Below are 115,343 nucleotides of genomic sequence, written 5' to 3'. Positions count from 1 at the left end.
GAGTGCCCGGTTGAAATGCATGATAAGGCGATGACTTTCTCTTGGCGCGGCCTGTGAATCGGTATGAATTGTTACGTCTACTATCTGTAAAGGCTGTTCTCGGGGGCCATGGTCTGTATTACAGGCGGCGAGAAAGACAACTACGATACTGCTTAAGACTCTTTTCACTATGGATAACTTCATTTTTCTCATTTTTGCTTTATTTCGGATGAAACAACTAACTATTTGTTTGTATTATGTATTTCTAGTAAAACTTGTCACGTACAAATTGTCTCTATACGTCAATTAATGGCATAGGACGCCAGGGTTTAGGGCGACTTTCTTTGTTCAAGGTAAAACTGTCCATAGAATTCGGATTTCAGGTAAGTTAGTTCTTTTAACCAACGATGGGTATTGAAGATAAATGAATTTCATTGAGTCACAATCGGATATGCGTCGTGCTTATTTGGGCGGTGCAACAGGCGCGCTGGCTTCAGGCATAATTTGGTGTTTGGCAGGCGCTGTCGGCCTTTATGCTTCGTCAGTGGCAAGTATGATGACGTTATTTATTGGTGGTATGTTCATCTTTCCATTAGCTATCGTCTTTTCTAAATTACTTGGCTCAACGGGCAAGCATTCATCTGACAACATGTTGGGTAAGTTGGCCATTGAGGGCTTAGGTATACTCTTTGGTGGTCTTTTTATTGCCTTTGTTATAGCTCAGCTAAACAGTGCTCTATTTTATCCCGTGATGTTGATCATTATTGGTGCCAGGTATTTAACTTTTCAGACGCTGTACGGTTTAAACGTTTACTGGGCACTGGGGGGAATGCTAATGCTTTCTGGGTTTATTCTAACTCTACTCGCCGTGCCCTTTATTGTTGGGGCCTTTGCTGGTGGCGCTATTGAGGTTATCTTCGCTTTGATTCTTTATCAGCAGAATAGAAAGATGATGTCTGGCGTACATGCCTGCCTGTGAAGTGGACGCAGAGCCGATGCGCTGTGTTATTGGTCTAACTCGCCTGCAAAACTTATGTATTGGCGACTAAAGGCATCGTTGAAAAAGGTATGCCGTTATAGAATTTATTTCACTCATGACACCCGGTGTGGTACTTAGCGCAGTATTAGGCGAGTGGTAAAGCTTGCCTGTCTCAACAGAATCAAGCCCGAGCCGGAAATTCATAATGAACAAAACCACCGCGAAACTGGAAAAAAATCTCATCAATGCCCTGACACTGGCGTGCGAGGAGTTTAAACGCTGGGATATCGGCTTTGATTGGTTAACCCATACGGTCAGTCATAATCGCTTTCCCGACAGCCTGGTGGTGAGCTGTGTATTTGTGACCCAAACCCAGATGCAACAAGTGTTAAGCGATAGTCTGGATGTCAGAATGCGTAAGGAAATTCAGACCCGCTTGCTCAAAGCCGGTATTCGTCCCAAAGATATCCGCCGCAATGTGCGGATGGATAATGAAGAAGCTTGTATGGCGCAAGACGGTGGAAACTGGGAAGCCAGGTTGGAACGTTTTCGTGGTTGACATCGTCATTCTGAGGCCTATTATTAGCGCCTCAGGTGACAGAGACGCCTGTCCGCAGAAGATGAATTCACTCTGATAATCCCTATTTGACGGTTCAATTTGAACTAAGTTGGCTTTGCGGAATGCCAGTAAACTTAGGAGAATTGAATTGTGACTAGCAATAGTGATGTCGCTGCGACATCCACTTCTTCACTACTTTCGTCCCCAGCCGTGCTATCTGTGTTTCTTAAACTCAGTGTGCCCATGGCCGTGGGTATGCTGTTAAATGGTGTACATACCTTAGTCGACGCCATGTTTATAGCGCGTTTTGTCGGCTCTGACGCCTTTGCTGCGGTATCGGCTGTGTTCCCTTTGCAAATTGCCCTGGTGTCTCTGGCGGCGTTATTCAGTAATGGTGCATCCGTATTGTTAAGCCGCAGCCTTGGGGCTGGGCGCTTACAGGATTGCCACCGTATCATCGGCACGGCGAACAGTTTGGCGCTCGGTTTTGCCCTGTTGGTGGCCATACTAACCCTGTTTGCCGGGCCTTGGCTGCTCGGCGAAATGGGGCTGAGCGATAAGCTCTACCATCATGCCTGGCTGTATCTGATGATCAGCGGCATTGGGACTATTGCGCTGTTTAGTTTGTCCTTGGTGGCGGATATTCATCGTGGTGTGGGGCACAGCAATGTGTTGTTTCTCACCATACTGTTGGGGGCGGTAAGCAATATTGCCCTGGATGCTGTGTTTATCATTGCGCTGAACTGGGGCGTGGCAGGTGCCGCTTTTGCTACTTTGCTCTCGCAGTGTCTGGCCTGGCTTTATGCGTTAAGGGCCTTGGGACGTATGCCTTCGCTGCGCACGGCATTAAGGCCGGCGTGGCAAAGCCCATGGGCCAAGCAAATTGTACTGCAGGGGTTACCGGTAACGCTGATGTATCTAGGCGGCGCTTTGGTAATGTTGACCTGCACTATCCAAATAGCCAGGCTGGCGAATATGCAGGGGGAGAGCCTGCTCGCGGCTTACGGTATTTTGGGTAGGATCAGTATCTTTATCACCTTGCCAATGATAGCCATGACCCACAGTTGTCAAACCATGACCGCCTACCATGCTGGTGCGGGAAACCTTGAACTGGCAGGCCGGAGCGTTAAGTTGGCGCTGTTATCCATATCCGGGTACCTCAGCTTGATGGCCTTATTACTGGGGCTGACAATGCCGGCGATTGCTGGGATGTTCAGCCATGACGTAATGCAAATCAACATGGCGAGCGACATTGCTCAGGTACTGTATATGGCCTTACCTATTGCAGGAATTAGTGCTGTAGCCATCGCGACTATGCAGGCCTTGGGTAAACCGGGTTTGGCGTTGTTTGTCTCCATGGCGAAAACCTACCTGTTTATGATCCCGCTGCTGGTGGTACTGGCTTGGTGGGCCGGGCTAGATGTGATGTGGTACGCCTTTCCTGGCGCAGAACTGATGTCAGTGGTGTTAGTAACCTGTCTGGTTGTGCTTAACCGACAGAGTCTATGGCCAACAGTAACGAAGGAGGTGGCTTATGCAGCTGGCCGTTAATGAGCTAAAAGTGCGCTCGAAAAAGTTGCTTAAAGAAATACGTGAAGGACAAATGCCAAGCTGGTTAAGTCAGTCACCCCACGTACAAAATGAAGACTGGCAACTGAAACATTGCCAAACGCTGTTGGCCCGTCGTTTGGGATTTAAGGACTGGCACCACGCTAAGCAGGTATTAAGTGGCTCATTGCCGTTAGAACAAGGAGCCGACTTTGGTACTTTCTGGTACGAAAATGCCTGTGGTAGCTTAGTTAACCTCTGGTTTGCGCACTATGCCCAAGCCAGGGAGATGCTGTCCGACCCTCGTTATTGTCTTTATCCGTACAAACATCAGTTTGTGGTGGCCGAGCCTGTGTATGCAGATATTCTGGGGTTGCCTGCCCCAGATACCTTTGACTGGCAGAGATTGTCGCGAAACCTGCTTGAAGGTTACCCAAGTGAAGCTTGGGATAAGCTGGCCCTGGTGCGTTTGGAATACAAACTGGGGCGGATAACGGGGTGTTGATCTGAAAAGAGCCGCATTAGCGGCTCTTTTTTCTAAGCAGATTGCCGGGCCGCCATTATTCGCTCTATTTGTTCGTCCACGGGACGGATTTCAAATGGCCCGATACCAACACCAGGGTGGGCTTTGATTAATTCAATGGCCTGCTGCATATCTCGCGCTTCCAGGACCAGTATGCCGCCCAGTATTTCTTTGGTTTCAGTAAAGGGGCCATCTGTGATGTTGATTTTCCCCTTTTGGCTGCGCAACGTCACTGCTTGCTTGGCTCCGGCTAAGGCTTCCCCACCAATAAAGTGGCCCTCGCGGCGCAGCAGATCATCATAGGCAAAGCATTTTTCCATCAGTGCCGCGGCTTGTGTATCGCTCATCTCCTGCCACATGGACTCATCCAGATAGCCCAAACAAATAAACTTCATTTTTGTCTCCTTTTTGGTTTGTTTCGGCTTATGGTCGAATGAGCATGCCGGGTGTCGACATTTTTCGTGTATCGGATAAAAAGGTTTTGTTGGACTTAATCACCGCCCAGCAGTTTTCTCAGCTTTTCCTCGGCAAGTTCGGCAGGACTTTTGCTTGGGGCGGACTTTGGAGCTGGTGTTGTTGGTTCTTGGATGTCGCCAAAAAGTGCCGCGAGTTTGGCTTTGGCGCTGGCATTTTTATCCTGGTAACCACCTTGATAGGCCTTGTAAGAAAGGTGAAAGTAATCACAAAAATTGGCTTTTTCTTTGTCGCTGGGCGGTTGTGAGCGCTGTTCGTTGCAATGGCGACCATCGAAATGCTGGCATTGTTTACAAACATGCAGATCTGCGCCACAGGCGTCGCATTCTTCGCGCCGTGACAGGGGTAAAAGCAGCGTTTTTTGTACTTGCCCGCATTGCCAGCACGCTAGTTGCTCAGCCATAGACTGCCCCTCTTGTTTAGCTTACACCTAGCATAGCCTGAATTGGCGGCTCGGCAAAGCCAGGAGAAACTAAGACGGCAATTACAGCGCAGCACCAGCATGGCCAATGCTAGCCGAAGAAAAGGCTATACCTGAACGATATGTAGATTCCGTTCACGCAGGGCTTGCAGTACCGCCGGGTCGGCACTTTGGTCGGTGATTAAGATATCCAGTTCACGGACATTGGCCACCTGATGGTTGGCGATAAGGCCAAGGCGGTCCGGGCCGCCCATGACGACGGTTTTGTCGGATTGCTCCACGGAAATACGCATCACCTCCGCTTCTTCCATATATTTAGCGGTAAATCCCCGCTCCGGGTGCAGGGCGCAGGCACCGGTAAAATAGATGTCAAAACGCATTTTTCGCAGCATATTGCAGGTTACTGCACCCACACTGCGCAGTGCCGGTTTAAAGAAGCTGCCACCCACCACGATGACATCGGCTTTGTCATGGTGCATCAGTTCACAAGCAATCAGAGGGCAGGCGGTGACAACCGTCAGGCGCATATCCCGTGGCAGGGCCTTGGCCAGGTACAAGCAGGTTTCACCTGAGTCCAGTAAGATGGTTTGGCCGGTCTGTAGATAACTCAAGGCGGCATTGGCACGTTTTTGCTTGTCTGGATGCTTTAGTTCCAGGCGGTCTGCGTAATCAGGCACATCCAATTGCAGCGGTAACGCGCCACCATGCACACGACGTAACAGTTGCATCTCGCCCAAACGATTCAGATCCCGGCGCACCGTGTCTTCGGAAACACCCAATTGCTGGGCCAAGTCGGCCGCATAAACGCGACCTTTGTCATTGAGCTCTTTAAGGATCAGAGATTGGCGCTCTGCCAGCAGCATGAGTTTTCCTGTTTTTGCATGTTATTGCCGATTTTACTTGATAGTCCTGCATGAGCAAGGGTATATTTTGCTTGTTGTTGCATGTTTTTGCGTGAGCCTGGCGAAAATCAGGCGTATTGACGCATATTCACAGTAAGGAGTTTTGATGGTTTCTTCTGACTTTGATCTTGAACGTTACGAGGCGGTGATCTTCGACATGGACGGGACACTGCTGGACTCAGCCGAAGCGATTCGCGAGGTGTGTACTCGCTGGTGCGCTATTCATCAACTGGATGTTGAGCAGGTGCTGGCACTGTGTCATGGCTCAAGGATCCGCGACTTTTTGCCTGAACTGGCTCCCCATCTCGATGCTGACTTGGAAGAGGCCTGGCTCAATGCCGAGGAGGCCAAGGAAGCGACGGGTATCGTATCCATTGAAGGGGCGTTTAGGATGCTTAATACACTGGGCCAGCGGGGGAAAAACTGGGGTATTGCCACATCTAGCGCCGGGCCAGTTGCCAGAATGCGTCTTCAAACCGTGGGCTTCCCCATTCCTGACGTATTAATTACGGCGGAGTATGTTAAACAGGGTAAGCCGAATCCTGAGCATTTCCAGATTGCAGCGCGTCACCTTAACGCAGATCCTGCCCGCTGCCTGGCTTTTGAAGACTCTCCTAATGGTGTAGCCGCCGCCCTGGCTGCAGGGTGCGAGGTGATCGTGGTGGGCGAGGCGGCACAGCATTTACATACCGGGCATCAGCGCATCGTCGGTCGTGTGGTGGACTATCAGCCGCTGCTAACCCTGTTAGGCTAAGCTGGAGAAGCAAGTATGGAGACCATTTCGCCTGTTGTTCGGCAAGAAAAATATTGGGATATGGCCGGTATCTTGATTGGTTTGATGGGCTGCCTGGCGCAACTTACCCAAGTGATCAGTGAGTGGCAGCGCAGTGATCCAGGCAATATGTCACTGGCCTTTGTTATCGGTTACTGGCTGGTTTTCGCGTTTTGGCTGGCCTATGGCCTGTTTTTTAAACGTCCAGCCATCATAGTGACCAACAGTATTGCCTTGTTGCTGCAAAGCGCGCTGTTAATTGCACAGTTTTAGCAACCTACCGGCTAGGTGCGGTAGCCCTCTCTGGCACCTAGTCCGGTAATTCCCCCGCTCATTCTTTTTTGGGGCTGCTGTTTCAGTAAAGGGCTTGAAACCGGTATGTCGCAACTTTCCCCTTGGTTGTATTCGGAATGTGCTATGGCTTGGTGCGATAGAAGCAAATTACTCCTTATCATACCGGCGACTTGCAGCTTACCAACAAAGAGTTGCAACCCGGCGCGCAGAGCCGCTTGCTATTGCCGCTGTTACAGCCGGGTAATTTGGGTTATCTCGATAGCGCTTTTAACGCACGACGAATCTGCTTTTGGCTGGCTTTATCTTTGGTGATCGCAAGCGCATCCTCATAACTCTGCCGGGCAAGAAGCGGCTGGGCCATGGCTTCTGCCAGTTCACCCTGTAACAGAAGACTTTGCACATAATCTTCGTCATAAACCTTATCTTCCTCTAACAAACGGCTGATGGCTGCCATGCCCTGGGTTTTCTCGCCATAGCCCTGCAAGCTTAGATGGGCGCTCCATTGACAGGCATCCCGCCATTTAGGCAACAAAGTCACATCGTGCGGCGTTAGCATACAGCTTTGGTAAAAACTCTGCTGTGCAGGCGCTTTTTGATCATAGGTAAGCTGCAACTGGGCCGCACGCTCCATCAATCGCAGGTTATCAGCAAATTCAGTTTTGACTTGAGTGATCAGTTGCTCGCCGGTACGGCTGTCCTGGGTGTTTTGGGCAAAATCCATGGCGGCAACCAGATGATATTGCTGATCAAGGGCGGCCAGTTGGACAACCAATTGCTGGGCGGCCTCTTTATCCCACCCCCATAAATTCTCCCAGGCCAAGGCTTTGGCCGCTTCGAACATGTACTTTGGTGTGTTGGGCGCCAGCTCATTGGCGCGCAGCATATGCTGCACATGTAAGTCGATATAGCCCAGCTTATTGATAAAACTGCTGTTTTCCTTTACTTCATACCACAGCCTGCCAGCCTGGTAGTGGGCTTCGGCATTGTCTTGATAGCGTTCGGTCAGTGCATGTAGCAGGTCTTTCTGATTGTCGGCCTGGCGGGCAACGGCCAGGGCAACCTGCCATATATCCTGCTGCAGTGGTGACAGCCCCGGTGCTTGCAGCTGGTGCGCCAGTGTCTGGTAATCGCGCTGGTAATAGGCCGTTTTAACCTCAGTGAGTAGGTCTGTGTCGACCACGTCTGCCATGCTGACCTGGCTGCCAAGACAGCTTAGGACTAATAGGGTGGATATCTGATGTTTACTCATGGCGCTGTGTCTCCAACTATAGGGTTAAGTTCATCCAGCCACTGAGTAACAGCCACCGGCTGGGTAAATAGCCTCTCAATCAACTCGCGCTGTTCTGGCGCTTCACGCAGTAAGGCCTGAACAAAGTCCAGCGAACTGGCTGGCCCGGCCGGGTAGCCGTGCTCACGACCTAAGGTTTTTAGTGCTTTGAGGATTGGCGCATCGCCCACTTCCTGGCGCAGCCTGGCAAAGACCAAGGTAGCGCGGGAATATTGGTCATAGTTCTGCTCGGCGCTGATAAGGCTGACCGGCGCTTCCCGGCGGCGGCTGTCGGCGGCCAGAAAACGTTCCCGCTCGTAGGCAACCAATGCCTGCATGGCTGCCGGACTTTGATGTTGTTCCAGCATCACCAGCTCCACATATTTAGCCAATGACTCCACCATAAAGGCGCTGTCTTGTTCGATGCCATTGCCTAACCAGTGACCAAACCATTGATGGGCGGTTTCATGTACCGTTCGGCGGTAAGCCTGACTGAAATCCTGCGAGTCGGTTTGCAGGGCGCGAAATCCTACCCGGCTGCCAATTAGCATTAACTGTGGCAGGGCATAGCCGGTGGGGCCTATATCTGGCTTTTCCACTAAAGTCAGTGTGCCGCCGTTATAAGGGGCAATATGCTCAGATAAAAAGGCAACTGTGCCGGTCATGGCATCCAAGGTCAGTGGAACATTGGCCTGATGCTGGGGTAAATGGGCAACCTGCAGTAAGGTGCTGCCAACCTGACGGCTGGAAAGCATTAACGGCGCCGCGATAAATCCCTGCACATTGCGCACTGGACTTAGGGTTTTAAACAACTGGTATTGTCTGCCATCCAGCTGCCAGCTTTTGACCAGCTCACCCTGGGTAAAACCTTGATAGCCCAGTGGTGTGGAGAGGCGGGTTTCCATCTGGCTCCATTGATAGCGGTCGAGCTGTTTGTCTCTGCCGCGAAGCCTGGCTTCGATACTTTGCTTTTGTGGTGTCGGCAAGCCCTGCTGACGGCGCAGATCTTGGTTACTGATCTGCCGAATGCTTTGGTAGCCGATGGAGGGGAAGTGAGGAATAGCACGTAAGTAATTGAAGCCCTTAGTCAGGATTTTATTAGGTGAAATACTGCTATAGCCGTTTTGCGCCAACTGCAGGGTAAAGTGCAAGGTTAAACTTTGCCCCGGTTGCAGCGCCTCGCTGAGTGTATAGATACGCTGTCCTTGTCTGGCATCATAGTCCACAGCGAGTTCGACTTCGGCTGGCTGTGTCGGATTATCTCTTTGCATCAGGCTGATATGGCTAAGGGGGCTTCGCCAGTCTTCCCCGACCAGGATTTGATCAATGGCCTGCTGGTGGTGATTGTGCAGGGTATATTGTCCGTTAATCCGCACTTCACGCTCGTGTGGATAAAAGTCCACTTGGGTGGTGACCTTGCTTATCTGTGGCATGGGCATAGCGGCCAAATGCTGATACTGGCGTTCATAGTCAGCCAGCAAGGCCGTGCGCTGTTTGGGTGTTAGGGTGAGGCCGTTTAGCTGAAGGCCGCTCTGGATAGTTAAAAACTGATGAACCAGCAGGGCGAGCAGCAGGGGCGCACTGAGTAAAGCTGCTTTGTTGAACTGAAAACGCGGCTGGTTGCGCCCTGCGACCTGACTTGCCAGCAGCAAAAGTACGCTACTGACCAGTAACCAAAAGCAGATATATGCCCAAAATCCTTGAATGCTTGCCTGATAACCCAGGTAGGTATCGGCAGGTTGTAAGGGAGTGGCAAAAGGTCTGAATAGCGGATGATGCAGCCCCATTAATCCTGCCATGGGGGTAAAGTGCAGCAGCACCAACAGTAACGACAGCAGTAACGCCAGCCAGCGTTTGCTTGTGCTAGCGTGAATGGCGAGGAAAACCATGCCGGTAGCCGCGAGTGGTAAACCGGCGTAGCAGATCATCTGCAGATAGTCAGTCCACTGCACTGGGCTTTGCTTTAGCCACTGACTGAGTGCGGCGGCTAGCATGGTCAGTAGTAAAAACACCAGTAACAGGGCGCATAAGCTTATCACCCTGGCGGCGAGCCTGATGCTTGGCGCAATAGGCAGCGCATCGACAATGCCGTCAATGCGGTATTGTCTGTTGTGTTGATGCAAGGCGTCACTGAAATACAGCATCAGCGCACTACCAAATAGGGGCAGCATGTCCCACATAACCCGGTTGATGGCATCCAAGCTCAGCCCCTGTAACATGGCGCGTTGCTCGGCATAATCCAAAGAGGGGTAAACCTCACCGACGACAATCAAGCACCAGATCAGGCCAGCTAGCCAGATCACTGGTTTGCTGAGAACCTGCTGGATACCCAGCCGGGTGAGGGCAAAGAGTTGTGTGGCTGGCTTCGGCGCGACAGCAAAGAAATGCAGCAAAGGCGTTTGTGCATGGCTTGATTTCGCTGTACCTGAAACGTTTTTGTTCGGCACCAAAGCGGGTTTGTTGTTGCCAAGAGGCCGGAAGGCCAGGCGAATGGCCAGGCCAGCTATTGCACAGGCAAGCATAAGGATAAGCAGCCGATTGGTGATAACGATAGATGCATTTGGTTGTCTTTCCAGCAGCGCGGTCATGCCAAACCAATCAAAATAGGACATGGCGCTGTACAGCCAAGGGATGGGTAGCGTTGACGCGGCCATTAAGGGCGAAGCGCTGGCAACCGCCAGCAGGCTATACAGCACGAACCAAAGCAGCGCCGCAAGATAGACAAGTAACGTTGAGGTACTCAAGTTACGCAGCAACCAGAATACCGCCACAAACAATAAGACTGCAGGCATTCCCACAACCAACTGCCAGGTTTGCAAGCTAACTGCGATACCGAGCTGGCTGCCGATATCTGGTATGGTCTCGGCCTGGGTATTGAGGCCAATCTGTACGCCCAGGGTGGCCAATACACCCAATATCAGTAGCTGCAGTATCAGGCCTCTGACCTGAACAGCCTGTTGTTTAACCAGTGACAAGGACGTGGTGGCTACCAGTTCTGTCATATTGTGGTTTGTGGCCCGATAAAGGGAAAACACAGCAAGTAGCCCGCAGGTCCAGGGCAGCGCCATCATACTTAGTACGCCAATAAGATTGAGCTGGTGAGCGTGGCTAAATAGGTCTGCTTGCTGGCTATAAATGCTGCGCCCAACAAAGATACCCAGTAACGGAGCCAGGAGCATTAAGATACGCAGTAGTGGCTGGCGCAGGCAAAGGCTGAGTTCGTTCGCCAGCATTATGCCGCCTCCAAAGTCAGACCATGCAGATGCATGAAGTAGCAGTCCTGCAAACTGGCTGTCACTGGCTCAAACTGCTCTGCCGGACAATGGTGACACAGCACTCTGGCCACCGGATGCCCTAAATGCAGGCTTTGGCTGAGCATATGACTGTTGCCTGGAGGATGGCGGGGCTCATGCAGGGGACCCTGCCAGATCTTGCCCTGCAAGGGGGCAAACAGGCTGTGGGTCGCACCGCAGGTGACGATAGTGCCGTTAAGTAAAATAGCGGTGTGGCTGCATAGGTGCTCAATGTCTTCCACTATATGGGTGGATAGCAGTACCAGCCGGGACTGGGCAATGTCATGCAATAGTTGGTGCAGACGCAGGCGTTCAGCAGGATCCAGACCTGAGGTGGGTTCATCAAAAATCAGCACTTGTGGGTCACCTAACAGGGCCTGGGCAACGCCAAAACGCTGCAGCATGCCACCGGAAAAGTGGTTGGGTTGTCTGTGCGCGTGTTCGGTAAGATTGGTCAGCGCCAAAACCTGCTCAATTTGCTGGCGGCGGGTATGTTTGTTTGTAAGTCCTTTCAGTACAGCCAGATGTTCCAACAGTGCCCTGCAGGAAATATGTGGGTACACACCAAAATGCTGCGGCAGATAGCCCAGCTGACTGCGTAGAAAAGCTGGGGATTGCAGGATGTTCCTGCCATTAAATTCAACGCTGCCGCTATCCGGCGTCTGTAAGGTGGCAATAGTACGCATCAGGCTGGATTTTCCGGCACCATTGGGACCAAGCAGGCCCGTCATACCTACGCGCAGTTGAAGTGAAACATCGTTCAGGGCTTGGGTACCGTCAGGGTAAGTTTTGTTGATGTGCGCAAGCGTTAACATTGGTTTGGCTCCCAGGTTTTTACCGGCAGGTTAGGGAGCCTGGGGCTAGCGATAAAGGCATTGATGACAAACCAACGGATTTTTATGACATCCTTGATTTATCGGGGTAAATTGCCGTTTATCAGTAAAATTGGCCGGTTTGTCATGATTTAACTGACAGACTTCACTGCTTTGCCAACTATAGGTACTTTGTTACCGCCGAATTGTCTCTATTATGTCGACCGCTTTTCCTTCTCTGTTTCGCTCAGCTTTTTGGCCGCCAGTTTTGCCAGTGGTGGTGGCCGTTTTAGTCGAAACACTTCTCCGTATCCATGGCTATGCAGCGGAAAATTACGACGACTATATTCAGCTTCGCGGTGGGGCAGGATTGTATCTACAGACCTTACTGCAACTGACCCTGGAAAGCGCACCGCTGATAGCGGCACAGTGCTGGGTGCTGCTGCGCCCCGGGCCACGAGGCATATTAGTCTGGGGTGTGGGGTATATGCTGTATCCGACTATCAGTCTAATGCTGCAGGCCAGCCTACCGGCATTTTCGACTTTGTTGTTTAGTGTACAGTTTTGGATCCTGTCAGCGGGTTTGTCACTGCTGTATTGGGGGCAGCGGGCCTACCAACTTGCGCCTGGCATGCAACATGGCGCATCTAGGTGGCGTTATATATTGTCGCTGGACGCCGCTTTAGTGCTATGCCTGGTGAGCTGGGTGATATTGATGAGCGGTATGTTCGTCCACACCCCAGACCCTATGCATAACCAGCCTCTGGAGCCCAGGCTAGATCCAGTCCAGATGCTTAAGCAGTGGCGGCTGACCTTATATTATGCCTGGCAGTTTTCGCTGCTGGCTGCGGTGATTTTTGCCTACTATTGGGTAAATCGTTATCTCTTGATCCGCAGGGTATTAGCGACCCAGGGCGTGTATCTTTTCTTACTGTGTAGCGCGGCCTGGCTGCTGGTGTCTTACCCGCTGTTCGGCACAATGGTGTTGCAACTGCCGCTTAATATTGCTGAACAAAGCTTACTGCCTTCGGAAAATCATCTCCCCTTTGACAGCATGAACTTGCTGGTCGCCGTTCTTATCTGGGCCTTTAGTACCCCACTGATTCTGGCTTTTGAACGGCAACAAAATGCAAGGCAACTGGCCGAGCTTAGCCAGGAACAAAGCCAGGCGGAGCTAAAAATGTTACAACAACAGGTTAATCCACACTTTCTGTTCAATACGCTTAACAGCTTATACGCCCTGTGTCTGACGCAATCGGCTCAGGCCGCCCCTATGCTTTTAAAATTGGCAGACTTACTGCGTTATGTCGTATACCAGGGGCAGAATACCAAGGTGGCGCTGAGGGATGAGGTGGCTTACTTGCAGAACTATCTTGAGTTACAGGCGTTAAGGGTTGGCAAGCGCTGCCATGTCAAAACTGATATCCAGCTCGCGTATGGGGATTGGCAAATTGCCCCTTTGCTGCTGATTATGTTGGTAGAAAATGCCTTTAAACATGCTGTTGAGGTCAGCCAGGATAGTTGCGATATTGAACTCGCTTTGAAAATGGACGGCGACCGGCTGGTTTTCGTTTGTAGCAATAGTTTGCCGAAGGATTGCCAGCTCAATCAGAACGGGGGAATTGGCCTTGTTAACCTAAAGCGGCGCCTACAACTGGGATACCCAGGGGAATATAGTTTGCATAGCGCAGCGCAGGGCAAACGATGGGTCGCCAGGCTGGAGATGAGGTTATGAAAACCCTGCTAATTGACGATGAACCCTTGGCCCATGAAGTACTGTTGCATCATAGTCGTGAGCATGGCGATGTAGAGATTATTGGCCAGTGCTTTAATGCCGCCGAGGCGTTGGCGTTTTTGGCCAACCAGCAGGTTGACCTGATTTTTCTGGATATCAATATGCCGGTGTTATCTGGTTTGGATATGCTGAAAGTATTGGCCAATCGCCCTCAGGTGGTGCTCTGCAGCGCTTATCAGGAATATGCTTTGGCAGGCTTTGAGTTGGATGTGACTGACTATCTGCTCAAGCCTGTCAGTGCCGAACGCTTTGCTTTAGCTCTGGATAAAGTGCGCCGCCGGGCGAATGAAGAGGGGCAGAGTACCCAAACCACTGTAGCCAGCCATATAGTAATTAGGGTGGACAGGGAAGATCGCAAGATTGAACTGGAAAAGGTGCAATGTTTCGAAGCCTATGGCAACTACGTAAAAGTATGGCTGGATGATAACTGCTGGTTAACTGCTGCCACCCTTAAGCACTTTGTGGAATCTCTACCAGAAGATAAGTTTGTACAGGTGCATAAATCTGTTTTGGTGAATAAAGCTATGGTGGTGGCCAAAGACAATGAAGGCCTGACTTTGCAAAGTGGTAAACGAATAAAAATTGGCAAGGCCTTCAGGCAAAACTGTCTGGCAATGCTGGCCTGAAGATAGTGTGAGATATTTGCTGTGGAGATTGGAAGATGCGTCATTTGCTTGGTTGTGTTTGTTTATTAAGTACATGTGTGGCGGTTGCCATGAATAAACAGCCATTAGCTGAACCAGGGCCGGTTGCGCCTATCAATGCCTTATTTGATGCCATGCGGGCACACGATGCTGAGACTATCAGAACGCAATTTAGTCAGGGGGCGCAGTTACAGCGTATAAAAAGTGATGGTCAGGTGGTGTTGTCGGATATTGATAAATTCGCAAACAGTATCGCCGCCCATAAGGCGTATTTGGATGAGCAGTTATTGTCGGTGACGGTTCAGCAGTCGGGAAATCTTGCCAGCGTGTGGACACCTTTCGCCTTTTATGTGGACAATCAGCTAAGCCACTGTGGAGTTAATCATTTTGTGGTGGTAAATACGGCGGGAGGGTGGCGAATTCAGCACCTGATTGATGTCACTCATGAAGGAGATTGTCAGGCCTTTATTGCAGAGCACTGACGGGCGGTAGCGTCTTTATTTATAATATAAGGGGCACCTGAAAACGCCCGCTTGATGTGGGCTTTTGCAACTTAGCGTTGAAAAATCCCATGTGGCAGTGATGTTGATTTGTCAGGCCTATTTCCCAAGCTGTTCAACCAGGAAATCAAACACCAAACGCAAACGGGCACTGGTATGTAACTCTCGGTGAATAACCAGCCATAATTCGATTTCAAAAGCTGCCATGTCCGGGAGTACCCTTTCCACATCAGGATCGTTGTCACCCACATCTTCTGTCATAAAGCCTAGCCCAGCACCCTGCTTGACCAATTGCCACTGCACCAAATGGTTGGCAACCACCAGAGGGAAGTTATCTGCTGCTAATTTAAATCCAAGCTTATGCAGCTCATCACGCATCATGTCGTTGTGTTCAAACGCGATAAAATCAGCATCGTTAAGATCGTCCGGGCAGGTACGTTTAGTGAAACCTTGCAGATAGCTTTTGGCCCCATACAGATGGGCACGAATATTGGTCAGCTTGCGGGCAATCAAATCTTGTTGGGTAGGGCGATAGGCGCGAATAGCGATATCTGCCTCTCGGCGCAACAAGTCGCTACTCTCATTGGTGGCAATCAGCTCAACCATGATGCCGGGCGCATGTTGGCGCAATTTGCTGAGCACGGGAGACAGCATATATGCGGCAGTTGTTTCGGCAGCGCTAATGCTGACCTTGCCCGTCACGCTCTGGGCATGGCCTCCAGCCGCGACAGATAAGCGGGCTGCCGCGTCGTCCATGGCTTGAACATGCTCTAGCAGGGCATGCCCACTTGGGGTCAATAGCAATCCGCGCGCAGTGCGCTCAAATAAGGTGGTACCAAGCTGTTTTTCCAGCGCACTGATCTGACGCCCCAAAGTGGGCTGTGTGATTGCCAGTAACTTGGCCGCCGAAGAGAAAGAGCCTTGTTGCGCTGTCACCAAAAAGACTTTGGCGTGATTCCAGTCAAAAGGTTGGGGTTGTTGAGCCATGCATTTTTGCATATCGGTAGTGAATTTTTCGCCATTCTAACCCTTTATTTGCATAGCTTATGATGGGTTTTTGTAAACAAATACGAGGGAACTATGCTGGAGAGCATCAGATTCTGGGACAAGGTCGCACAGAAATATGCCAAAAGTGCGATTTCCGATATGCCGTCTTATGAGCACAAGTTGGAGATTAGCCGCCGCTACTTTACCCCTGATAGTCAGTTGCTGGAATTGGGGTGCGGCACCGGCTCCACGGCACTTTTGCATGCGCCTTATGTGGCGCACATTCTGGCGACAGACATTTCGGCCAATATGCTTAATATCGCCAGACAGAAAGCGACCGACCAGCACATCAGTAATGTTAGCTTTGTGCAGGGGAGTAACGACCAGCTCAATCCCGAAGCACCACTGGATGTCGTTTTGGCACTTAATCTGCTGCACCTGGTAGATGACTGGGCAGCCGTCATCCGTGATGCCTACCGTTGGCTGAAGCCGGGCGGGGTGTTTATTACCAGCACCGCTTGTTTGGGAGACAGTGTGTGGCGCTATATCAAATGGGTTGCTCCTCTGGGCCGCTTGCTTAGATTAATGCCGCCGGTATTTGTATTCACGCAGGCCGCCTTTGAACAAAGCCTCAAAGAGGCCGGGTTCGAGATTGATTACCTGTGGCGTCCGGAGAAATTTCCCAGCGTTTTTATAGTGGCGAAAAAGCCAGCATAGCTGGTACTTTGTGATTAACTTCATTCAATGTGATGGTCAAGGAGTCAGATGTCTGCCTTTATTCAGGTTAATGCACTGCGTAAGTCGTTTAAAAAGCTGGAAGCCGTAAAAGGCATCAGTTTTTCTGTGCCAAAGGGCATATGTTTCGGCCTGCTGGGCCCTAACGGTGCGGGTAAAACCACCACCATTGAGATGATGGAGGGGATAGTCGATTTTGATGCTGGCGAGATTCTATACGATGGCGAGCCGCTTAATCGCGCCATGAATCAGCGCATCGGTATTCAGTTTCAGCACACCGCCTTGCAGGACTATCTCAGTGGCCGTGAATGCCTGAGTATGTTTGCCAGTTTTTACAGTCATGCCTTGGATGTTCAGCATTTAATCGAGCTTTGTCAGTTGGAAGATTTTGCTGACCAGGACCATCGCAAACTATCCGGGGGGCAGAAGCAACGCTTATTGCTGGCTATCGCGCTGGTCAATGACCCGCAGATTCTGTTTTTGGATGAACCCACCACGGGGTTAGACCCGCATGCCAGACGTAACTTCTGGGATCTGATTAACCGTATCAAGGCCCTTGGGAAAACCATAGTGCTGACCACGCACTATATGGATGAAGCTGAGTACTTATGTGATGACATCGCGATTATGGATAAGGGCCAGATTATTGCCCGCGGTGCGCCCCGCGACTTGCTTGCTGAACATTTTAAAGGCGTGCTGATTCGTCTGCGCCAGCAGCAGTTACCTGAAGCCGTTATGGCAGCCTGTCACCCTCGTCAGGATGGGGCCTACTGGTTTATCAACACAGATAAGGTGGAACAAACACTGAAATTACTGGTTGAGGAACAAGTGGAGCTGGACGGTTTGCATGTTAAGTCTGCCAACCTGGATGATTTGTTCTTGAAGCTTACGGGACATGGGTTACAGGGCGCAACTGAGCAACAGGAGGTGGCCGATGTTAAATAGATTCTGGGCGGTGTTCAGAGCCCGTAATCTGGAGTTTTTCCGCGACCGCTCGTCGCTGGGCTGGAACTTGGCCTTTCCTTTGCTACTGGTAGTGGGCTTTGCCTTTATTTTCAGTGGTGATGGCCGCGCAGCGTATAAAATTGGTCTGGTGGGCGAGGGGGGCGACAACAGTTTTTTTCATCTGCAACATGTGGAATATGTGGCCTATGACGATCTGGCGCTGGCGCAGCAAAAACTTCAGCAGCACCAACTGGACTTACTGGTGGAACCGGCCAGTCAGACCTATTGGGTTAATCGCAGCTCGCCGCAGGGCTATTTTGCCAGTGAGCTGTTGACGGGCAAGCTACCTGATTATCAACGTCAGGAACTGGATGGCCGGGAAATTCGCTACCTGGATTGGGTACTGCCGGGCATTTTGGGTATGAATATGATGTTTTCCAGCCTGTTTGGCGTTGGTTATGTGATTGTGCGTTATCGCAAAAGCTCGGTGTTAAAACGCCTTAAGGCTACACCGCTCAGAGCCGTGGAGTTTCTGGCCGCACAGATCCTGTCTCGGCTGTTTATTGTGCTGAGTATCACCAGCTTTGTGTTTATTGCCTGCAACAGCCTGTTTGATTTTTACATGTTGGGTAGCTATCTGAATTTGCTCTTGGTCACTGCATTGGGGGCCGCCGCTATGATTGCGCTGGGTTTACTGATGGCCAGTCGCAGCCAGAGTGAAGAGCTGACCGGTGGGCTGCTGAATCTGATTAGCTGGCCGATGATGTTGCTGTCCGGCGTGTGGTTTTCCCTGGAGGGGGCGCCGCAGGCCATCCAACAAGCCGCGCAATTGTTGCCCCTGACTCACCTACTTGAGGCGGCCCGTGCCATTATGAATGATGGCGCGGGATTGGCCGAAATTCAGTATCACCTGTGGGCAATGCTGGTGATGACCTTGGTATTTATGGGGCTTGGCGCGGTGCTGTTCAGATGGCAGGGAGAGGGGCGTTAAGCCGCACCAGGTGCCATGCCTTGTTGATTCAAAACAAGTTTTTACAGGATAGCTTTATCGATTTTAAGCAGAACGCCCTATGATGCACAAATCATCAGGGGAGGAACATTGTGAATAACACCGGGCTACAAGGGCTGGATTTATCCCGGCCGGCTTTTGCTATGCAAGGCCTGACTAAAGTGTTTGGCAGTGGCCCCAGTCGGGTTGAAGCACTGCGCGGCGTTGACCTGACCGTTCCTGCCGCTGAGTTGGTGGTTTTACTTGGCCCTTCCGGCAGCGGCAAATCTACCTTACTGAATATTCTGGGTGGCCTGGATAGCGCCACGTCTGGTTCGCTGTTTTATTTTAATCAGGATCTTGGCGGTATGGATGAGAGCGAGCTGACCCAGTATCGCCGTCAGCATATTGGTTTTGTTTTTCAGTTCTACAATTTGATGCCCAGCCTGACGGCGCTTGAGAACGTGCAATTAGTGACCGAGATAGCCGAGAACCCGATGGATGCGGCTGAGGCACTGGCCATGGTGGGGCTGGAAAATCGCCAGGATCACTTTCCGGCTCAGTTATCTGGCGGTGAGCAGCAAAGGGTGGCCATTGCCCGCGCCATTGCCAAAAGGCCCAGGGTACTGTTTTGCGATGAACCTACCGGTGCGCTGGACAGTAAAACCGGTCGTACTGTGTTGAATGTGTTGCAGGAAGTGAACCGCGAACTGGGCACCACTATTTTTATTGTGACCCATGCCGCCAGTACCGCTGCGATGGCGCACAGGGTGATACATTTTGCCGATGGACGTATCAGTAAAGAGGTGGAAAACCAGCATGTACTGTCCGCCGCTGAGATCGATTGGTAGCTATTGATGCTCGCCTCGCTTGACCAGAAACTACTGCGAGACTTATGGCGCGTCAGGGGGCAGGCGCTGGCCATTGCGGTTGTCATGGCATTTGGCGTAATGCTGATGGTGATGATGGATGGCCTGATCAATTCCCTCAGTGAAACCAAGCGCAGTTATTACGAGCGTTACCGGCTGGCCCAAGTGTTTGCGCCGGTTAAGCGGGCGCCGAAACATCTTTTGCAGCAAATCGCGCATTGGCCGGATGTGACCGCCGTGGAAGGGCGAATAAGCGGCGGTGCGTTGATTAATTTGCCTGAGGAAACTATCCCCATCCGTGCCCAGGCTGTGTCACTGCCAGATTACCGCGCCCCCAGACTCAATGATATTTATCTGGCTGAAGGGCGGCGACTGGATCCTACCCATAAAAATGAGATCCTGCTGCTGGAGGGCTTTGCCAATGCCCGGGGGATTCAGCCCGGCGATTACTTAACCGCGACCTTGAACGGGGCCCGGCGTAGTTTTCATGTGGTGGGGCTGGCGCAAGCGCCCGAGTTTTTGTATACCCCGGCGCCGGGAGAGATAGTTCCCGACGATAAGCGTTTTGCGGTGTTCTGGATGAGCGAAGATGCGCTGGCCGCGGCGTTGGATATGGACGGCGCCTTTAATGAAGTGTTGCTGACTCAGCCATTGGGCGTCAACAGTGCCCATTTGCTGTATCAACTTGACCAGTTGTTGATGTCTTACGGTGCGCTGGGCGCTTATACCCTGGATGATCATCTCTCCAATCGTTTTATCAGTGAAGAAATTCAGCAACTGGAAAATTCAAACCGGGTTGTACCTCCTGTGTTTATGGGCGTGGCGGCGTTTTTACTTTATATCGTGATATCGCGCATGGTGCAGTCCGAGCGTGAACAAATAGGTTTGCTTAAAGCCTTTGGCTACACCGGCTGGGAGATCAGCCTGCACTATCTTAAGTTTGTGCTGTTGATTGCCATTTTCGGTGCCTTGCTGGGCTGTGTATTGGGTGTGCTGGGGGGACGCGGTTTAAGTGGGGTGTATCAGCTCTACTATAAGTTTCCGTTTTTATTGTTCAGGCTCGACCCGGCGACAGTTATCAGCTCTGTACTGGTTTCTATTGTGGTGGCCTGCGCAGGTGCGGCATGGGTTGTACGGCGGGTATTTGCTCTGACGCCAGCCCAGGCCATGCGTCCGCCCACACCCACCGATTTCAGCACCGGTCTGCGTTTTGGCCAGGGCTTGCTGGCCAAATTTGACCAGCCCACTCGTATGGTATTGCGCACCCTCAATCGCCACCCGCTTAAAACCATGATGTCTATTGGTGGTATCGCCCTGGGAATGGCCCTGTCTGCCGGTATGTTGAACGTGTTGACTGCCTTTGACCGCACCCTGGCATTTAGTTTTGAGCAAGTCGATCGTAGCGATCTCAATGTCAACTTTGTTGAACCATTGGGCCCGGACAGTCTGTATTACCTGGCGCGTTTGCCTGGGGTGTTGGCGGCGGAAGGTGTGCGCGATGTGCCGGCGATTTTTCACTTTGGCCGCGAGCGCTACCGGGGAGTCGTTACAGCCTTGGCGCCAGCACCGCAATTATTCCGGTCGCTGGATAAACATGGCCAGCCCATTGCGCTGCCACAGCAGGGCATAGTGTTATCTAAAGCGCTGGCCGGTCAGTTAAAGGTGCAAAACGGCGATACGCTGCTGGTAGATATTCGTCAGGGACGCCGGCCTAAATTACCGATACAAGTGGCCGCAATTGCTGAAACCATGACCGGTGCGCCAGCCTATATGGATCTCAAGGCTCTAAACCGTCTGATGTTTGAGCCAGGGCGGGTTAGCGGCGCGCATCTACGCATTGATATGCACCATGCGCAAACCTTGTACGCCAAGCTTAAAGATATGCCGGCTATTGCCAGTGTGAACCTGAAAAATCATAGCCGCCAGGCGATGGAAAAAATGATGGATGAAGGGGCGGGTGCAACCCGCTATGTGATGATGATTATTGCCGCCGTTATTACCTTTGGCATCGTATATAACAGCGCCAGAATCGCCTTTGCCGAACGGGCTCGTGATCTGGCCAGTTTACGGGTGATGGGGCTGACCAAAAGCGAAGCGGCCTTTGTGCTGCTAGGGGAACTTGGCATTATTACGCTGCTGGCTATCCCAGTGGGCTGCGCGTTTGGCTATGGCTTATCCGCCCTGATCTCGGCAGGCTTCAGTAATGATTTGTATCAGGTGCCCGTGACTGTGGTGCCTACTGCATATGGCAGCGCGGCGGTGGCCGTACTGTTAGCTGCGCTGGGGTCGGGCTATTTGATCAAGCGCGATCTGGATCGGCTTGATTTGGTTGGGGCATTAAAAACACGTGAATAAACAGCGAGTATCAGGATGACAACAAAAAGAGGATCGCGCCACTGGTTGAGTTGGGCGGCGTTGCTGGTGGTGAGTTTATTGTTGGCGACGGCCTTCTGGCCCCAAGCCGTGCCGGTTGATATGGGTAAGGTCAGCCGCGAAGCCCTGCGCATTACTATTAACGAAGAAGGGCGCACCCGCGTGCACGACGCATATGCGGTATCGGCGCCGGTAACTGGGCGTTTGCTAAGGGTTGAAGCTGAGCCGGGAGATAAAGTGGAAGCCGAAAAAAGCGTTATCGCCCATATTTTGCCTCTGGATCCTGCACTCTTGGATATTCGTACCCTGGAACAAGCCAGAGCGGCGGTGGACGCCGCTAATGCCGCGCTGCGTATGAGCAAGGCGGATCTCAATAAAGCCTTTGCCGATGAGCAACTGGCGCGCAGTGAGCATGTGCGCTTGCAAGAGCTGCTCGCCAGCGGCGGCGTCAGTCAGTCAGCCTATGATGTGGGCGTACGACAATTGCGGGCGGCCTCTGCCTCGCTGGATACGGCCAAGGCGGCGGTGTCATTACGAGAAGCTGAGCTGGTCAATGCCAGGGCCAGATTGGTTGGGTTTGATGGTGGCCAGTCTGGTTTGTCACTGCCTTTGCCGGAGCAAGCCTTACCTTTCGCTATCAAGGCGCCTATTGATGGCCAAGTACTGCAAGTACTGCAAAAGAGTGAAACCATTCTCAGCGCCGGTACGCCCATTATGGAAATCGGTGATATAGGCCATGATTTAGAAGTCATTGTTGAGCTGCTGTCCACCGACGCGGTAAAAGTCGAGCCGGGTAATCAGGTGATAATTGATAGTTGGGGCGGGCCGCAGCAGCTTGAGGGCGAAGTGGTGCGGGTTGAGCCCTGGGGCTACACCAAATATTCGGCCTTAGGGGTGGAGGAGCAGCGGGTGTTGGCATTGATCCGTTTTACCGGCCCCCGCGAACCCAGGCAGAAACTGGGGCATGGTTACCGGGTTGAGGTAAAGATTGTTCTCTGGCAGCAGCAAGATGCCTTAACTGTGCCATCCAGCGCCTTATTCCGTCAGGGGGAGCAATGGATGGTGTTTAAGGTCGTGAAAGATAAAGCTCGTATCGCGCCTGTGAGTGTGGGGTATAACAATGGTACCCGGGCCCAACTGCTGGATGGCCTGAGCGAAAGTGATGTTGTTGTGCTCTACCCAGGACCGGAACTGGTTGACGGCATGGCGGTTGCGCGCAGGATTAACTAAGCCGTCCCCACGTGCCGGGGTATATCTGCAAGAGCGCAGGGGGGAAGCGTTTTTCTGTTGGTTTGCCCCCTGTACGCATACTGTACCAGGCGTTAGTAGTCAGTCCAGCACAAGGCTTGTTCATCTTTGTGCCTTTTGCCATAGTAGCTGCTTATTCCCTTAAGCAGATTATTCCATGCGACAAAAACTTGCTGGTGCACTCTTACTAAGTGCCGGATTTTTAGGGCAAACCGCCAGTGCTCAAACCCCAGCCCTGACGCTGGAGGAAGCCAACCGGTTGGCCGCGATGCCGCTACATTGTATGCAAACCGAATACCCCAATAAGCTTAATCAGGTGCTGGCCGATGCCAGTTATCTGCAAGGGCCTAAGGCGCTGCACCCGGCTTTTTACGGCTGCTTCGACTGGCACTCCAGCGTGCATGGCCATTGGATGCTGATAAATTTGCTGCGTCATTTCCCTGACCTGGCTAATCAGCAGCAAATTCGCCAAAAATTGCTGGAAAATATCTCGGCAGAGAACATCAAGACGGAAGTGGCGTATTTCTTTATGCCGCAAAATTCCACCTATGAGCGTACTTATGGCTGGGCCTGGCTATTAAAGCTGGCCGAAGAGTTACATCTGTGGGATGACCCTTTAGCCCGCAAGCTGGAGCAAAACTTACAGCCGTTGACCGACCTGATGGTGGCCAAGTATCTGGAGTTCTTACCTAAACTGATTTACCCCATTCGCACCGGCGAACACCCTAATACCGCCTTTGGTTTATCTCTGGCCTATGACTATGCGGATACCCTTAAGCAGCAAGAACTAAAAGCGCTGATAAGTCAGCGGGCGAAAGATTGGTTTGCCAATGACAGTCAGTGCCCCCTGAATTGGGAGCCTAACGGTTTTGACTTTCTTTCCCCCTGTTTTCAGGAGTTGGATGTGATGCGTAAGGTGTTGGACAAAACCGCCTTCAGTGCCTGGTTGGATAAGTTTCTGCCGCAGCTTGGGCAAAAAGACTTTGTGCTGGAAACCGCTAAGGTCAGCGATCGTGCTGATGGCAAATTGGTGCATCTGGATGGTTTGAACTTCAGCCGTGCTTGGTGTTTGTACGGTCTGGTGGGGGAGTATCCACAAAAATACGGCCATTTACGCCCGATTGCTGATGCCCATGTTCACCATTCTTTACCCGCTATTGTGGATGGTAACTATGAAGGCACTCACTGGCTGGGTAGTTTTGCGGTTTATGCGCTGCAGCAGGCCGGGCAATTAAACTAGCCTTGGTTATCAGTCATAAAAAAGCCCCGTTAAGGGGCTTTTTTGTAAATTCAAGCGGAACTAAGCAGACTTTCTTCTGCGCAATAAGCCAATACCGGCCAAACCCAAAGCCAGTAACGCCAAAGGCGCCGGCTCTGGTACAGGGGTTGAGGTGCCGTGATTTAGGGCCAGGTTATCAACCAAAAAGAAGTTGCCAAAATCCAATCGTAATTCATCAATCAGGCCGCTTTGCGCACCAAAATACTCATAGCTACCGTTTAAACCTGTGTTGATTGACCAGGCCAGAACGCCATCTTTATAACCCTGTAATGTGCCAAACAGTGAGTCAGCACCGCCAGAATCCTTACCTGTAGACCATCTTTTGGCCCATAAACCATCAAAAGTGAAATAATCGCCATTTTGCTGAGTGACAATACCTACACCACCATAGTTATTAAGTAATGCAAAGTCACCGCTATAAGCACCGAAGTTCCAGCCTGATTTTTCGACGTCTATCCAATCTAGCGTGGAAGAAAAAACGAAACCTTCATAGACCGGCATGCCATCGACACGATTTTGTTCGCTACCCCCAGGGATATTGTCAAAGGTTAGCAGGGCAGCATGGGCTTGGCTGGCGAGCATAATAACTGAGAGCAAAAACATGATTTTCTTCATCGCTACTTCCATAAACGGTTAATCATATGCGCGGCGGACTAAGCAATGTATGAGCCAAAGTGATTATTTTTAATAAATACAACAGGTTAATAAGGTTTTCGGGGTGGTTTTTTGTTGTTGGTGTAAAAAATGCTGACATGACAATTGTGGATTCACGGCAATTTTATCCGGCGTGTCAGCCTGTCAAAACGGTTGTTGAGGGGGCTTGTTGGGATGACTGACGCTTTAAAATGTCAGGCTAAAACAAGCGCCCCCTTCGCTACGATTGACGGCTTTTACCTGTCCACCGTGGGCAATCATCACCTGGCGGGTTAAGGCTAACCCGACACCGGAACCGTCTCGCTTTGTGGTGAAAAAGGGTACAAAAATTTTATCCAGTTGTTCGGCACTGATACCTGGTCCGTCGTCGGCAACCTCGATCACCACATGCCCCCGTCGGTTGGTGGTCGCCTTTAGCCAAACCTGGCCTTGGCGTTTTTCCTGCAGTGCTTGTTCAGCGTTTTTTAGCAAGTTGAGCAATACTTGCTCCAGCATATGCTGGTCCGCATTGACGCTCAGTCCCTCAGGCTGAATCTGTTGATGCAGAACTAAGCCTTTATCTGCCCAATCCTGACAAGCCATGTGCTGTAACTGAGAAAACAGCGTGGCGAGATCCACGGTCTGTCGATGTGGTGCGGGTAAGCGGGTCAAGCGTCGATAGCTACTGACAAATTGCATCAGGCTATGGCTGCGTCTGGCGACGGTGGCAATGGAGTCATGAATATCATCCAGCTCTTGTTTTATTGGCAGGTCGATGGTTTTAGAGGATAAATCATCGCTTAATTCGGCCGCGGTGGCGGCCAGTGACGCCACTGGCGTAATGCTGTTCATAATTTCATGAGTGAGTACCCGCACCAGATCCTGCCAGGCCTGTAATTGTGCCGAGTCAAGTTCACTGCCGATATCCAATACACTGAGCAGCTTTTCACGCTGACCGGCCAGGGTGATTTCGGTAGCAAAGACCAACAATTGCTGTGGCATGCCATCGGCATCAAAACTGCATAGCTGGCGTTGTCCTGGTTGCAGCTTTTGCCAATGCTCGGCCAGCTCCGGGCCAAACTGGTGTAAGTCGTCTACCTTGCTAACCTGAGTTGGGCCAAATAAACGTCGGGCGCTGTTATTCCACTGGCTTAAGCGTCCGTCGCTATGCAGGCTGATCAACGGTATAGGTACATGTTCTACCATGGCTTTAAAATGCCGCAGTTGCTGTTCTTGTTGCTCGCGCTCCTGCAAGAAACGCTGCATCAGTTCGGTGAAAGCTTCACCAAGTTGTTCGAATCCACTGCCAAACTGGTGGTAGTCAAAACGTTGGGTAAATTCACCATAGCGCACCGCATCCAAAAAACGCTTTAGCTCAGCATTGGTTTTGCCGACAAATTTTGTGGTTTCCCATACCCCGATAGCCAGCATTAACAGCAAGAGTATTTGGGTGGCGTGGTATCCCGGCGTGATCAGTAGCCAGGCACTACTCAGGGCTAGCAGTACTATTAGTGTAATACGCAGGCTCAGGAGCAGTGAAAATCGTTTAAAGGCCATGCTTTTCCATTCTCCTGTACAACGCGGCGCGCGTTAATCCCAAGGCTTTGGCGGCATGGCTTATATTATAACGATGGGCTTTCAAGGCGCCTTCAACCGCTTGCCGTTCAAGCTCTTCCAAATTGAAGCTATGCAGATCGGCATCGGGGCGCGGCGGCGGGGTTTTCGTGTTTAACTGAAAGTCCCCGGCTTCGAGCTTATGATTTTCACTCAGAATAACTGCGCGTTCCAAAGCATGGCGCAGTTCACGGATGTTGCCGGGCCAGTGGTAGGTCTGCAATTGCGCCAGGGCATCGGGACTCAACTGCTTTTGCTGTTTTTGGTACTTACGGCAATAATGCCTGAGATAATATTCGGCAATAGCGGCAATGTCTTGTTGGCGTTCCCGTAGCGGCGGAAGCTGGATTTCAACAGTATTCAGGCGAAACAACAGATCCTGGCGAAAACGCTGCTCGTCATGTAGTTGCGCTAAGGGCAAATTGGTGGCGGCAATCACCCTGACATCAAAGGCTTTGGCCTGATTACTGCCAAGGGGAATGACCTGACGCTGGGCCAGTACCGTCAGTAATTTTGCTTGCAAATGCAGAGGTAAATTACCAATTTCATCTAAAAACAGTGTGCCGCCGTCGGCCGCCAGCAAGCGGCCTGTGCGATCCTCGTTAGCCCCGGTAAAAGCCCCTTTACGATGCCCAAAAAGCTCGCTTTCAAACAAGCTTTCTGCCACCGCGCCCAGGTCAACCGACATAAATACCTTATTATGCCTTGGGCTCTGACCATGAATAGCGCGGGCAATCAGTTCTTTGCCTGTACCATTTTCTCCCAGTATCAGCACATTGGCCTCGGTGGGAGCGCTTCGCTCGAGCATATTGAGCGCTTGTCGCATCGCCGCCGACCCGGCAATAATGGGCTGACTTGATTGACTGGTCACTTCGGCCAGCAGGCTGTTGGCGCTGCGCAGCTCATTGGCCTCGGTGCGGGAACTGGATAATTTGACTGCTGAGGAGACAGTGGCCAACACCTTATTGTTGTGCCAGGGTTTGGCGATAAAATCGGTAGCGCCCCGTTTCATTGCTTCGACGGCCACCTCCATATCACCGTGTGCTGTTATCATAATCACGACGGCCTGGGGATCGATAGCAAGGATCTTCTCCAACCAGCGATAGCCCTGTTCGCCGTTGCTTTCTCCGGGACCAAAGTTCATGTCCAGTAAAATGCAGTGATAACTTTGTTCGGCCAGTAGGCTGGGGATTTGTTCCGGTCTATTACAGATATCCACCTGGCTGAAATGGCGTTTTAACAACATTTTTCCTGCCACCAAGATGTCTTGATCGTCATCGACGATCAATATTCGTCCTTCTTGTTGCACCGCGCTGCTCCTCACTTAGAACTGTTCAATAGCGTACACCTGGTGTTCAAATTCGTACAGTTTTACATGGGGGTACATCTTTGAAATTAGTCTAACTTATTGAAATATATTGCTTTGCCGGATTGGAACGGGATTTGTTTATATCTCATCAGCTTTTATCACGACATAAACAAAGCAGACAACGATGCAAAAACTCAGTGCAATACAAGATGCCAGCAAGCAGACATCGCCTAAGGCCGTGTCGGGGGCAGGTATGGACCGTAAGGTCAGTCAGCCAGCTAAGCCCTGGAAACGCTGGCTGTTATGGGGTGGAGCCGGACTGGTTGTGGGCCTGTTGGTCTATATTATGCCCGGCTTTTCCGGCAAAACCCTTAGCGTCAACCCAGAACGTGTAATGGTTTCCAGTGTCACCCGCGGTACTTACGAGGATTTTATTCCGCTACGCGCCCGGGTCACGCCGGCTAAAACCTTGTATCTGGATGCCATTGAAGGGGGGCGGGTTGAACGTATTCTGGTTGAAGGCGGGGCTATGTTAGAGGCCGGGCAATTGATTGTTGAACTGTCCAACGCCAGTCTACAGCTGAGCGTATTAGGTAATGAAGCCAGGGTCGCAGAACAGCTCAATAATATTCGTTCTATTGAGCTGAATTTGGAACAAAACCGTCTGCAACATAAACGCGATATTGTCGACATTGAATATCAAATCAAATTACTTCAACGCAAGCTTCAGCGGGAAGCCCAGCTTCTTAACACGCAGGCTATCAGTCAATCCCAACACGATGATACGCGTGACACGCTGCGTTGGTATGAACAGCGCTTGCTTCTCACTCGGGAAAGTCAGCAGTCTGATGCGCGCATGCAGGAAGAGCAGTTAGCCTTTCTTAAAACCTCTGGTGCCCGTTTGGAGCATAACCTGGAGTTGTCGAGGCAGAATCTGGCCAATATGAATGTGCGCGCCCCGGTGGCCGGTAAGTTGTCTGGTTTTGATGTGGAAGTGGGGCAGAGTATTGGGCGGGGTGAGCGTCTGGGGCAAATAGACACACCGGATGATTACAAACTTACCGCACAGATTGATGAATTTTATCTTAGCCGGGTGGCGCCAGGGCAAAACGCTCAGGTAGACGGCTATCAGTTGCAAATCAGCAAGATTTATCCGCAGGTCAGCAATGGCCAGTTTGAGGTGGACTTGAGTTTTGTCGGGCAGCAACCGGCGGCGATCCGCCGCGGCCAGACCATGCAACTTAAGCTTACCTTAGGCGATGCCAGTCAGGCGCTATTGATTCCTAACGGTGCGTTCTATCAGGAAACCGGCGGTAACTGGGTTTTTGTATTGAAAGAAGACGGTACGCAAGCCGAGCGACGCAATGTTCGTATGGGACGCCGCAACAACAACTTCATCGAAGTGCTGGACGGATTGAGCGAGGGAGAGCGGGTGGTAACCAGTTCTTACAGCCAGTACCGGGATATTCAGCAACTGAACATAAACAATTAAGGACTTTGCCATGTTGAAATTAACGAATCTCAGCCGCCATTACCTGTCAGACGACGTGGAAACCCTGGCACTCAATAAGGTCAATATTCATATCGAGGCCGGTGAATTTGTGGCCATCATGGGTCCAAGTGGGTGCGGTAAATCTACCTTACTGAATATCATCGGTATGCTGGATAACCCCAGTAGCGGTGAGTATTGGTTTAATAACGAAAATGTAGCGGGTTATAAAGAAGCCCAGTTGGCCACCATTCGTAAGCATCACATAGGTTTTATTTTCCAGAATTTTAATCTGATCGATGAGCTCAGTGTCAGAGACAATATCGAACTGGCGCTGCTTTATCATGATGTGCCGGTAGCTGAGCGACGTCGCCGTGTTAGCGATGTGATGGATAAGGTGGGGATTGCTCATCGCGCCAACCACTTGCCCAGTCAATTGTCCGGTGGGCAACAGCAGCGGGTTGCGGTGGCCAGGGCCGTGGTGGGGGGGCAGTCCATGATACTGGCCGATGAACCGACCGGAAATCTGGACAGCGCCCATGGCCAGGAAGTGATGGCCATGTTGCAAAGTTTAAATGACGAAGGCACGACCATCGTTATGGTAACCCACAGTCCGGCTCATGCTGATTATGCACGGCGCACCATCAACCTGTTCGACGGTCAGGTGGTGACCGAAGACGTCAAGGCTGCCTGAGGCCAAGGAGTAGAACATGTTTGTGAATTACTTTTTGACCGCCTGGCGCAACTTACTCAAAAACCGGGTGTTCTCGGCCATCAATATTGTTGGGCTGGCCCTCGGCCTGGCCAGTTGTATTCTGATTATGCTGTATGTTCAGTCGGAAAGCGGCTACGACCAATGGGTGCCAGACCATGAGCAAGTCGTGCGGTTGCATACCGCCTATGAATCCCCTGGCCGGGCCCCCTTTCTGACCGTGCGCAGCGCTGGGCGGATGATGCCAGCGGTGCGGGATTACCTTAGTGCGGAAATTGAAGACGGTACCAGGATGGTGTTCTGGGGAACCACCATTCAACAACATGGTGAGGCCTATGCTGAGCAAGTGGCCTTTGCCGACAGTAGCTTTTTCAATGTACTGAATCTGCCCTTTGTAGATGGCAGTGCACAAAGCAGTTTTACTAAACCCAATGATTTGGTGATCAGCCGGGCAATGGCATTAAAGTACTTTGGCGATACTGAGGTGGTAGGTAAAACTCTAACCTTATGTTGTTTGAATGAGCAACCGGTTGAACTGACAGTCAGTGGTGTTATTGAAGACTTACCGGATAATTCCCATATGCGTTTGGATCTCTTGGTATACATGGACCCAGAGTTCTTCTCCCAGTTTCCCTGGGTACTGGATACCTGGACCAGTGTGAATGTGTATACCTACTTTAAGTTGCGCCCCGGCGTTTCCCTTGAGCAGGCTCAGCAGCGCCTGACCTGGTGGGTGGATAATGAAAGTCCGTTTCTGGAGTTTGCCAAACAAAATGCCAGCTTGATGGAGAGCGAAACAAAGATTTCCGACACCATGAAACACAAGCTGATGAAACTGGCGGACTTGCACCTTGATGCCCATAAAGACGCTGGCAATATGGGCGACCTGACGCCTATGGGTAACCGTAATTTGGTGGCGACCTTCAGTTTGGTTGCCGTGCTTATTTTGGTTATCGCTTGTATTAATTTTATGAACCTGGCTACCGCCAGAGCCGGGCAGCGCGCCAAAGAAGTGGCGATGCGTAAGGTATTGGGGGCCAGCAGAGGACAGGTTGCCATACAGTTTTTGCTGGAAGCCATTGGCCTGGTGATGATTGCGCTGTTATTTGCGCTGGTGGCTGTGGAACTGGTGTTACCTTGGTACAACCAAATACTTGGCAAGGCGATCCAGTTTCGCCTCTTCAGTGAACCAAGCCTCCTGTTTACTTTACTCGGATTGGGTTTGTTGGTGGGGCTGATTGCCGGCAGTTATCCCGCCTTGGTGTTGTCCGGCTATTTGCCCGGGCAAATTCTCAAGGCCAGCAAAAGCAATGAAAGCCGTGGCTCGGTGAAACTGCGCCACGCGCTGGTGGTCTTCCAGTTTGCGGTATCGGTGACCTTGTTGGTGTGCACGACTGTGGTGTATATGCAAACCCGCCACGCCAATACTCTTGATCTTGGTTATAGCACCGAGCGCAAACTGGTGGTGAATATCCGGGCGGCCCGCGATAGTCTGGATAGCCTACAGCAGCAATGGCAGGCCATTGCTGGCGTGCAGTCGGTTGTGTATTCCTCAGAAGCCCCTACCCAGGATAATGAAAACAATCACTTTGTGACCCTGCTGGGCAGTAATGAGGGAGATAAACCGGTAGAAGAGCTGCTTAACTACCACAATATGGATTATGGTTTTTTCGAGGCTTATCAGATTCAGCCTTTGGCAGGTCGTTTATTTGATAAGGCCTATGGTGCAGACACTCTGACACCCGCACAGGAAGGGCAGATTACTCAGGCTAGTGCCATTCTTAACGAAGGGGCGGTGCGCAGACTGGGTTTCAGTTCACCACAGGAGGCCATTGGCAAAACCTTGCAAGTCAAGGCCAGTGGCGATGGCTTGAACCACCTGACCGTGGTGGGGGTTATCCCGGATATCTATTTCCGTTCGGTTAAGTTTGCCATCCGCCCTAGCCTGTATACCTTGAACCCAGCGCGTTTTAATGTGGCGACTATTACTTACAGCCAGGGGGATGTCAGCCGTGTAATGACCGAGATCGAGCGGGTATGGAAGCAGGTGGTGCCAATGCAGCCCATAGATACACAATATTTATCCGATATGCTGGCCGCGCAGTATCAGAGCGAAAAGGTGCAGATGCAGTTATTTACCCTGTTTTCACTGCTGGCGGTGTTGGTCGCTTGTCTTGGATTGTATGGCCTGGCAGCCTTTACCGCCGAACGTAAAACCCGGGAAATCGGTATCCGCAAGGTGATGGGGGCCAGTGTCAGACAAATTATGTGGTTGCTGGTGTGGCAGTTCTCGCGGCCGATTATGCTGGCCAATCTGATTGCCTGGCCTCTATCCATATGGTTGATGCTAAATTGGCTGCAGGCCTTTGTGAATCGTATCGATAGTTGGTGGTTGCTGCCAATCTGCCTGCTGGCCATGCTGGCATCGGTATGCATTGCCTGGCTGACGGTAGGAGGTAATGCTGCCAAGGTGGCCAGGGCCAATCCTATCTTTGCTTTAAGGCATGAATAAAGGGGCGTGAGTACGCCCTTGAATTGACAAAATTTGCTTGTTCTTAACGCCTTTTCTTATTCCGCCAGCTTTATGCTGGCGTTGCGCTTTAGGCTAAGGCCAGGTTGGGCGGTAGGCCGCTCCGCCAGGCCGACCGCTAACCTTATGGTTAGGATAAGTGGCCGTGTTATTTGAGGAAAATGGATTTAGGATAGGGCTGTGCAATAACAAAAACAGGTCAATTTAATGCAACTCTCCAAACGACGTTTCCTACAGTTAAGCGCAGGTGTGTTAGGCAGCTTACCTTTTGCATCCATGGCCGCCCCCAAGACGTCTTCGCAGGCAAAGGATGTATTGTCAGATATTACCCAAGGCGTACAACCTATCAGTGCCAAAGAGCGTATGGTCAGGATAGACAAGGCCAGAACGTTAATGCGGGCCAATAACATGGTGGCCATGGTGCTGGAGCCTGGCCCAGCTATGGATTATTTCACCGGCATTCAATGGTGGCGAAGTGAGCGTTTGACCGCTGTGGTGATTCCGGCCGACGGTGAGATTGCGGTGATTTGTCCTTTTTTTGAAGAGCCCAGTATTCGTGAATCATTGGATGTCGGCAATGATGTCAGAGTCTGGCAGGAGCATGAGAGTCCTTTTGCGTTAGTGGCGCAGGTGCTTAAAGACAGAAAGCTCAGCAAAGGCCAGATCGGTTTTGAAGAGTCGGTGCGCTACTTTGTATTGGATGGTGTGATGAGCCTGCTTGGCAATTTTACCCATACCAGTGCCGACCCGGTTACCCGTGGTTGCCGTATGTATAAAACGGCCCATGAGCTGACGTTGATGCACAAGGCTAACGAAATCACTCTGAGTGCTTATGCCTATGTGTGGAAAAACCTGCAAACAGGCATGACTCAGGCAGATGTAAAAGCGCTGATGCAGGGCGCCCAAACCAAACTGGGCGGTAGCGGTATCTGGAATATGGCCTTGTTTGATCAGGCCAGCGCCTATCCTCATGGCACAAAACAGCAGCATGTGCTGAAAGAAGGTTCTGTGGTGTTGATGGATTGCGGCTGTGCCGTGCATGGTTATCAGTCGGATATTAGTCGTACTTTTGTATACGGTGAGCCTTCAGCCAAAGTGCGCAAGATTTGGAATACCGTGCGTGAAGGACAAAATGTTGCCTTTGCGGCCGCGCAGCCCGGTAAAGCGGCCGGAAGTGTGGATGATGCGGTTAGGGCCTATTACGCTAAGCAAGGCCTGGGACCGGATTATAAACTGCCAGGCTTGTCGCACCGCACCGGGCATGGCATAGGTATGCAGGGCCATGAACCGGTGAACTTTGTTCGTGGCGAAACGGCGCTGCTTAAATCCGGCATGTGTTTTTCTAACGAACCTGGCATTTATTTGCCGGGGGAGTTTGGGGTGCGTTTGGAAGACTGTATCTATATGACCGAAAACGGTCCGCGTTGGTTTACCGAGCCCGCCGATTCGCTGGAATCGCCCATTGGTAAACTGGCTCCACCTGTGGCTTAAAACAACAACAGGTAACAACGAGGTGAACATGCAAAAATCTATAGTGATAATGGCGTGCCTGCTGGGCATGCCGGCCATTGCCGCCGACAGGCTCGGTGACGAGCAAGCGCTGTATGACATTGCCGGCCAGGTCTCGGCCGCCCGTATTGAACAGGATGTTCGCAAGTTGGTGAGTTTTGGTACCCGCCATACCTTATCTGACACTCAGTCAGACAGTCGAGGCATAGGCGCCGCCAGACGCTGGATTAAGGCTGAGTTTGACAAGATTTCTGCCCAGTGTGGAGGCTGTCTTGAGGTGTATTATCAGTCCGAGACCATTCAGGGCGAAAAGCGTATTCCTGAGCCGGTTGAAGTGGTGAGCGTGATTGCAGTACAAAAAGGCCAGACTGACCCGTCCCGTTACCTGGTGATGTCGGGCGATATTGACTCACGGGTTTCTGATGTGATGGATGCAGTATCGGACGCCCCCGGCGCTAACGACAATGCCTCCGGCCTGGCCGGGGTGCTCGAAGCGGCCCGGGTGCTTAGTCAATACCAATTCCACGGCTCAGTGGTCTATGCCGCCCTGGCGGGAGAGGAGCAGGGGCTGTTTGGCGGTAAGATTATGGCCGAACAGGCGCTTAAAGACGGCTGGCGGGTTAAGGCTGTGCTTAATAACGATATGATTGGCAATATTGCCGGTATCAATGGGGTGATTAACAACACCAGTGCTCGTTTGTTTTCGGAAGGAACCCGGGTGATGGAAACCCCCGAAGAGGCGCATAAACGTCGCTTTACCGGTGGCGAAGTGGACTCACCCTCTCGCAACCTGGCCCGTTATATCGACAAGATTGCCGATACCTATATTCCCAATCTGGATACCATGATGGTTTACCGTCTGGACCGATTTGGCCGTGGTGGTCATCATCGCCCATTTAATGATGCTGGTTTCCCGGCGATTCGCATTATGGAAACCAATGAGCATTATGATCGCCAGCATCAGGATCTGCGCACCGAGAAGGGCGTAGTATACGGGGATACCCTGGATGGGGTGAACTTTGCTTACGCCGCAAAGCTGACGGCACTCAATGCTGTCAGCTTAGCCAGTATGGCCTGGGCACCGAGCCCGCCAGCTAAGGTGGAAATCAAAGGGGCTGTGCAAGCCTCAACTACCCTGAGCTGGGCTCCGGCGGCCAAAGCAGAACAGGACTTAATCAAGGGCTACAAAATTTACTGGCGCTACACCGACCAGCCACAATGGCAGTTCAGCCGTTATGTGGGCAAGGTTGACCACTTTACCCTGAAAAATGTGGTGATTGATAACTACTTTTTTGGGGTCGCCAGTGTGGCCGATAATGGCCTGGAAAGCCCTGTGGTGTTTCCTGGTGTGGCCGGGGCCTTTGGCGAATAACGTCTGACTTTAAGGTTGTGGCGGCTTAAGGCAGATAGCCGCCCAACCCTATTTGCTTGGCATTAGTTGTGACAGCAAGTATCAGTTTACGAGGCAAAATCAATAGGTTCAGCGCATTATTCAGTAGGCTGGGCCATAAAACCCTGCTAGTCTGAGAAGGTACAAACAGCCTTTCGTGAAGCCAGCTGTAGCCGAAAGTCTTTTGCCCCTGAGTTATAAGCTGTTTCACTGTTTCGATGAATATACAACAAAACTTAGCCATTCGGCTGTTACGGGTTCTGCGCTATAACAAAGCCCGGCATGAGCGGGCGTTGGCCTTATTGCCAGAAGACAAACGTCCGATCTTTCATGTGCTGCCGTTTCTTCTACATATTAATCATCCGGCCTTTCCTGGTTTTGTTGAGGACGAGGCGGTGGCCTTCGGTCTGAATAATTATTCTCTGCGCGATGCGGTAACCGCGTCATTGTTGACTATTTTCCCTCAGCATCAATTACTTATCGATGATATTCGGCAATTGTGGCCAAAGCAGCGCTTGATTGACTCACTGGTACTGATGGGCAGTGTCGGCACTATTGCCCAGTCTGAGGATTCTGATTTTGACTATTGGGTGTGTATTGATCCCAAGGTGGTCAAACCCAAGAGCCGCAAGTTGTTACAGCAAAAATTGTGCTTGGTTGAGCAATGGGCCGCTGACCACGATATGGAAGTGCATTTTTTCCTATCGGATATCGACAAAGTGCGACGCAACGATTTTGGCGAAGCAGACGGTGAAAGCTCCGGCTCAGCGCAGGCGGTCTTTTTAAAAGCCGAGTTTTATACCACTAACCTGGTGGTGGCTGGCAAACTGCCTTTTTGGTGGTTGATGCCCGACAAGGTCAATGACAGGCAATATCAGGATCTGATGAAAAGCCTTAAGCCGGGTGAGCCGCCTGACCCCAAGCTCTTTATGGATTTTGGTAATTTGCAGGATATGGACTCCCGAGAATTGTTCGGTGCGGCTATCTGGCAGATAGTCAAAGGGATGGACTCGCCATTTAAATCTGTGCTGAAAATGGCCAAGCTGGAAGTGTTCCTGGAGAACATCAAACACAAGCAGCCCCTGTGTAATTTATTGAAAAAGTGTGTTCACACCGGGGCTAACCCCTTGGCCCATCAGGATTATGTGGACCCTTATGCGTTAATGTTTGACGAGTTGATCACCCATTATCAGCAGCAGGATAATTTACAGGTCGTGCCGTTGCTACAGCTAAGCTTGTATCTGAAATGCGGTTGCGCCTTGAGCCGGGAAACCGGTGATAATTACCATAGTTTTAAACGGGATCTGATCAGCCGTTATGTGTGGGAATGGGGATGGAGCGCCGATAAGCTGCGAAAAATCGACAATATTGCCAGCTGGAATTTCAGCGAGAAGTCACAGCTTAGTCGTCAGGTGCATGCCTTCCTGATTCAATGTTACCGCCGTATGTCGAGTCGCATTGCCGGGCAAGTACAGCTTGTCAGTCAGGAAGATATGACGGTAATAGGACGTAAGCTGGACACCTTTTATTCGAAGAAGGCCCATAAGGTCGAATACCTGCGCAGCGTATTTGATGATGAGTTGTACTGTCGCACGGTAACCATTAAGGCCGACCCAGATACTATGCTAAAGCGCACTTGGTCTATGTATGCTGGGGATCAAATTTCCGCCAAGGCAGATAGCCTACGCAATGAACACTTAAAGTCCAGCCACAGCCCCATTGATCTTATTATTTGGGCGGTGTGGAACCGTATTATGGACAGTCAGACCCGCATTCAGCTTGATTACCATACAGAGCCGGTGACAGAAGAAGATCTGTATAAACTGGTCGCTAAGGCTGAAGAACTATTTCCGCCGGTGCGGGTTGCCGAACTGTCTCGTCAGGCGTTGTTATCACCGGCCAAAGTAACTAGCTGCCTGGTGGTACTGAATTTTGAAAGCCGTCGATTAAAGCCTGAAGTGGATACCGTCAGAGTGATATATTCGAATAGCTGGGGCGAGCTTTATTCCCTTTCAGGCATGCAAGCACTTGAGCCGCTACGGTTGGAAATGAGCAATGGTGAGCTGGTTAGTCGTGCGCACGTGCTAGTGCCGGACGGTTCCCATAAGCAGCGTTTGTATGACAATTTTATTATGCGAACCGGCTTGGAATTCCGTCATATCCTTTAGCCTCAGCGCGTCCACTTAGCTGTGCATTATTTCAAACTGGAAAGGCTGCTGAGCTATCGCTACCATGGGCCTTTTCAGTGAAGGGAACGCTATGATTATTCAGCAGCACAGCCATGACTTGTCAACGCCCACTGGCTTGATGCGTACTAGCATCTACCGACCTCAGCAACAAGGTCGGTTTCCGGCCATTATTTTTTACTCTGAGATTTTCCAGCAAACAGCCCCCATCGCACGCACTGCGGCCATACTGGCAGGGCATGGGTTCGTTGTGCTGGTGCCCGAAGTGTTTCATGAACTTAACCCCATAGGAACGGTATTAGCCTATGATGATGTGGGCAAAGATAAGGGCAATCAGGATAAATGGACCAAACCTCTGGAAGCTCATGATACTGATACCCAGGCCATGGTGGACTTTGTGCAGGAGCAAAGTTACTGCAATGGTAATGTAGGAGCGATGGGGGTGTGTATTGGTGGGCATCTGGCTTACCGGGCGGCACTCAATGCCAGTATTAAGTCGGCGTTTTGCCTGTATGCCACCGATATTCATAGCGATACACTGCCTGCACAGCCCGGTAATCAGTCTTTTGCGCGAATGGCGGATATTCAAGGTGAAATTCATTTTATCTGGGGGCGTCAGGATCCGCATGTGCCTGCAGAAGGGCGACTGAAAATCTATCAAGCGCTACAGGCCAGCGGTATTAACTATCAGTGGCAGGAGGTTAATGCTCAGCATGCCTTTATGCGCGATGAAGGCGACCGTTATGATCCGGCCTTAGCCCTCACAATGTACCAACAAGCGGTGGCGCTTTTTCAGCGCACGCTGCGCTAAGTTGGTTGATGGCCCCAGCTATTAGAGCCGGGGCTCCTCGCTTAACCCACATTTCTTGACAGCCAGGGATTCTGTGTTAAACCATTGAGTAACCTTTCTGCGCGCGTCTCTATACGCAAGCTGTACGCAATCATAATTGTCGTCTGGTCAATGCGGCTTTCCAACGGCTAATCAAACGGAACCTTCAACAGGGAGAGCTTACATGGGCTTGTCTACGGCAACTATAGGTAAAAATGGCTACCAGTTTGGTAAAGGCGGATATGCTTCTTATGGACGTATACAACTGCCGGGTATGGCTTCGAGTCAGCGAAACAGTCAAGAGCAGCTTCCCCCCGCTGCCAATTTCAGAAAAGGCATCCTGTTCTACTTCGGTCATCTGCAGATTGCTGCCGATATGCAGGGAGCCGCCAAAAGTGGTCTGCAAGGTATCAGTGACGCTTCAAAAGTGGTTAAGTCTATTCAAGAGGCACAGCGACAGGATTGGGGACGTAACGCCGATGCGATGGAAACCATTCGCAGCACCTTGCAAGACACTTTGGCTAGCACCGATGCCGCGGCTCCAGCTTGGCTGAAAGAGGCGGCAGCGCAAGCGGCCAGTGGCATTCCATTGGCAGATATCGCCAAAGGCATGATATCAAGCCTGGGAGATATGGGGCTGCCTGTTCTGGGGGATGTTAAAAAGTTTGCCACCAGTTTTGCTGAGGGCGTAAAAAAGGCCTGGCTGGTGATAAATACGCAGGCGGTGTATGGCGTACTAAGGGCTGGCTCTCCTACGCTACTGATTCAGTCCTTACATAAACAATTATCAGCAGATGCCGCTGTGGCTTTTGCTCAGTCGGCTTACAGTATTGCCAAAGGCATTGTGACAACAGTGACAGGGGGGGCTTCGTTAGCCGTCAGTGGTGTGGTGGATGCGGTGAAAGGCTTTATTGCCTATATTCTGGATCTGTACAGAAATTATCGTGACCGCTTTGCACTAAAAACATTTTTTGTTGATTGCAAAGATAAGTTCGATAGCAACGATAAGGTAATCTTCAGTCAGCAGGCTTTTGTACAGTGGTTTTCTCCCTGCCTTGATGCATTACCTATAGTGGCATCTCATTGCATCAGCAGTACCTTGACTGGCAGCTATTTCGGCTTTTTGACCTCACTGGGGCCGGACGGTAATGACATAGACAAGAATGTCCTGCAAAAAGGCTACGCAGACTTTGGCAAGTTAAAAGCCGCAGGGAACAAATACGCCAAGAGCTACCCCATCAAGTTTGCATCTCAGGACAATTTGGTGAGTAATTGTCTGACCATACTGAACAAGGGCGGCATTGATCAGAGTGATGGGGCAGCAGCAAAATCCGTTGGCTGGTTCAGACGAATCATGATGAAAATGGGTTTGCAAAAAAATACCCTTTACACCTAAGGGATGCAGATACTTTCAAGCATAGATGAATCACCTTTGGTTACATCCAAGGGCGCTTAATCAGCAGGGCTTGATGACAAAAAATACATTACTTACCGGCACCGTTCCGTTATACAGGTGACAGCAGGCTGTATAAAGCTTGTGCAGTTAAACCTAATGTTCTATGCCTTGCCCTGTTTCTCGTCTAAGCTGGATATACCTTCACCTTAGGCAGTTAAGAGAATGATAAAACTAGATGATTTCAGGCTAAAGACATTACTTGCCGGTGCCATGGTATTGGCGTTATTTCTGACCATACTGATTAGCTCGTTTATCAATATTCGGCAATTCTCCAGCATGTTCTATGAAGTGACGGAGAATGAACACCTTCCTAACGTAACTGAACGTGCCAAGGCGCAAATAAGAGCAGAACTGCAGGCACCGATCGCGTTTTCACAAAGCATTGCGCAAAACGCTTATATTCAACAGTGGATCTTAACTGGTGAGGATCCTGCTAAAACTCCTGACTTTGTGCAGTATGCCCAGCGTTTTATTCGTGACTATGGGGCTGCGTCGGTATTTTGGGTATCTAAACCCAGTAATAACTATTACAACCAAGACGGGTTATTCAAGCAGGTATCTCAGCAGGTTTCCCGTGATGCATGGTTTTATGATTTTGTACGGGGGAATCAGAACACCACGCTGAGTTTGGATATTGATGAAGTCACTAAAAGTTTGACCGTGTTTGTTAATGTGCTCGCCAAAGGTCCGGATGGACAAGTGTTGGGTGTGGCGGGACTTGGCTACGATGTTTCTGCCATTATCCAAATGGTTCAGGAACATAAAGTGGGTGAAACCGGCTATATGTTCCTGCTGGACAGCGAGGGTAATATTGCCGCGCACCGGGAACCTAACATGCTCAATAAGCCTTTGAATCAATTGTCGACCTACTCTGAGGTGGCAGCGCTAATTGGTGCAAGCGCAGGAGAGTTCAACTTGTTTGATGGTGAGGTAGCCGGCGAGTCTGTTTACATCGCTACTTCTGATCTTAGTGATGTGGGCTGGAAGCTAGTTACTGTATTACCTAAAGCCGAGATCAGTGACAAGGTAAATGGCGTAGTGCAGCTTTCTGTACTTACGGCCGTGGTCTTAGCTGCTGTGTTTATTGCGCTGTCATTGTATATCGCTAACCGGGTGAGCGGAGCAATCAGCCAGGTAGGGGACAAGTTACTTAATATGTCCGCCTCAGGTGGCGACCTTACCCAGCGTTTGGATGCCAGTACCGATAATGAACTTGGCTACCTTGCCAGAGGCTTTAATGCGATTCTGGCTAAATTTTCTGACCTGGTGCGTGAGATTAAAGATGCGGAAACCGCCATCAATGCCGGGGTGGGTAATCTGAAAAACACCTCCTTGCAGTCGGTGGAATATTCCGAAGATCAGCGCCGCCAAACAGAGATGGTTGCAACGGCCATTACCGAAATGGGACAAACTATCGGTGAGGTATCTTCAATCGCGCATAAGACTGCCACCGAAACCACCAGTGCCGTTAAAGACACGCACGAAACTAATGATGTCATGCTGCGCTTGGCGACCACGATGAACGAGCTGGCCGGGGCCATGAAGCAAAGTGAGGCATCTATTACCGAGCTGGCCGGGCAGGCCGAAGCGATTAACTCTGTTGTGGATGTGATTAGCAGTATTTCTGAGCAAACCAATTTACTGGCGCTGAATGCGGCCATTGAGGCCGCAAGGGCCGGTGAGCAGGGGCGTGGTTTTGCCGTGGTGGCAGACGAGGTACGCACCTTGGCGAGTCGCACTCAGGATTCCACCAAAGAAATACGTACCCAGATAGAACAACTGCAAAGTGCGGCGTCAGCCAGTCTGCGCACTATCAAAACCGGCGCGCAAAGTAGCCTGGAGTTGGCTGACAGTGCCGAGTCGGCCTCTGCTTCCTTGACCGGTATCCGTACCCGCTTTGACAGCATCAGTGACGGTAATCATCAGGTTGCAGCTGCCACCGAGGAGCAGACATCGGTGGTAGACCATATCAATGAATCGGCACAGACCATTGCCACCATGGCTAACAATATCCATGCAAGTGCAGAAAGTCAGTTGCAGGAGATTGACACCTTGACTGCACGGGCCCAGCATATGCGCGAAATTGTCAGTCAATTCAAGGTGTAACGACGATGAAAAAATTAATCTATATGAGCCTGTTGGCGCTGCCCGCGCAAGCCGAGGTGCTGTGGTCGGATTTTAGCCTGACTTACCTTAATGGTAGTCAGTATGAAGTGGGGGATCCGGATCGCCAGGTCGCTACCTTTGAATATGTCGCCGGCACCAGCTGGGGCGGGGTCTTTATGTTCGTGGACCGGCTGCATTCAGACAATGGTGATAAGGAAACCTATGGCGAGTTCTCACCAAAAGTGACACTGTATGAGTTTGACCAGCAAAGCTGGATTAAAAACATCTCGGCGGCTGCCACTATGGAGATTGGCGATGGTTTTACCCACTATTTGTATGGCGCTGGCATGGGCTTTCAGCCTGCCGGTTTTGACTACCTGAATGTAGATTTCTATCGCCGTAACAACGATAGCGGCAAGGACAACTGGCAAACCACTATTACCTGGGCAGTCCCCTTTGCGTTGGCATCCACTCAATGGGTGTTTGATGGATTTCTGGATTGGAGTTCTGCTATTGGTGAGCAGGGCACAGCGGCCAATATGAATTGGACATCGCAGTTGAAATGGAACCTGTCACCTCATATAGGGCTAAAATCGCCGTTGTATCTTGGTATGGAATATGTGTACTGGAACAATAAATATGGCATCCAAGGGGTTGATGAGCGCAATGCCAACCTGTTGGTGAAATGGCACTTCTAAGGTAAAGATAACAGCGGGAGTCAGAGCTCCCGCTGAGGCATACTAAGGCATGGTTTTCATAAACTGATTAAATTTTTCCTGACCTTTCACCAGCCATCTGGGCGCGGTATGGCCTATACCGACCAATTTTAATTTGGGATGGTGCGCCACTACGGCGCCAACCAGAGGCTCTTGTTCGGGGTCAAGGTCGACAAACAACACATGCTTACCGGCTTTAAGTAATCTTTTAAAGCGACGAAAGCGGCGGTTGGGCACCTGAATTCCTATTAATCCACCCTCCCAGGTGCAAAATCCCAGTACCATTACAGATAAAAATACAAAGGGCAGCCAGCCCGCGGCGGTATTGGTCCAATCCAGCCAATACGCCAACCCCAGTATCAAGGCGGCTGCCAGGATACCTATCAGGGCACCCGTCTCGGTGGCGTGCACCACATCTCGTTTCAAAACCGACTCGATGGCGTTGAGGTGGTGTTGTTCTACCTCGGCATCTTTGTCACTTAGTACATGAAAATGGGGTTTACTGACGCCAAGAGCAAGCATCTCTCGCTCAACCACTGACAAGTCACGTAAGTCGTCACTTAAATAGTAGTGTCTTAACATCTCCCGCTCCTTTTCTGTTAGAACCAACTAGTATTGCTTTATTAAGACCGGTTAACTGACGACAACCTTGCAATACCCTTGGTTGAGTCAAGTATAGTCATTGGGAAAAAAGGCGCTGCGGGATGCAATTAAAGAGTGGGTTGAACTAAATCCAGACTGCCGCTAACATCTCGCCGTGCTAATGGCTTCGCCCGTCGCAAGCTACTCTTAACCACGGTTTTTGTATGGGTATAATTATTGGCTTTACCGATAGTTGATATCGGGAATTGACGGATGAGGCAATTGGAGGACTCTTGGCCAACCTGGAGCTAAAATTTGATGCGATTCAGCAGGCGATTACCGACGCTGCTGTAGACGCTATCATCATCATCGATGAGACCGGTTTGGTCAGGTATTTTTCCGCATCGGCTGAGCGTTTATTTGGTTTTGACAGTACTGAAGTGCTGGGACAGAACGTTAAAATGCTGATGCCTGCCAAAGAAGCCCGCGCCCATGACGGTTACCTTCATAACTACACCAGTACGGGGCGACCTAAAGTTATTGGTATTGGCCGTGATGTGATTGGCCGTCGCAAAGATGGCAGCACCTTCCCCATGCATTTAAGTGTCGGAGAGGCACATACCCAAGAAGGCCGTTTGTTTGTTGGTATTTGCCACGACCTAAGCGAATTTAAAGGCCTGCTGGAACAACTCAGTTCGGCCGAACGGCGCTATAAAGATATTATCCAGTACCAGCGGGAGTTTATCTGCCGGCTAAGCAGTAGTCTGCGGCTTAGCTTTGTTAATAATGCGTTCTGTGAACAATTGGGGTATCAGGAATCCGAGGTGTTGGGGATTTCCTTGCTGGAGTTTATTCATGAGGATGACCGACACAAGGTGGAGTCGATCCTGACCCGTCTGCGGGCTGAGCAAGATGAGGCCAGCTTGAGTTTGTCCTGTGCTGTGTTGGACCAACAGGGCGGTACACATATCATTGACTGGACATTCCGTACCCTGCCTGCCAGCTCCGAGTTTCACTATGAAATACAGGTTATCGGTAACAATATCACCGAGCAGGTCAAAGCAAAGCAACATGCCAAATTCTTAGCTGAATACGATAGCCTGACGGGTTTTTTCAACAAAGATGGCCTGAACCGGGCATTTGCCCGTAGTGTTGATAGCAGCAAAGATTATGCGGTGTTTTTCACCGACAGTTATCGTTTTCGTCTGATCAATGAGAAATACGGGCAAGACGTTGGCGATCTGATGCTGATTGAAGCGGCGCAGCGGATTAAATCCTGTATGCCGGCAGACAGCCTGATTTGTCGACCTGGTGCTGACGATTTTCTTTTGGTTGTGCCTATAAATGATAAAGCTGAAGCGCTGCCATTAGCAGATACGCTGCTTCATAGCATTATCGAACCATACTTCCTGGCCGGAGAGAAGCTGGTGCTATCGGCAGTGGTAGGGATCAGCTTTTATGGTGAAGGGGCCACCGAACTCCCCGTGCTGATTCGTCAGGCTGAATCGGCCATGTTCGAAGCCAAGGCCAGCCATCATCCAGTGCGAGTTTACCATCAAGATATCCATCAGCAACTGACCATGCGCCTGGAAATCGAACAAGGTATACGCCGGGCACTGGATATGAACCTGTTCGAGGTAGTGCTGCAAGCTAAATATAACCTGGACGATATGAGTCTGGATGGCTACGAAGCCTTGATTCGCTGGCATGATCCGGAATTGGGAACCGTTAGTCCGCAAGTGTTCGTGGCCATTGCTGAGAAGGTAAACCTGGGCATTGAACTGGATCTTTGGGTGTTATCCAATGTGCTGCAGCAGATAGCCGCATGGCGTAAGGCCGGGTATTTGGTTAAGCCTATCGCGGTAAATATTACTGCCGCACACTTTTCGTTGCCGGGGTTATTTAATCAGGTTGAGCGAATGACCGCAGAGCTTGATTTGCCAATGAATTGCATTGAGTTGGAAATTACCGAGGGAGTGGCAATGGGCAACTCTCAGGTCATCATGGACAACATGCAGTTGTTTAAGCGTCACGGTGTCAGCATTGCCATTGATGATTTTGGTACCGGCTACTCGTCATTGGGGTACCTGAAAGATCTGCCGGTTCAGCTGTTGAAGATAGACCGGGTTTTTATCAAGGATATTGAACATCCTAAAAATTATGGTCTGGTTAATGCCATGATCGCCATGGCTGATGCTGTGGGCATGCGGGTGCTGGCCGAAGGCATTGAAACACAGCGTCAACGCGATATTTTATGGAAAATGGGCTGCGATTTGGGGCAAGGATACTTGTTTGCCAAACCGGTAAGCTACGAAGAAATAGAGAAAACCCTGCCAACGGCCTAGCGGCAAACCGGTTTTTAAGGACTGGCAAACAGCTCAGGGTTCATAATACTCAGGATTTTATAAGACTCTACTTTGCTGCTTAGGATCACGCTTTCCAGCTCGGCTTCGCTGAGCTTGAGGCTGTTGATAATCTCTGCGCTGACTAAGTGGACGCTCTCCTTCGCACCGGGTATTGCACATTGTAAGGCCAATCGCACGGCCAGATAGAGAATGGCAATATCGGTTTGCTTCAGTGCCAGGGATTCATTGTGCTGATTGGCAATCGGTGTAAACAGGCTTGAAGGCAAATTCCACAGCATCAAAATCTGGGCGCTGCATTCGGCGTAAGTGAAACCCAACAACTGCTTTTGTTTCTCCCAGGGGATTTGTGTGCCTTCACTTTGCTCGCACTGAGACGCCAGCTCTGGTGAGCGGTTTGCCACCGCCAGCTCGCCGAAGTTATGCAGTAAGCCAAGTAAGAAAAAGCGTTCTGTGTCCTTCTGGCCGGTGTCTATTGCCAGGTGTTTAGCAATCAGCCCGGCGTAAACACTCTGCTGCCAGAAACGTTCAAGATTAACGGCGTTATTTTCAAAATGCTTAAAGGCGCTGCGCGCAGTTTCTGTCATAACCAGGCTATACAAGGCTTTCGCGCCTATGGCACTGACTGCCCGGCTGATAGTGCTTATCTCAGCATTAAAATTGTAAAGTGCACTGTTGGCCAGCTTGAGCAGCTTAGTGCTCAGGGATGGGTCCAATGACACCACATCGGCAATGTCAGCAGCAGTCGAGCTGGGGTCCTCCAGCAGCTCCTTTATACGCGTACAGGCGTCCGGCAAGGCAAATGAATCGGTGACGGCCATAGCGTAATCAGTGGCTTGCATAAGATAGCAGGTCCTTTTCGGTTGTCTGATCTCAGGATAGTCGAAAGGGCGAAACTTTAACCACCCATTAAGGGTATTTCCCTGTCTAGTTATCGCATTTTTCGCAACGCTGTGCTTGCCAGATGTTCATGCCAGGGTATGATTTGATATATCCTTATTTACGGGAAGTCAGGTTGTTAGACTTGCTGCAACACTATTTTACCTATCCTCAGGATAATTTGCTGATGTTCGGCAATTATGACTCCTGGTTAGTACTACTCTCCATCCTGGTTTCTATTTTTTCCTCCACTATGGCTATGCAATTAGCCGGTCAGGCCCGCCAAACAACGCAACGAAGCGCTTTGCTGTTATTCGCCGGTAGTGTGGCCCTGGGCTCTGGGGTGTGGTCCATGCACTTTATTGGCATGCTGGCCTTTGAATTGTGCACTCAGGTGGAGTACTCCATTTACCTTACTTTGCTCTCTATGTTGCCCAGCATGGGGGCATCCTGGGTGGCGTTGTCGTTGATAAGTCGTAAACAGGTGAGCCTGATGCAACTGACACTTGGGGCAGTGTTGATGGGGTCAGGCATAGGAACCATGCACTATGTGGGCATGGCGGCGATGCAAATGGCGCCGGCATTGCGATACGACCCCTGGTTGTTTGGTTTATCTATTCTGGTCGCTGTGGCCCTTGCTTGGCTGTCTTTGTGGGTGCGTTTTGGCATTACGCGCATCACTACGGTGCCACTTTCTCCCATGCTGTTAAATCTTAGTAGCGGCGTGGTCATGGGGCTGGCTATCAGTGGTATGCATTACACAGGTATGGCGGCCGCGCGTTTTGTACCGCCGGAGGGTATGCAATACAGCGAACAGGTCAATCACTCTGAGGTGATGGCGCTGGGTATTGCGATTACCACAATTCTCATGACCACCATGGTGGTTATTGTGAATCTATTATTTAAGTACCGACAAATTAGCCGGGTGGCCAAACGCAATGAAACCCGCCTGAAAGCCATGATGGATACTGCGGTGGACGGTGTGGTCACCATCAGCGATAAAGGCAAAGTCATCAGCGTAAACCAGGCGGCGGAGAAAATCTTCGGCTGGCAGGCCGCCGACATTCTCGATCAAAATGTCAGTATCTTGATGCCGCAACCTTTTTCGGACGAACACGATGATTATTTGGGCCATTATTTGCGTAGCGGTAAGGCCAGGATTATTGGCAGCGATCGCGAGGTATTGGCATTACATAAATCCGGTATGACGATGCCGGTCAGGCTAGCCATCGGCCATGCCCAGTTACCGGGTGAGGATCTTTTTGTTGCCTTTGTTACCGATATTAGCCAGCGGCTGCGTATGGAGAAGGCTCTTAAAGACAACGAGGCCAAATATCGCTCCCTTATCAGCAATATCCCTGGTGCGGCCTATCGCTGCCAGGCCGACATTGATTTTGCGATGATATTTATTAGCGAAGCAGTGGAGCAAATCACGGGCTTCCCCGCCCAAGATTTTATTCTGCCCAACCCCAAACGACATTTTTCAGATCTGTTTCATCCCGAGGACAGAGACAGGTTATTAGAAATGTCGGCTTACGATGAACACTTTTGTGTGGAATACCGGATCATTGACCGTTTCGGCAACATTCGCTGGATGCTGGACAATGGTGGCCCGGTGCGTAATGAAGAGGGGGAGGTGATCTGGTTGGATGGCTTTGTTATGGATATAACCAGCCGCAAACAGATGGAGCAGGAGCTGTTGCTGGCTAAGGAGCGGGCCGAACAGGCCGCGGCTGCTCGTTCAGCCTTTCTGGCCAATATGAGCCACGAGATCCGCACGCCCATGAATGCCATTATTGGCTTTAGCGACGTATTGATGAATAGCGAGCTTGATGAGGAGCAGCGGCGGCACCTTAAAACCATCAATGTGTCGGCCCGCTCACTACTGCATTTGCTTAACGACATTTTGGACAGCGCCAAACTGGAAAAAGGCAAGTTGGAGCTGGAGTGGCGAGACTTTTCCATGATGGAGCTGACCGACCAGGTGGTGTCTACCTTATGGCTACAGGCGCGAAAAAAAGGCCTGGATTTGAGTCTGCACTTGGGGTCTGAATTACATGAGTTCTATCGCGGTGCGCCGGACAGAATTCGCCAGGTACTGACCAATCTGCTTGGCAATGCCATCAAGTTTACTGAGCAGGGCCAGGTCAGATTGGAAGTGGCGGTTGAACAGGAAGGTGTCGTGCGGTTCTGTATCTCGGACACCGGCATTGGAATAGAAGCACAGCGCCTGAAGCATATTTTTGAGCCCTTTATCCAGGCCGATGCCTCCATGAGCCGACGTTTTGGCGGCACGGGATTAGGGACGACTATTAGCAAACAATTGGTTGAGCTGATGGGGGGGCAAATCTGGGCCAACAGTAAACCCGATGTAGGCAGTACTTTCTGTTTCACCTTGCCGCTTAGCGAAGGTCGGCCAGTGATTGCCAGTGACAAACGTAATCTGGCTAAGCTACCTGCTCAGAACATCTTGGTTGCCGACGATATTCCGCAGAATCAGGATTTGCTCAAATTGTTGCTGGGCAACGCCGGACATCAGGTGACGGTTGTCAGTAATGGCTTGGAGGCGCTGGAGCAGGTTAAACAACAGCCCTTTGACTTGGTGCTGATGGATATTCAGATGCCGGAGCTTGACGGATTAGCTGCCAGCCGGGCTATTCGGGCCTGGGAAGCTGAGGAAGGTCGTGATGTACTGCCTATTGTTGCCTTGACCGCCAGTGTTTTGGATGAAGATAAGCAGGCCGCCCAAGAGGCAGGGATGCAAGGTTTTGCCAGCAAGCCTGTGGATATGTCGGCTTTGGTGACTGAAATGGCCAAGGTGCTTGGACTGGAGTTGAAGCCGGAAGTGGTTGATACGCAACCGCAGGCTGAGGCTGAATTGGTTAATTTGTCCAAGGCTCTGCAGTTATGGGGACAGGAAACGACCTATATTAAAGAGCTGATTAACTTTGTCAGACGTTACGCCAGCCTGCCAGCGCAGCTGTTACAGATGGTCGAGGATGATAATGTCAGGGCATTGCAGGAACGCGTCCACGCCCTTAAAGGGCTGTGTGGTAATTTGGCGCTAGAAACCTTGGCAGATCTATCAGCGCAGCTTGAGCGTATAGCCAGACAAGGACAAGTGGCACAAGGGCGAGATATTATTGCCGCCTTACAGTTACAAATGGACGCGCTCGAACGCTGGCTTGAAGAGCAGGATGACGTGCAAAGTATCAACGCTGAGCAGCAACTGGGAGGCGATCGCCATGAATGTCTGGCCCTGTTGCGGCGGTTACAAAAAGCGGCGTCGGCCAACGAGTTTGACGATCAGGCACTAAACGCGTTAACGGCATGCTGTGCGGGTGTCGCTGGTCCGGCGGTAGATGGAATTGTCGAGGCTTTTAACGAATTTGATTTTGTTGTCGCAAGCCGGTTGATTGAGCAGGCCTTAACCATCTTAAACGGGGAAGAGTAGCAATGAGTGTAGCAGACCGACCCAGTGTCTTAGTGGTAGATGATGAACCGGCCAATTTGAAGGTATTGAAATTAGTGTTGCAGGAGCAATACCGGCTAGTCTTTGCCCGCAGTGGTGAAGAAGCCCTCAGCATTGCCAAGCGTGAGCAACCCGATTTGATTTTGTTGGATGTTATGATGCCTGGTATGACCGGCTTTGATGTTTGCCAACAACTAAAAGCGGACATCAGTCTGGCCCGCATTCCTGTTATTTTTGTAACCGCCCTTAAAGATGAAGTGGATGAAACCCGGGGGTTTGATCTGGGAGCCGTTGACTATATCACTAAGCCTGTTACGCCCGCCGTGGTCAGAGCCAGGGTTAAAACCCATTTGTCGCTGGTAAAAGCGGATGAAATCAAACTGAGTCGTCTGCGCATTATTCAGTGTCTGGGGCGGGCGGCCGAGTATAAGGACAATGAAACGGGCAACCATGTATTGCGCATGAGTCACTACGCCAAGATTATTGCGTTAGCGTATGGATTTTCTGAGCAGCATGCCGAGGAATTATTGCATGCCGCGCCCATGCACGACATTGGTAAGATTGGCATTGCAGATCATATTCTACTCAAGCCAGGAAAACTGACGGCGGAAGAGTATCGGGTGATGCAGGATCATCCGGAGATTGGGGCGGAAATTCTCGGCGAATGCGACTCACGGCTGATGAAGATGGCACGAACGGTCGCTCTTTGTCATCACGAGAAATGGGATGGCAGTGGTTATCCCCATGGATTAAGGGGCGACGCCATTCCTATCGAAGCCAGAATTGTGGCGCTGGCGGATGTGTTTGATGCACTTACTAGCGCCCGTCCTTATAAGGCCGCCTGGTCCATTGATGATGCCTTGGCACACATTCGGGAGCAGCAAGGTAAGCATTTTGATCCCTCACTGGTTCCCCTGCTCGAGCAGGAAATAGACAGTATTCTGCAAATCAAAGCCCGCTGGGTTGATAGCTAAGCTTCCCGTTAGTTCTTTTTTATGTAAACCAGTGGCAGCTGGTTTGTCACTCAGACCATCGCTACGGATGGATTTTTTATTGTAACCATTTTGTCATACAAACCTTTTGCCTAGTGGGAGGAGACTTCTTCCCTGGGTCAGTAAAGCTATCTAAGCCGCAATAATTATTGCGGCTTTTTTGATTCATAAAAGTGATGAATGAATTGGTTACATATTTTCTATTTGAATTAAACCTTCACATCCCCATAATACCGACATATTGATTTTGTGAATGTATTTTGTTGTGAAATATATATTTAATTTGTTAGTCGCTGCATCCATTTTATTTACGCCCAGATTGATGGCGGATCAGGGCGTGGCAATCGATCTACTCCGTGGTGAAGGGGATCTCACTGGCGTCAGGTTGGCGTATCGTCCTTACTACGGACAATTAACCAGTATTGACTGGTTAGGGGAGGTGGATCTGTATTTTGAGTTGAGTCTGAACATTTGGGAGTTCAGCGCTAATGACTTCGATGAGAATAACCTGGTACTGGCACTTTCCCCCGTCATCAGCAAACAGTTCACCACATTGAATGGCTACCCCTTGAAATGGGAGTTTGGTATCGGCTTTTCACTGGTGGATGACACCCGTTTTGCCAATAAGGATATCGGCTCCCACTACCAGTTTGAAGACCGTCTAGGTCTGGTGCTGCAACTGGATGAGAAGGAGTCCGTGTCCTTGCGCTACATGCACTATTCTAACGGCGGTTTGAACGATAAAAACCCCGGTATGGATTTCATTAACTTATCCTATGCTTGGCGTTTCTAAAACGCGGCTTTATTGCTGTGGGACGGCCTCTGAAAATTGCCATTGAATAAGTTTCTCAGGGGTTAAGGGACGGGCAAAATAGTAGCCTTGAAAACGCTGGCAACCCATGTTCCGAAGTCGTTCCACTTGCCACTGCTGCTCAACGCCCTCACACACTACTTCCAGGCTCAGATGATGACAAATGTCGACAATAGCACTGACCAGCTTTTGTGTGCTGGGGGTGTTGAGGTCATCCACAAAAGACTTATCAATCTTCAGAATATCCAGCGGTAGATCTTTGAGGTAGGACAATGATGAATAGCCGGTACCAAAGTCGTCGAGGGCCAACTTAAAGCCCAGATCTCTGAGTTTATGCAATTTCTGCATGGTTTCGTCTTTGTCATTAAGTAAACCGGTTTCCACCAGTTCAATCACAATTTCAGCGGGACTGATATCATAGTACAGCATCAACTTTTGCAGGTTTTCTACAAAGGCCGGGTCAACAAACTGCAAAGGAGACACGTTGATGGCCAAATGCTTGGGATAGTGGACGCGCTCCCTGCGCCAGGTTTGGATCTGACGGAATACCGCTTCAAATAACCACTGGCCCAGCAAACGGATTAACCCGGTTTCTTCGGCCACGCTGATAAACAGGTCCGGCCGAATCATGCCTTTAACTGGGTGTGCCCAGCGGATCAACACTTCGGCCCCACGTAACTCTCCGTCAGGGGTGGTTTGTGGCTGAAATAGCAGGAAAAATTCGCCTTTCTTGATGGAGTCGGCCAGTTCTTTCTCCAGCAAGGCGCGATCATCGAGCATACTTTGCAAGGCCGGGTCGAAACGTCTAATCTTGCCCTGTCCTCCTTCCTTGGCCTGTTTTAGGGCCGACTCAGCAAAGTGCAGTAATTCCTCCTGATTTTTAGCCTGGCAGGCTAGCGCAGAACCTATACTTGCCGCCAGCTTGAGTTGTCTGCCAGCCAATTCTATGGGGGTGCGGATCAGACTGGCAATGGTTTCTCCGTTTAGTTTAATCATTGGTTCGTCGGCGGTCGAAATGCTCTGTTTGATAAAGACAAAGCTATTACTGGCATAGCGAACAACCAAATCCTCTGTTTTTGCATAAGCTTGCAGGCGCTGCGCGACGGCTTGTAACACCTGATCGCCAATCGCCTGACCATGTAACTTATTAATCTCTTTGAAACCGTCGATATCGATAAGCAGAAATTGGAAGGTTGGATAGCCTTGCCAATGATTGTCAGGTTGAGCTGAGAGCCAGTCCCACAGAGCTTTTCGGTTTGGCAGGTGGGTCAGATTATCGGTGTAAGCGGCTTGTTTAAGCTTCTGTTCGGCCTGTTCACGCTGCATTTCTGAGGCGGTACGCTCAGCAAACAGCAGCAGGGTTTGTTCAAACTCCTGAATGGGTTCCACGGCTTGACGAAATAGCAGTACGATGAGGCCAATGGGCTTACCTTGTACATCCCTGACCGGCATCCCTAAATAAGCCTGGATATGCTCCTGAGTCAACATGGCATCGTCAGGGAATTGCTGTTGCACGTCCTGATGGTAAGTACAGACGTCCTTTTGGCCTACACCCTGGCAGGGAGAATTGCCCAGGGTATAAGTGAAGTTCTCCGCAGCTTGTCCATCTTTGTGAATTGCCAGAACCCGAACTTGCTTAATGCCCTCTGGACTGGTTTCAAATTGACCAATAAAACAGATATCAGCCTGGTAGAGCCTTTTTAGTTGTTTGACCTGATTGGCATAAAAACGACTGCCAACTTGATGGCCAGCTCCTCGCATCAGTCCTTGTAAGGCCCCTGCCACACGTTCACTGGTGGTGAGTGCGTGTTGAAGTTTTTCCCGCTGGCGATGTAATTGGACGGCTACATCAATACACACCAGAATTAAAAAGTAGTTAAAGGTAAAGCCCACAAGTTGTACTGAGTTGACTTGTCCGGTCTGAATACCTGCCGCAATTCCCCAGGTGAGCATCAGCAGTAAGACAAAAATACTGATGCCGATAGCCATGATCTTCTTGCCCCTGGTTACCAGTATCCAGCAGCGCCAGAGTAGCCATAAAATCAATATCAGCCCGGTTAAATGCAAAAGAATACCGGCCCAATGTAAGGGACCGATAAAGTTTTGCAGCATATAACCCGCATCCCCTGGCCAAGTGACGACCCTTTCTACATGACTTAGCTTTAGGCCATAGGGCAGAACGAAGTTCAGGATAGCCAGTGCCAATGACCATCCCAGCAATAGCTTCAGCCATAGCTTTGTGTGTTGCTGACGGGTCCAGACGGCAAAGCAGTAAAACGCAGCCGGAAGAATAGCGATGTAACAAGCGGTTTGCAGTTTTAACCAGTAAATGGCGGACTCTTGGCTCTGCAACTGGTGATATTCAAAGGTAAACCATTGATAAAGCGAGATCACTAAACATAAGAAGAAGAAAGTCAGGTAGGCCTGTTGGCTGCGTTGATATAAACCAGAAGCCAGCACCAACAGGGACACCATCAGGATCATGGCGATAGAAGCGGCGAACAGCGCTGGGGTCGACAGAAGGCTAATATGCATATGGCCATTCCCTGCGAAACAACAAAGTGTCTGAATCAGTATCAACCATTCTGCCCATCTATCAAGGTGACTTGCGATAGTGAATTCCCTTAGCGCCTTGGTATAGAATAGTCGTTTGTTATTCTAGCCTATTGGCCATGCGGCCTGCCCCGGATGGATACGCCATCCGCGAACAAAGGAACCTTATGCCTGGATTAGTCCGTCTGATTCTGATTGATACCCACCTGCCAGGGGTGGTTGAGCTAAAACTTGATGGTCACACCAATATCTGTGGCACCAATGCCTCAGGAAAAACCACCTTACAGCGTTTGATCCCGGTTTTTTACGGCGAATACCCTAGTCGTGTAGTACCAGCCACCCGTGACAGTTTTGAACGCTGGTATCTGCCGCGCGAATCCAGCTTTATTATCTATGAGTATCGCAGCGGTGAAGAAGAGCTTTGCCAGTTAGTGCTAACTTCTACGGGCAATGGTGTTAACTACCGATTTATTGCCAAGGGTTTTGACCTGGAAGATTACCTGTATCAGAACAAAAGCGGTAAACATACCAGTCTGCCTGCGGTAGAGCAGGCCAGGGCATTAGCCCGCAATGGCTTTACCGTTAGCAAACAGCTCAATACCAAAGATTTTCGTGCTGTACTGCAAAATGATCGCGGCGTGATGAATGCGTCCAGTAATGGCCGTGAATTGCTCGGCTATGCGCGTATTTTTGCCCTGTGTGAGGCCCAGCAAAGCCTGCGTCATATTGAGAAGCTGGCCAAAGCCGTGCATTCCCGTGAAGGCAAAATGGAAACTATTAAGGCCATGATTGCTGCCATTTTGGAAGAAGATGGTGTGCAGCCGCCCAGTTCGGGCTTGAGTCGTAACAAGGTCGAAGACTGGATCCGAGAATGTCACCTGATTAAAGAATTCGATGCCATTCGGCCACAGTTCAGTCGCCTGGAGCAGGCTAATCACGAGTTAGGTCAAAGTGAACTGCGCTTGGCACAGTTGCGCCAGCAGTTTTCTGTGGATTTAAGTCAATTGGCCGCCAGTATTGTTCAGCAGGACGGTAAGCTGGAAGAAACTATCCTGACCTTGCGCAAGCAGGAAAGTGATTGGGCGATTACCCGAGACGGGCTGAATCAGCAGCTGTCCGAGGCCAAGGCCGAAGTGCGTACCTATGAAAGCGATTTGGAAAGGGTCGAAAACGAGTATCAGGACTGGCAGGACAAAGACATTGAAACCCTGCAGAAAAACCTTAATCACCTAACCCAATGGCAAAGCCAGTTGGACGGTGCACAGGCCCGTTATAGCCTGCTGACCGATCAGCATCAGGATGTTGAGTCCAGCTACAACAAGCAACTGGCCGGTATAGGCGAAAAGCTCAGCCAGGAGCAGGAGCTCTACGGTGAGAAACAGCAGGAGCTGAAAGAAAAGCTGGCCGATGCCCGGACCGATGAACAACGTAAACTGGCAGAATTGCGCCAGGATTATCAGCAGCAATTGAACACGGCGCAGCAGGATTATCAGCAGCGTTTGCAAGAGCTTAAGGTGCAGCACGCTGAACTGTCTGCTGCCCTGCGCAATGCCGGCTTCAATGAATTTGAGCAAAGCCAGGTGGTGCTGCTGGAGGAAAGTATTCAGGAAGCGGCTGAGCTAGAAGACAATGGTCGCGACAAGCAGCGCCGGCTGGGACAGGAACTGAGTCAGGCCAATAAAACGCGCAGTCAGGCAGCCAATGAACTGGAGCTGGCCCGTAAGCAATTTACCAAGGCCCAGCAGCAAGTGGATAAGATTGAAGCCTTGCTGTACCCCGGACAAGGCAGTTTACTGGAGTTTGTGCGTCGGGAGTTGCCGGACTGGCCACAGTCATTGGGTAAAGTCATCAACGCCGAATTGCTGGCGCGTAAGGATCTCAAACCTGAACTGGGTGAAATGCAAGACAGCCTGTTCGGGCTGAAACTGGATTTGTCACTGTTAGATACCCCAGAGTATGCACACAGCGAACAGCAGCTGCAGGCACAGCTTGATGACGCTCAGCGTTTGCTGGCAGAAGCGGTTGAACAGCAAAACCAGGCCGAACAGAAGTTGGCACAGGCTTCAGAAGCGGTACGTAATCAGGAGCTCAAGCAAGCCCAGGCCGACAGCGAACAACGCACCCTGGAAGCAAACCGCAAGCGTTTGCAGCAGGATAAAGATCAGTTGCTGCAGGAATACCGGGCGGCCTTGGCCGAGCGTAAGCAGCAGAATAAAGACCGCCTGAAAGACAATGAAAAACGTCAACAACAGGTTGAAAGCCAGCAACAGCAAGCATTAAGCGAAATTCGTGATCAGCAACGAGATGCCGAGACCGAGTTGCAATTCCACTGGCAACAGGTAACCGACGATTTACGCAGCCAAATCACACAGGTTGAGCAGCATATTCAGCATAGTCGTCAGCAAGCGGCCAACGATAAGAAGCAAGCCCAATTATGGCTGCAAAATGAGTTAGCCAAACGCGGTGTGGACGTGGACGAAATCGCCGATCTGCGTAAACAAATTGAGACCCTTAAGACTGACATCCTGAAGACCGAGAAGAGTCGAGGTTTGGTGAAAGACTACGAACACTGGCATGCCACAGTGTATCTGCAACACAAAGTCACCTGGCAACAAGGACTGGCTCGGGCGCGTAAGACTCTGGCGGAGTCAGAGCGTGAACTGGCCAAACAGGAAGGCGCTTATAAAACCCTGCGTAGCCAGCTTAAAGAGCAGCAAACTCAGCTTGAGCAGTTACTGAAAACTGCCAGGGAACAGGAAATTGACGTTAAGAACATCCACGCCCAATTAAATCGACTGAGCTTGCCAAAGGCCGAAGTAGTGGCAGATAAGAGCTCTGTTGTTCAGCGCTTAGGTGAAGGCCAGCAACTGCTGCAAGGCCGCGATAAACTACTCAGCGATATCAAGGCATATGTGGAGCATTTTGATTCCTTGATCGCCAGCCAGGCGGGGACGGGGCTAGCTGAAACCTGGGAGCGCTCCAGAGAAGAGTGCGCGGTGGTAAATGCCCAGGGCGTGCGTACTGTTGATCATCGCCGTCTGGTTAGTCATTTGGATCAGTTGCTGAATGTGCTGATCCCGCAAAAACTACAAGGTTTGCGAGACCTCGGGCGTACCTTTGGTGCCGATCTCAGTCAGTACTACAAGGTATTGGAGGATATTGATAAACGCATTGTGACCCAAAGCCGCCGTATCAGTCAGGAAGTAGAAGAAGAGCTGTTCCTGGATGGTGTATCGGACTCTGCGGTACGTATTCGTTCACGTATCAGCGAGCTGGAATTCTGGCCGGAGCTGACCCAGTTTGACCGTTTGTATCAGGAATGGCTGGAAGATGGTGCCGCCGATCTACCGCCTGATGACTATGCCATGAGTATGCGTCGGGTGATGGACATTCTGGGCCGTGCGGCACTGGCAGGCGGCATTGGTAAGTTGCTGGATATTGAACTGCAATTGCGGGAAGGAAAGAGCGATTTGGTAATTCGTACCGACCGCCAGCTCAACGAGTCTTCCAGTCATGGTATGGCCTATCTGATTTTGTGTAAGTTCCTGTTGGCCTTTACCCGCTTGTTGCGTGGTAAGGCTGAGGCGGTGATCCACTGGCCTATAGACGAACTTGGCACTTTGCACCAAAGCAACGTGAAGAAGATCTTCGATGCCTGCCAGAACAACAATATCTCTGTGGTCGGTGCCTTCCCCAATCCAGAATCTGAGGTGTTGACCTTGTTTGACAACCGTTACCTTATCGACAAGGCAACCCGTAAGCTGCAAGTGGTGCAGCCCAAGGTGAGCGCCATTAGTGAGCGCTTGCGTCAGCGCAGCCAGCAGCAGGAGAAAAGCGCATGATCAGTGAGCAAGGTCGTATTCTGGAACGTTTGCTGAGCGGCGATTTTATCTGCGAAATCAGCGATGAAGACGGTTGGCGCTATCTGAAACAAAGTGCCAATTTTGACGCAGTGGATCAGTATCTGGCTACCTTAAACCGCAGTTTATCATCGGCTGCGGATGGGCAGGTTTTCTTTGCCGCGTATCGCACCCTGGGAGATGGTGAGCGTAAGGTCTTGTCCAGTCAGTTTCAGGAAATTGCCGCCGGTTTATTACCGCTGGTGGAATGGTTGCTATTAGTGCAGCAAAGCAGTGGCTCGGATGTCCCTGTGACGCAGGGCAGCACCATTCGTTCCAATGAATTGCAAAGTACTATTGAAGATACCCCGGCGTATAAAGAGCAACTGGCGAAAATTGCCCGTTATCGCTTGTTTAACTCCAACAGCGTGGAAGTGGTCGGACAGTTGAATCTGGTGTTTAAGCGTCTGACCGAGCTGGGCTATCTCATGAAGCCGAACCCTGATAAGCAGATTTATATTGCCACCGGCAAGATTGATTATCTGTATGAAGTGCTGCGCTTTATTGATGAAACCGAAGCGTTGTCGCTGGCAGAGCAGGCCGAGTCTGCCATTGCCCAGGGGAGCCTGCTGTGAACCAGAACCTGCATCAGGCTGGGGTTAAACTGCTTAATGCCCTGTCGCGTAATGCTGACTTGATAATGCAGGTGTACCTGAGCGGTACGCTGCATGAGGGTGATGCCAGCCCAGGGGTCGTCGACAACCTCAAAAAACTGGGTATTTTATGGCGCCCCGAGGCCGGTGGGCCGCTTAGGTTAAAAAAAGCGATTCGTAACTTGCTGGAAGGCAGCTTACAGGATGAGCGTAATCGTCAGATTGACACCAATATTGGCTCGGCACTGGCCAGCCTGAAAACCCTGGCACAGCACTATAAAGAAGCCCTGGCACATCATCGTTATGCCGAAGCCCAGGCCCATATGAATGACTTAAGTGAGCATGTCTATGCCCTGACAGAGTCGCTGGGCAATAACGTGCGGGCGCTGTTTAGCCGCATCAACAATGAGTTTGGCTATGTGGCTTCGATTGATGCCAAGATCCGTGAGAACGAATTGGCACAGAGTCAGGTTTCTGAGCTGCTCAGCCAGTTGGAAATGTTCCGCTTTGATGAGCTATCTGAAGTGGCTGGCAGTATCCGGGAATTGCGCCACTTGTTGGTTGTGGCCCTGCAGCAAAGCTTTTCGCGTTGTACTCAGGAGCTGAGCATCGCCCAGTCTCGTTTGCTGGAATTGCTTGGACGCTTTCGTGAGTTTCGCGGCAAAACGCGGCTACTTAAAGGCTTTTTGCTGCATATGGAACAGCAGCCTGACTTTGCTCCGGCTAATTATGCTAACCATAGCCAGGTGCCTGCCTTGTTTAATCTGGCCAAGCCCTTATTACAACCGGCGGCTGTGGACGTAAACCGGGTTGATCACGAACAGGATCTGTTGTTACTGGTTGGGCGTATCAAAGCCTTGCATCGTAGCGACAAACCCTTAGATGAACAACGCGCAGCGCAAGCCATTGATGTGGAAAGCCAAGGCCAGGTGGAGTTGGATGATAAAGCCATTCACCAGGCGGTGGAGGCCTATTTCTGTGAGGTGATTGATACGGGCAAGCGTCTGACTGCATTGCAATATCTGAATAGCCAGGAATTGGACTTTGACCCCGAGGTCTGGATTTACCAGGTCATTGGCGGTTATCAGGGATTGGCCGAAGAAGACCGCAAATTCTTCGCCCTCGAACCTGAGGTGGAAGACCATCCTATTTTCACCGGCAATAAGATAGTCCGGGATATTGAACTGGGCCTTAGATAGTCCCTTATCCCCCTACCCGGCGTTCCCCTGTCGGGTAGGGTTTTCCTTTCTTTTTATCAAACCTTGTTTGATGTCAACAACCTGTCAGGATAACTCTGTTAGAGTAGTGTTTTTAGCGCGCATTTAAGCCCCGGTAAACACAAGGAATGGGTCATCCATGAGACGTCAAAAATACATTGTACTGTTGGTTATTGTCATCGCTTCAGTGGCGGCAGGCGCCTGGTGGTGGAGCCGTCCTGCGTTGCCTGATGGTATTGTCACTACCAACGGCCGATTAGAAGCTACGCAAATTGATGTGGCCACTAAGGTTGCCGGTAGGGTGGATGAAGTGCTGGTGCAGGAGGGTCAGATGGTGGCTCGGGGGGATTTACTGGCCCGTATTGATAGCCAACAGCTTGTGGCCAAGCAGGCGGAATTGCAGTCCAAGGTTGAGCAGGCCTTGTTGGCAGTGGAGGAAGCCAAAGCGGGGGCTGAGCAGCGTCAAAGCCAGTTGACCCTGGCCGAATCCGAGCTGGCGCGCATTCAGGCGCTGGTAGCCAAAAAGCTTTTGTCTCAGGATAAGTTGGATCAGGCCAGAGCGCAGTTTGACTCTGCTACGGCGGCACTGAAGCTGGCCAAAGCCAGTACCGAACGGTTACAGGCTAGTGTCAACGAAGCCCGCGCCGCGCAGCAGGAGCTGCAAAGCTTATTGGATGACACGCAAATTCGTGCCCCGGGCAATGGTCGCGTGCAATACAAGCTGGCGCAGGCGGGAGAAGTATTGGCCGCCGGTGGTCGTGTGGTGACCTTGCTGGACCTGTCAGATGTGTATATGACGGTATTTCTACCCGCAGATGTGGCAGGTAAACTGGGCATTAATGATGAAGCTCGTCTGATTTTGGACCCGATTCCCAATTATGTCGTGCCCGCCAAGGTTAGTTTTATCGCCGCCGATGCACAATTTACTCCCAAGTCCGTGGAAACTCAGGATGCCCGTGACAGCTTGATGTTCCGGGTTAAGCTGGCCATAGATCCGGCATTGCTGCAAAAACATCAGGAAAAAGTCAAAACCGGTGTGCGGGGAATGGCGTATGTGCGGGCCTCTTCGGATGCGCAGTGGCCAGCCAGTCTGACAGTTAATTTACCATGAGTGAGCTACAGCCCTTTACCGACGTGGTGCGCCTGGACAACGTCGGTCACCATTATGGCGAGCTACGCGCATTAAAGCCGGTCAGCCTGTCCATTCCGGCTGGTTGTATGGTGGGCATCATAGGGCCAGATGGTGTGGGTAAATCTACATTGCTGGCACTGATTTGTGGCGTGAAACGACTGCAACAGGGCAGTCTACAAGTGCTGGGGGCTGATATGGCCCATCCGCGCAGCCGTCGACAGTTGCTGCCCCGTATTGCCTACATGCCACAGGGACTGGGTAAAAATTTGTATCCCACCCTAAGCGTGGAGGAAAATCTGCGCTTTTTTGCTCAGCTTTTCGGCCTAAGCGGCAGGGCGAGTCAGCAACGCATTACCCGTTTAACGCAGGCCACCGGCCTGGCCCCATTCCTTGACCGGCCGGCCGGCAAGTTATCCGGTGGTATGAAACAAAAGCTGGGGCTGTGCTGCGCGCTTATTCATGATCCGGACTTACTGGTACTGGATGAGCCCACCACCGGCGTTGACCCGCTGTCACGTCGTCAGTTTTGGCAACTGATTGATGAAATTCGTGCAGCCCGTCCCAGCATGAGTGTGCTGGTGGCGACGGCCTATATGGAAGAGGCGCAACGCTTTGACTGGCTGATGGCCATGGATGACGGACAATTGATCGCCACCGGTAGTCCCGCGCAGCTTCTTGAGCAAACCGCTACACAGGAACTGGAACAGGCCTTTATTGCCTTATTACCTGACAGTAAGCGACAAAGTCATCAGGCCGTTGAGGTTACACCGCCCGGTAAATTTGAGGGGCCACCGGCCATCGAAGCCAAACAACTGACCCGTCGCTTCGGCGATTTTGTGGCGGTGGATAAGGTGTCATTCCGAATTGAACGGGGTGAGATTTTCGGTTTTTTGGGCTCCAATGGCTGCGGTAAAACCACCACCATGAAAATGCTGACCGGACTATTGCCGTTCTCCAGTGGCGAAGCGCGTTTGTTCGGACGCTTGCCCGATGCCGGCGATATGCAGACCCGTAAGCAGGTCGGCTATATGTCGCAAAGCTTCTCGCTCTATGCAGAACTGTCGGTATTACATAACTTGGAATTGCACGCCCGCTTGTATGGCTTGGATGAAGATTATGCCCGGCGGCGTATCGGTCAGTTGCTGGTGGATTTTGAACTGGAACAGGTCAAGCACAGCTTGCCGCAAAGCTTGCCGCTGGGGATACGTCAGCGCTTGCAATTGGCCGTGGCGGTGTTGCACGAACCGCAGGTGCTGATATTGGATGAGCCCACATCCGGTGTGGATCCGGTGGCGCGGGATCAATTCTGGCGACAGTTGCTCAGGCTCTCAAGAGAGCAAGGGGTTACCATTTTTATTTCCACCCACTTTATGAATGAGGCGCTCCGCTGCGACCGCATTTCTCTGATGCATGCCGGCAAAGTGCTGGCGGTGGGCAGCCCCGCCGAACTGACCGCTCAACGTCAGGCTGACACCCTGGAACAGGCCTTTATTGCCTATTTAGAAGAGGCTGCGAATACACAGACGAATAGCAAAAATCAGGATACTCATTGGGATAGCGACGTGCCACTGGCTACGGCAGCTTCGCCACGACGCGGGGCGTTGAAGCGTTGGTGGGCATATGCCTGGCGAGAGGGCCTTGAAATCCGTCGTGACCCCATTCGTTTGTTGTTTGCCTTACTGGGGCCGCTGTTGTTAATGCTCACCTTTGGCTATGGAATTTCCTTTGATGTGGACAACCTGCGCTATGCGGTGCTGGATTATGATCAGTCCAGGGAGAGCAGGGTGATGCTGGAAGGTCTGGACGGTTCCAGCTATTTTTCGCGTCAACCTGCCCCTGCAGATAGCGAGGATGGCTTAAATAAGTTGCGTACCGGCGAGCTGACTTTGCTGCTCGAGGTGCCGCCTTCGTTTGGGCGGCAGTTAATGAGTGGTCAGCAGCCGCAAATTGGAGCACTGGTGGACGGCGCTATGCCATTTAAGGCTGAAACCAGCACTGGTTATCTGAATGCTGTGCTGCTTGGGGAGCTGCAGCGTTTACAGGCAGGGCAGTCCCAATCCCGCGGCCTTAGTATGCCGGTAGAAGTACAAAGCCGTTTTCATTTTAATCAGGCCTTTGAAAGTCGTTTTGCCATAGTGCCGGGCGTGGTGATGCTGATGCTGGCATTGATTCCGGCCATGATGACTGCGCTGGGCATCGTCAGGGAAAAGGAAACCGGCTCCATTGCTAACTTTCAGTCTACGCCTACCCGGCGCCTGGAGTTTCTACTGGGCAAGCAAACCCCTTATGTGTTGATTGCCTTTGTCAGTTATCTGTTACTGATGCTGATGGCCTTACTGGTATTTCAGGTACCAGTAAAAGGTTCAGTGTGGGTACTGAGCCTGGGAGCCCTGCTCTATGTTGCCGCCACCACAGGTTTTGGCTTAGTCGTGTCATCTTTTACCCGTACTCAGGTGGCGGCGCTGTTTGCTGCGGCGGTATTGAGTATTTTGCCGGCGGTGAATTTTTCCGGGTTGTTGACGCCAGTGTCATCGCTGGAAGGGGCCGGGCGCTATCTGGGCCTGGCTTTTCCGTCGGCCTGGTTTCAGCAAATCAGTATCGGCAGCTTTACCAAAGCTCTGTCCTTTGCCCAGCTCTGGCCTAACCTGTTGGCGTTGGCGGGTTTTATTGTGCTGTTTACCTGGCTGGCGTGGCTGGGTTTGAATAAGCAGGAGCGCTGAAAATGCAGTGGCGTCATGTCTGGCAACTAGGGATCAAGGAGCTGTTCAGCCTGAAGGCGGACCCCGTACTGCTTGGTTTGATTTTTTATATTTTCTCTGTGGCGGTGTACACCGTCGCCACCGGGGTAAATTTTGAAGTGAATAATGCCGCCGTTGCTGTGGTGGATGAGGATGACTCGCCGCTATCGCGGCAAATTGCGGCGGCATTGTTAGCCCCGCAGTTTCAACCGGCAGTTAAAATTTCTGCCCGGCAGCTGGATACCGTGTTGGAGCAAGGCGAGTTTGTCTTTGTGCTGGTATTTCCACCTGACTTTGAGCGTCATGTGTTACAAGGCAAGCAACCACAAGTGCAATTGAATGTGGATGCGTCGGCTATGACTCAGGCTGGCAACGGCGCTACCTACATTCAGCAGATTATTCAGGCTGAGAGCATGGCTTATCTGGCGCCAGGTATTGAGTATGCCGATAGCCTGCCGGTACGCCTGGAGGTAAGGAAACTGTTTAATCCCAATGCCGATTCTGCCTGGTTCAACTCGGTAATGCAGGTGATCAATAGTGTGACCATGCTGGGTATTATTCTGACCGGCGCGGCTCTGATTCGTGAGCGGGAGCACGGCACCATTGAGCACTTACTGGTGATGCCGGTTACTCCGGCAGAGATTATGCTGGCCAAAGTCTGGGCTAACGGCCTGGTAATTTTGGTGGCGACCTTATTGTCTTTGGCCTTTGTGGTGCATCAGATACTGGGCGTACCTATTCAGGGTTCTGTGTTGTTGTTTAGTCTGGCCTCCGCCTTGTATCTGTTCTCTGTGACGTCGCTGGGGATTATGCTCGGCACCCTGACCCGCACCATGGCGCAGTTTGGTTTGCTGGTGATCCCTGTGGTGGTGGTGATGTATCTGCTTTCCGGCGGCACTACGCCCCAGGAAAGTATGCCGGACTGGTTACGCTGGATAATGCAGCTATCGCCATCCACGCATTTTGTCTCGTTAGCTCAGGATATTCTCTATCGCGGCGCCGGTTGGCAACTGGCCTGGCCGCTGCTGTTGGTGTTACTGGCTATTGGTATGGTGTTTTTCGGTATTGCCCTGGCGCGGTTTCGCAAGGCCATTGTCAGTATGGGCTAGCTCAGCACGCTGACATAAAAAAAAAGCGCCGCAGAGCGGCGCTTTTGGCGGTTACTTTTTAATAAACTTCAGGGTCATACGGTCACTTTCACCTATCGCCTGATATTTGGCTTTGTCCTCATCCCCTAAACGCAGGTTGGGAGGCAAGGTCCACACCCCTTTGGGGTGGTCGGCGGTATCTTTGGGGTTGGCATTCACATCTGACTCAGCAGCCAGGGTGAATCCCGCTTGCTCAGCAATGCTTACTACAAAAGCCTGATGCATATAACCGCTGCGCTTCTGGTCTGATGCAGGGCGATCGGCGGGCAGGCGATGCTCAACGACACCTAATACGCCGCCCGGCTTCAAGGCCTTGGCGAACGCTTTAAAACTCGCCAGTAGATTCTCATCGCCACCATTCATATACCAGTTATGTACATTGCGGAAGGTCAGCACCATATCTGCACTGCCGGCTGGAGCTATATCTAATTTAACTGGTGGTTGAAATACACTGACTTGTACCTTGCCATAGACATCCGGGCTGGCGGCCAGCTTGTCGCTGAAACGCTTGTGGGCATTTTGGTAATATTTTACTTCTGACTCGGGGTCAAAACCGGCGGCATAGTAAGTACCGCTGTCTTTTAAATAGGGGGCCAGAATCTCGGTATACCAACCACCACCCGGGGAGATTTCCACTACGGTCATATCCGGCTTAATACCAAAAAACTCCAGGGTTTGCTTGGGGTGACGGTACTGGTCACGGGCCTGATAGTCTGCGGTGCGCTGAGCACCGTTGATGGCATTTTCCAGACTGTCGGCCATGGCAAAGCCACTGACCCCCAGAGCCAGGCTCACAGCGCATAAAAGCTTTTTCATTGTCACTATCCTTTGTTGCTGTTGTTGATTTTATTACGGCTTAAAAAAACCTGTTCAGCTTACAGAGCAATCAAGGCTTTGAAAACTTTCATCGAATAGCACGCTTAGTTGTAACAAGGTGTGTAGTGGAAAGGAGACTAGACTGCGCGACATCAACATCCAATAGCTATGCTAGTGAGGGGACTGCTGGCTGAGGTTTTCCTTAGTCTATTTCCTACTCTTCTTGTTGATTGAGATTTCATTCTTCACCATAAAGGTCACTCAGCACACCAAGCGAGTAGATGGCGGCGGTTTACTGGGGAGAGGTCAATACTGATAAACCGAATTTCTGACCAAGGCCATTGAGAATACGTGCAGGGCCATAAATGCTTCCAGCGCCGGTTCGCCAATGACACCTGAGGCAGCTGGTGCCTTTTCTTAGCTGGCATTGCCATTTCGCCATTGCCGGATCAAACCCCTGATAGTTATCTGTTATTTCCCAGCCGTTATCGATATGAGCCTGCAAAATGTCGGTAAAGCGCGGTGCGGTAATATTTTGCACTATACGCCAATCATTGCGCCTGAATGTCCAGTTTCTATAGTGGCGGGCAATCGCGCTAAATGGGTTCATGGGTTCCTGCTCTATGGCATTGAGTTTTCCTTTACTGAGGACTATCTTGCCAAACTCCACGACCAGTTTCTATGCCGAAGTGATATAACACTTTGTTTAGACTGGCAAAGAATATGAGGAGTGGATGCTATTGGTGGTAAGCGGTATATCGCTACTAATGGGTGCTTGGAGTTAACTAAATAAAGGTCATCGCAAACCCGTTCTTTATTTATGGGCCAGGCGGACTTCCTTGTCGTCCTGAGCATTTATGATGACCTCGCCAGACCTCTTCTAACGTGTCGGCCTGTGATGTGGTTACTCTTTTGTCCAAATCCGGGTGTTGAGATCTAAGTCTTCCACTATGCCGGTAATAAAATCCAGATCCTGATAAATCTCTTTAATCACGTCCAGGCTAACGGCGGGTTTGAAAAACTTGGGCTCAAAATAGGCCTTCTTGGTTGGAATAGCGATATACAACTGACCACCAACAAAAGATAACGCCACTCTGGCATCGGCTTCCGCTCTGAAGGCTATCAGGCGCCTCATCAGGGCAGGGGAGAGCAGATAGCGTGCTTCGACCTGATCGTCACTGTAGACTTCAAAAAAACGCTCAAAATCAGGGTCTTCCAATGCCACTTTGTCGCTGCGCGTGCCAAACAAGTTGCCGATAGACTTACCTATGCTGGAAAACAGCCCGGTGCTGTCGGGCATAATATAGGTCTTGCCGTTAAAGTGTTTGTTGGCGTCGGCCACAAAGAACAGGCCTTTAAAGATAGTATGCCAGTTTGTGGTAGTGCGGCCTTTGGAATCCCGGGTGGTGGTTTTGTATTGAGTATGCAGCTCGGAGAACTCGATAAGGGTTTTGTCCAGCTTGCCAATCACATAGTCCTCACCTTGATAGCGGTCGTAGGCGCGAGGATACAGACCGCTTTCCTTGTACTTAACCGATGAGACTTGCTCTGTTGGTGAGTATTTAAAGCTGCTGTTAAAGGTGCCCAGCAGCTTACCTACTACCTGGGTTTTATAACCTTTTCTATAGCTGGCCCATTTGCTGGCCACAAACCAATACATCAGCATAATGCTTAGGCCAATAACCCAGAGAATAAGCTCTGGATCCAGCCGATTGGCTTCAATATAAGCAAAGGCTAACAGGCTTATCACTGGCACTAGAATACAAGCGATAAGCAGGCGTTTTATGGCTTGTTGTCTGACTGCATCCAGTTCCTTTAACTGGCCTTTAAGATTGCCGGAGAACAGGGATTCGAGATCTGCCTGCCTGGCAGGGGAGGTTTTTGTTACGTCCATGTTTTCTACTTAGCCGCCAAAAAGTTTGCCTAGGTTTACGTTTTGTTTTTCTTCCTGCGGAATCTCAAATAAGGCCCGTTGTTTAAGGTTCATGCGGCTGGCAAACAAGTTGGAAGGGAACATCTCTATAGCATTGTTCAGATCGGTAACGGCAGCATTAAAAGCCCGGCGCGCCGCGGAAATTTGTTCTTCCACTTCATTGATGGTGCGTTGCAGCAGGGTAAAGTTCTCGCTGGCTTTCAGATCGGGGTAGTTCTCTACCGCGATCTGAAAGCGCGACATGGTTGCGTTCATCTGTTTGTCCAGAGCCACCTTTTGCTCACCATCGAGTCCGCCAGATTGTGCTTTGGTGCGCAGGGCGGTGAGTTCATTTAGCAAGGTAGATTCGTGAGCCATATAGGCTTTTACGCTTTCCACCATATTGGGAATCAGATCGAAGCGCTTTTTCAGCATCACATCGATGGAAGCTTCGGCATTTTCTACCTGATTTTTTTTACCAATCAGGCTGTTGTATATGCTGATGGCGGCAAATACGACGATGGCCAGGATGACCCAAATAAGCCAGTTCTGCATGTTATATCCCTCTGTCTGGTTGAGAGGGGATTGTAACCTGCCGGAATGGCATATTGTTAGTCATGATTCCGTGGCGTGTGCTAGCCAGATGACATAAATGGCAGAACCGATGAAGGCTAAGGGTTGTAGTGACTTTGTGTTGACAAGTTGAGTAACCAGTTCAGGAATAGCTTACTTTGTTGGCTATTTTGAAACTGAACGTACTTTTTGCTTTGACTATCTGTGTACGCGATGTTCGATTTGTTGATTGAAATATGCGTAATAGGTGGGCAAGCGAGGAGTGTATCCCTTTGCGTAATTGAATGATTAATAAATAAACTCTGAAATAAAATGTGCCCGTTGCGACCGGCGAAATGTGATTAGCTGAGAAACGGGGGGATGTGTTGATGGGGTATATAGAAAAGGCCGGGACAGGTATCCCGGCCTTAAAATCAGTACGTAGTCTTAGTTTACAACTACGTTAGCAGCCTGAGGACCTTTCTGACCTTGTTCTACGGTGAACGTTACAGACTGGCCTTCCTGCAGGGTTTTGAAACCTTCAGAAACGATAGAACGGAAGTGTACGAATACGTCCTTACCGCCATCTTCCTGAGAAATAAAACCGAAACCTTTTTCTTCGTTAAACCACTTAACGGTGCCTTTTACTGAATTAGACATGTAATAAACCTTTTTAAAACTTAAATCATTGGTGAATTTCACCGGTGGAGCATTAGATATGACTTACCAAGAACGCAAATATATGTCTAATATCGACTTTACAAAAGGACGAAGATAAAACAGTGCAGTAGTTGAAAGTGCTTTAACTATCTAGAGCCCCTGCATTGTACGTTTAATACCCAAGGGTGTCTATAGCTCCTTGTGAAAAATAGTGCAGGGCAACACGATAACCTCTCGAACCCTTATACGGCAGGCCTCAAGGGCCTGATTCTTAAGTAAAACCAGCCAGCTAGAGCACATTTACTGCCACTATTTTCTGCACTTAGACGTGACCAGTACAAAACAGCCTCTCAACGAGGCGAGTATTGAAACCTATCAATTAGGCGCTAAGGGCTAAAAGTTCACGATATTCATCCAGGGCATATTGGTCGGTCATCCCGCTGACCATATCTTGAATAAGGCGGCAGCGGTAATAGCCTTCCCACAGCAGGATATCGGCCTCTGCCGGTAAGCCTTGTAGCGCCAGTTGGTAAGCACTGACATGCTTATTGGCCAGACGTTTAGCCAGGCGTGACTCAATCAACAGGTCACGGTGACCACCATCGATCACTTGTTGAAAGTCTTCTCGTGATAACGCCAGCAAAGGACGGTACTGATTGAGCAGTTCACTGATAATCCTGTAGCCCTGCAACTCCAGGGTTTCTACCTCAGGTACGCTGAAAATATGCTTAATGGCGACCTTTTTAAAGGTTTCGATTAGGTGGTGATTGAGAGAGTCATCTTCCAATAATGCACGATTAAAATCACCACGATAAATTTGCTCGATGTTCGCTAAAAATGCGTCGGCGCCATGTTGCACAAGTGGGTGAATCAAGCTCACCCGTAACCACATAAAATACTGGTGGGCTTTATTCAGCGGTTCTTGCTCGGCGCGTTTTAACACATAGTCCATGACCTGACGGAAACTACGTGGCTCTCGGCCGTTACCGGGCAGAAAGGGGACGTCTGCCAAGCCCTTTGCACCGTCAAATTCCTCAATCAATAAGCGGGTTAAATGCGGGTAGCTGAGCAGGCCTTTTTCCACCCCATCTTCAATGTCTGCCAGGCAATAGGAAATATCGTCAGCGGCTTCCATTAAATAAGCCAGTGGGTAGCGGCAATATTGGCCCAACGCGAGCTGATTTTGCAGCGCTTCAACATAGCCTTGTTCTGATAAGTAATAGCCAGGCTTTTTACGCAGATAATGCAGTGGCTCACCTTTTTCGGGTTTGGGCTCGTAAGCAGGGCGAGTGTATTTGAGTACACAAGCGGCTTGCATGTAAGTTAAATTCAACCCGAGCAGGGAGTGGACTAAACGAATGGCCTGGGCATTGCCTTCAAAACTGGATAAATCGGCCAGAATCTTTTGTTTCAATGCACTGTCTGTCAGCCCGGCAAATACCGGTAGGTTATGCAGATGATCGCGAAACCATTTGGTAATGGCTGCTTCGCCAAAGTGTCCAAACGGTGGGTTGCCAATGTCGTGCATCAGGCAGGCCATTTCCACCAGAGACTCCAGAGCGCGCTCCAGTCCATCTAGTCCATAGTCCGCAGCCTTGTCACCCAACTTGTCGTAGAGGGTGCGAACTAAAAAGCGTCCGGTTTGCTGCACCTCCAGGCTGTGGGTCAGGCGCGAACGTACCGCGGCGTTGCGCTCTAAAGGAAAAACCTGGGTTTTTTGCTGCAGGCGGCGAATGGCTGCTGACTGGATGATCCTGCCGCGATCACTTTCCAGCGCCCGCTCCAGTTTACGAATATCCAAAACCGGCGATTCACTCTGTTTGCTATACGGGCGGGTGGTACTGAGCTTGCGGCGAAAATCTATGGTCATAAAAAGCAATCTTGATGCAATGTTTGCGCTGTATGCTACCTGTAAAACCTTAGCTATTACTAGAGCGTGCTGGCTTTTGAGTATGGCTTTGCAACAGTTTATGGCCTTTTCTGCAGCGTTATCATTCACGCATGTAGGGTCGCTACATTATGTTTGCTCTGCCTTGGTTCAAGGGCCTACAAGCGCAGCCCAAAGGGGACCCCTGCCGCTGTTACCTGGCCTTAGGTTCACTAAGTCTGCAGCCCGGAGTCGTGAGCAGAAAGCGCTGAACTGGTAAAAAATCTAGACCCAAAAGGCCAGCACACTCTACTCTTTGCACGCAAAGCGGATTTTTCGTTGTGCAGAGATTCGCTAACTGATACCAATAAGGCCTAAAGGCCTGCCTATTCTGGAAGAACAGTATGTCAGCTCTGGCAACCGGAGTTATTTTTCTTATTGCGGCGGTGATCGCCGTGCCTTTGTTTAAGCGTTTAAAACTTGGGGCCATTCTCGGCTACCTGGTGGCCGGGGTTATTATCGGGCCATCTATGATGGGGCTTATTCATGAGCCAGACCATGTACTGCATGTGGCTGAGCTTGGGGTGATTCTGCTGTTGTTTGTGATTGGATTGGAGTTGGAGCCTAAAAAACTCTGGTCTATGCGTCAGGCCGTGCTGCTGACTGGCGGTGGGCAGTTGCTGCTGACCTCTCTGGTACTGGTAGGCGTGCTGGTTATCTGGGCGGCCCAACAATGGCAGCCGTCATTAGTGATTGGTTTGGCGCTGGCATTATCTTCCACTGCCTTTGCGGTGCAATTAATGGCCGAGCAGGGCATTCTTAAAACCCCACCGGGGCAGCAAGGCTTTGCCATTTTACTGATGCAGGATCTGGCGGTGATCCCCATTCTGTTGTTGGTTGAATCGCTGGCCGGTGGCGATGGTAATGCACCACCTTGGTGGTTGAGTTTATCCGCCATTTTTGCCGTATTGCTGGTGGGCCGTTATCTGCTGAATCCTTTTTTACGCTTGCTGTCTCGTTACGGCAATGAAGAGGTGATGACCGCAGCCGCGCTGTTGATTGTGATTGCCACGGCTTTGGTGATGGAGCAAGCCGGTTTATCCATGGGTATGGGAGCCTTTCTAGCTGGTATGTTGCTGGCCAATTCCAGTTTTCGCCATCAATTGGAAACTGAAATAGAGCCATTTAAAGGCTTGTTGCTGGGCTTATTCTTTATTGCCATAGGTATGAATCTGGATCTGCAGTTGCTGCTGGATGAACCCGGTTTTATTGTCGGAGCCAGCCTGTTGCTGGTGGTGATTAAAACCCTGATTATTGGTGGTTTGCTGATAGTGGCCGGACAGAAAAAAGGCGATGCGGTGCGAGTGGCGCTGATGTTGTCACAAGGCGGAGAGTTTGCTTTTGTGGTGATGACCACTGCGGCAGCCAAGGGGTTACTTGAGCCCAATCTGGCCAGTCAGGTCAGTCTGATTGTTGGCATTTCCATGGCGATGACCTCGCCACTGGTCATACTTTACAGCCGCTGGGTAAACAGTCGTCAGTGCCCGCCTGTGTATGATACAGCCAGCAGTGTAGAGGACCCTCAGGTGGTCATTGCGGGTTTTGGCCGCTTTGGCCAGATGAGTGCCAGGATCCTGGCTGCCAACCAGATCCCTTTTACCGCGTTGGATAAAGACGCCGCGCATATTGCCTTTGTTGAACAGTTTGGCAATAAGGTGTTTTACGGCGATGCCACTAAGCTGGACTTGCTAAGGGCTGCGGGGATCGAGCAGGCCAAAGTATTGCTGATAGCGGTTAACCGCGAAAGCGATGTGATGAAGATTGCAGAGCTGGTAAGGGAACACTTTGCCCACGTTCACATTATAGCCCGTGCACATAACCGTATCACAGTGCGTAATTTGCACCGAATGGGGGTGACGGACTTGGTTCGCGAGGTCTATTCAGGTAGCCTGGAAGCGGCTAATCATGTGCTCAAAGCCTATGGGGTATCTAGCGCCCGTTCTGATTATCTGGTGCAGGTGTTTCGTAAACATGATGAAGCGTTGCTGGCTAACACGCTGGAAGAGCTGGATGATATGGATGCTCTGATTGAGCGCAGTAAACGCGGGCGTGAGCAACTAGAGTCCCTGTTTCGTCAGGACAGTCAGGATATCGGCAATTAAGTGCTCAGCGCAAAAACTTAACCAGAGCCTGGCCGGCCTCGCTGATATGCTCGCGCAGCAGGCGTTCAGCCAATTTTCCATCCCTTGCACGCAGAGCATCCAACAGTGCATGGTGTTCCGCCTGGCTGCGTGATTGATAATTCAGGCTCAATGACTGATAGCCTATATAACGCTGACATTGGCGGTGCAGGTGCTTTACCACCGCATAGAGCGTAGGGCGCTGTGCAGCCTGATAAAGGCAAGCGTGAAACTGCCAGTTTAGTTCACCGATGTCGGCCGCTGATATCGGCGACCTTTCCATTTGGGCGAGAATGTCTTCCGCTCGCCCCAAGACTTCGCTATTCAGCCTGGGCAGGGCAAGCTCTTGTAGCAGAGGTTCCAGACGCATGCGCATCAGATAAATATCTTCCACTTCCAGGGCGTCAAACTCTGGAACTGCTACTCCGCATTTTCCATGGTCGGTGAGCCATCCTTCGTTTTTCAGCTTGAGGATGGCGTCACGCACGGGGATACGGCTGACCTGGTATTGTTCGGCTAGCGCTTTTTGCTTAAGTATCGTGCCTGGCGCAAATCGGCCAGCTTGCAGGTCTGTTTTAAGTTTGTTGTACAGGCTCATGTTATTTTTTACTAAACAGCAGGGTTAGCATACCACCCATTAGTCCCCAAAAAGCGGCGCCAATAGCAAAGAAACTGACGCCAGAAGCGGTGATCAGAAAACACAGCAGGGCAGCATCTCGCTCGCTACTTTCTTGTAGTGCCACAGACAAGCTGGTGCCTATGGTACCCAGCAAGGCCAGTCCCGCCAGGCTGGCGACCAGCGCGTTAGGTAAGGCCATAAACAGCGCGACCACTGAAGCACCCGCGAGACCAGCCAGAATATAAAAGATACCGGCGGACAGACCGGCTACATAGCGTTTACTGCTGTCGGTATGGGATTCAGGGCCGGTACAAATAGCGGCGGTGATAGCGGCCAGGTTAAAGGCAAAGCCACCCAAAGGCGCTAAAAGTAACGACGTCAGGCCGGTGCCGGTCAGTATAGGGGAGACGGGAACATGCTGGTAACCGCTGGCTCTGAGCGTGGCAATACCGGGGATATTTTGCGAGGTCATGGTAACAATAAACAGCGGCAACCCCACTCCCAGCAGTACGCCCAGATTGAACTGAGGCCAGACAAAGACTGGCTGACTGAAACTCAACGCCACAGTACTGATGTCCAGCTTGTTCAACCAACTGGCGCAGAGCAGGCCGGCCAGTAACACCAGCATAATGGCGTAGCGAGGCAGCCAGCGCCGTGCTAACAAGTAACTTAGCAGCATGGAGATGACCAGCAGTGGCTCTGTTTGCAGCGAGGTAAAGATGGATAAACCGAACTGAACCAGAATACCCGCCAGCATAGCACTGGCGATGGAAGGGGGAATTCGCCGCATCAGACGGTCAAAACCACCGGACAGACCCAGTAAGATGGTTAAAGCGGCACAGAACATAAAGGCACCGATGGCCTCTGCAATGGGCACCCCCAGCAGGCTGCTGGCAAGCAGGGCAGCACCAGGGGTAGACCAAGCGGTGATAACAGGCGCCTTGTAATACCAGGAAAAGCCTATACAGGTGAGTCCCATACCCAGGCCTAGTGCACCTATCCAGGAGATCATCATAGCCTGATCGGCTCCCGCCGCCTGGGCGGCTTGAAACACAATGGCCACTGAGCTGGCAAAACCGACCAGTACGGCAACAAAACCGGCGCTGATGGCTGACAGGCTTAGATCTTTACCCAATTGTGGCAAAATGTATACTCATCTGAAAATGTATACATTTATTTTGGCGAACTGAGAAGTTATTGCAACAGCCATTGGTGGTTATTTAGGGTGTCAGTTCAATAAAGAGTACTTGGATGTAATCAGGTAATCCGGGACAGGGGCTACTTAGTACCCTATAGCGCTTTTCCCGCCCATTCTTGAGGGTGAGGTTGACATCCAGGCGGATAAATTGGCGTCCCTCCCGTTCGGCCAGCTCTTCTTCAAGTTCCCATTGGCGCTGTACCACCTGTTGATAGAGCGGGTCCGGGTAGACTTTTTGCCACCAGGAATGCTTATCCGGGATATCGCTATGCACATATCCCAGTTCGTTGCTGAACTGCTGGTTTACCAACAAAGTAGGATGATTAACGCGGCTATGCTTAGTGTGTTTCGCAACTAGGGCGGGAAGTGGCAGGCATTGAATAAATTCTCGCAGTGCATCAGTTGGCATCTTATTTACCTTTAATGTTGCTAGAGGTCTGTGTCTGGCGCGCTGATAGCTTTGGGCCAATCAGCGCTGGATAACCAGGTCCAGCAGACCAGGCAGTAAAGATGCTACCAACAGCAGTGCCATGCTGATATTGAACAGGCGCAGATTACCCGGCGTATTAATAAAGCGTTTCAGGCTGGTACCAAACAGCAGCCAAACTATGGTGCAGGGCGTACCAAAGACAAAGAAAAACAGTGCAATTTGCATCACTTGCCAGGTGTAGTTACTACCAGCTTCGGTATAGGTTGCCACCGCGCCGACTATCATGATCCAGGCTTTAGGATTAACCCATTGAAACAAGGCTGCCTGCATAAAACTAAAGGGTTTGCGATCCTTTAGCTTGATACCGTCTACCGGCGCTGAGCCTATTTGCCAGGCCAGCCACAATAAATATAAGGTGCCAATAACTTTCAGTACATCGTGCAGTTGTGGAAACGCGGTAAATACGCCGGCCATACCCAATCCCACCGCGACCACCATCAAGGTGAAGCCGATATCCACCCCCAGCAAGTGTGGCACGCTGCGTTTTATCCCATGATTGAGGCCGGAAGCCATTAACATCAGATTATTCGGGCCTGGTGTGATTGAGGCCGATATGACAAACATCAATAGCGCAGCGTATTCCATATGTTTAGATCACTCCCAAACCAGTTTGCTAAAGTGAGTGCGGCACATGGAGACATATTTATCGTTACCGCCCACATCCACTTGTGCTCCTTGCTTCACGGCCCGTCCCTGTTCATCCATACGTACTACAAAGTTAGCTTTGCGGCCACAGTGACAGACGGTTTTCAATTCAACCAGTTTATCCGCCCAGGCCAACAGGTAATGACTGCCTTCAAAGGTTTCTCCGGCAAAGTCCGTTCGCAAACCATAGGCCAGTACCGGGACCTTTAATTCATCCACCACAAAAGTTAACTGGCGCACCTGTTCTTTGGTTAAAAATTGTGCCTCATCGATAAACACACAATCGACCCGCTGCAGGCGGTTTAACTGGTTTATACGTTCCAGCAGATGGGTGTTCTGGCTGAATAACTCTGCCTCTGCCTGCAACCCGATTCGTGAGGCCACTACGCCTGTGCCAAAGCGATCATCCAAGGCGGCAGTAAACAGCGCAACATGCATACCCCGTTCTTTGTAGTTGTAGGCAGATTGAAGCAGGGAGGTGGACTTACCGGCGTTCATGGCCGAATAGTAAAAGTACAGTTGCGCCATGGCTAAACACACCGTAGAAAAAAGAGGGGTATTTTGCCGCCTCCTTCAGGGAAAGAGAAGGCAGATATGCTGCTGCATAAATTTGCGCTTTTAAAACAAACAGTTGCTGGCGGTGCCAAGGCGCGCCAGCTTAACGACTGCGGGATTAGCTGGCCTTAATTGCAGCTACGCAGAAAATTCAGGCTTTCTTTTGCGGCAGTGGTAGTGGGAGAGCCAACAACATTAAAATGCAGCAGTCCGACTTGCTTGCATGCCACTGTGTAAGGGCTGGACTTTTGTGTGCTTTTTATACTACTGGGTTGTGAGGGTACACTCTTTTGCTTTGCCATTGTTTTATTCCGTTGCTGCCACTGCGTTAAGGCGACCGGGCTGGCTACCTTGTGAATAAATATTAATCGATCCAGGTATAAAAAGACGTATGTAAAACATACTAAGCGTATGCGTTTAGTGCATGATCTGAGCTTTGTCCCTCAGCTAAATTGATAGATGAAGCAAAAGCCGTGATAGTGAAAATTCTTTCTGCTGCCTTATTGATTTGTGTAAAACTTCTACTAAAATGACGAATCGTCAACATTGACGGTTCGTCATTTTATGGAATTTAACCTTGTTTCCAAAGATGGTCATCTATCTGACTGCCTGATGAAAAAAATCACCGGTAAACGCCAGCAAGCTATTGCTGAACGTGAGCAGGAGCTTCTGTTGTTGGCCGAGCATATTATGGCCGAGCATGGCTTTAGTGGCCTGACCATGGATAAGCTGGTGGCTGCCTGCGATTACTCCAAAGGCACGGTATATAACCATTTTTCCAGCAAAGAAGACCTGCTCTGCGCCTTGTGTATTAAAGCGATGCAAACGGAGTTGGATTTTTTTTATAAAGCCTTGAACTTCAAAGGTAATGCCAGAGAAAAATTATTGGCATTATGTTTTGCCTACCGCTTACATGCGCTGTCTCACCCCACACTGTTTTATTGCGTGCTGACATCCAAAACCCCTGCTGTTGCTGAACGAGCCAGTCAGGAGCGATTAGACATGCAATTCGTGCTGGAGCAGCAACTGGGCGAGGTCTGTAATCAGTTATTTGTCTTGGCCATTGAAAACGGGGAGTTGCAGCCTCCTGAGGGGACAACATTTACCCAACTGAGTTTTGCTGCCTGGGCCATGGCCTTTGGTTCAACGGCTTTGATGCTGGCGGCGAGCACAGCGCAATTGGTGCAGGCGCTGGAAGAGGAAAAGACCCTGATGTTTAACATGAATCTGATGCTGGATGGTATGCAGTGGCTACCGCTTTCCAGTGACTTTGACTATTGGGATAGCTGGCAGCGTGTCGGAGAAGAAGTGTTTGTCGATGAACTGTCGAAATTAAAGGAACATACCAGACACACTGGGGCGAAGGGGAAAATCACATGAGAGCGGTTTGGTTAAATGCAATATTATTGAGGCCTTGGCTGACATTAGCCCTGTGCTTATTACTGGTCGTCATGGCGGCCGTGGGAAGTAAAAATCTCTATTTCAGAGGTGACTATAAGATCTTTTTTGGGCCGGGTAATGAGCAGCTCCAGGCTTACGAAGATATGCAGAGCATTTTCAGTAAGAGTGAAAACGCCAGTATTGTGATTGCCCCTGACGAGGGAGATGTGTTTTCACCCCAAACATTGGCCCTGATAAAGGACTATACCGAGGAAGCCTGGCGAATTCCTTACGCCACTCGGGTCGATTCAATGACCAATTTTCAGCATACCTCAGCAGAGGGGGATGATCTCTTGGTCGAGGATCTGTTTGAAGATCCGCAGGGCATGAGTCAGGACGAGATACAAAATGCCAGACGAGTGGCTCTGTCTGAACCGGCGTTGGTCGATAAGATGGTGGCAGCCGATGGTAAGGCTGTCATGATCAATATTACCGTGCAGTTGCCTGACGAAGGCCTAGACCAAGCATTTAGGGATGTGGCTGGGGCGGTGCGTGAGCTTAGCAACGCGTTATCTCAAACCTACCCGAACCATCAGTTTTACCACACAGGCGTTGTATACATGAACGATGCCTTTATGACGTCCGCAGAGAATGATGCCAGTACACTAGTGCCTCTGATGTTCCTCACCGTTGTGTTGATGTTGTGGCTGCTGCTGCGTTCGTTTACCGGTACCTTATCGACCGTTATTGTGTTGATTACCACCATTGCCGCCACTATGGGGATCAGCGGCTGGATGGGCGTTTTTCTCAGTACCGCGACGGTGAACGTGCCCACGTTGGTAATGACACTGGCGGTGGCAGATTGTGTGCACGTTATTTCTTCCATGCTGTATGGCTTACGCCAGGGTAAGAGCAAGGCCGAGGCCATTCGCTATGCCATGGAGTTAAATTTAATGCCGGTGTTTATCACCAGTGTCACAACGGCTATTGGCTTTTTAACCCTGAACTTCTCCGATGTGCCTATTCTGGCCGATTTAGGTAATTTGACAGCCGTGGGCATTATGCTGGCCTTTGTACTGTCGGTCACACTGCTACCTGCGTTGTTGTTGCTGCTGCCAATGCGTGTGGCGGTTAAGCAGCAAACTTCTTCAGGACGTATGGAAGCTTTTGCTGAGTGGGTCATTACTAACCACAAAAGGTTGCTGCCGTTTACCGTCATACTGACCCTTGTGGCCATTGGTGCCACATTGAAAAATGAGGTGAATGATCAGGCCACCGAATACTTCAAACCGTCTATGCCGTTCCGCTTCGCTGCCGACTACCAGGAAGAGCATATCAGCGGCATGGCGACGATGGATTTTGGTCTGTTTATGGGGGAACCTTCGGCGCTGAATAAGCCGGATAATCTTCAGATCGTAGCAGACTTTACTCAGTGGTTGCGGGCTCAGCCCGAGATAGATCATGTTTCCAGCATCAGCGATACCTTTAAGCGCTTAAATCAAAATATGCACGGCGACGACCAAAGCTATTATCGCTTACCCGAAGACCGGGAGTTGGCCGCGCAGTATTTATTGCTGTACGAAATGTCTTTGCCTTTTGGTTTAGATCTCAACAATCAGGTTAACCTGGACAAGTCGGCTACCCGCGTTATGGCGACGCTGCAAAACCTTGGCAGCAAGGAATTTACCGCCTTTGAACAGCGGGCGTTGGATTGGTTGGCGCAGCGCGCTCCAAATATAGAAGTAAGAGCTTCCAGCCCCTCCTTGATGTTTGCTCATATAGGTGAAACCAATATGGCCAGCATGCTGCGTGGCACAGTGCTGGCGCTGATATTGATTTCCTGCTTGCTGGTTATCGCCCTGCGTTCCTGGAAAATGGGTGCCATTAGCTTGCTACCTAACTTGCTACCAGCCGGCATCGGCTTTGGTATCTGGGCGGTGATATCCGGTCAGATCAATATGGGGTTGTCGGTGGTAATGAGCATGTCCCTTGGTATCATTGTAGATGATACGGTACATTTCCTGGCCAAGTATCAAAGGGCCAGAAGGGAAGGAGCGGATGCCGAGCAAGCGGTGCGCTATGCTTTTAGTAGTGTTGGCCGCGCCTTATGGATCACCACCGTGGTATTGGTGTCCGGTTTTGCCATTTTGTCTTTGTCCAATTTTGGCGTCAACGCCGATATGGGCATGTTAACGGGCATCATTATTTTGGTTGCGTTGGCGGTAGACTTCCTGTTCCTGCCTGCCTTCCTGATGGTTTTTGATAAGAAGAGCGTGAATAAAGAGGATAACGCAGATGATACGGATAAGAAGCTTCAAGCCACTGTTTAGTGCGCTGTTAAGCCTGCTGCTGGTGGTTCAGGTGCAGGCGCAAACGGCGGAAGAAAAAGGGTTGGCTATTGCCAAAGAGCGTAAACAACGTGATCTGGGCTGGCAGGATAATCAGGCCGAAGCCAGCATGATTCTGCGTACTGCCAGTCGTCAGGAAATTGAGCGTAGGATGCGTCTGCTGACGCTGGAAGTCAAAGATGATGGCGACAAAGGCCTGACCATCTTTGATCAGCCTGCCGACGTAAAGGGCACGGCATTTTTGAATTATTCTCATGCCATCGAGCCGGATGAGCAGTGGATGTACTTACCGGCACTGAAGCGGGTGAAGCGTATCGCCTCCAAAAACAAATCTGGTCCCTTTATGGGGAGTGAGTTTGCTTTTGAGGATCTCAGCTCATTCGAGGTGGAGAAGTTCAGCTACAAATACCTGCGTGATGAACAGTATGAAGGGATGGACTGCTTTGTGATAGAACAGCAGCCTGCTTATGAGCATTCAGGTTATACCAAGTTAATTACCTGGTTGGATAAAGAGCATTATCGTGCCCAGAAGGTTGAGTTTTACGATCGTAAAGACAGCTTATTGAAAACGCTAACTATGCACGATTATCAGCTGTATCTGGATAAATACTGGCGTCCGATGAAGTTGTCGATGAAAAACCATCAGACTAGGAAAAGCACGGATTTGATTACACACGAGTTACAGTTTCGTACCGGCCTGAGCGAGAGTGATTTTAGCCAGGCGGCACTGAAACGTGCCAAATAAGGAGAGGTGGGTGAAGACATCCTTACTTACTTTGGGCGTATTGTTGGCGGGGTCTGTTATGGCAGACACGCAAACGAATATTCGCAGCGCCATTGAGCAGCGTTTTTACTTTCAGGATGGTCTGTACCCAAAGCAGCATGACAGTGATCTTTCTGTCTTTATTGAGCCGGAGTTCTACCATAGCTGGAACGATGGCGCTGATAGCGTGAACTTTAAACCGTTTTTCCGTTATGACAGTCGCGACAGTGAACGTACCCATATGGATGTGCGTGAACTGATGTGGCTGCATGTGGGGGATGCCTGGGAACTGAGAGCCGGTATCGGCAAAGTGTTCTGGGGGCAGACTGAGTCTCAGCATCTGGTTGATGTGATTAATCAAACCGATTTTGTTGAAGCCATTGACGGCGAGGAGAAGCTAGGCCAACCCATGGTGCAGTTTTCCTGGGTGCAGGACTGGGGCACCCTCAGTGTGTTTGCTTTGCCTTATTTTCGTGAGCGCACATTTAGCGGCGTGGAGGGGCGTTTTCGCACTCCGCTGCGGGTAGATACCGATAATCCGTTGTATCAGTCTGATGATGAGCAGGAACATCTGGACTGGGCGTTCCGTTACATGGGCTATCTGGGCGATACCGAAATTGGCTTGTCCTGGTTTGATGGGACTAACAGAGAGCCGGTTTTGTTGCCGGCCATGCAGGGTGATGAAGCGGTATTACGCCCTTACTACGGACAAATGCAACAGGTTGGGCTGGATATGCTGACGGTGGTTGGCGCTACCCTGTATAAGTTGGAAGCCATTCATCGTAAAACCGATCAAGACAACTTCTACGCCCTGACAGCGGGTTTGGAGCACACCAAGGTCGGGGTATTCAATACCGCCTATGACATAGGCTGGTTGATGGAATATCAGTACGATGAGCGGGATGAACTGGCTACCAGTCTGGGACAGAATGACCTGATGGTGGGGACACGCCTGGTATTCAATGATATCCGTGGTACCGAAATTCTGATTGCTTACATTCAGGATTTGGATGATAGCAGTGGTCATAGTGGTTATATCGAGGCATCTAGCCGTATTAATGATAACTGGAAGTGGCGTGTAGACGGCTGGTTTTTCAGCGCTGATACACCTTCAGACCCTGCTTATCTGCTGCGCCGCGACGACTATGTACAGCTGAGTTTGGAGTATTACTTCTAGTTTCTCTTATGCCATGACGTTATTGGTTCAAACCAAGATGGGCGACAAATTGTCATAGGGATATGGCACAATGTCGCTTTTGTCATATTGCGGAATGTATGCAAAGGCTAACCATAGTGGTGGGTTCCACCAACCCCGTTAAAGTGGCCGCAGTTAGCGGGGCATTTACGGCGCTTTTCCCGGATTATCAACTTGACTGTCAGGGAATGTCTGTTGCATCCGGTGTGGCGGCACAGCCTATGAGCGAAGCCGATACCCGTTTAGGCGCTCTTAACCGAGTAGAGGCATGTAAGGCTGTACGCAAGGCCGATTACTATGTGGCTGCCGAAGGCGGCGTGGACTGTTTTGTTGATGGTCCGGCCACCTTTGCCTATGTGGTGATCAGCGATGGTCAGCAGCGTAGTGTTGGGCGAAGTGCCAATCTGCCAATCCCCCAGCCGGTCTGGCAAGCCCTGCAACAGGGGGAAGAGTTAGGTCCGGTGATGGATCGCTTGTTCGGTGAAACTAATATTAAGCATAAGGGCGGCGCGATTGGCTTATTAACCAATGGTCGTGAAACTCGCCAGAGTGCTTATCATCAGGCGTTGGTGCTGGCTATGGCACCCTTTTTACACGCCGCTTTGTACGCTTGTTAAGGAGACGCGATGCAGTACCAATGGATCCTGTTTGACGCTGACGATACCTTGTTCGATTTTGACGCCTTTGCTGGCCTTCAACTGGCATTTTCGCGCTTTGAGCAAGGATTTGGCGAGTGGGACTTTAAGCATTTCCTGGACGTCAGTATGCCGTTATGGCGTCAGTATCAGGATGGGCAAATCAGCTCCGAGGATTTGCAGCGGCGCCGTTTTGCTCATTGGGCTGACAAGCATGAAATGTGTCCCGGTGAAATTAATACCCACTTTGTTGAAGCCATGGGTCAAACCAGTAAGTTGTTACCTGGTGCACGTGAACTGCTGGACTCCCTAAGTGGGAAAGCGACGCTGGGAATAATTACCAACGGCTTTACCCGTATGCAGCAGATGCGTCTGGACAATAATGGGGTCAGTGAGCATTTTCAACATCTGGTGATTTCCGAGCAGATTGGTGTGGCGAAACCCCATAAAGGGATTTTCGAACATACCCTGGCCTTGCTGGGCGATCCCCCCAAAGAACAGGTATTGATGGTGGGGGATAATCCCCATGCCGATGTGCTAGGGGGATTGAACGCCGGTATTCATACCTGCTGGCTAAATGTGGAAGGGCAGGTCAGGCCCGAAGGCATCGAGCCACACTATGAGATCACCGATTTGTTTCAATTGAGAAAACTGCTGGTGGGGCAATAACTGATCTTAACTTCAGTTTTTGTTGGCTTCGCTGATCTGGATTGCCCCCGCACACAAATCGGTCAGGGCTTGCAGACACTGTTGTTTTTGACTGTCTGCAATAGCAAAGTGAATGCAAACCTGGTTGGCGTAGTCGATCTTTGGCTCGTCAGTGTCAAATTGCCCTAAACAGTGACGGACGTTGGACTCTTGCGCATAGTCAAATTCGATGGTGAGTTGTGAGCGCGGTACCCATAGGTCAGTAGGCAGTTCTTTGAGTGCACCGGTAACGGCATCGGAATACGCGCGTTGCAGGCCACCGGTGCCGAGTTTTATCCCGCCGTAGTAGCGAACCACGGCAACAACAATTTCACCTATTCCCGAGTGTTCTAACACCTTAAGCATGGGCCGGCCGGCGGTGCCAGACGGTTCGCCATCATCACTCATGGAACGCACTGTGGTGTCAGGTGAACCCGCAATATAGGCCCAGCAAACATGGGCTGCCTGTGGATGAGCCAAACGCTGCTTGCGAATAAAGGCTTCCGCGGCCTCACGATCAACGGCCCGTTCTACCAGACTGAGAAATCGGCTGCGTTTAATCTCAAACTCAAACTGGTGAGGGGCGGCTGGAACGGGAAAACGACGGCTCATGGTGACACTTTATTAACGACATCGCCGCTTATTATGCCACAAAACCAAGTGGGCTAACTGAGCATTTCTTCCAGCGAAGGCGCTTGGTCTGCCTCCTCACTGGTGCCGGTCAACCAATTCAGGCCGTCCTGATAGTGATAAAAATTGCGTATGGGCAGATTACGTTGTTCCGCATAAGCTTGAATAAATTGCTGACGCGCGTCGGTAGGGTTAACGATTCTGGCTATCTGTAAGTTACAGAGCAGTGGCTCTATACTATCAAGGATTGATAGCACATTGGCGCTATCGTAGCTGAGTTGTAACTGGCGAAGGTCGATCAATACCTGTTGGCAATGATGGCGGGACGTTAAGCAGTGCAGTTTGTTGTAAAGGGAGAGAATATCGCCGGGATCGGCTACCCCCTTCGCCTCGGAGAAAAGTACATCCAGTTCTTCATCGTAACTATGGATAGCCATGAATCTCATGCTGCTCTCTCAAATTCCCTCTCTACTCAATTTGTAGCACAGAACGTGGAAGAGGCAAGTTGGCGAGGATTTTCTAGCCATTTAAGGAGAATTGAATGCAATGGTATGTTATGTCGCTGGGAGATGCCTTGTTAGCCCAGAGTAAACTGACAGAAGTACAAGAGATGCTAACCCTGGTGTGGCAAGCTGCGGAGCGGCCGGTTGATATGCAGGCGGGGTATTGCTTTCGTGGTGAAGGCTTACACTGTCAAATCGAATTGTATCTGAGTGAGCCTTTGCAATTGGCCGTGGATTTTCCTGCCGCACGGCGCTGTGGCGCTCCACCGGCAGATTTTCAGTCGTTGCTGGGAGACTCGCCTTTTGCTGCGGTCTGAACGATTTTTTGCTCAGTTTGTTCCGCTTCCATACGCATAAAGAGAAAGGTCAGGTACATCTTGGTGGGCAGTGACATGGCCATGCCCACCGCAACCAAAGAGGCGCTGATAACAATGCCCGTTACGCCAAGTGCTTCCATGGCGGGATTAAAATGCAGAAAAACACCCAGTAGTATCAGGGTGATACCTACGGCCATTAGGATCTTAAGCAGAACAATCAATTTGCTATCGGTCATTAGCCCCACCTTTTCATGACAAGTGCATTGAGCATAAATCAGACTGATTGGTACGGCTTGATCCAGGTCAGAAATCCATCAATAGCAGAAACTAAGTGAAGAGGGAAGCTGGCTGTGTTAGGCTTGCGCCCGTCTTGGGGGAGTAGCCCGCCTGCTGTCAGCAGGTAAATTTGTCAACATAGTCAGGCCTCATGCCTGTGGCAAGTTTGTATTCGCACTGGCGAATATCGGCGAGACCTAAGGCAAATGGCCACTCCAGTAGGCGGGAGAGGGTTGTTTGCCTTTGGTTATTTATCCCGCCTGAGATTATCTAAATGGAAGCACTCTTCACCTCCACCGCTGTTGTTACCCTTGCCGAAATGGGGGATAAAACTCAGCTGCTGTCGCTGTTACTGGCGGCTAAATTCCGCAACAAAACCGCCATTGTGCTGGGTATCTTGGTGGCTACCTTACTGAATCATGCTGCGTCTGCCTGGCTTGGGGCCTGGTTAGCGGGGTTTATTAATTCCGATCTTGGTCATTGGGTGCTAGCGGGCAGTTTTATCTTAGTGGGATTGTGGTTACTGGTGCCCGACAAAGAGGAAGGGGTAAGCAGTCGTTTTGATGCCTATGGCCCTTTTGTCGTCTCACTTGTGCTGTTTTTTCTGGCGGAGATTGGCGATAAAACGCAAGTAGCGACTGTGCTTTTGGCCGCAGAATACCAGTCGGTGTTGTGGGTCACATTGGGGACCACAGTAGGTATGCTATTAGCCAATGTACCGGTGGTTTATCTAGGGGCTCGTTTGATGGAAAAAATCCCTTTGAGTATCACCCGCGTGGTGGCCAGTGCGCTGTTTATCCTGATGGGGGTAATCACCCTATTGTAAATATCCGGAGATGGGGATTTGACAGCTAAATCAAGTCGACGGCGCTTCCGCTGCGCCGCCGGCCTCTGTCTTTTCATTATTCAGCTTGTTGCTGTTTTCTGATGCAGACAAGCGCAGTCAAAGCAAAAAGAACTAACCATAGGGTGCCTGGGCTGGGTATGGCTGAGGTGATAGCTTCCAGCAGACGAAACTCCATATCTTGCGCATTTAGCTCATCTGGCAGGGGTTGCCAGGATGAGTTACTGGGGTCATTGAGGTCACAGTCAACACCTGGAGTGGCGTTGATACAGCTGAATAAGTCTCCTACGCTGCCATAATCTTGTGTACTGGTTAGCAAGTTATCACCAAATGCCCAGCCAAAGTTTCCACCATTAAACAGCGTGTTTGCCACAATCAAAAAGTATTCGCCGGCTTCCAATGTCAGGTCGGCGTCAAAGGAGAATACATCGTAGCTGGATGTTTGATCAGGACCGCTGAAGCGGCCAGTTGCCAGTGCCTGTTGCGCCCCAAAGCCAGGATCGAAGTTAGGTAGCGGCGTTCCTTTTACCAATTGTACTGTCGCCTCAAAGGCGGAGGTGTGATAAAGCCCCACTTCAATGGACGAGATGCTCAACTGACGAGTCAAGGTAAATGACTGTGCCTTCCAGGCCCCTTCATTACCGCTGCCCTTCGCTGGTTGAATGGATACGTAGCCACCGTTACTGGCATCATAGCCAAAAATAGGTGCGGCGGAGACCGAGAAACAGCAAGCCAGCCCGGCCAGTAAAGCGGAGCTGAAAATACGTTTAAAGGTTAAATGAACTTGGCGAAAGGCTGACATTTAGTGACTCCCTATAAAATATTTATCTGTAAATGATGTTAGTGGGTATTTCCCTACTGGATTTAATAGCGCCAATGAGGAGTGAAAACGGACATTTTTTAATAACAGGGAAAATTAAACCTTCTTAAGAGTTCGTTAAGCTTGACCGGATATCTTCCTATCAGAAGTCAGTGATAGGAGACGTTTATGTACCAGCAAGTTATGCAGTATTGCGGCGATGTGGCCCGCCATGCCTCCGTCAAAAACGGCTGCGGTCTGACCCTGTCCAGTGCCACGACTGATAGCCCGGCCCGAGCTGAGTTGGAAGGCTTTATTAAAAAAGGCTTTGCCAAGGCCTATGACGCTGACATTCATCATTTTATGCCAACGCTACTGGCGATTAAGGGGCAGCACTATCAGGCTGCGCTTGGTTTACGCAGTGGGCGCGAATCATTGTTTGTTCAGCAATACCTTAGTGACAATGTGATGGATTGTCTGGCAGCTAGAGGCATTACTACCCAGTCGGAACGCATTGCGGAAATAGGTAATCTGTTTGCCTTGTCGCGCCGTTATGCGATGCCTTTATTTATGGCTACCACATTGTGGCTATTTCTAAATCACTACAGTCATCTGCTGTTTTGCGGTACCAATCATCTTATCGCCTTGCTGCAGCGTGAAGGGGTCAAGCTGACCTATCTGGCAGATGCCGATCCCGCTTGTTTGACCCCCTCTGATGATAACTGGGGCAGCTACTATCAAACTCAGCCAAAGGTCATGGCGTTGGATCTTAAAGATGCTATGACGCCAATGCTGGAGCGTGATTTGTTGCCAGGTCTGTTTGCTTCCTTTTGTGCTGATATCCAGACGCTAACAACCAATCTGAGGAGTCTGTAATGCAGTTCCCAGCTTGTTTGACCACACCTGATGCCATTGCCCTTTGTAGCGATGACGAGCAATTGACCTATGCACAATTGGATGAACAGGTGGCGCTTAGAGCTGCCTGGCTAAAGCAAGGTCAGACCAAGTGCGTTGGCTTGGCGCTGGAAAACAGTATCGAATGGGTGCTGATGGATCTGGCTTGCCAGCGTGCTGATGTTTGCTGTGTACCCGTACCTGTGTTTTTTAGTCAGGCGCAGCGCGAGCACCTACTCAAGGCTGCTGCCATTGACCTGATGATCAGCGCCCCGCTGGCGGGGCAGGAAAATCTGCCTTTTGGTCGCTTCTGTGCTGAATATTTCACGCCGGAAACACCGGCTCAACGCCCTAAAGGCACAGGCAAAATTACTTTTACCTCGGGGTCAACCGGCCAGCCCAAAGGGGTTTGTCTTAGTCACGCCTCTTTGCAAATCACAGCGCAGGCTCTGGTGGATACGCTGGCCATGCAAGATGTTGTGCATTTGTGCTTATTACCACTGGCGACCCTGCTGGAAAATGTGGCTGGCATCTATGCGCCGCTGCTGGCTGGCGGCAAAGTGGTTTTGGCCACTGATACCCAAAGAGGCTTTATGGGGAGCCAGCTAAAAGACGCTGCTGCCATGCTGACCCTGATTAACCGCTGGCAACCCACCAGTCTGATATTGGTGCCCGAGTTGCTGACTTTACTGATTCACGCCTGGCGACAGGGCTGGCGCGCCCCGGCCTCATTGCAATTTATTGCTGTTGGCGGTGCGACTGTGTCAGAGGCTTTGCTTAAGCATGCACAGGCTATTGGGCTCCCAGTCTATCAGGGCTATGGACTCAGTGAATGTGTTTCTGTGGTGGCCTTAAACACGCCTGCGAACAATGATCCCCAGAGTGTGGGGCGACCTCTGCCGCATAACCGCCTGGAAATTGAAGATAACGAGTTGCTGGTGCATGGCAACCTGTTTCTGGGCTATTTAAACCAACCTGAGTCTTGGTACCCGCAAGTGGTGCATACCGGTGATAAAGCCAGTTTTAAGCAAGGTTATGTGCGTATTGATGGGCGGTTTAAAAATCTGCTGATTAACTCGCTGGGCAGAAATATCTCTCCCGAATGGGTAGAAGCTGAGGTGATGGCCAGTGGCCTCTTTAAGCACGTGATGGTGCTGGGCGACAGCCAGCCTTTTTGCAGTGCGTTATTGGTGCCAGCACAAGACGCCTTACCTTTTGCTTTGGTTGAGGCTGCCATTGACGCCACCAACGCCCGTCTACCTGACTATGCCAAGATCAAAGCCTGGCATTTGCTAAACGCAGCAGAAATACAGGATGCCAGTTTATTTACTGCTAATGGCAAATTAAAGCGCGATGCCATGTCTGAGCGCTTTGCTGTACAGATCAATGCCTTTTATCAGATTGAAAATAACGTTGAATCAGGAGCTTATCATGAAGCTATATGAAAGATTACAAGCCCAAACCCGCAGCGAACGTGAATACCTGCTGTCGGCCCCTATCATTCAGCGCTGTTTTCGCGGTGAGTTTGACCTCAACGATTACGTCGCCTTTCTGCAACAAGCCTTTCACCATGTGAAGCATACCGTGCCCTTATTGATGACGGTGGGTGGGCGTTTACCCGAAAGCAAAGAATGGTTGCGCGAGGCCGTGGGCGAATACATTGAAGAGGAAATGGGTCACCAGGAATGGATCCTCAATGACATTGCCGCCTGTGGCTATAACAAGCAACAAGCCAGGCAAAGTACGCCCTCCGCTGCTACCGAACTGATGGTGGCCTATGCCTATGATGCGGTACAACGGGTTAATCCGCTGGCATTCTTTGGCATGGTGTTTGTACTGGAAGGCACCAGTATTGCTCTGGCAGATAATGCGGCCGCACAAATTCAGGGCAAGCTGGACTTACCAACCAAAGCTTTCAGTTATCTGCGCTCACACGGTGCCCTTGATCAGGAGCATATTGTGTTTTTCGAAAACCTGATGAACCAGATTGACGATGAAGCCGAGCAGGAAGTGATTCTGCATGCCGCTCGCATGTTCTTCCGCCTGTACGGCAATATCTTCTATGAGTTGGACCCTTGTCATGGTCTGGCTCAAGCTGCCTAGGAGCCTGTTATGAATTGGGCAAATCAACATTGTTTGCTGACCGGTGCCAGTGGCGGTATAGGTCAGGCCATCGCACGTACCCTGGCTGAATCTGGCGTGCAGCTGATTCTGCAGGGCCGTAACGAACAGGCCTTACAAGCGTTGGCCAACAGTCTGCCGGGAACCCACCAGATTGTGGTGGCCGACATCAGCTCAAGTCAGGGACGTGATGAATTAATCCGTCAGTTGGCGCGTTTTCCTGCCATCAGTATGCTGATTAACAACGCTGGCATTGCGCCTTTTGGCGAGTTGCAGAGCATGTCTGATGAGGATTTAGAGCAGACCATTCAGACCAACCTGCTCGCGCCTATGGCGCTGATAAGGGCCTTGTTGCCAGCCATGAAGAAACGCTCCGAGGCATATATAGTCAACGTCGGTTCCACATTCGGCAGCATAGGCTTTGCCTGCCAGAGCCTGTATTGCGCCAGCAAGTTCGGTTTGCGCGGTTTTACTGAAGCCCTGCAACGAGAACTGGCAGGGTCTTCGGTAAACGTGTTCTATCTGGCTCCTCGGGCCACGCAAACCACGATAAACAGTGACGACGTAGTGGCCATGAATAAGGCCCTGGGTAACCAGGTGGATAGCCCAGAGTTGGTTGCCAAGGCCCTCAAGGCGCAATTGCAACAAGGGCTGCGGCGTAAATTTATTGGCTTCCCAGAGAAGCTATTTGTTCGAATTAATGGGGCGTTCCCCTCTTTAGTGGATAACGCCTTGGTTAAGAAACTGCCCATTATTAAGAAATTTGCTGCACAACATGCGAAGGAGATCCTGGTATGACTATGCTAAAACGTCCTCTAATTGCACTAGTGGGTGGTCTGTCGTTAATACTGACATCCGCCGCCAACGCGAATGAATGGCCACAACTGTTAGCGGTTCAGCAGCAGTGGGCTGTAGTGAATTACACGCTAGCTGAACAAGAACGGGATAAGGCCTTTGATAACCTTATCGCTGAGGCTCAAACCCTGACGCAATCCGAACCGCAGCGCGCAGAAGGCTGGATTTGGTTGGGCATCAGCCAATCCAGCGCCGCCGGTGCCAAAGGCGGACTGGATGCGCTGGGGCTGGCTAAGCAAGCCAAAGCCTCGCTGGAAAAAGCCATTAGTCTGGATGAGAAGGCGCTGAGCGGCTCTGCGCTCACCAGCCTTGGTGTGCTATATCACAAGCTACCTGGCTGGCCGATAAGTTTTGGCAGTGATAAGAAAGCCGAAAAGCTGCTTAAGCAAGCGCTGGAAATGAACCCCAAGGGTATTGATCCAAACTATTTCTATGGGGAATTCTTATTTGATGACGGCAAATACGCTAAGGCCAAAGAACATTTGTTGTTGGCTAAGCAGGCCGAGCCTCGTCCAAACCGCCCGTTGGCTGACAGTTCACGGCAGAAAGAAATAGATATGTTGCTAACTAAGGTGGAGAAAAAGCTTTCCCGCTAATCGGTCATAGGTTGCAACCCAGTGTAAAAAAGCCGGTGCATTACACCGGCTTTTTTATGTTTGAACGCTGGATTTATCGCAGATGCTGAGCATGAAAACGCAAATGGTCTTCAATAAAACTGGCGATAAAGTAGTAGCTGTGGTCGTAATCCGCATGGTAGCGGAACTCTGCTGGCACATTTCGCTGCTCACATAAGGCCTGCAACGGTCGACTGAGCTTTTGCGAGTCCAAAAAGTTATCTGCCAATCCTTGGTCAACTAGCATCGGCATTGTCCAGTTTGTCCCCGCTTCACTCAACAAGGCGCACGCATCGTATTGTTGCCACTGGCTGCTATCATCGCCCAGATAGGCGCTCAGTGCTTTTTGCCCCCAGGGACATTCAGTGGGGTTAACTATCGGTGCAAAGGCTGACACCGAGCTATAACGTTCTGGATTACGCAGTGCCATGATTAACGCGCCGTGGCCGCCCATAGAATGACCGGCAATTGCGGCCCTGGCTAATTTAAAATTGGCGTCGCAAAGCTTGGGCAATTCGTCGGCTATGTAGTCATACATGCGGTAATGTTCAGCCCAGGGGGCCTGGGTGGCATTAACATAGAAGCCAGCCCCTAAACCCAAGTCATAAGCACCGTCTGGGGCATCGGCCACCCCCTCACCGCGTGGGCTGGTGTCAGGAATAATCAGGATGATACCCAGTTCTGCCGCCACACGTTGGGCACCGGCTTTGCTGGAAAAGTTTTCATCGCTGCAGGTTAGCCCTGACAACCAGTAAAGCACGGGCAGGGCTTGACCTTGTTTGGCTTGTGGGGGTAGGTAGACCGAAAATTGCATATCGCAGCCCAAGGTCTGTGATGCATGGCTAAAGCGTTTTTGCCAGCCGCCAAAACACTTAACCGCAGATAATTCTGTTAGTTGGCTCACATCTCTCTCCTGTGGGCTATTAATAGTGAATCACGCTACGAATGGATTTCCCTTCGTGCATTAAATCAAAGGCCTTGTTGATATCTTCAAGGGGCATGGTGTGGGTGATAAAGGTGTCCAGTTCAAATTCACCGTCCATATAACGCTGCACGTAGTCAGGCAGTTGGCTGCGGCCTTTGACGCCACCAAAAGCGGTGCCGCGCCAGACCCGGCCGGTAACCAGTTGGAAAGGGCGGGTGGAAATTTCCTGACCGGCACCGGCCACCCCGATAATCACCGACTCGCCCCAGCCTTTGTGGCAGCATTCCAGTGCCGACCGCATCACATGCACATTGCCAATACATTCAAAGGAGTAATCCACGCCGCCGTCGGTCATTTCAACAATGACCTCTTGAATAGGTTTGTCGAAGGCTTTGGGATTTACCGTATCTGTCGCGCCCAGTTGCTTGGCAGTATCGAATTTATCTTCGTTGATATCAATGGCGATAATGCGGCCTGCGCCGGCCATACGTGCGCCAATCAGCACCGACAGGCCGATGCCGCCAAGACCGAACACGGCGACGGTATCGCCTGGCTGAACTTTGGCTGCATTGCTAACGGCGCCCATGCCGGTGGTGACACCACAACCGAGCAGACAGACTTTTTCCAGTGGCGCGTCTTTGGGGATTTTGGCCAAGGCAATTTCAGGTACGACGGTATGCTCGGCAAAGGTAGAGGTGCCCATGTAATGGTAAATCGGCTGGCCATTTTTGCTAAAACGGCTGGTGCCGTCAGGCATTAATCCTTTGCCCTGAGTAGCACGGATAGCCTGGCAGAGGTTGGTTTTTCCTGATTTACAGAATTTACACTCACCACATTCCGGGGTGTAGAGCGGAATAACGTGGTCGCCTACCGCGAGGGTAGTGACACCTTCACCCAAAGCTTCCACTATGCCAGCGCCTTCATGGCCCAAAATGGCCGGGAAGATACCTTCTGGATCCTCTCCTGAGAGGGTAAAGGCATCGGTATGACAGACACCGGTGGCAACGATACGGACTAATACCTCACCTTTTTGCGGCGGCATTAGCTCCACTTCTTCGATAGATAAAGGTTTACCGGCTTCCCAGGCCACGGCTGCGCGGGTTTTGATAGAGTTCACTTATTATCCTTTCCTGCTTTACGGTTTCACTTAGTGTAACAAGCAGGAAAGGATTTAGCTCAATTTAGCCTGCGAGGTGCGCCTTATGGCTAGCCTGATCAGACAAAAAGATGGCTGTTCAGGTACAGATGCAATATGACTCCCGCTCCATAACCAAGCAGTATAACTGGTGCCCACTTAAGGTGGCTGGCAAAGGTATAGTACTGACGGGCTTGTCCCATCAGCGCAACACCGGCCGCCGAGCCGATGGACAGTAAGCTGCCGCCAATACCGGCTGTCAGAGTGATCAAAAGCCATTGGCCGTGAGACATTTCCGGCATCATGGTTAATACGGCGTACATAACCGGAATGTTATCAATAACCGCAGACATCAGGCCTAGCACTACGTTAGCGGCGGTGGCATTCCAGTCGTTGTAGAGGAAGTCAGACATAATGGCCAGATAGCCGATAAAACCCAGGCCACCCACACACATCACCACGCCATAGAAAAACAACAGCGTGTCCCACTCGGCCCGGGCCACCCGGTTGAATACATCAAAGGGTACAACAGTGCCCAGTCTCGACAGCTTGTCCATATCACCTTCGCGTTCCGCGAGGGCTTTCTTTCTGGCCAAAGAGCCGGGGAGCGTGACACGCAGGAAATAACCAAAGAATTGCAGGTAACCCAGGCCCATCATCATGCCCAGTACCGGCGGTAGATGGAAAAGGGTTTTTAACACGACGGCCGTGGCTATGGTTAACAGGAACAAAAACAAAATACGCAGAGCACCGCGTTTTAGTTCAACGCTTTCGCTAATGTTGCCAGGGCGCTTATCGGGCACAAACAGCGACATAAACAGTGCCGGAACCAGATAGCTGACTAAGGCTGGCAGGAAGAGTACGAAAAACTCAGTAAAGGCGACCACATTGGCCTGCCAAACCATCAAGGTGGTGATGTCGCCAAAGGGGCTGAAAGCGCCACCGGCGTTAGCCGCAACCACTATATTTACGCAGCTCATGGCAATGAATTTAGCGTCGCCGTCGGCCACTTTCATCACCACGGCACAAAGCAGCAGTGCCGTGGTCAGGTTGTCGGCAACCGGTGAGATAAAAAAAGCCAGGACGCCACTAAGCCAGAACAACTGCTTATAGCTAAAACCTCGTTCAACCATCCAGGCGCGTAAACCGTCAAACAGGCGGCGCTCTTCCAGGGCATTGATGTAGGTCATGGCCACCAGCAAAAACAGCATCAACTCAGCAAATTCCAGTAGGGCGTGGCGAAAGGCGTCGGTGCTTTGTTCATGCAGCCCGGCATTGGTATATTGCCAGGCGATCAGGGTCCAGATAAGCCCGGCAGCAACCAATACAGGTTTGGACTTACGTAAGTGTATTTTCTCTTCCAGCATCACCAAAACATAGGCCACCACAAAGATGGCAATACAGGCGAAACCTGTCGCCGTGGCAGTGATGTCCAGGTCGTTACTTAACGCCAGGGCTTGCGGGCTGAAAGACAATAATATTAGTACAGCGATACTCCAGTGCATAAGGCTAAGATCCCAAAAAAGTTATCGATAGTAGTGTGAGTTGAGGTGCCAATGGTGCGATAAACTGCTGGAATAATAAGACCAAAAGCGGAAGGCATTGTATTTAAGCTAGTGCCTGACTGCAATTTGCCTTTGGTAGTAGATAGCGCCGACAGCAATAGTTGCGCCTGGTATGAGGGGATGGGATGTGCTTTGCCAGGTTGTCAGCGCCCCGATAGCTGCGTATGATCTTTCGCCTTTCAACAACGGATAAATGCCCTAATGCTGCGGCTGCGCGCGCAGCTTAAGCACGCTTTTTTACTTTTGCATGACTGCGCTGGTGCTAATTAATGGTCGCTTAAGGGGCATTTTTATTGTGGCTGGCCGTTTAGCTGTTAAACAACGAGACTTGATTATGTTATTACACTCAACCCGACAAGATTGGCTGGGCAACGTGCGCGCCGACTTGCTGGCCGGCCTGGTGGTGGCGCTGGCCCTGATCCCTGAGGCCATTGCCTTTTCCATTATCGCCGGGGTCGACCCCAAAGTGGGCCTGTATGCGTCTTTTTGTATCGCCACTATTATTGCCTTTGTGGGGGGCAGACCGGGAATGATCTCGGCCGCCACCGGAGCGATGGCGCTGGTAATGGTGACACTGGTCAAAGAACATGGTTTGCAGTATTTGCTGGCCGCGACCTTGCTGACTGGTGTGCTGCAGATACTGGCAGGGTATCTTAAGCTGGGTAGCCTGATGTCTTTTGTGTCCCGCTCTGTGGTGACGGGCTTTGTCAACGCCCTGGCGATTTTGATTTTTATGGCTCAGCTCCCTGAACTTACTAACGTCACCTGGCATGTCTATGCTATGACCGTTGCCGGTCTTGGCATTATTTACCTGTTTCCCTATGTGCCGAAAATCGGCAAGGTCATCCCCTCACCGTTAGTCTGTATCCTGTCTATGACGGTGGTGTACTTGTTACTGGGATTGGATATCCGCACCGTCGGTGATATGGGCGAACTGCCAGATGCCTTACCGGTATTTTTATGGCCGGATGTACCACTGAATCTGGACACCTTGTGGATAATCCTACCTTACTCGGCGGCGCTGGCGGTGGTTGGTCTCTTGGAGTCGTTAATGACCGCCACTATTGTGGATGATTTAACCGATACCCAAAGTGACAAAAATCGCGAATGTAAGGGGCAGGGTATCGCCAATATTGGCGCCGGTTTACTGGGGGGAATGGCAGGTTGTGCCATGATTGGTCAGTCTGTGATCAATGTGAAATCCGGCGGGCGAGGACGCTTATCTACCCTGGTGGCGGGGGTGTTCTTGCTAATTATGGTGGTGTTCCTGAGCGACTGGATCCGGCAAATTCCGATGGCGGCGCTGGTGGCAGTGATGATTATGGTGTCCATCGGTACCTTCAGTTGGGACTCGGTAATAAAACTGAAAACCTATCCCATGTCTTACAATATTGTGATGCTGGCCACGGTATTGGTGACGGTCTTTACCCATAACCTGGCTTATGGGGTGTTTGTTGGCGTGTTGCTGGCGTCGCTGTTTTTCGCTAATAAGGTCAGTCATATTCTCTACCTGGATACCAGTCTGGATAGCGAAAACAGCACCCGAACTTACAAAGTGATTGGCCAGGTATTTTTCAATTCAGCCGATAAATTTGCCGCTGGTTTTGACTTCAAGGAAGTGGTTGATAAAGTAGTGATTGACCTGAGCCGGGCGCATTTCTGGGATATCTCTGCAGTGGATGCGCTGGATAAAGTCGTGCTTAAGTTTCGTCGCGAAGGCGCGGATGTCGAGCTTATTGGCCTTAATCAGGCCAGCGAAACCATAGTGGACCGTTTTGGCAAACATGATAAACCGGAAGAGATTGAGAAGGTGCTGCATTAATGGTAAACGACAACAGAAAAGTATTAGCTGGTATTGACGGTTCTTCCATCAGTGCGGCGGTTGCCGATTATGCAGCCTGGATCGCCGGCCGGGTCACGGCGCCGCTCAAGTTATTGCATAACCTGGAGCATCGAGAGCCGGTAGTGGTATCGGACTTGTCCGGTAATATCGGTTTTGGTAGCCGTGAGCATTTACTGGAAGAGCTGACCGAACTGGAGGCCAAACGCAGCAAAATTATGCTTGAGCAGGGCAAGCAGGTGCTGAGTAACGCGGCTGACAGAGCTATCGCTATGGGGGTAACAGATGTTAAGCAGTGTCAGCGCCATGGTGGTTTGACCGAAACCCTGGTGGAGTTGGAGGATGAGATCCGGGTGTTGGTGCTGGGTATTCGCGGTGAAGATCATGCAGACCAGCCCGGTCGCCTGGGCAACCAGCTTGAAATGGTGCTGCGTTCATTGCACCGTCCTATTCTGGTGGTTAATCACGAGTTTGAAAAACCCGAGCGTATTATGCTGGCCTACGATGGCAGTCAGGCAGCCTGTCGGGCATTGGAGCTACTGACCAGCAGTCCACTGTTTAAGGGCATGGTTTGCCACTTAGTTTATGTGGGGGATGATGTCGAGAAAGGCCGCGACATTCTGCAAAAAGGCGCGAATGCTCTGATTGGTGCTGATATTGAGGTTGTACAAGCTAATTTGCACGGTATCCCGGATCAGGAACTGTTGACCTATCAACAGCAGCACGGCATTCAAATGCAGGTAATGGGTTCTTTTGGACACAGCCGTTGGCGTGAAATGCTGCTGGGCAGCTTCACGTTAAAAATGTTGGCGCAGGCCAAGGTGCCGCTTTTGTTATTAAGGTAATTTCATCGTAAATCAGCGGCTTGTCATCGAACTGTCATGCCGCTGTCATCAACAGCTTTTAGTCTCCTGCGCTTTTAATACCGAACCTGACCAGCTCCTATTGGCACTTGTCAGGTGTTAATGCTCAGCTATAGAGACTTTTATGCCGCAAAAATCATCTTCTTCCCCAGATTTTCAATCTGTTCTGGCCGTACGCCTGTCCCGCCGTGACACCCTGAAAGGACTGGGGCTTGGCGGCGCTACCATGATGCTGGGAGCGTGTAGTATCAATACGTCATCGGCCTTAGCGCCGGTGAATAAGGCGCAAGGCTCACTGACCTTTACCGAGCTGGCTCATGGCCTGGATCCTTACCTGTCGGTGTCACCTGGCTATCAGGCGCAAGTTTTGGTCAGTTGGGGAGACGCGCTTTTCCCTAACACCCCGGCCTTTGATCCCAACATGCAAACCGAACAGCGTCAGCTCAAGCAGTTTGGTTACAACAATGATTTCATCGGCTTTGTTTCTTTACCCTTGGGGTCTAGCGCGTCGGATCGTGGCCTGTTGGTGGTCAATCATGAGTATTGCAGCTCAGAGATGATGTTCCCTGGTTCTCCCTCGGAGATGGCGCTCAGTGAGGAGCAAACGAATGTGAATATTGCTGCCCATGGTCTGAGCGTGGTGGAGATTGCGCTCCAGGCCGATGGTCAGTGGCAGTTGGTGTTAAATTCACCTTATAACCGTCGTATCACGCCGCATACGCCCATGCAAATGACCGGCCCTGCTGCCGGTAGCCGTCGTCTGTTTACCCGCTACAGCACCGATGGGATACAAACCCGTGGTACCTATGGAAACTGCGCCGGTGGCGTAACGCCCTGGGGCACTATTCTGACCGGCGAAGAGAATGTGGATGGTTTCTTTGGGGGGGACTTCAGTGCCAGTAACGAAGGGGAAAACTATCGTCGCTTCGGCATGGCCAGTGATTTCCGTTGTAGTTGGGGTTTACACCATGAGCGTTGGGATATGCGCCATAATCCGGCCGAACCTATGCATGTGGGCTGGGTGGTGGAAATCGATCCATATGACCCACAATCCGTGCCGAAAAAGCGAACCGCACTGGGGCGCTTTAAGCACGAAGGCGCCAATGTGTTTGTTAATGCAGACAACAAAGTCGTGGCCTACAGCGGCGACGATCAACAATTTGAATATTTGTACCGTTTTATCAGCAAAGGTTACTACCAGCCAGATAACCGTCAGGCCAATTTGAGCCTGCTGGATGAGGGAACTCTATACTGCGCGCGCTTTGCGGCCGATGGCAGCATGCAGTGGTTGCCGCTGGTATTTGGTCAGGGACCACTAACGCCGGAAAATGGATTCCATAGTCAGGCGGATGTGCAGCTGGATTGTAGAAAAGCCGCCGACTTACTTGGGGCGACACCAATGGACAGGCCCGAAGATGTAGAGGTTAACCCGGTAACTGGTCAGGTTTATGTGATGCTGACCAACAACAGCAGACGTACTGAAGCTCAGGTGGATGGCCCTAATCCCCGCGCCGAGAACCGAGCTGGCCAGGTATTGGAAATGACACCGCCCGGCGGCGATCACTGTGCCGAGCAGTTTAACTGGGAGCTATTACTGGTTGCCGGTAAAAAAGGTCAGGCGGGTACTCAATATCACCCGGATATCAGTGAGAATGGTTGGTTAGCTTGTCCTGACAACTGTGCCTTTGATAGCCTGGGGAACTTATGGATAGCGACGGATGGTGCGGAGTCAGCGGGTATTGCGGATGGCATCTGGGCCACCGAGGTGAATGGACCCAACCGGGCGCTCACCAAGCGCTTCCTGCGTACCCCCCAGGGCGCAGAACTCTGCGGGCCGTTTTTCACCCCGGACACACAAAATCTATTCTGCTCCGTACAGCACCCGGGCGGCGGCAGCAGTTTTGATAACCCTAAAACACGTTGGCCGGATTTCAGCGATGACTTACCGCCCAGACCTTCTGTGGTGGTGGTTACCAAGCAAGGTGGCGGACGTATCGGCAGCTAGCTGCCCGTCCTGAACATCGCCGACGAATGCTCCTGCAACGTCGTCATTCAGTCCTTCCATGGACATCGCCGCTCTTTGCCATCCATACCACGGTGGTAGACGACCGCCAAGGATGGCGGAAGTGCAGAAAACGCAGGAGCAGTTTTCGGCCGACCGCCAAGGATGGCGGAAGTGCAGAAAACGCAGGAGCAGTTTTCGGCCGACCGCCAAGGATGGCGGAAGTGCAGAAAACGCAGGAGCAGTTTTCGGCCGACCGCCATGGACGGCGGAAGTGCAGATCGTGCAGGAGCACCATAGCGTATGGAACGCTATGGAACAGCTTTAGCTGGCCTGCAGCGCAGGTAAGCTACATGGAAGTAGCTTATAATTATCTGCCCGTTCATCCTGAACATCGCCGCTCCTTGGCATCTATGCCACCGCGGCATACGACCACCAGGGATGGTGGAAGTGCAGATCATGCAGGAGCAATTATCTGCCCGTTCATCCTGAACATCGCCGCTCCATGGCATCCATGCCACCGCGGCATACCGTTCATCCTGAACATAAAAAAGCGGAGCCTGGGCTCCGCTTTCTTGTCAGTCAATTATCGGGTGATAATTAGAACTGGCCAATCAGGCTGATGCTGTAGATATCCGCATCATTTTCGTCAGCACTGGCGTAAGCAGCAGATACCGCCCAGTTAGTGTTGAAGTAATGCTTGGCGTTGATACCCCATACATCGTCGCTCGCTTCGTCAGCGTAGCTCAGACCAACAGACGTCATAGTAGTGAAGTAGTAGTCACCGCTGATACCCCAGTCAGTGTCACCGTCGTTGTCAGTAACAGACAATTCGGCAGCAACAAAACGGTCTTCGCCCAGTGCGCTGAAGTATTTGCTTGAAGCAGTCCATACGTCGAACTCGTCGTCAACGTTCAGGCTGAAACCAACATAGTCAACACCGCCCAGAGAGTGGGTGTACTGAGCACCGAAAGTGGCGAAACCACCTTGCTCCAGGTCAGTGTAGTCAGCTTTTACCAAGAAGTTAGGGTTGATCAGGTAACCCAGGGTGACTTTGCTGCTGTCAGCGTCAAAGCTGCCAACTTCGGCGCGGTTATACTCAGCACCAAACAGGAAGTTGTTGTAGAACAACTCACCGCCGATAGTCAGGTCGTTAACGTCACCTTCACTGTCAATGTACGCACCGTAAACATTGGTTTTGTCATTGATATAGGACAATTCAGCCAGTGGGCCCAATACCGCTTTCTTGTCGAAGTAATAGGTGGAGCTGATACCTAGAATGTCATTGTCATTCTGGCCTACTTCTGCACGGGTATAGTTCAGTTCACTGAACAGGTTATATTCTTGTGCAACTACAGGAGAAGAAAGTAGAAGAGAAGTCAGCACTACATTAATTTTTTTCATGATGTTCCTTTATCTGTTGTTTGGCAAACTAGTTTGCGGCGCGAATCCTAGCGACTGCGATAATGTAATGGAAGCCCTAATTCACGTGGTTTTCAGAGGAATTGTTTCAACTGATGTCTAATCCACCAGTATTGCAATAAAAGTGTCACAAATGTGATCTAGCATGCGCCTCGGGTTACTTTTTATTAACCAAATGAGCGTTGGTGACAGCTTGTTACTTTCTATGCTGAGGTCTTTTTTTCACCAAGTTTGCTGCGATTTTCAGAAGTAACAAGTTGCCTAAAGGACGTAATTTTAAATAACCGGCATTATTCATTGGAGATGCGCGGTTAAGTGACATAAACTGAATTTGTCCCCCCGCTAAAGGACTGATCTCGAGCAATAAAGTTTTGCTCGAGAGGACGTAATTTAAGGATGTAATTTTCCGTTGTGACAAGAGAATACATCATGCTGAATCAAGTGACAGTCAAAGTGCGGTTGGTGATTTTGGTTGCCTTACCGCTGTTTTTCTTTGCTCTATCTACCTTTAATTCCTTGCTGGATCTCCAGCAGCTCAATGACCAAATCGACAGTTTATACAAAGACCGTGTGGTGCCACTACAGCAGATCAAAGTGGTATCGGATAACTATGCGGTGGAGATTGTCGATGTTTTGCACAAGTATCGCGCTGGTGTGATCTCCCAAGACGAACTTAACCGGCGTATGCAGTCGGCCCAGGATACGGCGGATAAGTATTGGCAGGAGTATAACGCGACCAAGCTGACTAACGAGGAAGCGCAACTGGTACGACAGGTAGAGACTAACTTGAATGCCGTATTAAGTAAGCTTGCCGATTATCGTCGTCAATTAGGCCAGGGCACGCTTTCCAAAATTGAGCCGAATCAGTTTGTCCGCGAGCTTTATCAGGTTTTCGATCCTCTGAGTGCCAGTTATGCGGACCTAATTCAACTACAACAAGATGAAGCGAATAAGTTCCGTATGCAAGTCGCCGCGGATTATGAAACCACTGTGACCTTGTTCATGGTTAAGTTTGCCATCTTATTTGTGCTGATGCTGGTGGTTGCCTGGCTGATCTACCGCTCTATTAATACCCCGTTGCTGGGATTGCGGGACACTATTACCGAGATTGCCGAGTCGGCAAATCTGTCGGTACGAGCAGAGGTGGTGGGTAAGGATGAAATCGCTGAAACGGCGCAGGGATTTAACCAAATGCTTGATCGTATTCACGGGCTGGTTAAAGAGGTGATTCAAGCGTCCAGTAGCTTAGCGGCATCGGCAGAAGAGATGCATGCTATCAGCACGCAGGTGGCCAGTACTGCCAATGAGCAAGAACATCAGAGTACGCAAATTGCCACAGCGGTGACTGAGATGACCGCGGCTATTCAGGAAGTGGCACAGAATGCACTACTTACTTCGCAGAAAGCCAATGATGCAGATGAACAAGCGCAGCTTGGCCAGCAAAAGGTTCAGCAGAATATCAATTCTATTAACCAGTTATCTGGCGTGGTTAATCGCAGCAGCGATGTGATTCAGCAACTGCATAATCAGGCTAATGATATAAACCAGGTTGTTCAACTGATTCAGAATGTGGCAGAGCAGACCAACTTGCTGGCTCTGAATGCGGCCATTGAAGCGGCCAGGGCCGGTGACTCTGGACGCGGCTTTGCCGTGGTGGCTGATGAGGTACGTCAGTTGGCGCACAACACACAGAAAGCCACTGAGTCTATCAGCGACATGATAGGTAAACTGCAAGTGGCAGCCAAAGAAGCGGTAGAAAGCATGAGTCAGGCTCAGCAAATGGCTTCAGACAGTGTGAATCATGCAGAAGATTCTTCACAGGTTCTGAAAGACATTATCGCGTCACTAACGGTGATTGCTGATATGAACATTCAGGTCTCGACGGCAACGGAAGAGCAGACGACGGTAGCTAATGAGATCAGTGCCAATGTGAATGAGTTTAGTACCAGCATCGCTAGTGTTACTGACAGCTCCAATCAGAACGCCCAGGCCAGCGATGATTTATCACGTTTGGCCATTAATCTGCAGGGGCAGGTGTCGGTGTTCCAAATCTAGCCAAGGGAGCTAAGTACGGGTTTCCTAGCCTGTTGACTGATACGAATGGGGCGCATAGCGCCCCATTTTTCGTGGTAGCTCCTTTATACGCATACGTATTTTGGGACTTCGCCCATTCTATGCCCCCTATTTTTCTTAAACACAAAGCAGTGCCGCCCTGTTCATTGTTGTTGCGGGCTTTGACTACATAAATACAAGTCACCTTACAGTTGGCTAGGGTTCTGCTGCATTGCTATAACAGCAGCTATTCTGGCTCCTTGTCGGCCTTCATATTGGCTGACAAATCCCGTCCTAACAGTGTTTATAGCCCTGTGTTTCAGATAGATGACAACTTATCTGTTTGATTTTTATAGAAAAAATTCAAGTCGTTAAATTAGTGTTGGGTCAAGGCGACAGGTTGATTTTTATTTTTTTCCTCTTTTCCTCTTATCTTTTTGATTTTAAAGAAAAAATAAAAGTTGGCATTGAAGTTGTAATGTCTTGTTCAAGCGCTAACGACAACGCCGTTAACGCTGACACGGCAACAACGCCGACTCGACGTACATCAATGTCGGGTAATAACAATGTCGAAGGAGAATGTTATGAAAAAGTTCGCATTTATTTTGTTTTTCCTGCCTGCCACTGGTGCTTTGGCTAGCGGCAATATCAGCGACCTTTTTGCTGCCCTGGACAAGGACGGTAATGGTGCGTTGAGTAAAGAAGAAGCTTCGGTTGAAAGTCGTCTGGCCGCAGCCTTTGATGAAATTGACACTGACGGCGATGGTCAAATCACCCGTGCTGAGTTTGACAAATATCAAAGCAACTAAGGATCAAGGTTGCTGCCCGGTTTGCCGCGCTGAATGACAGGCCGGGCTATTTCAATATCAAAGGAGACTATGATGAAAAAGTTCGCATTTGTTTTGTTTTTCCTGCCCGCTATGGGCGCATATGCCGCTAATGCTGACAGCGATCTGTTTAGTACGTTGGATCAGGATGGTAACGGTGCCTTGAGTAAAGAAGAAGCCTCTGCAGAAAGCAGCCTAGCGGCAGTATTCGATCAAATCGATATCGACGCCGATGGTCAAATTTCTCGCGCCGAATTTGATAAATATCTGGGTAACTAAGCCTTAAGTGGTCACCGGCTCGCGTAACCAAACGGGCCGGTCAACAACCAAATTGATGGAGAATATTATGAAAAAGTTCGCATTTGTTCTGTTTTTTCTGCCCGCTATGGGTGCGTATGCTACTGAGTCTGCCAGCGATCTGTTTACCACACTGGATCAGGATGGTAATGGTGCGTTGACTAAGGAAGAAGCGTCCGTCGATAGCCGCTTGGCTGCGGTATTCGAGCAGATGGATGCCGACAGCGACGGTCAAATCACCCGCGCTGAATTTGACAGCTTTCAAGGCAACTAAGCCTTAACTTTTCTCAACCTGGGTGCGCCACATGGACGGGCGCGCCATTTCCCTTGCAGGGATAGCTTTTCCCCATATCCATATGCTGGAGGGACTGATGACTAATTTTCATGTTCAACGTCAGGCACTAAAGGAATTGTTAGTTGGTTTTCCTAGTGGGAGCGCCAAGATACCCGTAACTGAGCTTGATAAACTGTTTCAGCAAGCGGAGCTGATCAAGCAAAATCCCCGCTCACTGGCTATGATTTATGGCTACCGTGACCACTGTGTTGGTGCAGCATTGCCTGATAGTCTTGCCTTATCCCGTGCTGAAGCGGTGAAGCGCGAGCTGATCAGTTTTGGTATCAGACCCAGCGCGTTGCATATAGTGGAAGATCAGGATATGTCTGTTCCTCACCCTTCATTGCAAGGGGCGGCTATGACAGTACTTATTCAGCAATTTTCAGTAAGTTAACGTCTTTTACTTCACCTGATTTGCCCCCTTTACCATTAAGCCAAAGCGAACGTTTTGCCGTTCGCTATGCCTGTTTAGCCTCAAACAGTTCCATACACTTGCCTACAGCTATCAACAATTTGCTCACGGAATTGTGTCCGATACGGGATGTATAGTGCTCTTCAATACGAGTAGGAGCATGTATGGATATTCAAACTAAACTAACTGAATTACTGAGTAATGTACTCAGTCGACCGGCGACAGACTTTAACGCCGATACGCGATTGCTGGGAGAAATGCCCGATTTTGATTCTATGGCCTTGATGCTACTGTTGACGGAAGTCAGCCAGAGCTTCAGCTTGGAGGTTCAGGACGCTGGGTTTGATAGTGAGACCTTTTATTCTGTAGCAACACTCACCGACTTTATTAAAAAGGCCAAGGCTAATGCGTGATGGGCGAATCAGCATACAGCAGCATTTGGTGGTTTTTCTGCTGCGATTTTTGACCTGCTTACCGCGTCGCACTCGCCCCTATCTGGCAGGTGGTTTAGCACGTTTGATTCTTGCTATGGCAAGACGTACCCGGACCCGGGCGGCTGGCAATGTAAATAAGGCTTTGCCAAATTTGAGTAGTGAGCAGGTGAAGCGTCTTTGTTTTCGCTCTTATGCAACAATAATCCGCGGCTTATTGGACTGTCTGGATCTGAATAACCTTGAGATAGAGATCTACTGCGACGAGTCAGTGCGTCAACAACTTAACGGAGGTCGGGGGCTGTGCGTAGCAACTTTACATACTTGTTGTTATGAGTTGGTGCCGTTGGCTCTACAACGCCTAACCGGTCGCTCGGTTACCCTCACACATATGCCGGCCTTTATTCCCTCCGCACATAATCCATACCAGCGAGCAGGGATAGACTATGTGGAGAAGAAACAAGATGGCGCTTTTGTGCGTTTACTGCAGCATATACAACAAGGTGCGGTAGTGTCTTTGCATGCGGATTTATTTGCCAGAGATGTGAACGTCAATTTCTTCGGGCGCCAGACTACCGCACCTGCTGGCCCTGCCATGCTGAGCGCCTTTGCCGGTACGCCGATGTTGCTTGCCTACGGCTGTATTGGCGATAACGGTCGCTATCAGGTTTACATTGAGTCTTTTATGACAGAGCCGGTTGCGAGGACTAAACAAGCCTATACAGAGGCGATTCAGCTTTTATATGACAGATTTGAGCGGATCATCTTGCGCTACCCTGAGCAGTGGTATTGGTCGTTTAATCGCTGGCGCACATGAGCGTATTCACCACTGCAAAGGCTGACGGTGACGGAACAAACCACCTGTTGGCCCCTCATCAGGCAGGGTCGCCAGCCAGATGGGGGTATCGGCACCTTGCTCAGCGGAAAGCGGTGCTTCTGGACCTCCCATATCCGTTCTGACCCAGCCTGGACAGGCTGCATTGACCTTCACCTTATCCCCTAACACGCGGGCCATATTAACAGTCATGGCATTAAGGGTAGCCTTGCTGACCGAATACGCTGTCGGGCCTTTGAAGCCATCGTAGAAGGTGCCCCAGCCGGATGTTAGGTTAACAATGCGTCCCCAGCCGCGTTGCTGCATTTGACTTCCTAAAATCTGCATAAGTAGAAATGGCGCAATGGCATTGACCTGTAATGATTGCTCCAGCTCAGCGCGCTGACAATCCAGCGCGTTCGCTGGAAGCAGGATGCCTGCATTGTTTATCAGAATATCAATAGGGCCCAATACCTGGGCTATGGCCTGAGCTCTCAACTCCGGTCTGTCTAACAGGTTCAGCTCAACGCCAACAGCACCATGGCCTATGGCTCGGGCCGCTGTTTCTGCATCTGTTTCATTGCGGGCTGCAGCAAGCACCCGAATGTTGCCCTGTTCGGCTAACCCTTTAGCGATGAAAAATCCCAGTCCGCGGTTGGCTCCGGTAATCAGGGCGGTTTTTTGTCTTTCTGTCATGATATATCTTCAGAAATGCCGGCAAGCTCACTACAACTTTAGACCTTTAGAGGGCGAGGCGGGGGAGATTGTGGCGGTTGAGCGACGAACATATAAGCCCACCCCGAAGGGTGGGCTAAAAGTGATTAAGATTTTTCTACTACTTCCAGTTTATCCACGACTTTTGTGACATCTGCTGTGTTTTTGGCAATGGCAATGGCCAGATCACGCTCTGCATCGTTGGCAACTTCGCCCTGTAGTGTGACCACACCCTCTTTGGCATCGACATCAATGTTACTGCCGGTCACTTCTGATTCAATCAGTAAGCGGGTTTTGACCACTGCGACGACTTTGGAGTCTGTCAGTGTCTGCACCATTTGATTTGGACTCTCGCTGTCGAGCACTTCTAGTTTGTTGTGAACCTTATGCACACCGTCCAGGCTTTCAATCAACTCGCCAGCCAGAGATTTGTCTACTTCACTGCTCACTTTACCGGTCAGTGTAACCTCACCATCTTTCACATCAGTATTGATGTCGAATGAATTCAAATTGGTGTTAAGCAGCAAAGTGGTTTCTGCCTTGCCATCGATCCAGGCATCCTTGGCATCTTTTTCCCAGTTATTCTCACCTGCCATGGCGACTGGGGCCGCAATCAGTGTCAGAGTCATCAGGGTTGCTGTGAGTTTCATCATCGTCTCCTTTGACATTGTCATTAAACTCACTTTTCCTGTAGCGAAGATGATGCCAACTTTTAACTTGTTGAAAATAAAGGCTAAATAATCCATTGTGTTCTGCGTATGTCGTTTTGAGGAGACAGTTTTCAATATTTTTCTGACAGTTTTCCTGAAAGGACGTTCTTGACAAGAATGGCCGCTGTTTTGGGGCAAAGCCTATGTTGACGCGGGTGGTAGCCAGGCTAACAGAGCCCGTTTAGGTGACTTTAAGCGCTGTGGCGCTATTGTCCCCTCAGCCCGACAGCGGTCAACAGCCCTGAAAGGGGAGGGGACAGACTACTTAATGATTGGCGCTCGCACATACAGCGAAGCGGGATAAATCTGGATATCCACAGGAAGATCATCAAAGACTTCGCCGTCTATCACATAGTGTTTGGCATCGGCGGCCTGAATACGAACACGCCTGGCCTGGCGATGATGGATGTTTTCACTGGTTGGACTAATGCCTGCCGTGGCAAGCTCAGTAAGGCTGAACAAATGTTGGGTCGAATTCTCACTGGGGGATAACCAAGTAACATCCAGTTGCCCATCTGCTAAGTCTGGCTCGCCATCCCCTTGGGCGAGCAAGGTGGTCAGCGGTGCCGCATTGGCGATAACCAGGCTGTGGGTTTGTAGTTTTTGTACAGGTTCATCATCAAACTGAATATGGAGTTCTAGGCAGTGATTGCGTTCGATGGCTCGCCACAAGCCAAGTAAATAAGCCATCTGACCCAGCGCGTTCTTTTCTTGCCGGTCAGCGGCTTCTATCATTTGTTGCTCGAACCCCAGGGCGGCCAGCAACAACATTAACTTGCCATTACAGCGGGCAGTATCGATAGCACGTACCTCTCCATCCAGAATAGCCTGACAGGCCGTGTCTATGGGCAGTACTTTGCTCCTGATGCCGCATAGGGCGTAGCTCAGTGCATTGGCCGTTCCCAATGGGATAATACCCAACTGTATCTGGGTATTGACCAAAGCCGACGCGACTTCTGTTATAGTGCCGTCGCCACCACAGGCTATAACCAGCTCAGCGCCTGCATTGACAGCCTGCCTGGCCAGAGCATAGCCATCTTGCTGAACTGTGGTTTGCTTAATTGTCAGGTTAAACCTAGGGGCTAACTGCTGCTCTATTTGTTCTCTACATTGTTGCCATTTTCCCCCGCCAGCAGCGGGATTGGCGATAAGCCAAGTTTCGACCGATAAGCCAAGTCGGCCTTCCTGATGGAGAAAGGCTAACTGTTTGAATTGCCAACGATTCAATCGGGCGGTCTGGCGAATGGCGCGAATACCTTCAAGTACTTCCTCTGCAGAGCTTTTGGGTTGCGTTGCCAATAAGTAAGCTGCGCTTACCAGCACCGAACGGCCTCTGCCCAGGGCACAATGCACTAGCACTTTATGACCCTGGCGATGTTGCTTATGCAGCCAGTTTATTGCCAGGTTTAATTGCGCCGCATCGGGGGCACTATGATCCAGTACAGGTACATTCAGATAGTGAATATCTTGTTCTTCCACAGCCCAGTTCAACCCGTTGAATTCCGCTGTCACATCCAGTACTGCACATATTCCTTGGGTTCTAATAAATTCCACATCACTGGAAGACAGTCTGGCACCCAGAAATAACTGCTCGGTCACTTGTTGAATAGGTGGAACCCTGTCGCGTTTACGTGCCCAGCGATTATATAGACCCGCCCCAAGTAAGAAGGGGATAAACAGCCAGCGTATGACAAGTGGGATTGCGCCGTCAGGGCGCTTTCTAAATAGTGAAGGGTAATTAAACAGGTAAGCCAGACCTACAGCGAATAGGGACAGCCCTGTCCAGGCAAGCAGCACACTGAGTGAGGCCCAAGGTGAGAGTAACAGTAAGATGAAGACAGCCAGGCTGCCACTTAAGTAATAGATCGCAACTGGCATTCGCCCTCCCTGCGTGCAGAATGACGACAACCAGCACTATATGTACTGGCTACAAGCTATAAAAAGGGGGCTAAGCCCCCCGATATTATTAGCAATCTTTATCTTTAAACTCGGCCTTATCTTTGGCCTTCTCGCATAGTTCCTTTAGCTTATCTGCACTGGACTCAGCCGCATCTTCCAGTTTCTCACCGGTTTTGCTGGCAACATCCTCAAGTTCGTCCTTGGCGCTTTGCATTTTGTCCTTGGCTTGTTGAACGGCGTCATCCAGTTTTTCGCCGGTCTGCTCAACCGTCTCGTCAATTCGTTCTCCGGCTTGCTCGGCTTTACCGCCGTTATCACAGGCCGTTAATCCCAGGGTGCCCACTAACAGGGCCAGTGCGAATGTTTTATTGTTCATGATGTTTACTCCGTTAATTAAGCCGAAATTACAGTTTGGGTCTCTTACCTCTTAATGCATTGGCCAGCAGCGATATCAACATTAAGACGATAAATACGAAAAAAATGATTTTCGCGATACCTGTTGCCGCGCCGGCTATACCGCCGAAGCCCAACAGTGCAGCGATAATTGCGATAATCAAAAAAGTTAACGCCCAGCCTAACATAAAGCCTCCGTTGTTATGGCTGACGCTCCTTTTGCTTGCCAGCCAATGAGTCGCAATATGACCAATGCCAAAACTGTGCCAGTGTGTAAATCATCGAGCCAATAAATACATAATCAGAGGCTTCTTGTCGTTGCAGAAGGCTAAAAAATAGCGGGTAAAAAAGACCGGTTTGGTGGCAGGTCAGGCTTGCTAAGAATCTATCAATCTGGCCCCTGAGCCCTGTTTTGAAAGGGCGTCGCCGGGATTCCTAAGCCAACAATGCTGCAGTGACAGGCAGCCGCAGCCAATGCAATTATTGAGGTTATCGCGCAAGGCGATGAGCGTGTTGATTCTGTGGTTGAGATCGTCCAGCCAGACCTTAGACATCCTGCCCCAGTCATCTATAGTCGGCGCTTTGTTGTCGGGTAGTGACGACAGGGCGTGAGCGATCTCTGCCAAAGGTACCCCAACTTGCTGAGCGGTTTTGATAACGGCGATGCGTCTTAGTACATCTCTGTGATAACGGCGCTGATTACCTGCATTGCGACGACTTTGAATCAGGCCTTTTTGCTCATAAAAATGTACAGCCGATACCGCAATACCGCTGCGTTTGGCGACCTGTCCAACACTGAGTGTTGTGTGCTTGCCACAGGGTGTTGATGTGGCGTGCATTATTTTTTCATTCATTGCTTGACCTTAACCTTGCTTGAGGTTTTAGCCTAGGTGACATCGTTCGTGAAGTAAACCTGTGATTAAGAGCTGTAGTCCGAGTTTTGCGAAAGCGTCATTTATATAGCAACTCAAGGAGAGTGGTATGTCTGAAAAGTTAAATATTGCTGTGATTATGGGAAGTACCCGTGAAGGGCGCCTGTGTGAAAGTGTGACCCAGTGGCTGATGGCGGAGCTGGCGACCTTCAACGAGTTTGCCCTAAGCCTTATCGACCCCAAAGATCTGGAAGGGCAGACGGATGACTTTTTTGAGCTGGTGATGAAAGGCATTCGCACTGAGCTTGGGGCTGCTGATGCCTTTATTGTGGTTACGCCGGAATACAATCATAGTTTTCCTGCACCCTTGAAACAGCTTATTGATGCAGTGAATACCGAATGGCATACCAAGCCGGTAGGCTTTGTCAGCTATGGCGGCATATCCGGTGGTCTGCGGGCGGTTGAGCAACTGCGACAGATATTCGTTGAATTGCAAAGTGCCAGCGTGCGCGACTCGGTGAGTTTTATTAACGCCTGGGAGCAGTTTGATGCACAGGGCACGTTGCGTGAGCAGGAACGTCCGCGTCGGACCTTGATAAAAATGCTGGAGCAACTTAATTGGTGGGGCAGGGCATTAAAACAGGCGCGTCACACAGATGTCCACCGCCGCAAGTTATCACAGGGAGGATCTGCGCTGCGCTTAGCCTGTCAGACGGGCTAAATAGTCGGCGTAGTTATAAAACCGGTGCAGTTCAAGCCGTTACCAGCATCAGGGAGCGGCTTATTGCCCGGATATGTTCCGCAGTTGCTTGAAAAATAACAAAATAGCCCATTCTTTGGGCGATTAAAAAGTTCCATGAAACTTTTGTGACAGTGTGGTGTTGTAACAAAAGTGTCACTCAGCCCGGTTAACCTTGCCTCCGATTTGTTAACCCATATTCTCAAAATTTCGGAGAGCTCAATGGAACTCAAAACCATGTTTAAGGTATCTGCCGTTGCTGTAGCCCTGGTATTGGCTGGCTGTGGCGGAGATATCAATATCACCCCAACCGTTAACGACAACAGCACTGTAAATAATCCACCATCAACTGGTGGTGACAACGGTGGCGATAATGGCGGTGATGAGAACCCTTGTGCTTCCTATGAAGCTAGCGGCGATACCGTGCAAGGCACCTACGATAGCAGCAGTAAAATCTGTACTTACTCCACTACCTTCGTAAGTGCGGCTAAGCCTTTGACCACCGACGTGACACTGGCTGGTGACTTGACGCACTATTTCAAAAGTTCATTGGCTGTTGGTCAGGACTGTAACACCACTCAGGGCTGTACTGTTGAGATGGACGGTCCAACTCTGACGGTTGATGCTGGCGCTACCGTAGTATTCGATAACCCGGCCTCTCGCGTACAAATTAACCGTGGCGCCAACATCGAAGCGGTAGGTAGTCTGGCTGAGCCAATTACCTTTACCTCTGCCAATGCGGTACCTGCCCTTGATTCTGTAGGCGCCGGTCCTTCTCCACAAGACTGGGGTGGCGTGATCATTAACGGTTTTGGTATCACTGACCAGTGTTCTGATGCTGAGCGTGGTGCAGGTAGCTGTAACGCTGAGAGTGAGGGTGCGGTGTCTTACTACGGCGGTAACAACAACCAAGACGACAGTGGCTCACTGAAGTTCGTTAAGATCCATTATGCAGGTGGTCTGCCAGCAGGTGCTGAAGTAGGTAACGACCTGAACTCACTGTTCCTGAACTCTGTCGGTTCTGGCACTGAAATCGACTATATCGATGTCTACGCCGGTTACGACGACGGTATCGAATTGTTCGGTGGTGCGGTAAACCTGAAGCACATCGTTATTACTGATACTCAGGATGACAGCCTGGATATCGATGCCGGTTGGCAAGGTAATGCGCAGTTTGTACTGATCAAGCACGGCTCAGTGAAGAATGCCAGCGGTGAAACCCTGCACATGGGTAACGGTGGTTTTGAAGCAGATGGTCGTAAAGGTTCGACTACGGCTCAAGCGCCAGCCTCTGCTCCACATATTGCTAACGTGACTGTTATCACCACAGACGAGCTGTCTGCCCGTGATGGTGACCCATCCATTGCCATGAAGCTGGATGATTTCCTTAATGCTACTTTCTACAACATGGTACTGAAGAAAGAAGCCGCGACTCAGACCTGGTGTGTTAACTACTCCGGTGATGTAGCAGATGAGTTGGTGACTGACCGTACTTCTATCAAGTCGTCTATTGCAGCTTGTGCAGCCTTATCTGCCTCCGGCAAAGAGACTGTGACTACTGCAAGCGGTACTACAACAGTGACTGAGTGGTTCACCAAAGACGGTGCAAGTGAAGTGGTTAACGGTTCAGACACTGTGCTGGCTAACAACGGCTTCTCAACCGCTGCTGAAGTAACGGTAACGCCTACCGATATGACCAGCGTAGACAGCTTCTTCGAAGCCACTAACTTTATCGGTGCGGTTAGCGCATCCGACACTTCCTCAGATTGGTACAAGTGGGCGAAAGCCGCGTTTGATAACGCAAACGACGAATAAGCATTTTGTATCGAGACAGATAGGCGCCCTGGTAGCGCCTATTTGTCGATTAAGTGTGGGAATGAATGATGATGACTCGATTCAGAGTGAATAAACTTTCAATAGCCGTCGGTGCTTGCTTGTTGACGGGGTCGGTACTGGCCCAATCTCAGGAAGACAACGCGATTGAAGAAGTGGTTGCCACTGGGACACGTTTGCAAGGTACTGCCACAGCGGTAATCGAAGAACGTAAGAACCAGGCGTTTGTTGCAGATATCCTAGGTGCGGAACAGATTTCCCGTACTGGTGACAGCGACGCCGCCTCGGCCCTTCGCCGGGTAACCGGTCTAACCCTGGTGGACGGTAAATTCATCTACGTTCGTGGTTTGGGGGAACGTTACTCCAGTGCTCGTTTAAACGGCGCTAGCATCCCCAGTCCAGACTTAACCCGGAACGTTATCCCGCTGGATATTTTTCCTTCCAGCGTAATTGAAAGCCTGTCGGTACAAAAAGCCTATTCACCCAATATGCCGGCTGCCTTCGGTGGTGGTAACGTGGATATTCGCACTAAGTCTATTCCCAGTGAATTTGTCGCCGGGATCCAGCTAGGTGTGGAAGCCGACTCGAATAGTTCCGACGGTTTTACGTACAACCGTAATGACAGCGGCACACCCACAGCATTGCGTGATGCCATAGTACATTACCGCGGTGACTTCTCGCTGCGTAACATCATTCAGCGTGATGGTTTGTACAACAACGAGAATGGCACTGCTGCACAGCAAGCAATTGCCATCAATGACGGATTACTGCAATCTTTGCCAAGGGATATGGCACTTAAAGATGAGTCCCTTGATCCCAACTATTCGGCGCAAGCTTACATAGGTAACAGCTTCGAAGAAGAATGGCTGGGCGGCACCATCGGCTTTTTAGCCTCGTTGGCGTACGACAATAAATGGAATTACAAAGACCGTCGTAACGCGGTGGTCAGTGCCAGTTTGCCGGAAAACTGTTCCGAGTCTATGCAAACCGCTGATGACGTTACCAACAGCTGTTTTGACAGTATGGTGGACTCGCAGGTCACCAGTGAAAATGAGCGTCTGAATGGCTTATTCACCCTCGGATACCGCTGGAAGACTCATAGCCTGAGTTACACCAAGATCCTGATTGAAGACAATGAGGATGAGTCAGAAATTGCTATCGCGCAAAACCCGTCTCAGAACCAGACCATTGCTGCTGATGGGATTGCCGATTATTCGCAAAGCTTTACCTATGAAGAGCGTTCACTGGATGTGGATCAGTTCCGCGGTCAGCATACCTTCCTGGATTGGTGGGGCGTCGGTGTTGACTGGCATTACACCCAATCGGAAGCCGAAACCGATATTCCGCTGCAAGCCACCTTTAACTTCAGCAACAAGTATGACGGCAACGGTAAGTACCTGAATACAGAAGTGAACGGCGGTAACGGTCAGGTTGAGTATGACTACGTCGCGATGGACGATCATATGAAAAACTGGGGCGGTAACCTAACACTGCCTTTCACCCTGGGCCGTTTCGAAGTGGAATTGAAAGGTGGTTGGGACTTCGTTGACCGTGCCCGTTACTACACCACGTCCAGCTTCTTTGTGAATAACAGCGGTAGTTCTATTGGTATCACAGATAAGGAATCAGATTTGCTGAATCTGCCGTCTTATCTGAGTGATGCCTTTATTGCTGACCAGAATCTGTTTGTTGCCTTCAACGAACCCGATGCGCCGGAAGCGGATGACTACCTGGCCGCGCAGAAGATTGATGCCGGTTACGGTGCCTTCGATGTCATTTTCGATAACACCTGGCGCTTCAGTGGCGGTTTGCGCTACGAAGAGTTTAAGCAGGTGGCCTTGGAGACCTCCAGTCTGATCTTCAAT

General features: G+C 50.6%; 102 protein-coding genes (2 of these 102 cut by a window edge). 63 read left to right on the top strand and 39 right to left on the bottom strand.

What is annotated here, in order from left to right; translation table 11 throughout:
- Positions 1–183, bottom strand: partial view of a hypothetical protein gene (locus IEX02_RS08170; protein ID WP_188693030.1) — the 5' end (the start) only. Its footprint begins 327 nt before the window's first position; 183 of the gene's 510 nt are visible here — the first part of the coding sequence; the start codon lies at positions 181–183; its stop codon lies beyond the left edge, outside the window.
- Positions 184–403: 220 nt separating this feature from the next.
- Here IEX02_RS08170 and IEX02_RS08165 point away from each other — a divergent pair, with 220 nt between their 5' ends.
- From IEX02_RS08165 to IEX02_RS08150, 4 genes are all read left to right on the top strand, one after another.
- The gene (locus tag IEX02_RS08165) at positions 404–958 is read left to right on the top strand and encodes a DUF7010 family protein (protein WP_188693027.1); all 555 of its coding nucleotides are present in this window, start codon (positions 404–406) and stop codon (positions 956–958) included.
- Between the two features lie 205 nt (positions 959–1,163).
- A complete protein-coding gene (locus tag IEX02_RS08160) occupies positions 1,164–1,517 on the top strand; it encodes a Fis family transcriptional regulator (protein ID WP_188693024.1) in 354 nt (117 codons plus the stop codon).
- A 150-nt stretch (positions 1,518–1,667) separates the two neighbouring features.
- Entirely contained in the window at positions 1,668–3,068 is a 1,401-nt protein-coding gene (locus IEX02_RS08155) for an MATE family efflux transporter (protein ID WP_188693022.1), read from the top strand.
- Positions 3,052–3,570 carry a hypothetical protein gene (locus IEX02_RS08150; protein ID WP_188693019.1) on the top strand — a complete coding sequence of 173 codons (519 nt, stop codon included), beginning with the start codon at positions 3,052–3,054 and terminating at the stop codon, positions 3,568–3,570. The genes IEX02_RS08155 and IEX02_RS08150 overlap by 17 nt, the downstream gene beginning before the upstream one ends.
- A 32-nt stretch (positions 3,571–3,602) precedes the next feature.
- On the opposite strand, the gene IEX02_RS08145 is transcribed toward IEX02_RS08150, so the two are convergent.
- From IEX02_RS08145 to IEX02_RS08135, 3 genes are all read right to left on the bottom strand, one after another.
- The gene (locus tag IEX02_RS08145) at positions 3,603–3,983 is read right to left on the bottom strand and encodes a YciI family protein (protein WP_188693016.1); all 381 of its coding nucleotides are present in this window, start codon (positions 3,981–3,983) and stop codon (positions 3,603–3,605) included.
- Positions 3,984–4,078: 95 nt separating this feature from the next.
- Positions 4,079–4,465, bottom strand: coding sequence for a hypothetical protein (locus tag IEX02_RS08140; protein WP_188693013.1), 387 nt, complete (start codon positions 4,463–4,465; stop codon positions 4,079–4,081).
- Positions 4,466–4,590: 125 nt separating this feature from the next.
- Complete coding sequence (locus IEX02_RS08135) at positions 4,591–5,346, bottom strand: DeoR/GlpR family DNA-binding transcription regulator (protein WP_188693010.1); 756 nt, start codon at positions 5,344–5,346, stop codon at positions 4,591–4,593.
- 145 nt (positions 5,347–5,491) lie between these two features.
- Here IEX02_RS08135 and IEX02_RS08130 point away from each other — a divergent pair, with 145 nt between their 5' ends.
- Both IEX02_RS08130 and IEX02_RS08125 read left to right on the top strand, forming a co-directional pair.
- Positions 5,492–6,139 carry an HAD family hydrolase gene (locus tag IEX02_RS08130; RefSeq protein ID WP_188693008.1) on the top strand — a complete coding sequence of 216 codons (648 nt, stop codon included), beginning with the start codon at positions 5,492–5,494 and terminating at the stop codon, positions 6,137–6,139.
- Between the two features lie 15 nt (positions 6,140–6,154).
- The gene (locus IEX02_RS08125) at positions 6,155–6,430 is read left to right on the top strand and encodes a PQ-loop repeat-containing protein (RefSeq protein ID WP_188693006.1); all 276 of its coding nucleotides are present in this window, start codon (positions 6,155–6,157) and stop codon (positions 6,428–6,430) included.
- A 271-nt stretch (positions 6,431–6,701) separates the two neighbouring features.
- Here IEX02_RS08125 and IEX02_RS08120 read toward each other — a convergent pair whose 3' ends face one another.
- Genes IEX02_RS08120 through IEX02_RS08110 form a run of 3 tightly spaced genes read right to left on the bottom strand, consistent with a single transcriptional unit; the run spans position 6,702 to position 11,826 of the window.
- Positions 6,702–7,700 (bottom strand): hypothetical protein, encoded by a 999-nt coding sequence (locus tag IEX02_RS08120; RefSeq protein WP_188693003.1) that lies wholly within the window; start codon positions 7,698–7,700, stop codon positions 6,702–6,704.
- A complete protein-coding gene (locus IEX02_RS08115) occupies positions 7,697–10,951 on the bottom strand; it encodes a M1 family aminopeptidase (RefSeq protein WP_188693000.1) in 3,255 nt (1,084 codons plus the stop codon). Before IEX02_RS08115 ends, IEX02_RS08120 begins: the two co-directional genes overlap by 4 nt.
- The gene (locus IEX02_RS08110) at positions 10,951–11,826 is read right to left on the bottom strand and encodes an ABC transporter ATP-binding protein (RefSeq protein WP_188692997.1); all 876 of its coding nucleotides are present in this window, start codon (positions 11,824–11,826) and stop codon (positions 10,951–10,953) included. Before IEX02_RS08110 ends, IEX02_RS08115 begins: the two co-directional genes overlap by 1 nt.
- A 214-nt stretch (positions 11,827–12,040) precedes the next feature.
- Between IEX02_RS08110 and IEX02_RS08105 the strand changes: the two genes are divergently transcribed.
- The 3 genes from IEX02_RS08105 to IEX02_RS08095 all read left to right on the top strand — a co-directional run bounded on the left by IEX02_RS08105 (position 12,041) and on the right by IEX02_RS08095 (position 14,744).
- Positions 12,041–13,558, top strand: a complete 1,518-nt coding sequence (locus IEX02_RS08105; RefSeq protein WP_188692994.1) for a sensor histidine kinase — start codon at positions 12,041–12,043, stop codon at positions 13,556–13,558.
- A complete protein-coding gene (locus IEX02_RS08100; RefSeq protein ID WP_229702151.1) occupies positions 13,555–14,244 on the top strand; it encodes a LytR/AlgR family response regulator transcription factor in 690 nt (229 codons plus the stop codon). Before IEX02_RS08105 ends, IEX02_RS08100 begins: the two co-directional genes overlap by 4 nt.
- A gap of 89 nt (positions 14,245–14,333) precedes the next feature.
- Positions 14,334–14,744, top strand: coding sequence for a nuclear transport factor 2 family protein (locus IEX02_RS08095; RefSeq protein ID WP_188692988.1), 411 nt, complete (start codon positions 14,334–14,336; stop codon positions 14,742–14,744).
- A 117-nt stretch (positions 14,745–14,861) separates the two neighbouring features.
- On the opposite strand, the gene IEX02_RS08090 is transcribed toward IEX02_RS08095, so the two are convergent.
- On the bottom strand, positions 14,862–15,749 hold the full coding sequence (locus IEX02_RS08090) for a LysR family transcriptional regulator (RefSeq protein ID WP_229702150.1): 888 nt from the start codon (positions 15,747–15,749) through the stop codon (positions 14,862–14,864).
- Positions 15,750–15,842: 93 nt separating this feature from the next.
- Between IEX02_RS08090 and IEX02_RS08085 the strand changes: the two genes are divergently transcribed.
- The 7 genes from IEX02_RS08085 to IEX02_RS08055 all read left to right on the top strand — a co-directional run bounded on the left by IEX02_RS08085 (position 15,843) and on the right by IEX02_RS08055 (position 24,147).
- Positions 15,843–16,466, top strand: a complete 624-nt coding sequence (locus IEX02_RS08085; protein WP_188692982.1) for a class I SAM-dependent methyltransferase — start codon at positions 15,843–15,845, stop codon at positions 16,464–16,466.
- Positions 16,467–16,514: 48 nt separating this feature from the next.
- On the top strand, positions 16,515–17,429 hold the full coding sequence (locus IEX02_RS08080; RefSeq protein WP_188692977.1) for an ABC transporter ATP-binding protein: 915 nt from the start codon (positions 16,515–16,517) through the stop codon (positions 17,427–17,429).
- Entirely contained in the window at positions 17,419–18,420 is a 1,002-nt protein-coding gene (locus IEX02_RS08075; RefSeq protein ID WP_188692974.1) for an ABC transporter permease, read from the top strand. The genes IEX02_RS08080 and IEX02_RS08075 overlap by 11 nt, the downstream gene beginning before the upstream one ends.
- Before the next feature lie 110 nt (positions 18,421–18,530).
- Positions 18,531–19,268: an ABC transporter ATP-binding protein gene (locus tag IEX02_RS08070; RefSeq protein ID WP_229702149.1), complete on the top strand. Its 738-nt coding sequence runs from the start codon at positions 18,531–18,533 to the stop codon at positions 19,266–19,268.
- A 6-nt stretch (positions 19,269–19,274) separates the two neighbouring features.
- Entirely contained in the window at positions 19,275–21,641 is a 2,367-nt protein-coding gene (locus IEX02_RS08065) for an ABC transporter permease (protein WP_188692971.1), read from the top strand.
- A gap of 15 nt (positions 21,642–21,656) precedes the next feature.
- A complete protein-coding gene (locus IEX02_RS08060; protein WP_188692970.1) occupies positions 21,657–22,889 on the top strand; it encodes an efflux RND transporter periplasmic adaptor subunit in 1,233 nt (410 codons plus the stop codon).
- A gap of 175 nt (positions 22,890–23,064) precedes the next feature.
- Complete coding sequence (locus IEX02_RS08055; RefSeq protein WP_188692967.1) at positions 23,065–24,147, top strand: DUF2891 domain-containing protein; 1,083 nt, start codon at positions 23,065–23,067, stop codon at positions 24,145–24,147.
- A gap of 60 nt (positions 24,148–24,207) precedes the next feature.
- Here IEX02_RS08055 and IEX02_RS08050 read toward each other — a convergent pair whose 3' ends face one another.
- The 3 genes from IEX02_RS08050 to IEX02_RS08040 all read right to left on the bottom strand — a co-directional run bounded on the left by IEX02_RS08050 (position 24,208) and on the right by IEX02_RS08040 (position 27,742).
- On the bottom strand, positions 24,208–24,801 hold the full coding sequence (locus tag IEX02_RS08050; protein ID WP_229702148.1) for a PEP-CTERM sorting domain-containing protein: 594 nt from the start codon (positions 24,799–24,801) through the stop codon (positions 24,208–24,210).
- A gap of 225 nt (positions 24,802–25,026) precedes the next feature.
- Complete coding sequence (locus IEX02_RS08045) at positions 25,027–26,376, bottom strand: sensor histidine kinase (protein ID WP_188692963.1); 1,350 nt, start codon at positions 26,374–26,376, stop codon at positions 25,027–25,029.
- Positions 26,366–27,742 carry a sigma-54-dependent transcriptional regulator gene (locus tag IEX02_RS08040; RefSeq protein WP_188692959.1) on the bottom strand — a complete coding sequence of 459 codons (1,377 nt, stop codon included), beginning with the start codon at positions 27,740–27,742 and terminating at the stop codon, positions 26,366–26,368. The genes IEX02_RS08045 and IEX02_RS08040 overlap by 11 nt, the downstream gene beginning before the upstream one ends.
- Positions 27,743–27,926: 184 nt before the next feature.
- Between IEX02_RS08040 and IEX02_RS08035 the strand changes: the two genes are divergently transcribed.
- From IEX02_RS08035 to IEX02_RS07990, 10 genes are all read left to right on the top strand, one after another.
- Positions 27,927–29,234, top strand: coding sequence for an efflux RND transporter periplasmic adaptor subunit (locus tag IEX02_RS08035; RefSeq protein ID WP_229702147.1), 1,308 nt, complete (start codon positions 27,927–27,929; stop codon positions 29,232–29,234).
- Between the two features lie 10 nt (positions 29,235–29,244).
- Positions 29,245–29,925: an ABC transporter ATP-binding protein gene (locus IEX02_RS08030; protein ID WP_188692956.1), complete on the top strand. Its 681-nt coding sequence runs from the start codon at positions 29,245–29,247 to the stop codon at positions 29,923–29,925.
- A gap of 16 nt (positions 29,926–29,941) precedes the next feature.
- Positions 29,942–32,455: an ABC transporter permease gene (locus tag IEX02_RS08025; RefSeq protein ID WP_188692953.1), complete on the top strand. Its 2,514-nt coding sequence runs from the start codon at positions 29,942–29,944 to the stop codon at positions 32,453–32,455.
- Positions 32,456–32,680: 225 nt separating this feature from the next.
- Positions 32,681–33,964 carry a M24 family metallopeptidase gene (locus IEX02_RS08020; protein WP_188692950.1) on the top strand — a complete coding sequence of 428 codons (1,284 nt, stop codon included), beginning with the start codon at positions 32,681–32,683 and terminating at the stop codon, positions 33,962–33,964.
- 49 nt (positions 33,965–34,013) lie between these two features.
- Positions 34,014–35,354: a M28 family metallopeptidase gene (locus IEX02_RS08015; RefSeq protein ID WP_229702175.1), complete on the top strand. Its 1,341-nt coding sequence runs from the start codon at positions 34,014–34,016 to the stop codon at positions 35,352–35,354.
- 236 nt (positions 35,355–35,590) lie between these two features.
- Positions 35,591–37,540 carry a class I adenylate cyclase domain-containing protein gene (locus IEX02_RS08010; RefSeq protein WP_188692945.1) on the top strand — a complete coding sequence of 650 codons (1,950 nt, stop codon included), beginning with the start codon at positions 35,591–35,593 and terminating at the stop codon, positions 37,538–37,540.
- A 91-nt stretch (positions 37,541–37,631) separates the two neighbouring features.
- Positions 37,632–38,369, top strand: coding sequence for a dienelactone hydrolase family protein (locus IEX02_RS08005; RefSeq protein WP_188692943.1), 738 nt, complete (start codon positions 37,632–37,634; stop codon positions 38,367–38,369).
- A 202-nt stretch (positions 38,370–38,571) separates the two neighbouring features.
- Entirely contained in the window at positions 38,572–39,783 is a 1,212-nt protein-coding gene (locus tag IEX02_RS08000; RefSeq protein ID WP_188692940.1) for a hypothetical protein, read from the top strand.
- Positions 39,784–40,005: 222 nt separating this feature from the next.
- Positions 40,006–41,949, top strand: coding sequence for a methyl-accepting chemotaxis protein (locus IEX02_RS07995; protein WP_188692937.1), 1,944 nt, complete (start codon positions 40,006–40,008; stop codon positions 41,947–41,949).
- 5 nt (positions 41,950–41,954) lie between these two features.
- Entirely contained in the window at positions 41,955–42,647 is a 693-nt protein-coding gene (locus tag IEX02_RS07990; protein ID WP_188692934.1) for a nucleoside-binding protein, read from the top strand.
- 42 nt (positions 42,648–42,689) lie between these two features.
- Here IEX02_RS07990 and IEX02_RS07985 read toward each other — a convergent pair whose 3' ends face one another.
- A complete protein-coding gene (locus IEX02_RS07985) occupies positions 42,690–43,247 on the bottom strand; it encodes an NAD/FAD-utilizing enzyme (RefSeq protein WP_188692931.1) in 558 nt (185 codons plus the stop codon).
- A gap of 293 nt (positions 43,248–43,540) precedes the next feature.
- Here IEX02_RS07985 and IEX02_RS07980 point away from each other — a divergent pair, with 293 nt between their 5' ends.
- A complete protein-coding gene (locus tag IEX02_RS07980; protein WP_188692928.1) occupies positions 43,541–45,592 on the top strand; it encodes a sensor domain-containing protein in 2,052 nt (683 codons plus the stop codon).
- A 14-nt stretch (positions 45,593–45,606) separates the two neighbouring features.
- Here the strand turns inward: IEX02_RS07980 and IEX02_RS07975 are convergent, their stop codons facing one another.
- On the bottom strand, positions 45,607–46,452 hold the full coding sequence (locus IEX02_RS07975) for an HDOD domain-containing protein (protein ID WP_188692926.1): 846 nt from the start codon (positions 46,450–46,452) through the stop codon (positions 45,607–45,609).
- A 173-nt stretch (positions 46,453–46,625) separates the two neighbouring features.
- Here IEX02_RS07975 and IEX02_RS07970 point away from each other — a divergent pair, with 173 nt between their 5' ends.
- The 3 genes from IEX02_RS07970 to IEX02_RS07960 all read left to right on the top strand — a co-directional run bounded on the left by IEX02_RS07970 (position 46,626) and on the right by IEX02_RS07960 (position 51,746).
- Positions 46,626–49,943: an MHYT domain-containing protein gene (locus IEX02_RS07970; RefSeq protein ID WP_229702146.1), complete on the top strand. Its 3,318-nt coding sequence runs from the start codon at positions 46,626–46,628 to the stop codon at positions 49,941–49,943.
- 2 nt (positions 49,944–49,945) lie between these two features.
- Entirely contained in the window at positions 49,946–50,935 is a 990-nt protein-coding gene (locus tag IEX02_RS07965; RefSeq protein WP_188692920.1) for a response regulator, read from the top strand.
- Between the two features lie 340 nt (positions 50,936–51,275).
- On the top strand, positions 51,276–51,746 hold the full coding sequence (locus IEX02_RS07960) for an acyloxyacyl hydrolase (protein WP_373284980.1): 471 nt from the start codon (positions 51,276–51,278) through the stop codon (positions 51,744–51,746).
- Between the two features lie 9 nt (positions 51,747–51,755).
- Here IEX02_RS07960 and IEX02_RS07955 read toward each other — a convergent pair whose 3' ends face one another.
- The gene (locus IEX02_RS07955; protein WP_188692914.1) at positions 51,756–54,299 is read right to left on the bottom strand and encodes a putative bifunctional diguanylate cyclase/phosphodiesterase; all 2,544 of its coding nucleotides are present in this window, start codon (positions 54,297–54,299) and stop codon (positions 51,756–51,758) included.
- A 185-nt stretch (positions 54,300–54,484) separates the two neighbouring features.
- On the opposite strand from IEX02_RS07955, the gene IEX02_RS07950 reads away from it, so the two are divergent.
- From IEX02_RS07950 to IEX02_RS07925, 6 genes are all read left to right on the top strand, one after another.
- Entirely contained in the window at positions 54,485–58,159 is a 3,675-nt protein-coding gene (locus tag IEX02_RS07950) for an ATP-binding protein (protein ID WP_188692912.1), read from the top strand.
- The gene (locus IEX02_RS07945) at positions 58,156–58,791 is read left to right on the top strand and encodes a condensin complex protein MksE (protein WP_188692908.1); all 636 of its coding nucleotides are present in this window, start codon (positions 58,156–58,158) and stop codon (positions 58,789–58,791) included. Before IEX02_RS07950 ends, IEX02_RS07945 begins: the two co-directional genes overlap by 4 nt.
- Positions 58,788–60,008 carry a phosphoenolpyruvate carboxylase gene (locus IEX02_RS07940; RefSeq protein ID WP_188692905.1) on the top strand — a complete coding sequence of 407 codons (1,221 nt, stop codon included), beginning with the start codon at positions 58,788–58,790 and terminating at the stop codon, positions 60,006–60,008. Before IEX02_RS07945 ends, IEX02_RS07940 begins: the two co-directional genes overlap by 4 nt.
- A 157-nt stretch (positions 60,009–60,165) precedes the next feature.
- Complete coding sequence (locus IEX02_RS07935) at positions 60,166–61,137, top strand: HlyD family secretion protein (RefSeq protein ID WP_188692902.1); 972 nt, start codon at positions 60,166–60,168, stop codon at positions 61,135–61,137.
- Positions 61,134–63,878, top strand: coding sequence for a ribosome-associated ATPase/putative transporter RbbA (rbbA, locus tag IEX02_RS07930; RefSeq protein WP_188692901.1), 2,745 nt, complete (start codon positions 61,134–61,136; stop codon positions 63,876–63,878). The genes IEX02_RS07935 and rbbA overlap by 4 nt, the downstream gene beginning before the upstream one ends.
- A gap of 2 nt (positions 63,879–63,880) precedes the next feature.
- A complete protein-coding gene (locus IEX02_RS07925; RefSeq protein WP_188692898.1) occupies positions 63,881–65,005 on the top strand; it encodes an ABC transporter permease in 1,125 nt (374 codons plus the stop codon).
- A 51-nt stretch (positions 65,006–65,056) separates the two neighbouring features.
- Here IEX02_RS07925 and IEX02_RS07920 read toward each other — a convergent pair whose 3' ends face one another.
- The 6 genes from IEX02_RS07920 to dgt form a co-directional block, all read right to left on the bottom strand.
- Positions 65,057–65,806 carry a class I SAM-dependent methyltransferase gene (locus tag IEX02_RS07920; protein ID WP_373284979.1) on the bottom strand — a complete coding sequence of 250 codons (750 nt, stop codon included), beginning with the start codon at positions 65,804–65,806 and terminating at the stop codon, positions 65,057–65,059.
- A gap of 346 nt (positions 65,807–66,152) precedes the next feature.
- A complete protein-coding gene (locus IEX02_RS07915; protein ID WP_188692892.1) occupies positions 66,153–66,470 on the bottom strand; it encodes a hypothetical protein in 318 nt (105 codons plus the stop codon).
- Between the two features lie 294 nt (positions 66,471–66,764).
- Entirely contained in the window at positions 66,765–67,754 is a 990-nt protein-coding gene (locus tag IEX02_RS07910) for a DUF3137 domain-containing protein (protein ID WP_188692889.1), read from the bottom strand.
- Between the two features lie 9 nt (positions 67,755–67,763).
- The gene (locus IEX02_RS07905; RefSeq protein ID WP_188692886.1) at positions 67,764–68,327 is read right to left on the bottom strand and encodes a LemA family protein; all 564 of its coding nucleotides are present in this window, start codon (positions 68,325–68,327) and stop codon (positions 67,764–67,766) included.
- Between the two features lie 444 nt (positions 68,328–68,771).
- Positions 68,772–68,984 (bottom strand): transcription antiterminator/RNA stability regulator CspE, encoded by a 213-nt coding sequence (gene cspE / locus IEX02_RS07900; RefSeq protein ID WP_188692883.1) that lies wholly within the window; start codon positions 68,982–68,984, stop codon positions 68,772–68,774.
- 379 nt (positions 68,985–69,363) lie between these two features.
- Complete coding sequence (dgt, locus tag IEX02_RS07895; RefSeq protein ID WP_188692880.1) at positions 69,364–70,854, bottom strand: dGTPase; 1,491 nt, start codon at positions 70,852–70,854, stop codon at positions 69,364–69,366.
- Between the two features lie 401 nt (positions 70,855–71,255).
- Between dgt and IEX02_RS07890 the strand changes: the two genes are divergently transcribed.
- Complete coding sequence (locus IEX02_RS07890) at positions 71,256–73,013, top strand: monovalent cation:proton antiporter-2 (CPA2) family protein (RefSeq protein ID WP_188692877.1); 1,758 nt, start codon at positions 71,256–71,258, stop codon at positions 73,011–73,013.
- A 4-nt stretch (positions 73,014–73,017) separates the two neighbouring features.
- Here the strand turns inward: IEX02_RS07890 and IEX02_RS07885 are convergent, their stop codons facing one another.
- The 5 genes from IEX02_RS07885 to IEX02_RS07865 all read right to left on the bottom strand — a co-directional run bounded on the left by IEX02_RS07885 (position 73,018) and on the right by IEX02_RS07865 (position 76,511).
- Entirely contained in the window at positions 73,018–73,629 is a 612-nt protein-coding gene (locus tag IEX02_RS07885) for a GntR family transcriptional regulator (protein ID WP_188692874.1), read from the bottom strand.
- 1 nt (position 73,630) lies between these two features.
- Positions 73,631–74,794, bottom strand: coding sequence for a benzoate/H(+) symporter BenE family transporter (locus tag IEX02_RS07880; RefSeq protein ID WP_188692871.1), 1,164 nt, complete (start codon positions 74,792–74,794; stop codon positions 73,631–73,633).
- Between the two features lie 76 nt (positions 74,795–74,870).
- Complete coding sequence (locus tag IEX02_RS07875) at positions 74,871–75,257, bottom strand: hypothetical protein (RefSeq protein ID WP_188692869.1); 387 nt, start codon at positions 75,255–75,257, stop codon at positions 74,871–74,873.
- 60 nt (positions 75,258–75,317) lie between these two features.
- Entirely contained in the window at positions 75,318–75,923 is a 606-nt protein-coding gene (locus tag IEX02_RS07870) for a LysE family translocator (protein WP_188692867.1), read from the bottom strand.
- Positions 75,924–75,932: 9 nt separating this feature from the next.
- The gene (locus IEX02_RS07865; RefSeq protein WP_188692864.1) at positions 75,933–76,511 is read right to left on the bottom strand and encodes a thymidine kinase; all 579 of its coding nucleotides are present in this window, start codon (positions 76,509–76,511) and stop codon (positions 75,933–75,935) included.
- A gap of 591 nt (positions 76,512–77,102) precedes the next feature.
- Between IEX02_RS07865 and IEX02_RS07860 the strand changes: the two genes are divergently transcribed.
- From IEX02_RS07860 to yjjG, 6 genes are all read left to right on the top strand, one after another.
- Entirely contained in the window at positions 77,103–77,918 is an 816-nt protein-coding gene (locus IEX02_RS07860) for a TetR/AcrR family transcriptional regulator (protein WP_188692861.1), read from the top strand.
- On the top strand, positions 77,915–80,248 hold the full coding sequence (locus IEX02_RS07855; protein ID WP_188692859.1) for an efflux RND transporter permease subunit: 2,334 nt from the start codon (positions 77,915–77,917) through the stop codon (positions 80,246–80,248). Before IEX02_RS07860 ends, IEX02_RS07855 begins: the two co-directional genes overlap by 4 nt.
- Positions 80,214–81,011 carry an outer membrane lipoprotein-sorting protein gene (locus IEX02_RS07850; protein ID WP_188692855.1) on the top strand — a complete coding sequence of 266 codons (798 nt, stop codon included), beginning with the start codon at positions 80,214–80,216 and terminating at the stop codon, positions 81,009–81,011. The genes IEX02_RS07855 and IEX02_RS07850 overlap by 35 nt, the downstream gene beginning before the upstream one ends.
- A 10-nt stretch (positions 81,012–81,021) precedes the next feature.
- Positions 81,022–82,206, top strand: coding sequence for a hypothetical protein (locus IEX02_RS07845; RefSeq protein ID WP_188692852.1), 1,185 nt, complete (start codon positions 81,022–81,024; stop codon positions 82,204–82,206).
- A 98-nt stretch (positions 82,207–82,304) separates the two neighbouring features.
- Positions 82,305–82,841 carry an inosine/xanthosine triphosphatase gene (gene yjjX, locus IEX02_RS07840; RefSeq protein ID WP_188692850.1) on the top strand — a complete coding sequence of 179 codons (537 nt, stop codon included), beginning with the start codon at positions 82,305–82,307 and terminating at the stop codon, positions 82,839–82,841.
- A gap of 9 nt (positions 82,842–82,850) precedes the next feature.
- A complete protein-coding gene (gene yjjG, locus IEX02_RS07835) occupies positions 82,851–83,528 on the top strand; it encodes a pyrimidine 5'-nucleotidase (RefSeq protein ID WP_188692847.1) in 678 nt (225 codons plus the stop codon).
- A 12-nt stretch (positions 83,529–83,540) separates the two neighbouring features.
- Here yjjG and IEX02_RS07830 read toward each other — a convergent pair whose 3' ends face one another.
- Both IEX02_RS07830 and IEX02_RS07825 read right to left on the bottom strand, forming a co-directional pair.
- Positions 83,541–84,158 carry a YigZ family protein gene (locus tag IEX02_RS07830; RefSeq protein ID WP_188692844.1) on the bottom strand — a complete coding sequence of 206 codons (618 nt, stop codon included), beginning with the start codon at positions 84,156–84,158 and terminating at the stop codon, positions 83,541–83,543.
- 53 nt (positions 84,159–84,211) lie between these two features.
- On the bottom strand, positions 84,212–84,622 hold the full coding sequence (locus tag IEX02_RS07825; protein ID WP_188692831.1) for a hypothetical protein: 411 nt from the start codon (positions 84,620–84,622) through the stop codon (positions 84,212–84,214).
- A 95-nt stretch (positions 84,623–84,717) separates the two neighbouring features.
- Between IEX02_RS07825 and IEX02_RS07820 the strand changes: the two genes are divergently transcribed.
- Positions 84,718–84,996: a hypothetical protein gene (locus IEX02_RS07820; RefSeq protein ID WP_188692828.1), complete on the top strand. Its 279-nt coding sequence runs from the start codon at positions 84,718–84,720 to the stop codon at positions 84,994–84,996.
- On the opposite strand, the gene IEX02_RS07815 is transcribed toward IEX02_RS07820, so the two are convergent.
- The gene (locus IEX02_RS07815) at positions 84,957–85,232 is read right to left on the bottom strand and encodes a hypothetical protein (RefSeq protein ID WP_188692825.1); all 276 of its coding nucleotides are present in this window, start codon (positions 85,230–85,232) and stop codon (positions 84,957–84,959) included. The two genes, IEX02_RS07820 and IEX02_RS07815, sit on opposite strands and share 40 nt — an antisense overlap.
- 314 nt (positions 85,233–85,546) lie before the next feature.
- Here IEX02_RS07815 and IEX02_RS07810 point away from each other — a divergent pair, with 314 nt between their 5' ends.
- Positions 85,547–86,098 (top strand): TMEM165/GDT1 family protein, encoded by a 552-nt coding sequence (locus tag IEX02_RS07810; protein ID WP_188692822.1) that lies wholly within the window; start codon positions 85,547–85,549, stop codon positions 86,096–86,098.
- 76 nt (positions 86,099–86,174) lie between these two features.
- Here the strand turns inward: IEX02_RS07810 and IEX02_RS07805 are convergent, their stop codons facing one another.
- Positions 86,175–86,918, bottom strand: a complete 744-nt coding sequence (locus IEX02_RS07805) for a hypothetical protein (protein WP_188692818.1) — start codon at positions 86,916–86,918, stop codon at positions 86,175–86,177.
- 186 nt (positions 86,919–87,104) lie between these two features.
- Here IEX02_RS07805 and IEX02_RS07800 point away from each other — a divergent pair, with 186 nt between their 5' ends.
- The 5 genes from IEX02_RS07800 to IEX02_RS07780 are packed head-to-tail and all read left to right on the top strand — an operon-like array spanning position 87,105 to position 91,381.
- Positions 87,105–87,791, top strand: coding sequence for a thermostable hemolysin (locus IEX02_RS07800; RefSeq protein ID WP_188692816.1), 687 nt, complete (start codon positions 87,105–87,107; stop codon positions 87,789–87,791).
- The gene (locus IEX02_RS07795; protein ID WP_188692812.1) at positions 87,791–89,254 is read left to right on the top strand and encodes an AMP-binding protein; all 1,464 of its coding nucleotides are present in this window, start codon (positions 87,791–87,793) and stop codon (positions 89,252–89,254) included. The genes IEX02_RS07800 and IEX02_RS07795 overlap by 1 nt, the downstream gene beginning before the upstream one ends.
- A complete protein-coding gene (locus IEX02_RS07790) occupies positions 89,241–89,912 on the top strand; it encodes an iron-containing redox enzyme family protein (protein ID WP_188692809.1) in 672 nt (223 codons plus the stop codon). Before IEX02_RS07795 ends, IEX02_RS07790 begins: the two co-directional genes overlap by 14 nt.
- Before the next feature lie 9 nt (positions 89,913–89,921).
- Entirely contained in the window at positions 89,922–90,728 is an 807-nt protein-coding gene (locus IEX02_RS07785) for an SDR family oxidoreductase (protein WP_188692806.1), read from the top strand.
- Positions 90,725–91,381: a tetratricopeptide repeat protein gene (locus IEX02_RS07780; RefSeq protein ID WP_188692803.1), complete on the top strand. Its 657-nt coding sequence runs from the start codon at positions 90,725–90,727 to the stop codon at positions 91,379–91,381. The genes IEX02_RS07785 and IEX02_RS07780 overlap by 4 nt, the downstream gene beginning before the upstream one ends.
- 73 nt (positions 91,382–91,454) lie before the next feature.
- Here the strand turns inward: IEX02_RS07780 and fghA are convergent, their stop codons facing one another.
- The 3 genes from fghA to nhaD form a co-directional block, all read right to left on the bottom strand.
- Entirely contained in the window at positions 91,455–92,303 is an 849-nt protein-coding gene (fghA, locus tag IEX02_RS07775; RefSeq protein WP_188692799.1) for an S-formylglutathione hydrolase, read from the bottom strand.
- Positions 92,304–92,322: 19 nt separating this feature from the next.
- Entirely contained in the window at positions 92,323–93,441 is a 1,119-nt protein-coding gene (locus tag IEX02_RS07770) for an S-(hydroxymethyl)glutathione dehydrogenase/class III alcohol dehydrogenase (RefSeq protein ID WP_308422484.1), read from the bottom strand.
- Between the two features lie 98 nt (positions 93,442–93,539).
- A complete protein-coding gene (gene nhaD / locus IEX02_RS07765; RefSeq protein WP_188692795.1) occupies positions 93,540–94,964 on the bottom strand; it encodes a sodium:proton antiporter NhaD in 1,425 nt (474 codons plus the stop codon).
- Positions 94,965–95,358: 394 nt separating this feature from the next.
- Here nhaD and IEX02_RS07760 point away from each other — a divergent pair, with 394 nt between their 5' ends.
- The 3 genes from IEX02_RS07760 to IEX02_RS07750 all read left to right on the top strand — a co-directional run bounded on the left by IEX02_RS07760 (position 95,359) and on the right by IEX02_RS07750 (position 99,732).
- A complete protein-coding gene (locus IEX02_RS07760; RefSeq protein ID WP_188692778.1) occupies positions 95,359–96,846 on the top strand; it encodes a SulP family inorganic anion transporter in 1,488 nt (495 codons plus the stop codon).
- Complete coding sequence (locus IEX02_RS07755) at positions 96,846–97,709, top strand: universal stress protein (RefSeq protein ID WP_188692775.1); 864 nt, start codon at positions 96,846–96,848, stop codon at positions 97,707–97,709. The genes IEX02_RS07760 and IEX02_RS07755 overlap by 1 nt, the downstream gene beginning before the upstream one ends.
- Positions 97,710–97,851: 142 nt before the next feature.
- The gene (locus IEX02_RS07750) at positions 97,852–99,732 is read left to right on the top strand and encodes a PhoX family protein (RefSeq protein ID WP_188692772.1); all 1,881 of its coding nucleotides are present in this window, start codon (positions 97,852–97,854) and stop codon (positions 99,730–99,732) included.
- 597 nt (positions 99,733–100,329) lie between these two features.
- On the opposite strand, the gene IEX02_RS07745 is transcribed toward IEX02_RS07750, so the two are convergent.
- Positions 100,330–101,133 (bottom strand): putative porin, encoded by an 804-nt coding sequence (locus tag IEX02_RS07745; RefSeq protein ID WP_188692769.1) that lies wholly within the window; start codon positions 101,131–101,133, stop codon positions 100,330–100,332.
- 447 nt (positions 101,134–101,580) lie between these two features.
- Between IEX02_RS07745 and IEX02_RS07740 the strand changes: the two genes are divergently transcribed.
- The 7 genes from IEX02_RS07740 to IEX02_RS07710 all read left to right on the top strand — a co-directional run bounded on the left by IEX02_RS07740 (position 101,581) and on the right by IEX02_RS07710 (position 106,321).
- Positions 101,581–103,206, top strand: a complete 1,626-nt coding sequence (locus tag IEX02_RS07740; protein WP_188692767.1) for a methyl-accepting chemotaxis protein — start codon at positions 101,581–101,583, stop codon at positions 103,204–103,206.
- A gap of 581 nt (positions 103,207–103,787) precedes the next feature.
- Complete coding sequence (locus IEX02_RS07735; RefSeq protein WP_188692764.1) at positions 103,788–104,012, top strand: EF-hand domain-containing protein; 225 nt, start codon at positions 103,788–103,790, stop codon at positions 104,010–104,012.
- A 72-nt stretch (positions 104,013–104,084) separates the two neighbouring features.
- Positions 104,085–104,309: an EF-hand domain-containing protein gene (locus IEX02_RS07730; RefSeq protein ID WP_188692761.1), complete on the top strand. Its 225-nt coding sequence runs from the start codon at positions 104,085–104,087 to the stop codon at positions 104,307–104,309.
- A 67-nt stretch (positions 104,310–104,376) separates the two neighbouring features.
- Positions 104,377–104,601: an EF-hand domain-containing protein gene (locus tag IEX02_RS07725; protein WP_188692758.1), complete on the top strand. Its 225-nt coding sequence runs from the start codon at positions 104,377–104,379 to the stop codon at positions 104,599–104,601.
- A gap of 97 nt (positions 104,602–104,698) precedes the next feature.
- A complete protein-coding gene (locus IEX02_RS07720) occupies positions 104,699–105,055 on the top strand; it encodes an OmpA family protein (RefSeq protein ID WP_188692755.1) in 357 nt (118 codons plus the stop codon).
- A gap of 182 nt (positions 105,056–105,237) precedes the next feature.
- A complete protein-coding gene (locus tag IEX02_RS07715; protein ID WP_188692753.1) occupies positions 105,238–105,486 on the top strand; it encodes a phosphopantetheine-binding protein in 249 nt (82 codons plus the stop codon).
- Positions 105,479–106,321: a lysophospholipid acyltransferase family protein gene (locus IEX02_RS07710; RefSeq protein ID WP_188692750.1), complete on the top strand. Its 843-nt coding sequence runs from the start codon at positions 105,479–105,481 to the stop codon at positions 106,319–106,321. Before IEX02_RS07715 ends, IEX02_RS07710 begins: the two co-directional genes overlap by 8 nt.
- A gap of 6 nt (positions 106,322–106,327) precedes the next feature.
- On the opposite strand, the gene IEX02_RS07705 is transcribed toward IEX02_RS07710, so the two are convergent.
- The 6 genes from IEX02_RS07705 to soxR all read right to left on the bottom strand — a co-directional run bounded on the left by IEX02_RS07705 (position 106,328) and on the right by soxR (position 110,888).
- Positions 106,328–107,014 carry an SDR family NAD(P)-dependent oxidoreductase gene (locus IEX02_RS07705; protein WP_188692746.1) on the bottom strand — a complete coding sequence of 229 codons (687 nt, stop codon included), beginning with the start codon at positions 107,012–107,014 and terminating at the stop codon, positions 106,328–106,330.
- A 125-nt stretch (positions 107,015–107,139) separates the two neighbouring features.
- Positions 107,140–107,682, bottom strand: a complete 543-nt coding sequence (locus IEX02_RS07700) for a BON domain-containing protein (protein ID WP_188694071.1) — start codon at positions 107,680–107,682, stop codon at positions 107,140–107,142.
- A 321-nt stretch (positions 107,683–108,003) separates the two neighbouring features.
- Positions 108,004–109,620, bottom strand: a complete 1,617-nt coding sequence (locus tag IEX02_RS07695) for a diacylglycerol kinase family protein (protein ID WP_188692731.1) — start codon at positions 109,618–109,620, stop codon at positions 108,004–108,006.
- 88 nt (positions 109,621–109,708) lie between these two features.
- The gene (locus IEX02_RS07690) at positions 109,709–110,017 is read right to left on the bottom strand and encodes a YtxH domain-containing protein (protein ID WP_188692718.1); all 309 of its coding nucleotides are present in this window, start codon (positions 110,015–110,017) and stop codon (positions 109,709–109,711) included.
- Between the two features lie 28 nt (positions 110,018–110,045).
- On the bottom strand, positions 110,046–110,222 hold the full coding sequence (locus IEX02_RS07685) for a DUF1328 domain-containing protein (RefSeq protein WP_188692715.1): 177 nt from the start codon (positions 110,220–110,222) through the stop codon (positions 110,046–110,048).
- Positions 110,223–110,411: 189 nt separating this feature from the next.
- Positions 110,412–110,888 carry a redox-sensitive transcriptional activator SoxR gene (soxR, locus tag IEX02_RS07680; RefSeq protein WP_229702142.1) on the bottom strand — a complete coding sequence of 159 codons (477 nt, stop codon included), beginning with the start codon at positions 110,886–110,888 and terminating at the stop codon, positions 110,412–110,414.
- A 127-nt stretch (positions 110,889–111,015) separates the two neighbouring features.
- On the opposite strand from soxR, the gene IEX02_RS07675 reads away from it, so the two are divergent.
- The 3 genes from IEX02_RS07675 to IEX02_RS07665 all read left to right on the top strand — a co-directional run.
- Positions 111,016–111,627, top strand: a complete 612-nt coding sequence (locus tag IEX02_RS07675) for an NADPH-dependent FMN reductase (RefSeq protein ID WP_188692712.1) — start codon at positions 111,016–111,018, stop codon at positions 111,625–111,627.
- 240 nt (positions 111,628–111,867) lie between these two features.
- Positions 111,868–113,460 carry a beta-helix domain-containing protein gene (locus IEX02_RS07670; protein WP_188692711.1) on the top strand — a complete coding sequence of 531 codons (1,593 nt, stop codon included), beginning with the start codon at positions 111,868–111,870 and terminating at the stop codon, positions 113,458–113,460.
- A gap of 68 nt (positions 113,461–113,528) precedes the next feature.
- On the top strand, positions 113,529–115,343 hold the 5' portion of the coding sequence (locus IEX02_RS07665) for a TonB-dependent receptor plug domain-containing protein (RefSeq protein WP_188694066.1). The gene runs 861 nt beyond the window's last position; only the first 1,815 of its 2,676 coding nucleotides appear in the window; its start codon is at positions 113,529–113,531; its stop codon lies beyond the right edge, outside the window.

Source organism: Bowmanella pacifica (assembly GCF_014645355.1).
Lineage (GTDB): Bacteria > Pseudomonadota > Gammaproteobacteria > Enterobacterales > Alteromonadaceae > Bowmanella > Bowmanella pacifica.
The sequence above is the reverse complement of the archived record's forward strand: the minus strand, read 5'-3'. Positions and strand labels throughout refer to the sequence as shown.

What these genes read in the sequence shown, in the direction of transcription:
- IEX02_RS07715 (WP_188692753.1), top strand. Translation starts at nt 105,238, where the DNA reads ATGGATATTCAAACTAAACTAACTGAATTACTGAGTAATGTACTCAGT.
- IEX02_RS07850 (WP_188692855.1), top strand. Translation starts at nt 80,214, where the DNA reads ATGATACGGATAAGAAGCTTCAAGCCACTGTTTAGTGCGCTGTTAAGC.
- IEX02_RS08055 (WP_188692967.1), top strand. Translation starts at nt 23,065, where the DNA reads ATGCGACAAAAACTTGCTGGTGCACTCTTACTAAGTGCCGGATTTTTA.
- IEX02_RS08090 (WP_229702150.1), bottom strand. Translation starts at nt 15,749, where the DNA reads ATGGCTCAACAACCCCAACCTTTTGACTGGAATCACGCCAAAGTCTTT.
- IEX02_RS07885 (WP_188692874.1), bottom strand. Translation starts at nt 73,629, where the DNA reads ATGAGCCTGTACAACAAACTTAAAACAGACCTGCAAGCTGGCCGATTT.
- IEX02_RS07730 (WP_188692761.1), top strand. Translation starts at nt 104,085, where the DNA reads ATGAAAAAGTTCGCATTTGTTTTGTTTTTCCTGCCCGCTATGGGCGCA.
- IEX02_RS08140 (WP_188693013.1), bottom strand. Translation starts at nt 4,465, where the DNA reads ATGGCTGAGCAACTAGCGTGCTGGCAATGCGGGCAAGTACAAAAAACG.
- IEX02_RS07975 (WP_188692926.1), bottom strand. Translation starts at nt 46,452, where the DNA reads ATGCAAGCCACTGATTACGCTATGGCCGTCACCGATTCATTTGCCTTG.
- IEX02_RS07740 (WP_188692767.1), top strand. Translation starts at nt 101,581, where the DNA reads ATGCTGAATCAAGTGACAGTCAAAGTGCGGTTGGTGATTTTGGTTGCC.
- IEX02_RS08045 (WP_188692963.1), bottom strand. Translation starts at nt 26,376, where the DNA reads ATGGCCTTTAAACGATTTTCACTGCTCCTGAGCCTGCGTATTACACTA.
- IEX02_RS07695 (WP_188692731.1), bottom strand. Translation starts at nt 109,620, where the DNA reads ATGCCAGTTGCGATCTATTACTTAAGTGGCAGCCTGGCTGTCTTCATC.
- IEX02_RS07690 (WP_188692718.1), bottom strand. Translation starts at nt 110,017, where the DNA reads ATGAACAATAAAACATTCGCACTGGCCCTGTTAGTGGGCACCCTGGGA.
- cspE (WP_188692883.1), bottom strand. Translation starts at nt 68,984, where the DNA reads ATGTCTAATTCAGTAAAAGGCACCGTTAAGTGGTTTAACGAAGAAAAA.
- IEX02_RS07910 (WP_188692889.1), bottom strand. Translation starts at nt 67,754, where the DNA reads ATGGACGTAACAAAAACCTCCCCTGCCAGGCAGGCAGATCTCGAATCC.
- IEX02_RS07700 (WP_188694071.1), bottom strand. Translation starts at nt 107,682, where the DNA reads ATGAAACTCACAGCAACCCTGATGACTCTGACACTGATTGCGGCCCCA.
- rbbA (WP_188692901.1), top strand. Translation starts at nt 61,134, where the DNA reads ATGAGTGAGCTACAGCCCTTTACCGACGTGGTGCGCCTGGACAACGTC.
- IEX02_RS08080 (WP_188692977.1), top strand. Translation starts at nt 16,515, where the DNA reads ATGTCTGCCTTTATTCAGGTTAATGCACTGCGTAAGTCGTTTAAAAAG.
- IEX02_RS07855 (WP_188692859.1), top strand. Translation starts at nt 77,915, where the DNA reads ATGAGAGCGGTTTGGTTAAATGCAATATTATTGAGGCCTTGGCTGACA.
- IEX02_RS08010 (WP_188692945.1), top strand. Translation starts at nt 35,591, where the DNA reads ATGAATATACAACAAAACTTAGCCATTCGGCTGTTACGGGTTCTGCGC.
- IEX02_RS08150 (WP_188693019.1), top strand. Translation starts at nt 3,052, where the DNA reads ATGCAGCTGGCCGTTAATGAGCTAAAAGTGCGCTCGAAAAAGTTGCTT.
- IEX02_RS08095 (WP_188692988.1), top strand. Translation starts at nt 14,334, where the DNA reads ATGAATAAACAGCCATTAGCTGAACCAGGGCCGGTTGCGCCTATCAAT.
- IEX02_RS07710 (WP_188692750.1), top strand. Translation starts at nt 105,479, where the DNA reads ATGCGTGATGGGCGAATCAGCATACAGCAGCATTTGGTGGTTTTTCTG.
- IEX02_RS07935 (WP_188692902.1), top strand. Translation starts at nt 60,166, where the DNA reads ATGAGACGTCAAAAATACATTGTACTGTTGGTTATTGTCATCGCTTCA.
- IEX02_RS08110 (WP_188692997.1), bottom strand. Translation starts at nt 11,826, where the DNA reads ATGTTAACGCTTGCGCACATCAACAAAACTTACCCTGACGGTACCCAA.
- IEX02_RS07830 (WP_188692844.1), bottom strand. Translation starts at nt 84,158, where the DNA reads ATGAGCCGTCGTTTTCCCGTTCCAGCCGCCCCTCACCAGTTTGAGTTT.
- IEX02_RS07735 (WP_188692764.1), top strand. Translation starts at nt 103,788, where the DNA reads ATGAAAAAGTTCGCATTTATTTTGTTTTTCCTGCCTGCCACTGGTGCT.
- IEX02_RS07725 (WP_188692758.1), top strand. Translation starts at nt 104,377, where the DNA reads ATGAAAAAGTTCGCATTTGTTCTGTTTTTTCTGCCCGCTATGGGTGCG.
- IEX02_RS07865 (WP_188692864.1), bottom strand. Translation starts at nt 76,511, where the DNA reads ATGGCGCAACTGTACTTTTACTATTCGGCCATGAACGCCGGTAAGTCC.
- IEX02_RS08135 (WP_188693010.1), bottom strand. Translation starts at nt 5,346, where the DNA reads ATGCTGCTGGCAGAGCGCCAATCTCTGATCCTTAAAGAGCTCAATGAC.
- IEX02_RS07745 (WP_188692769.1), bottom strand. Translation starts at nt 101,133, where the DNA reads ATGAAAAAAATTAATGTAGTGCTGACTTCTCTTCTACTTTCTTCTCCT.
- IEX02_RS07860 (WP_188692861.1), top strand. Translation starts at nt 77,103, where the DNA reads ATGGAATTTAACCTTGTTTCCAAAGATGGTCATCTATCTGACTGCCTG.
- IEX02_RS07755 (WP_188692775.1), top strand. Translation starts at nt 96,846, where the DNA reads ATGGTAAACGACAACAGAAAAGTATTAGCTGGTATTGACGGTTCTTCC.
- IEX02_RS08115 (WP_188693000.1), bottom strand. Translation starts at nt 10,951, where the DNA reads ATGCTGGCGAACGAACTCAGCCTTTGCCTGCGCCAGCCACTACTGCGT.
- IEX02_RS07920 (WP_373284979.1), bottom strand. Translation starts at nt 65,806, where the DNA reads ATGGCCGACAGTCTGGAAAATGCCATCAACGGTGCTCAGCGCACCGCA.
- IEX02_RS07785 (WP_188692806.1), top strand. Translation starts at nt 89,922, where the DNA reads ATGAATTGGGCAAATCAACATTGTTTGCTGACCGGTGCCAGTGGCGGT.
- IEX02_RS07750 (WP_188692772.1), top strand. Translation starts at nt 97,852, where the DNA reads ATGCCGCAAAAATCATCTTCTTCCCCAGATTTTCAATCTGTTCTGGCC.
- IEX02_RS07795 (WP_188692812.1), top strand. Translation starts at nt 87,791, where the DNA reads ATGCAGTTCCCAGCTTGTTTGACCACACCTGATGCCATTGCCCTTTGT.
- IEX02_RS08060 (WP_188692970.1), top strand. Translation starts at nt 21,657, where the DNA reads ATGACAACAAAAAGAGGATCGCGCCACTGGTTGAGTTGGGCGGCGTTG.
- IEX02_RS08020 (WP_188692950.1), top strand. Translation starts at nt 32,681, where the DNA reads ATGCAACTCTCCAAACGACGTTTCCTACAGTTAAGCGCAGGTGTGTTA.
- IEX02_RS07705 (WP_188692746.1), bottom strand. Translation starts at nt 107,014, where the DNA reads ATGACAGAAAGACAAAAAACCGCCCTGATTACCGGAGCCAACCGCGGA.
- yjjX (WP_188692850.1), top strand. Translation starts at nt 82,305, where the DNA reads ATGCAAAGGCTAACCATAGTGGTGGGTTCCACCAACCCCGTTAAAGTG.
- IEX02_RS07780 (WP_188692803.1), top strand. Translation starts at nt 90,725, where the DNA reads ATGACTATGCTAAAACGTCCTCTAATTGCACTAGTGGGTGGTCTGTCG.
- dgt (WP_188692880.1), bottom strand. Translation starts at nt 70,854, where the DNA reads ATGACCATAGATTTTCGCCGCAAGCTCAGTACCACCCGCCCGTATAGC.
- IEX02_RS08085 (WP_188692982.1), top strand. Translation starts at nt 15,843, where the DNA reads ATGCTGGAGAGCATCAGATTCTGGGACAAGGTCGCACAGAAATATGCC.
- IEX02_RS07875 (WP_188692869.1), bottom strand. Translation starts at nt 75,257, where the DNA reads ATGCCAACTGATGCACTGCGAGAATTTATTCAATGCCTGCCACTTCCC.
- IEX02_RS07915 (WP_188692892.1), bottom strand. Translation starts at nt 66,470, where the DNA reads ATGAACCCATTTAGCGCGATTGCCCGCCACTATAGAAACTGGACATTC.
- nhaD (WP_188692795.1), bottom strand. Translation starts at nt 94,964, where the DNA reads ATGCACTGGAGTATCGCTGTACTAATATTATTGTCTTTCAGCCCGCAA.
- IEX02_RS07870 (WP_188692867.1), bottom strand. Translation starts at nt 75,923, where the DNA reads ATGGAATACGCTGCGCTATTGATGTTTGTCATATCGGCCTCAATCACA.
- IEX02_RS07960 (WP_373284980.1), top strand. Translation starts at nt 51,276, where the DNA reads ATGGCGGATCAGGGCGTGGCAATCGATCTACTCCGTGGTGAAGGGGAT.
- IEX02_RS07955 (WP_188692914.1), bottom strand. Translation starts at nt 54,299, where the DNA reads ATGCATATTAGCCTTCTGTCGACCCCAGCGCTGTTCGCCGCTTCTATC.
- IEX02_RS07790 (WP_188692809.1), top strand. Translation starts at nt 89,241, where the DNA reads ATGAAGCTATATGAAAGATTACAAGCCCAAACCCGCAGCGAACGTGAA.
- IEX02_RS08130 (WP_188693008.1), top strand. Translation starts at nt 5,492, where the DNA reads ATGGTTTCTTCTGACTTTGATCTTGAACGTTACGAGGCGGTGATCTTC.
- IEX02_RS07905 (WP_188692886.1), bottom strand. Translation starts at nt 68,327, where the DNA reads ATGCAGAACTGGCTTATTTGGGTCATCCTGGCCATCGTCGTATTTGCC.
- IEX02_RS08015 (WP_229702175.1), top strand. Translation starts at nt 34,014, where the DNA reads ATGGCGTGCCTGCTGGGCATGCCGGCCATTGCCGCCGACAGGCTCGGT.
- IEX02_RS07675 (WP_188692712.1), top strand. Translation starts at nt 111,016, where the DNA reads ATGTCTGAAAAGTTAAATATTGCTGTGATTATGGGAAGTACCCGTGAA.
- IEX02_RS07760 (WP_188692778.1), top strand. Translation starts at nt 95,359, where the DNA reads ATGTTATTACACTCAACCCGACAAGATTGGCTGGGCAACGTGCGCGCC.
- IEX02_RS08000 (WP_188692940.1), top strand. Translation starts at nt 38,572, where the DNA reads ATGGGCTTGTCTACGGCAACTATAGGTAAAAATGGCTACCAGTTTGGT.
- IEX02_RS08105 (WP_188692994.1), top strand. Translation starts at nt 12,041, where the DNA reads ATGTCGACCGCTTTTCCTTCTCTGTTTCGCTCAGCTTTTTGGCCGCCA.
- IEX02_RS08065 (WP_188692971.1), top strand. Translation starts at nt 19,275, where the DNA reads ATGCTCGCCTCGCTTGACCAGAAACTACTGCGAGACTTATGGCGCGTC.
- IEX02_RS07925 (WP_188692898.1), top strand. Translation starts at nt 63,881, where the DNA reads ATGCAGTGGCGTCATGTCTGGCAACTAGGGATCAAGGAGCTGTTCAGC.
- IEX02_RS07985 (WP_188692931.1), bottom strand. Translation starts at nt 43,247, where the DNA reads ATGTTAAGACACTACTATTTAAGTGACGACTTACGTGACTTGTCAGTG.
- IEX02_RS08075 (WP_188692974.1), top strand. Translation starts at nt 17,419, where the DNA reads ATGTTAAATAGATTCTGGGCGGTGTTCAGAGCCCGTAATCTGGAGTTT.
- IEX02_RS07990 (WP_188692934.1), top strand. Translation starts at nt 41,955, where the DNA reads ATGAAAAAATTAATCTATATGAGCCTGTTGGCGCTGCCCGCGCAAGCC.
- IEX02_RS07820 (WP_188692828.1), top strand. Translation starts at nt 84,718, where the DNA reads ATGCAATGGTATGTTATGTCGCTGGGAGATGCCTTGTTAGCCCAGAGT.
- IEX02_RS07890 (WP_188692877.1), top strand. Translation starts at nt 71,256, where the DNA reads ATGTCAGCTCTGGCAACCGGAGTTATTTTTCTTATTGCGGCGGTGATC.
- IEX02_RS07815 (WP_188692825.1), bottom strand. Translation starts at nt 85,232, where the DNA reads ATGACCGATAGCAAATTGATTGTTCTGCTTAAGATCCTAATGGCCGTA.
- IEX02_RS07995 (WP_188692937.1), top strand. Translation starts at nt 40,006, where the DNA reads ATGATAAAACTAGATGATTTCAGGCTAAAGACATTACTTGCCGGTGCC.
- IEX02_RS08100 (WP_229702151.1), top strand. Translation starts at nt 13,555, where the DNA reads ATGAAAACCCTGCTAATTGACGATGAACCCTTGGCCCATGAAGTACTG.
- IEX02_RS08120 (WP_188693003.1), bottom strand. Translation starts at nt 7,700, where the DNA reads ATGAGTAAACATCAGATATCCACCCTATTAGTCCTAAGCTGTCTTGGC.
- IEX02_RS07670 (WP_188692711.1), top strand. Translation starts at nt 111,868, where the DNA reads ATGGAACTCAAAACCATGTTTAAGGTATCTGCCGTTGCTGTAGCCCTG.
- IEX02_RS07950 (WP_188692912.1), top strand. Translation starts at nt 54,485, where the DNA reads ATGCCTGGATTAGTCCGTCTGATTCTGATTGATACCCACCTGCCAGGG.
- IEX02_RS07945 (WP_188692908.1), top strand. Translation starts at nt 58,156, where the DNA reads ATGATCAGTGAGCAAGGTCGTATTCTGGAACGTTTGCTGAGCGGCGAT.
- IEX02_RS07685 (WP_188692715.1), bottom strand. Translation starts at nt 110,222, where the DNA reads ATGTTAGGCTGGGCGTTAACTTTTTTGATTATCGCAATTATCGCTGCA.
- IEX02_RS07800 (WP_188692816.1), top strand. Translation starts at nt 87,105, where the DNA reads ATGTACCAGCAAGTTATGCAGTATTGCGGCGATGTGGCCCGCCATGCC.
- IEX02_RS08025 (WP_188692953.1), top strand. Translation starts at nt 29,942, where the DNA reads ATGTTTGTGAATTACTTTTTGACCGCCTGGCGCAACTTACTCAAAAAC.
- IEX02_RS08160 (WP_188693024.1), top strand. Translation starts at nt 1,164, where the DNA reads ATGAACAAAACCACCGCGAAACTGGAAAAAAATCTCATCAATGCCCTG.
- IEX02_RS08145 (WP_188693016.1), bottom strand. Translation starts at nt 3,983, where the DNA reads ATGAAGTTTATTTGTTTGGGCTATCTGGATGAGTCCATGTGGCAGGAG.
- IEX02_RS07825 (WP_188692831.1), bottom strand. Translation starts at nt 84,622, where the DNA reads ATGAGATTCATGGCTATCCATAGTTACGATGAAGAACTGGATGTACTT.
- IEX02_RS07810 (WP_188692822.1), top strand. Translation starts at nt 85,547, where the DNA reads ATGGAAGCACTCTTCACCTCCACCGCTGTTGTTACCCTTGCCGAAATG.
- IEX02_RS08125 (WP_188693006.1), top strand. Translation starts at nt 6,155, where the DNA reads ATGGAGACCATTTCGCCTGTTGTTCGGCAAGAAAAATATTGGGATATG.
- IEX02_RS08005 (WP_188692943.1), top strand. Translation starts at nt 37,632, where the DNA reads ATGATTATTCAGCAGCACAGCCATGACTTGTCAACGCCCACTGGCTTG.
- IEX02_RS08165 (WP_188693027.1), top strand. Translation starts at nt 404, where the DNA reads ATGAATTTCATTGAGTCACAATCGGATATGCGTCGTGCTTATTTGGGC.
- IEX02_RS07805 (WP_188692818.1), bottom strand. Translation starts at nt 86,918, where the DNA reads ATGTCAGCCTTTCGCCAAGTTCATTTAACCTTTAAACGTATTTTCAGC.
- IEX02_RS07965 (WP_188692920.1), top strand. Translation starts at nt 49,946, where the DNA reads ATGAGTGTAGCAGACCGACCCAGTGTCTTAGTGGTAGATGATGAACCG.
- IEX02_RS08035 (WP_229702147.1), top strand. Translation starts at nt 27,927, where the DNA reads ATGCAAAAACTCAGTGCAATACAAGATGCCAGCAAGCAGACATCGCCT.
- IEX02_RS07720 (WP_188692755.1), top strand. Translation starts at nt 104,699, where the DNA reads ATGACTAATTTTCATGTTCAACGTCAGGCACTAAAGGAATTGTTAGTT.
- soxR (WP_229702142.1), bottom strand. Translation starts at nt 110,888, where the DNA reads ATGAATGAAAAAATAATGCACGCCACATCAACACCCTGTGGCAAGCAC.
- IEX02_RS08030 (WP_188692956.1), top strand. Translation starts at nt 29,245, where the DNA reads ATGTTGAAATTAACGAATCTCAGCCGCCATTACCTGTCAGACGACGTG.
- IEX02_RS08050 (WP_229702148.1), bottom strand. Translation starts at nt 24,801, where the DNA reads ATGAAGAAAATCATGTTTTTGCTCTCAGTTATTATGCTCGCCAGCCAA.
- yjjG (WP_188692847.1), top strand. Translation starts at nt 82,851, where the DNA reads ATGCAGTACCAATGGATCCTGTTTGACGCTGACGATACCTTGTTCGAT.